General features: G+C 63.6%; 102 protein-coding genes, 1 rRNA gene and 3 pseudogenes (1 of these 106 only partly in view). 41 read left to right on the top strand and 65 right to left on the bottom strand.

Annotated elements, in window-relative coordinates; genetic code table 11:
* The 3 genes in view from ilvB to ilvA are tightly spaced (at most 12 nt apart) and all read left to right on the top strand, a layout consistent with a single transcriptional unit that may run on beyond the window.
* A protein-coding gene (ilvB, locus tag EYV96_RS16015; RefSeq protein WP_240732624.1) for a biosynthetic-type acetolactate synthase large subunit crosses the window boundary here: on the top strand, positions 1-344 show its final stretch. 1,504 nt of this gene lie to the left of the window's left edge; the window shows 344 of its 1,848 coding nt (coding positions 1,505-1,848); its start codon lies off the left edge, out of view; it ends in the stop codon at positions 342-344.
* Positions 345-356: 12 nt separating this feature from the next.
* On the top strand, positions 357-605 hold the full coding sequence (gene ilvN, locus EYV96_RS16010) for an acetolactate synthase small subunit (RefSeq protein WP_131152584.1): 249 nt from the start codon (positions 357-359) through the stop codon (positions 603-605).
* Complete coding sequence (gene ilvA, locus EYV96_RS16005) at positions 602-2,176, top strand: threonine ammonia-lyase, biosynthetic (protein ID WP_131152583.1); 1,575 nt, start codon at positions 602-604, stop codon at positions 2,174-2,176. The genes ilvN and ilvA overlap by 4 nt, the downstream gene beginning before the upstream one ends.
* Before the next feature lies 1 nt (position 2,177).
* Here the strand turns inward: ilvA and EYV96_RS16000 are convergent, their stop codons facing one another.
* Both EYV96_RS16000 and EYV96_RS15995 read right to left on the bottom strand, forming a co-directional pair.
* Positions 2,178-2,618 carry a BP74-related protein gene (locus tag EYV96_RS16000; RefSeq protein WP_131152582.1) on the bottom strand — a complete coding sequence of 147 codons (441 nt, stop codon included), beginning with the start codon at positions 2,616-2,618 and terminating at the stop codon, positions 2,178-2,180.
* A 139-nt stretch (positions 2,619-2,757) separates the two neighbouring features.
* Positions 2,758-3,120 (bottom strand): VOC family protein, encoded by a 363-nt coding sequence (locus EYV96_RS15995; RefSeq protein ID WP_131152581.1) that lies wholly within the window; start codon positions 3,118-3,120, stop codon positions 2,758-2,760.
* Between the two features lie 246 nt (positions 3,121-3,366).
* On the opposite strand from EYV96_RS15995, the gene ubiA reads away from it, so the two are divergent.
* Positions 3,367-4,254, top strand: coding sequence for a 4-hydroxybenzoate octaprenyltransferase (ubiA, locus tag EYV96_RS15990; protein WP_425478751.1), 888 nt, complete (start codon positions 3,367-3,369; stop codon positions 4,252-4,254).
* Between the two features lie 17 nt (positions 4,255-4,271).
* Here ubiA and EYV96_RS15985 read toward each other — a convergent pair whose 3' ends face one another.
* Both EYV96_RS15985 and EYV96_RS15980 read right to left on the bottom strand, forming a co-directional pair.
* Positions 4,272-4,772 (bottom strand): energy transducer TonB, encoded by a 501-nt coding sequence (locus tag EYV96_RS15985; protein WP_131152579.1) that lies wholly within the window; start codon positions 4,770-4,772, stop codon positions 4,272-4,274.
* A 28-nt stretch (positions 4,773-4,800) separates the two neighbouring features.
* The gene (locus EYV96_RS15980; protein WP_131152578.1) at positions 4,801-6,087 is read right to left on the bottom strand and encodes an acetyl-CoA C-acetyltransferase; all 1,287 of its coding nucleotides are present in this window, start codon (positions 6,085-6,087) and stop codon (positions 4,801-4,803) included.
* Positions 6,088-6,205: 118 nt separating this feature from the next.
* Here EYV96_RS15980 and EYV96_RS15975 point away from each other — a divergent pair, with 118 nt between their 5' ends.
* Complete coding sequence (locus tag EYV96_RS15975; protein ID WP_131152577.1) at positions 6,206-7,348, top strand: hypothetical protein; 1,143 nt, start codon at positions 6,206-6,208, stop codon at positions 7,346-7,348.
* A 118-nt stretch (positions 7,349-7,466) separates the two neighbouring features.
* Positions 7,467-9,914 (top strand): sensor domain-containing protein, encoded by a 2,448-nt coding sequence (locus EYV96_RS15970; protein ID WP_131152576.1) that lies wholly within the window; start codon positions 7,467-7,469, stop codon positions 9,912-9,914.
* 576 nt (positions 9,915-10,490) lie between these two features.
* Here the strand turns inward: EYV96_RS15970 and EYV96_RS15965 are convergent.
* From EYV96_RS15965 to EYV96_RS15955, 3 genes are read right to left on the bottom strand one after another with little or no spacing between them, the layout of a single operon-like run.
* Complete coding sequence (locus tag EYV96_RS15965) at positions 10,491-10,940, bottom strand: GNAT family N-acetyltransferase (RefSeq protein WP_131152575.1); 450 nt, start codon at positions 10,938-10,940, stop codon at positions 10,491-10,493.
* 13 nt (positions 10,941-10,953) lie between these two features.
* A complete protein-coding gene (ntrC, locus tag EYV96_RS15960; RefSeq protein ID WP_131152574.1) occupies positions 10,954-12,336 on the bottom strand; it encodes a nitrogen regulation protein NR(I) in 1,383 nt (460 codons plus the stop codon).
* Positions 12,329-13,339 carry a two-component system sensor histidine kinase NtrB gene (locus EYV96_RS15955; RefSeq protein WP_131152573.1) on the bottom strand — a complete coding sequence of 337 codons (1,011 nt, stop codon included), beginning with the start codon at positions 13,337-13,339 and terminating at the stop codon, positions 12,329-12,331. The genes ntrC and EYV96_RS15955 overlap by 8 nt, the downstream gene beginning before the upstream one ends.
* 1,465 nt (positions 13,340-14,804) lie before the next feature.
* Here EYV96_RS15955 and EYV96_RS15950 point away from each other — a divergent pair.
* Positions 14,805-19,901: pseudogene (locus EYV96_RS15950) on the top strand (autotransporter-associated beta strand repeat-containing protein); the annotation flags it as partial.
* Positions 19,902-19,985: 84 nt separating this feature from the next.
* On the opposite strand, the gene EYV96_RS15945 reads toward EYV96_RS15950, so the two are convergent.
* The 3 genes from EYV96_RS15945 to EYV96_RS15935 all read right to left on the bottom strand — a co-directional run bounded on the left by EYV96_RS15945 (position 19,986) and on the right by EYV96_RS15935 (position 21,799).
* Positions 19,986-20,402 carry a GFA family protein gene (locus EYV96_RS15945; protein WP_131152571.1) on the bottom strand — a complete coding sequence of 139 codons (417 nt, stop codon included), beginning with the start codon at positions 20,400-20,402 and terminating at the stop codon, positions 19,986-19,988.
* A gap of 61 nt (positions 20,403-20,463) precedes the next feature.
* Positions 20,464-21,351 carry an NAD(P)/FAD-dependent oxidoreductase gene (locus EYV96_RS15940; protein ID WP_131152570.1) on the bottom strand — a complete coding sequence of 296 codons (888 nt, stop codon included), beginning with the start codon at positions 21,349-21,351 and terminating at the stop codon, positions 20,464-20,466.
* Between the two features lie 4 nt (positions 21,352-21,355).
* The gene (locus tag EYV96_RS15935; protein WP_131152569.1) at positions 21,356-21,799 is read right to left on the bottom strand and encodes an Rrf2 family transcriptional regulator; all 444 of its coding nucleotides are present in this window, start codon (positions 21,797-21,799) and stop codon (positions 21,356-21,358) included.
* Between the two features lie 208 nt (positions 21,800-22,007).
* Here EYV96_RS15935 and EYV96_RS15930 point away from each other — a divergent pair, with 208 nt between their 5' ends.
* Positions 22,008-23,333 carry a DUF1214 domain-containing protein gene (locus EYV96_RS15930; RefSeq protein ID WP_131152568.1) on the top strand — a complete coding sequence of 442 codons (1,326 nt, stop codon included), beginning with the start codon at positions 22,008-22,010 and terminating at the stop codon, positions 23,331-23,333.
* A 54-nt stretch (positions 23,334-23,387) separates the two neighbouring features.
* Here EYV96_RS15930 and EYV96_RS15925 read toward each other — a convergent pair whose 3' ends face one another.
* Both EYV96_RS15925 and EYV96_RS15920 read right to left on the bottom strand, forming a co-directional pair.
* Complete coding sequence (locus tag EYV96_RS15925) at positions 23,388-23,906, bottom strand: hypothetical protein (RefSeq protein ID WP_131152567.1); 519 nt, start codon at positions 23,904-23,906, stop codon at positions 23,388-23,390.
* A 271-nt stretch (positions 23,907-24,177) separates the two neighbouring features.
* Positions 24,178-26,148 (bottom strand): CocE/NonD family hydrolase, encoded by a 1,971-nt coding sequence (locus EYV96_RS15920; RefSeq protein ID WP_131152566.1) that lies wholly within the window; start codon positions 26,146-26,148, stop codon positions 24,178-24,180.
* A gap of 221 nt (positions 26,149-26,369) precedes the next feature.
* Here EYV96_RS15920 and EYV96_RS15915 point away from each other — a divergent pair, with 221 nt between their 5' ends.
* Complete coding sequence (locus EYV96_RS15915) at positions 26,370-27,227, top strand: LysR substrate-binding domain-containing protein (protein ID WP_131152565.1); 858 nt, start codon at positions 26,370-26,372, stop codon at positions 27,225-27,227.
* A gap of 11 nt (positions 27,228-27,238) precedes the next feature.
* On the opposite strand, the gene EYV96_RS15910 is transcribed toward EYV96_RS15915, so the two are convergent.
* The 6 genes from EYV96_RS15910 to EYV96_RS15885 form a co-directional block, all read right to left on the bottom strand.
* Positions 27,239-27,469 carry a hypothetical protein gene (locus EYV96_RS15910; protein WP_131152564.1) on the bottom strand — a complete coding sequence of 77 codons (231 nt, stop codon included), beginning with the start codon at positions 27,467-27,469 and terminating at the stop codon, positions 27,239-27,241.
* A gap of 70 nt (positions 27,470-27,539) precedes the next feature.
* A complete protein-coding gene (locus EYV96_RS15905; protein ID WP_165488702.1) occupies positions 27,540-27,914 on the bottom strand; it encodes an RcnB family protein in 375 nt (124 codons plus the stop codon).
* A gap of 360 nt (positions 27,915-28,274) precedes the next feature.
* The gene (gene katG, locus EYV96_RS15900; RefSeq protein ID WP_131152562.1) at positions 28,275-30,539 is read right to left on the bottom strand and encodes a catalase/peroxidase HPI; all 2,265 of its coding nucleotides are present in this window, start codon (positions 30,537-30,539) and stop codon (positions 28,275-28,277) included.
* Positions 30,540-31,001: 462 nt separating this feature from the next.
* Positions 31,002-31,790 (bottom strand): DUF4349 domain-containing protein, encoded by a 789-nt coding sequence (locus EYV96_RS15895; protein WP_240732623.1) that lies wholly within the window; start codon positions 31,788-31,790, stop codon positions 31,002-31,004.
* A gap of 176 nt (positions 31,791-31,966) precedes the next feature.
* Positions 31,967-32,155 (bottom strand): hypothetical protein, encoded by a 189-nt coding sequence (locus EYV96_RS15890; protein ID WP_131152561.1) that lies wholly within the window; start codon positions 32,153-32,155, stop codon positions 31,967-31,969.
* 1 nt (position 32,156) lies between these two features.
* A complete protein-coding gene (locus EYV96_RS15885; RefSeq protein WP_131152560.1) occupies positions 32,157-33,149 on the bottom strand; it encodes an aldo/keto reductase in 993 nt (330 codons plus the stop codon).
* A 191-nt stretch (positions 33,150-33,340) separates the two neighbouring features.
* Here EYV96_RS15885 and EYV96_RS15880 point away from each other — a divergent pair, with 191 nt between their 5' ends.
* Positions 33,341-34,078 carry an MliC family protein gene (locus EYV96_RS15880; RefSeq protein ID WP_165488701.1) on the top strand — a complete coding sequence of 246 codons (738 nt, stop codon included), beginning with the start codon at positions 33,341-33,343 and terminating at the stop codon, positions 34,076-34,078.
* Between the two features lie 40 nt (positions 34,079-34,118).
* Here EYV96_RS15880 and EYV96_RS15875 read toward each other — a convergent pair whose 3' ends face one another.
* Positions 34,119-35,564 carry a DUF2252 domain-containing protein gene (locus tag EYV96_RS15875; protein WP_240732622.1) on the bottom strand — a complete coding sequence of 482 codons (1,446 nt, stop codon included), beginning with the start codon at positions 35,562-35,564 and terminating at the stop codon, positions 34,119-34,121.
* A gap of 440 nt (positions 35,565-36,004) precedes the next feature.
* On the opposite strand from EYV96_RS15875, the gene EYV96_RS18800 reads away from it, so the two are divergent.
* Positions 36,005-36,367, top strand: a complete 363-nt coding sequence (locus tag EYV96_RS18800) for a response regulator (RefSeq protein WP_165488700.1) — start codon at positions 36,005-36,007, stop codon at positions 36,365-36,367.
* Positions 36,368-36,402: 35 nt separating this feature from the next.
* Here the strand turns inward: EYV96_RS18800 and EYV96_RS15865 are convergent, their stop codons facing one another.
* Together EYV96_RS15865 and EYV96_RS15860 are read right to left on the bottom strand one after the other, a co-directional pair.
* Complete coding sequence (locus tag EYV96_RS15865; protein ID WP_131152557.1) at positions 36,403-36,786, bottom strand: VOC family protein; 384 nt, start codon at positions 36,784-36,786, stop codon at positions 36,403-36,405.
* Positions 36,787-37,169: 383 nt separating this feature from the next.
* Positions 37,170-38,054, bottom strand: coding sequence for a methylglyoxal synthase (locus EYV96_RS15860; RefSeq protein ID WP_131152842.1), 885 nt, complete (start codon positions 38,052-38,054; stop codon positions 37,170-37,172).
* A gap of 318 nt (positions 38,055-38,372) precedes the next feature.
* Here EYV96_RS15860 and EYV96_RS15855 point away from each other — a divergent pair, with 318 nt between their 5' ends.
* From EYV96_RS15855 to EYV96_RS15840, 4 genes are all read left to right on the top strand, one after another.
* A complete protein-coding gene (locus EYV96_RS15855; RefSeq protein WP_240732621.1) occupies positions 38,373-40,874 on the top strand; it encodes a TonB-dependent receptor in 2,502 nt (833 codons plus the stop codon).
* A gap of 50 nt (positions 40,875-40,924) precedes the next feature.
* Complete coding sequence (locus EYV96_RS15850; RefSeq protein WP_240732620.1) at positions 40,925-42,025, top strand: phosphatidylinositol-specific phospholipase C1-like protein; 1,101 nt, start codon at positions 40,925-40,927, stop codon at positions 42,023-42,025.
* Positions 42,022-43,539: a CehA/McbA family metallohydrolase gene (locus EYV96_RS15845; protein WP_131152555.1), complete on the top strand. Its 1,518-nt coding sequence runs from the start codon at positions 42,022-42,024 to the stop codon at positions 43,537-43,539. Before EYV96_RS15850 ends, EYV96_RS15845 begins: the two co-directional genes overlap by 4 nt.
* Positions 43,540-43,637: 98 nt before the next feature.
* On the top strand, positions 43,638-44,255 hold the full coding sequence (locus tag EYV96_RS15840; protein ID WP_131152554.1) for a LysE/ArgO family amino acid transporter: 618 nt from the start codon (positions 43,638-43,640) through the stop codon (positions 44,253-44,255).
* Positions 44,256-44,389: 134 nt separating this feature from the next.
* On the opposite strand, the gene EYV96_RS15835 is transcribed toward EYV96_RS15840, so the two are convergent.
* From EYV96_RS15835 to EYV96_RS15800, 8 genes are all read right to left on the bottom strand, one after another.
* Complete coding sequence (locus EYV96_RS15835; RefSeq protein WP_131152553.1) at positions 44,390-44,746, bottom strand: hypothetical protein; 357 nt, start codon at positions 44,744-44,746, stop codon at positions 44,390-44,392.
* Positions 44,743-45,162, bottom strand: a complete 420-nt coding sequence (locus EYV96_RS15830; RefSeq protein ID WP_131152552.1) for a hypothetical protein — start codon at positions 45,160-45,162, stop codon at positions 44,743-44,745. Before EYV96_RS15830 ends, EYV96_RS15835 begins: the two co-directional genes overlap by 4 nt.
* Positions 45,159-45,590, bottom strand: a complete 432-nt coding sequence (locus tag EYV96_RS15825; RefSeq protein ID WP_131152551.1) for a hypothetical protein — start codon at positions 45,588-45,590, stop codon at positions 45,159-45,161. The genes EYV96_RS15830 and EYV96_RS15825 overlap by 4 nt, the downstream gene beginning before the upstream one ends.
* The gene (locus EYV96_RS15820) at positions 45,587-46,543 is read right to left on the bottom strand and encodes a hypothetical protein (RefSeq protein ID WP_131152550.1); all 957 of its coding nucleotides are present in this window, start codon (positions 46,541-46,543) and stop codon (positions 45,587-45,589) included. The genes EYV96_RS15825 and EYV96_RS15820 overlap by 4 nt, the downstream gene beginning before the upstream one ends.
* A gap of 203 nt (positions 46,544-46,746) precedes the next feature.
* Complete coding sequence (locus tag EYV96_RS15815; protein WP_131152549.1) at positions 46,747-47,718, bottom strand: TolB family protein; 972 nt, start codon at positions 47,716-47,718, stop codon at positions 46,747-46,749.
* Positions 47,719-47,849: 131 nt separating this feature from the next.
* Complete coding sequence (locus tag EYV96_RS15810) at positions 47,850-48,605, bottom strand: LytR/AlgR family response regulator transcription factor (protein ID WP_131152548.1); 756 nt, start codon at positions 48,603-48,605, stop codon at positions 47,850-47,852.
* Entirely contained in the window at positions 48,602-49,684 is a 1,083-nt protein-coding gene (locus tag EYV96_RS15805; RefSeq protein ID WP_240732619.1) for a sensor histidine kinase, read from the bottom strand. Before EYV96_RS15805 ends, EYV96_RS15810 begins: the two co-directional genes overlap by 4 nt.
* Positions 49,685-49,784: 100 nt before the next feature.
* Entirely contained in the window at positions 49,785-50,690 is a 906-nt protein-coding gene (locus EYV96_RS15800) for a TolB-like translocation protein (RefSeq protein ID WP_131152546.1), read from the bottom strand.
* 428 nt (positions 50,691-51,118) lie between these two features.
* Between EYV96_RS15800 and EYV96_RS15795 the strand changes: the two genes are divergently transcribed.
* Positions 51,119-51,604: a nuclear transport factor 2 family protein gene (locus EYV96_RS15795; RefSeq protein WP_131152545.1), complete on the top strand. Its 486-nt coding sequence runs from the start codon at positions 51,119-51,121 to the stop codon at positions 51,602-51,604.
* 96 nt (positions 51,605-51,700) lie between these two features.
* Here EYV96_RS15795 and EYV96_RS15790 read toward each other — a convergent pair whose 3' ends face one another.
* The 4 genes from EYV96_RS15790 to EYV96_RS15775 all read right to left on the bottom strand — a co-directional run bounded on the left by EYV96_RS15790 (position 51,701) and on the right by EYV96_RS15775 (position 53,600).
* The gene (locus tag EYV96_RS15790) at positions 51,701-52,276 is read right to left on the bottom strand and encodes a hypothetical protein (protein WP_131152544.1); all 576 of its coding nucleotides are present in this window, start codon (positions 52,274-52,276) and stop codon (positions 51,701-51,703) included.
* A gap of 41 nt (positions 52,277-52,317) precedes the next feature.
* Positions 52,318-52,494, bottom strand: coding sequence for a hypothetical protein (locus EYV96_RS15785; protein WP_165488699.1), 177 nt, complete (start codon positions 52,492-52,494; stop codon positions 52,318-52,320).
* A gap of 198 nt (positions 52,495-52,692) precedes the next feature.
* Positions 52,693-53,277, bottom strand: a complete 585-nt coding sequence (locus EYV96_RS15780; RefSeq protein ID WP_131152542.1) for a hypothetical protein — start codon at positions 53,275-53,277, stop codon at positions 52,693-52,695.
* 68 nt (positions 53,278-53,345) lie between these two features.
* A complete protein-coding gene (locus EYV96_RS15775) occupies positions 53,346-53,600 on the bottom strand; it encodes a hypothetical protein (protein WP_131152541.1) in 255 nt (84 codons plus the stop codon).
* A gap of 778 nt (positions 53,601-54,378) precedes the next feature.
* On the opposite strand from EYV96_RS15775, the gene EYV96_RS15770 reads away from it, so the two are divergent.
* Positions 54,379-55,428: a phosphoribosyltransferase-like anti-phage protein gene (locus tag EYV96_RS15770; RefSeq protein WP_131152540.1), complete on the top strand. Its 1,050-nt coding sequence runs from the start codon at positions 54,379-54,381 to the stop codon at positions 55,426-55,428.
* Complete coding sequence (locus tag EYV96_RS15765) at positions 55,403-56,056, top strand: NADAR family anti-phage protein (RefSeq protein WP_240732618.1); 654 nt, start codon at positions 55,403-55,405, stop codon at positions 56,054-56,056. Before EYV96_RS15770 ends, EYV96_RS15765 begins: the two co-directional genes overlap by 26 nt.
* Before the next feature lie 713 nt (positions 56,057-56,769).
* Here the strand turns inward: EYV96_RS15765 and EYV96_RS15760 are convergent.
* The 3 genes from EYV96_RS15760 to EYV96_RS15750 form a co-directional block, all read right to left on the bottom strand.
* Positions 56,770-58,296: a ThiF family adenylyltransferase gene (locus EYV96_RS15760; RefSeq protein ID WP_165488698.1), complete on the bottom strand. Its 1,527-nt coding sequence runs from the start codon at positions 58,294-58,296 to the stop codon at positions 56,770-56,772.
* 504 nt (positions 58,297-58,800) lie between these two features.
* Positions 58,801-59,244: a hypothetical protein gene (locus EYV96_RS15755; protein WP_131152538.1), complete on the bottom strand. Its 444-nt coding sequence runs from the start codon at positions 59,242-59,244 to the stop codon at positions 58,801-58,803.
* Between the two features lie 4 nt (positions 59,245-59,248).
* Entirely contained in the window at positions 59,249-59,551 is a 303-nt protein-coding gene (locus EYV96_RS15750; RefSeq protein WP_131152537.1) for a hypothetical protein, read from the bottom strand.
* 373 nt (positions 59,552-59,924) lie between these two features.
* On the opposite strand from EYV96_RS15750, the gene EYV96_RS15745 reads away from it, so the two are divergent.
* The 5 genes and pseudogenes from EYV96_RS15745 to EYV96_RS15725 all read left to right on the top strand — a co-directional run bounded on the left by EYV96_RS15745 (position 59,925) and on the right by EYV96_RS15725 (position 63,849).
* Positions 59,925-60,992: an XRE family transcriptional regulator gene (locus EYV96_RS15745; protein ID WP_131152536.1), complete on the top strand. Its 1,068-nt coding sequence runs from the start codon at positions 59,925-59,927 to the stop codon at positions 60,990-60,992.
* A gap of 4 nt (positions 60,993-60,996) precedes the next feature.
* A complete protein-coding gene (locus tag EYV96_RS15740; RefSeq protein WP_131152535.1) occupies positions 60,997-61,524 on the top strand; it encodes a PIN domain-containing protein in 528 nt (175 codons plus the stop codon).
* Positions 61,525-61,639: 115 nt separating this feature from the next.
* Positions 61,640-61,933, top strand: coding sequence for a transposase (locus tag EYV96_RS15735; RefSeq protein WP_131152534.1), 294 nt, complete (start codon positions 61,640-61,642; stop codon positions 61,931-61,933).
* Positions 61,918-62,790, top strand: a pseudogene (locus EYV96_RS15730) (IS3 family transposase); the annotation flags it as partial. The gene EYV96_RS15735 and the pseudogene EYV96_RS15730, both read left to right, overlap by 16 nt.
* Positions 62,791-63,048: 258 nt before the next feature.
* On the top strand, positions 63,049-63,849 hold the full coding sequence (locus EYV96_RS15725) for a hypothetical protein (protein WP_131152532.1): 801 nt from the start codon (positions 63,049-63,051) through the stop codon (positions 63,847-63,849).
* A 174-nt stretch (positions 63,850-64,023) separates the two neighbouring features.
* On the opposite strand, the pseudogene EYV96_RS18970 reads toward EYV96_RS15725, so the two are convergent.
* From EYV96_RS18970 to EYV96_RS15710, 4 genes and pseudogenes are all read right to left on the bottom strand, one after another.
* Positions 64,024-64,311 (bottom strand): annotated as a pseudogene (locus EYV96_RS18970) (IS4 family transposase); the annotation flags it as partial.
* A 394-nt stretch (positions 64,312-64,705) separates the two neighbouring features.
* On the bottom strand, positions 64,706-66,964 hold the full coding sequence (locus EYV96_RS15720; protein ID WP_131152531.1) for an arylsulfatase: 2,259 nt from the start codon (positions 66,962-66,964) through the stop codon (positions 64,706-64,708).
* A gap of 212 nt (positions 66,965-67,176) precedes the next feature.
* Positions 67,177-67,539: an STY0301 family protein gene (locus tag EYV96_RS15715; protein ID WP_131152530.1), complete on the bottom strand. Its 363-nt coding sequence runs from the start codon at positions 67,537-67,539 to the stop codon at positions 67,177-67,179.
* 194 nt (positions 67,540-67,733) lie between these two features.
* The gene (locus tag EYV96_RS15710) at positions 67,734-68,108 is read right to left on the bottom strand and encodes a hypothetical protein (protein ID WP_131152529.1); all 375 of its coding nucleotides are present in this window, start codon (positions 68,106-68,108) and stop codon (positions 67,734-67,736) included.
* Between the two features lie 233 nt (positions 68,109-68,341).
* Here EYV96_RS15710 and EYV96_RS15705 point away from each other — a divergent pair, with 233 nt between their 5' ends.
* A complete protein-coding gene (locus EYV96_RS15705) occupies positions 68,342-68,827 on the top strand; it encodes a hypothetical protein (RefSeq protein WP_131152528.1) in 486 nt (161 codons plus the stop codon).
* A 153-nt stretch (positions 68,828-68,980) separates the two neighbouring features.
* Here EYV96_RS15705 and EYV96_RS15700 read toward each other — a convergent pair whose 3' ends face one another.
* Positions 68,981-69,880 carry a LysR family transcriptional regulator gene (locus EYV96_RS15700; RefSeq protein ID WP_131152527.1) on the bottom strand — a complete coding sequence of 300 codons (900 nt, stop codon included), beginning with the start codon at positions 69,878-69,880 and terminating at the stop codon, positions 68,981-68,983.
* Positions 69,881-69,998: 118 nt separating this feature from the next.
* Here EYV96_RS15700 and pcaD point away from each other — a divergent pair, with 118 nt between their 5' ends.
* Positions 69,999-70,793: a 3-oxoadipate enol-lactonase gene (gene pcaD / locus EYV96_RS15695; protein WP_131152526.1), complete on the top strand. Its 795-nt coding sequence runs from the start codon at positions 69,999-70,001 to the stop codon at positions 70,791-70,793.
* 150 nt (positions 70,794-70,943) lie between these two features.
* Here pcaD and EYV96_RS15690 read toward each other — a convergent pair whose 3' ends face one another.
* The 8 genes from EYV96_RS15690 to EYV96_RS15655 all read right to left on the bottom strand — a co-directional run bounded on the left by EYV96_RS15690 (position 70,944) and on the right by EYV96_RS15655 (position 75,286).
* Positions 70,944-71,342 carry a hypothetical protein gene (locus EYV96_RS15690; protein WP_131152525.1) on the bottom strand — a complete coding sequence of 133 codons (399 nt, stop codon included), beginning with the start codon at positions 71,340-71,342 and terminating at the stop codon, positions 70,944-70,946.
* A gap of 122 nt (positions 71,343-71,464) precedes the next feature.
* On the bottom strand, positions 71,465-71,770 hold the full coding sequence (locus EYV96_RS15685; RefSeq protein ID WP_131152524.1) for a hypothetical protein: 306 nt from the start codon (positions 71,768-71,770) through the stop codon (positions 71,465-71,467).
* Positions 71,771-72,098: 328 nt separating this feature from the next.
* Positions 72,099-72,641 (bottom strand): TetR/AcrR family transcriptional regulator, encoded by a 543-nt coding sequence (locus EYV96_RS15680; protein WP_131152523.1) that lies wholly within the window; start codon positions 72,639-72,641, stop codon positions 72,099-72,101.
* A complete protein-coding gene (locus EYV96_RS15675) occupies positions 72,638-73,189 on the bottom strand; it encodes a dihydrofolate reductase family protein (RefSeq protein ID WP_205746187.1) in 552 nt (183 codons plus the stop codon). Before EYV96_RS15675 ends, EYV96_RS15680 begins: the two co-directional genes overlap by 4 nt.
* A gap of 167 nt (positions 73,190-73,356) precedes the next feature.
* Positions 73,357-73,680: a hypothetical protein gene (locus EYV96_RS15670; protein ID WP_131152522.1), complete on the bottom strand. Its 324-nt coding sequence runs from the start codon at positions 73,678-73,680 to the stop codon at positions 73,357-73,359.
* 150 nt (positions 73,681-73,830) lie between these two features.
* Positions 73,831-74,154 carry a hypothetical protein gene (locus EYV96_RS15665; protein WP_131413535.1) on the bottom strand — a complete coding sequence of 108 codons (324 nt, stop codon included), beginning with the start codon at positions 74,152-74,154 and terminating at the stop codon, positions 73,831-73,833.
* Positions 74,155-74,314: 160 nt separating this feature from the next.
* Entirely contained in the window at positions 74,315-75,019 is a 705-nt protein-coding gene (locus EYV96_RS15660; protein ID WP_131152520.1) for a ComF family protein, read from the bottom strand.
* Positions 75,020-75,079: 60 nt separating this feature from the next.
* Positions 75,080-75,286 carry a hypothetical protein gene (locus tag EYV96_RS15655; protein WP_131152519.1) on the bottom strand — a complete coding sequence of 69 codons (207 nt, stop codon included), beginning with the start codon at positions 75,284-75,286 and terminating at the stop codon, positions 75,080-75,082.
* 145 nt (positions 75,287-75,431) lie between these two features.
* On the opposite strand from EYV96_RS15655, the gene bioB reads away from it, so the two are divergent.
* The 5 genes from bioB to bioC are packed head-to-tail and all read left to right on the top strand — an operon-like array spanning position 75,432 to position 80,052.
* Complete coding sequence (gene bioB / locus EYV96_RS15650; RefSeq protein ID WP_131152518.1) at positions 75,432-76,436, top strand: biotin synthase BioB; 1,005 nt, start codon at positions 75,432-75,434, stop codon at positions 76,434-76,436.
* Positions 76,437-76,442: 6 nt separating this feature from the next.
* Complete coding sequence (gene bioF, locus EYV96_RS15645; RefSeq protein WP_131152517.1) at positions 76,443-77,627, top strand: 8-amino-7-oxononanoate synthase; 1,185 nt, start codon at positions 76,443-76,445, stop codon at positions 77,625-77,627.
* Between the two features lie 27 nt (positions 77,628-77,654).
* Entirely contained in the window at positions 77,655-78,410 is a 756-nt protein-coding gene (locus tag EYV96_RS15640) for a sulfurtransferase (protein WP_131152516.1), read from the top strand.
* On the top strand, positions 78,407-79,177 hold the full coding sequence (gene bioH, locus EYV96_RS15635) for a pimeloyl-ACP methyl ester esterase BioH (protein WP_131152515.1): 771 nt from the start codon (positions 78,407-78,409) through the stop codon (positions 79,175-79,177). Before EYV96_RS15640 ends, bioH begins: the two co-directional genes overlap by 4 nt.
* Complete coding sequence (bioC, locus tag EYV96_RS15630) at positions 79,174-80,052, top strand: malonyl-ACP O-methyltransferase BioC (RefSeq protein ID WP_131152514.1); 879 nt, start codon at positions 79,174-79,176, stop codon at positions 80,050-80,052. The genes bioH and bioC overlap by 4 nt, the downstream gene beginning before the upstream one ends.
* On the opposite strand, the gene EYV96_RS15625 is transcribed toward bioC, so the two are convergent.
* Genes EYV96_RS15625 through EYV96_RS15615 form a run of 3 tightly spaced genes read right to left on the bottom strand, consistent with a single transcriptional unit; the run spans position 80,038 to position 81,789 of the window.
* Positions 80,038-80,490, bottom strand: coding sequence for a YeeE/YedE family protein (locus EYV96_RS15625; protein ID WP_131152513.1), 453 nt, complete (start codon positions 80,488-80,490; stop codon positions 80,038-80,040). The genes bioC and EYV96_RS15625 overlap by 15 nt on opposite strands.
* A gap of 1 nt (position 80,491) precedes the next feature.
* The gene (locus tag EYV96_RS15620) at positions 80,492-80,911 is read right to left on the bottom strand and encodes a YeeE/YedE family protein (RefSeq protein ID WP_131152512.1); all 420 of its coding nucleotides are present in this window, start codon (positions 80,909-80,911) and stop codon (positions 80,492-80,494) included.
* Positions 80,908-81,789, bottom strand: coding sequence for an MBL fold metallo-hydrolase (locus tag EYV96_RS15615; protein ID WP_131152511.1), 882 nt, complete (start codon positions 81,787-81,789; stop codon positions 80,908-80,910). The genes EYV96_RS15620 and EYV96_RS15615 overlap by 4 nt, the downstream gene beginning before the upstream one ends.
* Positions 81,790-81,856: 67 nt before the next feature.
* Here EYV96_RS15615 and EYV96_RS15610 point away from each other — a divergent pair, with 67 nt between their 5' ends.
* Together EYV96_RS15610 and EYV96_RS15605 are read left to right on the top strand one after the other, a co-directional pair.
* Positions 81,857-82,201, top strand: a complete 345-nt coding sequence (locus tag EYV96_RS15610) for a metalloregulator ArsR/SmtB family transcription factor (RefSeq protein WP_240732617.1) — start codon at positions 81,857-81,859, stop codon at positions 82,199-82,201.
* A 336-nt stretch (positions 82,202-82,537) separates the two neighbouring features.
* Entirely contained in the window at positions 82,538-83,593 is a 1,056-nt protein-coding gene (locus EYV96_RS15605) for a methyltransferase (protein ID WP_205746186.1), read from the top strand.
* A gap of 37 nt (positions 83,594-83,630) precedes the next feature.
* Here the strand turns inward: EYV96_RS15605 and EYV96_RS15600 are convergent, their stop codons facing one another.
* The 3 genes from EYV96_RS15600 to EYV96_RS15590 form a co-directional block, all read right to left on the bottom strand.
* Positions 83,631-84,206, bottom strand: coding sequence for a DNA-3-methyladenine glycosylase I (locus EYV96_RS15600; protein WP_131152510.1), 576 nt, complete (start codon positions 84,204-84,206; stop codon positions 83,631-83,633).
* A 56-nt stretch (positions 84,207-84,262) separates the two neighbouring features.
* A complete protein-coding gene (locus EYV96_RS15595; protein ID WP_131152509.1) occupies positions 84,263-85,006 on the bottom strand; it encodes an MHYT domain-containing protein in 744 nt (247 codons plus the stop codon).
* A gap of 94 nt (positions 85,007-85,100) precedes the next feature.
* Positions 85,101-85,871 carry a 4-vinyl reductase gene (locus tag EYV96_RS15590; protein WP_240732616.1) on the bottom strand — a complete coding sequence of 257 codons (771 nt, stop codon included), beginning with the start codon at positions 85,869-85,871 and terminating at the stop codon, positions 85,101-85,103.
* A 225-nt stretch (positions 85,872-86,096) separates the two neighbouring features.
* Here EYV96_RS15590 and EYV96_RS15585 point away from each other — a divergent pair, with 225 nt between their 5' ends.
* Positions 86,097-87,017, top strand: a complete 921-nt coding sequence (locus EYV96_RS15585) for a DMT family transporter (RefSeq protein WP_205746185.1) — start codon at positions 86,097-86,099, stop codon at positions 87,015-87,017.
* A gap of 579 nt (positions 87,018-87,596) precedes the next feature.
* On the opposite strand, the gene EYV96_RS15580 is transcribed toward EYV96_RS15585, so the two are convergent.
* A complete protein-coding gene (locus EYV96_RS15580) occupies positions 87,597-88,547 on the bottom strand; it encodes a pyridoxal-phosphate dependent enzyme (protein WP_131152508.1) in 951 nt (316 codons plus the stop codon).
* Entirely contained in the window at positions 88,544-89,548 is a 1,005-nt protein-coding gene (locus EYV96_RS15575) for an aldose 1-epimerase (protein ID WP_131152507.1), read from the bottom strand. Before EYV96_RS15575 ends, EYV96_RS15580 begins: the two co-directional genes overlap by 4 nt.
* Before the next feature lie 68 nt (positions 89,549-89,616).
* On the opposite strand from EYV96_RS15575, the gene pepN reads away from it, so the two are divergent.
* A complete protein-coding gene (gene pepN, locus EYV96_RS15570; RefSeq protein WP_131152506.1) occupies positions 89,617-92,265 on the top strand; it encodes an aminopeptidase N in 2,649 nt (882 codons plus the stop codon).
* Positions 92,266-92,354: 89 nt separating this feature from the next.
* Here pepN and EYV96_RS15565 read toward each other — a convergent pair whose 3' ends face one another.
* A complete protein-coding gene (locus EYV96_RS15565) occupies positions 92,355-92,540 on the bottom strand; it encodes a hypothetical protein (protein ID WP_131152505.1) in 186 nt (61 codons plus the stop codon).
* Between the two features lie 554 nt (positions 92,541-93,094).
* Between EYV96_RS15565 and mnmG the strand changes: the two genes are divergently transcribed.
* The 4 genes from mnmG to EYV96_RS15545 all read left to right on the top strand — a co-directional run bounded on the left by mnmG (position 93,095) and on the right by EYV96_RS15545 (position 100,521).
* Positions 93,095-94,972, top strand: a complete 1,878-nt coding sequence (mnmG, locus tag EYV96_RS15560; protein WP_131152504.1) for a tRNA uridine-5-carboxymethylaminomethyl(34) synthesis enzyme MnmG — start codon at positions 93,095-93,097, stop codon at positions 94,970-94,972.
* A gap of 109 nt (positions 94,973-95,081) precedes the next feature.
* A complete protein-coding gene (locus EYV96_RS15555) occupies positions 95,082-95,879 on the top strand; it encodes an RDD family protein (RefSeq protein ID WP_131152503.1) in 798 nt (265 codons plus the stop codon).
* A gap of 193 nt (positions 95,880-96,072) precedes the next feature.
* On the top strand, positions 96,073-98,370 hold the full coding sequence (locus EYV96_RS15550) for a Tex family protein (protein WP_131152502.1): 2,298 nt from the start codon (positions 96,073-96,075) through the stop codon (positions 98,368-98,370).
* A gap of 324 nt (positions 98,371-98,694) precedes the next feature.
* Complete coding sequence (locus EYV96_RS15545; RefSeq protein WP_131152501.1) at positions 98,695-100,521, top strand: autotransporter outer membrane beta-barrel domain-containing protein; 1,827 nt, start codon at positions 98,695-98,697, stop codon at positions 100,519-100,521.
* 186 nt (positions 100,522-100,707) lie between these two features.
* Here EYV96_RS15545 and EYV96_RS15540 read toward each other — a convergent pair whose 3' ends face one another.
* Positions 100,708-101,580 (bottom strand): YbaY family lipoprotein, encoded by an 873-nt coding sequence (locus tag EYV96_RS15540; RefSeq protein WP_131152500.1) that lies wholly within the window; start codon positions 101,578-101,580, stop codon positions 100,708-100,710.
* A gap of 444 nt (positions 101,581-102,024) precedes the next feature.
* The gene (locus EYV96_RS15535) at positions 102,025-105,042 is read right to left on the bottom strand and encodes a TonB-dependent receptor (RefSeq protein WP_131152499.1); all 3,018 of its coding nucleotides are present in this window, start codon (positions 105,040-105,042) and stop codon (positions 102,025-102,027) included.
* A 285-nt stretch (positions 105,043-105,327) separates the two neighbouring features.
* On the opposite strand from EYV96_RS15535, the gene EYV96_RS15530 reads away from it, so the two are divergent.
* Positions 105,328-105,888, top strand: a complete 561-nt coding sequence (locus tag EYV96_RS15530; protein WP_131152498.1) for a helix-turn-helix domain-containing protein — start codon at positions 105,328-105,330, stop codon at positions 105,886-105,888.
* 126 nt (positions 105,889-106,014) lie between these two features.
* Here the strand turns inward: EYV96_RS15530 and glyS are convergent, their stop codons facing one another.
* Both glyS and glyQ read right to left on the bottom strand, forming a co-directional pair.
* Positions 106,015-108,165, bottom strand: coding sequence for a glycine--tRNA ligase subunit beta (glyS, locus tag EYV96_RS15525; protein ID WP_131152497.1), 2,151 nt, complete (start codon positions 108,163-108,165; stop codon positions 106,015-106,017).
* A complete protein-coding gene (glyQ, locus tag EYV96_RS15520) occupies positions 108,162-109,070 on the bottom strand; it encodes a glycine--tRNA ligase subunit alpha (protein WP_131152496.1) in 909 nt (302 codons plus the stop codon). Before glyQ ends, glyS begins: the two co-directional genes overlap by 4 nt.
* A gap of 152 nt (positions 109,071-109,222) precedes the next feature.
* Between glyQ and tfpB the strand changes: the two genes are divergently transcribed.
* Positions 109,223-111,046, top strand: coding sequence for a type IV pilus assembly ATPase TfpB (gene tfpB / locus EYV96_RS15515; RefSeq protein ID WP_131152495.1), 1,824 nt, complete (start codon positions 109,223-109,225; stop codon positions 111,044-111,046).
* A 24-nt stretch (positions 111,047-111,070) separates the two neighbouring features.
* On the top strand, positions 111,071-111,796 hold the full coding sequence (locus EYV96_RS15510; protein ID WP_131152494.1) for a glutamine amidotransferase: 726 nt from the start codon (positions 111,071-111,073) through the stop codon (positions 111,794-111,796).
* Positions 111,797-111,875: 79 nt separating this feature from the next.
* Here the strand turns inward: EYV96_RS15510 and EYV96_RS15505 are convergent, their stop codons facing one another.
* From EYV96_RS15505 to rrf, 3 genes are all read right to left on the bottom strand, one after another.
* Positions 111,876-112,202: a DUF1820 family protein gene (locus EYV96_RS15505; protein ID WP_131152493.1), complete on the bottom strand. Its 327-nt coding sequence runs from the start codon at positions 112,200-112,202 to the stop codon at positions 111,876-111,878.
* A 10-nt stretch (positions 112,203-112,212) separates the two neighbouring features.
* On the bottom strand, positions 112,213-112,896 hold the full coding sequence (locus tag EYV96_RS15500) for a rhomboid family intramembrane serine protease (protein ID WP_131152834.1): 684 nt from the start codon (positions 112,894-112,896) through the stop codon (positions 112,213-112,215).
* Between the two features lie 543 nt (positions 112,897-113,439).
* Positions 113,440-113,532 (bottom strand): 5S ribosomal RNA (gene rrf, locus EYV96_RS15495); the annotation flags it as partial.

The raw sequence follows: 113,532 nt of genomic DNA, 5'->3' as shown, positions 1-113,532 counted from the left end.
ATATGGGCGACGGCATGGTGCGGCAGTGGCAGAAGCTGTTCTTCCGGGGCCGCTTTGCGTCGTCCGACAAAAGCCTGCACCGCAAGGATTTCATCAAGGCCGCGCAGGCGGATGGCTTCGAGTGGGCGCGGCGGCTCGAGCGCAAGGAAGAGCTCGCCGATACCGTCGCTGACTTCCTCGCCCATCCGGGCCCGGCCTTCCTTGAAGTGATGATCGATCCGGATGCCGGCGTGTACCCCATGGTGGGCCCGGGTGCGACCTATGCACAGATGATCACCGGGGATTTCATTGCTGCCCGCCATGAAGCCGATGCACCCGGCGACTCACCCACCCACATGTTCTGAGCGGAGACAGCCATGAAGCACACGCTTTCCATCCTTCTGCAGAACGAGGCGGGCGCACTGGTTCGCGTCGCCGGCCTGTTTTCCGCGCGCGGCTTCAACATCGACTCGCTGAATGTCGCCGTCACGCAGGATCCGGCGGTGTCGCGGCTCACGCTGGTCATGCACGGTGCCGACGAATCGGTGGATCAGCTGATCAAGCAGACGCGCAAGCTGGTCGACGTCATCGACGTGAGTCATCCGGCAGAAGAACTCGCCGCATGAACGCGGCGGCGCTCGCCACGGCAAGCCCGGCGCTCGCCGACGACCACGCCTGGCTGCGCCGCATCCTGGAGGCACGCGTGTATGACGTCGCGCGCGAAACCTCGCTTGACGTGGCCCCGGCACTCTCTGAGCGCCTTGGTGCGACCGTGCTGCTGAAGCGTGAGGATCAGCAGCCCGTGCATTCCTTCAAGCTGCGCGGTGCATACAACAAGATGGTCGGGCTATCGCCACAGGAGCGTGCGCGCGGGGTCATTGCAGCGTCGGCGGGCAATCATGCGCAGGGCGTGGCGCTCGGTGCGGCACGGCTCGGCATGCATGCCGTCATCGTCATGCCCGCCACGGCGCCACAGGTCAAAGTGGACGCGGTGAGGCAGTTGGGCGGCGAATGGGTGGAGGTCGTGCTGGCCGGCGATTCCTACAGCGATGCCCAGGCCGAGGCGAACCGACTTTGCCAGGCGCGCGACATGACGTTCGTGCATCCGTTCGACGACGAAGCCGTCATCGCCGGCCAGGCCACGGTGGCCATGGAGATCCTGCGCCAGCATCCGGGCCGGCTTGATGCGTTGTTCGTGCCCATCGGCGGGGGTGGCCTGATCGCCGGCATGGCAACGTATGTCAAGGCAATTCGTCCCGAGGTGAAGATCATCGGGGTGCAGGCCATCGATTCCGACGCCATGGCGCAATCGCTCGACACCAAGGCCCGCGTCGTTCTGCATGAAGTGGGCCTGTTCGCCGACGGCACCGCCGTCAAGCAAGTGGGCGCACTGACGTATGCGCTATGCCAGCGCCATGTGGATGCCGTGATACGCGTGGATACGGATGCGATCTGCGCGGCGATGCGCGATGTTTTCCAGGATGCACGCAGCGTGCCTGAGCCATCCGGTGCGCTCGCCGTGGCCGGCCTCAAGGCTTATGCAGCGAGCCGCCACGGAGCTGGCGAAACCTATGCCGCCGTGGTCTCTGGCGCCAATCTCAACTTCGACCGCCTGCGTTTCGTCGCCGAGCGCGCCGAAGTCGGCGAGCAGCGGGAAGCCGTGTTCGCCGTCACGATCCCCGAAGAACGCGGTAGCTTCCGACGCTTCTGCGCGGCACTCGGCGATCGCTCAATCACGGAATTCAACTACCGGATCAGCGACGCCTCGCAGGCGCATATCTTTGTCGGCATCCAAATCCGCAGCCGGGAAGAGCGCGAGGCGCTTGCCGCTGCGTTCCGCGCGCAGTCATTCGGCGTGCTGGACCTGACGGACGATGAGCTGGCGAAGCTGCACCTTCGCCACATGATCGGCGGTCGCTCGGCGCTGGCACACGACGAGTTGCTCTATCGCTTCGAATTTCCCGAGCGGCCCGGAGCCCTGACGCGCTTCCTTGCGCGGATGCACCCGGACTGGAACATCAGCCTGTTCCATTACCGCAACCAAGGCGCGGACTATGGGCGCATCCTGGTGGGCTTGCAGGTGCCCCGGCATGAGCGCTCGTTGTTCGCACGGTTTGTCGAGGGCCTGGGTTATCCCTGCCGCGATGAAAGCATGCATCCGGCCTATGCGCTGCTGCTCCGGAGTGAGCCGACCTGAACTAACGAAGGACTTCCCGTGACAGGTGCATCGACCAGGGGCACCACCATCCACCGGGGAGAATGCGCCCACCCACGTCCGTCAAGTTCGCCTCGATGTTCTCGGGTGTCGAGTCGCACTCATCGAGCGCCCCCGTGCTACCGACTTTCACTGACTTGGGGTCAAGGTGATAGGGCCATGCGGCGTTCTCGATCGTGCGCCCCGGCACCACCCTGCCCTCGAACGCGATGTTCGGATGCATGACGCGATGCCGGAGGATGTCTTCGAATTGAGCGGCGACGTCCGGGTTGGCCACTTCGACGATGAATTCGTTGGCGTCGATCTTGGGTGCGCCCGCGTAACTGATGAAGGCGAAGTAACGGGAGGGTGGGCGCTCCCCGGCCATGGCGCAGCTGCAAACCAGCGACAAGGCAATCGCGAACCATCCGTTGATGTGTTTCATGGCGCCTCCTGCAAAAGCGCTGACACTAGCAGTCGAGGCAGCGCTTACCGCATCCATGGGCGACCGTTGAGTCGGCGACGGATGCCTTGCATTGCAGGGAATTGTCCTAGCGGAGCGATGTATAAGCCCCGCGGAAACGTCAATCCACAGGCGGCAGCGTATCCAGCTCAATGACATGGTTGTCGTAGTCGCTGAAGTACAGCGCGCTGTCTTCCCTGGACATCATGTAGTCCACCGCCAGCTCGTCCAGGCGACGAGCGCAGGCCAGCTGTTCTTCTTTGCTGACGGCGAAAGCCACGTGATCGCCATTGCGCGATGCGGGCCCCTGACCTTCCACCAGCACCAGCCAGGTGTTGCCGATGCGCACCCGTGTCTCCACGTGGCCTTCCGCATCGGGCGCTTCGCGCACGATCCGCACGTTTTCAAACACGCCGGCGAGCAGGTCGGCGGTTCGACCCGGGTGGCTGACGATCCAGGCGATGTGACTGATGCTGACGGGCATGGCTGAGGATTCGGTAGGCCACAAACGGGGATGCAGCGGGCATTGTCCCACATGAGTCAGCGGAATCCCGGCCTGGATCACGCTATGCCTGACATCCAGCCACGCTAAACTGTAGGTCTTATGGCCTCTCCCTCCCGTAAGCGCCAGCGGCGCGTCTCGAACACCCACAGTGCCGCGCGCCCCAAGCCCGGCGCCAGCGCACCGACCCGCCCCGCGGACAGTTCCACCCGGGCGACGCGCGTGCTGATGTTCCTGATGCAGAAGTTGCCGCCGAACATCCGCGAAAAGGCGCTGGATTACCTGGTGCTCACGCGCATGGACCGCCCGATTGGCGCGCTCCTGCTGTTGTGGCCGACGTGGTGGGCGCTGTGGCTGGCCGCCGGTGATTTCCCGCCGGTCAAGCTGCTGGTGATCTTCACGATGGGCGTGTTCGCCATGCGCGCTGCCGGTTGCGCGATCAACGACTTTGCCGACCGCAAGCTCGATCCGCAGGTGGAACGCACCGCGGGCCGACCGATCGCGTCAGGACGCGTCACGCCGAAGGAGGCGCTGATCGTGTTCGGCGCGTTGCTGGCGTTCTCGTTCATCCTGGTGCTGTTCACCAACCCGCTGACGATCAAGCTGTCTTTCGCGGGTGCGGCGCTGGCGGCCATCTATCCATTCACCAAGCGCTACACGCATTTGCCGCAGGTGGTGCTGGGCGCGGCGTTCGGCTGGTCGATTCCGATGGCGTTTGCAGCGGTGAGCAACACGGTCCCGCCGCTGGGCTGGCTGCTGTTTATCGCCAACATCATCTGGTCGGTGATCTACGACACGCAGTACGCGCTGGTCGATCGCGAAGACGACATCAAGGCCGGTGCCAAATCCACGGCGATTCTTTTTGGCGACGCGGACATCCCGATCCTCTCCATCCTGATCGCCACCTTCGTGCTCGCCATGTTCTTCGTGGGACAGCGCGGGGCACTGGGCTGGCCTTATTGGCTAGCCCTCGTGGTGGCCATCGGCCTGTTCGCGCGCCAGATGTGGAGCATCCGCACCCACGACCGCACGGCTTGCCTGGCCGCTTTTCGCAACAACAACTGGCTCGGCATGGTGTTGTGGGTGGGTATCGTGCTGGCGCTGGCGATCAAGTAACCGCGACGCGCGGACCTTTACGGGCCGGCCCCCGCTGCACGCCATACGAGTTCGCCGCGCGCGCCATCCGGATGTCCGTCCGGCACGGCGAAACGCCACCCTTTGACGACACTCAGGGCTTCGGCATCCACGTTCGCGTTACCGCTCGATTCGGCCACGCGCGCGCTCACGACATGGCCGACGCCGTCCACGTTCAGGTCGAGCAACACGCGCCCGTCCGGTGTTTCCCGCCGCGAGAACAGCGACGTCTCCGGCCAGGGCATGTCGACAGGCGTGAGGGAAATCGACTCCGGCGCGACGGGCGCTGCGATCGCGCCGACTTCGCTGGGATGCACGACACGCGGGCGTTCGCGACGCGGCGTGGTCGCGGGACGGCGCGCCAGCTTTTCAGGCACCTGCACGTAGCGCGCCTTCGGGCCCTGCCATCCGGCGGTCTGTTCGCTGAGCCACGCGGTGCCCGCGATGCCACCCAGCAGCATCAGCAGGCTGAGGGTGGCGGTGGTGCGAAGACGTGGCATGACGCGCATGCGAACGGAACGGCCGTGGTTACGGCCGTTCGAGGATGGCGGTGACGCCCATGCCGCCCGCAGTGCAAATCGAGATCAGGCCGCGGCCCGAACCCTTCTGCTCGAGCATGCGCGCCAGCGTGGCGACGATGCGCGCGCCCGTGGCGGCGAACGGATGGCCGACGGCCAGGCTGGAGCCATGCACGTTGAGCCTGGCCGGATCGATGCTGCCCAGCGGCTGGTCCAGCCCCAGGCGGTTGCGGCAGTAGTCTTCGCTTTCCCACGCGCGCAGCGTGCACAGCACCTGGGCGGCGAAGGCTTCGTGGATCTCGTAGAAATCGAAATCCTGCAGCGTCAGGCCATGGCGCTTGAGCATGCGCGGCACGGCCACCGTCGGCGCCATCAGCAGGCCTTCGCCATGGACGAAATCCACCGCCGACACTTCGGCATCCTTGAAGTACGCCTGCACCGTCAGACCGCGCTGGGCAGCCCAGTCATCACTGGCGAGCAGCACGGCGGCAGCACCATCGGAGAGGCCGGTGGAGTTGCCGGCGGTCAGCGTGCCGTGGCCGGAAATCTTGTCGAAAGCGGGCTTGAGCGAGGCGAGCTTTTCCAGCGTCGTGTCCGGGCGCAGGAAGCCGTCGCGCTTGAGGCCGCGGAAGGGCACCACGAGATCGTCGAAGAAACCGGCGTCATAGGCGGCGGCGAGCTTCTTGTGGCTCGACTGCGCCAGTTCGTCCTGCGCCTGGCGGGTGATATGCCATTCCTTCGCCATGCGCTCGCAATGGTCGCCCATCGACATGCCGGTGCGCGGCTCGGCCACGCCCGGGAAGGCCGGCTTGAATTCCTTGAACGAGAAGCCGCGCGTGGCGGACGCGAGCTTGTCCTGCCAGCCCTTGGCGCGATTGATCGCGAGAAGCCGCTTGCGCAGGCGCTCGCTGAGCACGATCGGCACGTCGCTGGTGGTGTCCGAACCACCGGCGATGCCCGCCTCGATCTGCCCTGCGGCGATCTTGTTGGCAATGATGATGGCGTTATCCAGCGAGGTGCCGCAGGCGCGCGCCGTGGTGATGCCCGGCGTGGTCGGCGCCAGGCCCGACGAGAGCACGGCTTCGCGCGCCAGGTTCCATTCCGAGGAATGTTTGATCACCGCACCCATCGCCACTTCGCCGAGCTCCTCGCCGTGCAGGCGATAGCGCTCGACGAGTGAACCGAGCACTTTCACCGACATGCCGAAATTGCCGACATCGGCGTAGGCGGTGTTGTTGCGACAGAAGGGGATGCGTACGCCGCCGATGACACCGACGCGCTTGGAGCTGTTTTCCATGTCTCTGACTGTCCGGGCAGGCCTAAGCCAGTAAGGCTAACCCGCTATGCCAGCACGCGAAAGCCCAACAGGCCCCAATGTTAGAATTTGAGTTCTTTGCCGTTCGGATTGGACTCACGTGGAAGCACAATCGCTGGTCGCCCTGCCCGTCGTTCTGGCGCTGGAGCTGCCTGAGGGCGCCCGCCTGAATCGTCTCACGCTCGAGCGCGACCAGGCCGCGGAGCTGGCCAGCCTGATCGCCGCCGACCTGCACGCGCTGGTCCCCGCGGTGAACCAGGCTCGCCTGGCCGTGGCCGGCGCCCTGTTCGATGCCGTTGAGCTGCTGCGCCCGGGCTTCCCCGTATGGGCCACGCTCGACGAGCTCGCGCGCCGCGTGCCGCGCGGTCATCTGGACAACGTGGTGGCTTTCGGCACCCATGACGGCCACATGCCGGCCCAGCCGCTGGAGCCGGCCCCCATGTATGCCGACGGTCCGATGCGCCTGCTGCCGCTGACGCTTTTGGCACCGGAGGACCTGGCCGCCGAACTCCTCGAACAGCTCGAAGTGGAACTGGTCGGTCGCGGCGAAGCCGGCGAGCGCACCGCCGACTGGCTGATCCGCCAGCTCGGCCTGCCGCTGGAGCACGTGCGCTACCTCACTCGCAACGACCTGATCGCGCTGACCTGCGTGCAGTACGAACACGTCAACCTGGCCGCGCTCTGGCAGGTGCTGGAAGCCGGCCTGCTGACGCCGTACAAGGACGAACACACGCTGACCGCCCGCGGCCTGGCGTTGCAGTATCACGACGGCAAGGTCCTGGCGCAGTCGCCGTCGGCATGGCTGGCCGCGCAAACCGACGATATCGCGCAACGCCCGCATGACCTGGCCGGCATCCTGTTCGAACTGCGCCAGTACGCCGCCCTGCTCGATGCGCACCACCTCCCGCTGAGCTTGCAGCCCACGCCCGGCACCGCGGCTGCGGCCGGCGATGGTTATCTGGTGGAAGTGTTGGGTGCGGTCGATCCGGCGTATGACCCGCCGAGCCTGTTCGCGCACGAAGCCCCCGGGCTGGGCGTCGTCGCCATCACGCTCGCCCAGCGCGGCGACGGTGGACGCGCCCGCGTGCTCGCGCATGGTTATCCGCTGCACTCCAAAGCGCTTGGCCCCCTGGTGTCGCACCTGGCCGGGCACGTCGGTATTCCGGCCGAAGTGCACGCACTGGGTCGCATCCTGCTTGACGACGAGGGCCAGCTTGGGGCGCCTGCACAGGCCCTTCACTGAAATCGCAAGCCCGCATTAAGGCGCTTCCCAATCCTTGACCGCCCCACTGCCCAAGCGACCGCGACTTGGCGCATGATCTGCGTCACGCGCCCGGGAGGGCGAACGGGGCGGCCACAGGATGCAGATCGCAGACGACCATGAGCAGTCGCCCCGGGATTGGGCATCGCATGTCATTCATGGCGCGCCAGCCCTCATTGCCTACATCGATCGCGACCAGCGCTTCCGCTTCGTCAACCTCGCCCACCAGGCGTGGCTGGGCGTGTTGCCGGAGGATCTGGTCGGCCGTCGCGTCGCCGAAGTCATCGACGAACTGAGCCTGCAGCGCGCCGGCAGTTGCCTCGAGCAAGCACTGGCTGGCCAGCCGGCAGTCTACGAAGGCGAAATGTTCTCCGGCCCCGCGCAGTGCTATGTGCACGGCAGCTTCCAGCCCGACTTCGCCGACGACGGCTCGGTGCGCGGCGTCTTCACCGTGTTCATCGACATCACCGAACGCTACGCCATGGAGTCGCGACTTCGCGAAAGCGAAGCACGCCTGTTCGGCACCTTCCAGAACGCCGCGGTCGGCATGGCCCTGGTCACGCCCGACGGCCAGCTGCTGCGCGTCAACGCCGCCCTTTGCAGCATGCTCGGCTATCGCGAAGAGGAGATGCTCAAGCTCACCATCGGCGACATCACCTACGCGGACGACGTCACCAAGAGCCGCGTGATGGCGACTGAGCTTATGAGCGGCAAGCGCGAGTCGTACCAACTGGAAAAGCGTTACGTGCATCGCGATGGGCACATCGTGCATGTGCAGCTGAGCGTATCGCTGGTGCGTGCGGCCGACGGTACGCCGTTCCATGCCGTGGCGCTGATCGCCGACATCAGCCAGCGAAAAGCCTACGAAGAAGCGCTGTTCCGCGAACGCGAACTGGCCGAAGTCACCTTGCGCTCGATCGGCGATGCCGTCATCACCACGGATCTGCAGCATCGCGTCACCTCGCTCAACCCCATCGCCGAGGCCATGACGGGCTGGAGCCAGAGCGCGGCCATTGGCCGGCACGTCTCGGATGTGTTCCGGCTGATCGATGGCCAGACGCGCGAACCCATGCTTAACCCATTGCTCGACGCCATTCTGCGCGACGCCATCGTCGAACTGCGTGGCGACGCGATGCTGGTCCATCGCAACGGCTTCGAAACGCCGATCGAAGATTCGGCCGCATCGATCCACGACCATGCCGGCAACGTCATCGGTGGCGTGCTGGTGTTCCATGACGTCAGTGCCACGCGCGCACTCGTGCTGAAGATGGCGCACATGGCGCAGCACGACACGCTCACGGGCCTGCCCAACCGCAGCCTGCTGCAGTCACGGCTTGAACAGGTCATCGTCGCCGCCGGGCGGCGCCAGTCGCGCGCTGCCCTGATCTTCATCAACCTCGATCACTTCAAGCTCATCAACGACACCCTGGGCCACAAGGTCGGCGATCAGCTGCTGCGCACCTTCGCTACCCACTTGCGCGGCCTGCTGCGCAGCGAAGACACGGTAAGCCGCACGGCCGGTGACGAATTCATGGTGGTGCTGCCGCACGTCGACAGCGCCAGCGAAGCCAGCCTGGTCTGTGAGCTCCTGATGCGTCGTTGGGCCGAACAGCCACCCAACGAACTGAGCGAACTGCCGCTGAGTTTCAGCGCTGGCATCAGTATCTATCCCGACGACGCGCTCGACGTGGAAACGATGATCCGCCACGCCGATACGGCGATGTACGAGGCGAAGATGCAGGGCCGCAGCAGTTTCCGCCTGTTTACTCCCGCCATGACGCAACGACCCGCCGCACGCATGCGCATCGAGTCGGAACTGCGCAAGGCTATCCGGCGCGGCGATCTCAAACTTCATTACCAACCGAAGGTCGACGCCGATACCGGCGCCGTGGTCGGCGCCGAAGCGCTGATGCGCTGGCAGGTGGACGGTCGCGATGTGTATCGTCCCGACCAGTTCGTGCCGGTGGCCGAGGAAACCGGGCTCATCGGCGTCATCGGGAAATGGGCGCTCCAGCAGGCATGCCGGCAGGCCGCGACATGGCACCGGCGCGGACATGGCATCACCATCGCCGTGAACGTGGCCGCGCCACAGTTCCTGCAGCCGGGATTTCGCGCATCCCTGCAGGAACTTCTGGCGGAGAGCGAGCTGCCGCCGCAACTGATCGAACTGGAACTTACCGAGCGGATGGTGATGTCCGGTGGCGAACAGAGTCGTTTGCTGATGCGCGAGATCAAGGAACTGGGTGTATCACTGGCGCTCGACGATTTCGGCACGGGCTACAGCAGCCTTTCCTACCTCAAGCACTTCCCGATCGACGTGCTGAAGATCCCGCGAACCTTCGTGCGTGACGTGGCGACCGATTCCGATAGTGCGGCGATCACCGAAGCGATCATCACCATGGCGCAGAGCCTGGCGATGGGCGTGGTGGCGGAAGGCGTGGAGACGGCCGAACAGGCGGCGTTCCTGCGCGCGGCGGGGTGCACGGTGTTGCAGGGGTTTCTGTTTGGGCCGCCGATGCCGGCGGAGGAATTCGCGACGTTGCTGTGAGGGGATTCCCCTCAGTTCCTTTTTGTTTCGTCATTCCTGCGCAGGCAGGCACCCCGTGGTGATCTCACACGCTTGCCACCCCACACTCCCACGTCGTCATGCCGGCGAAAGCCGGCATCCAGGGGCGATCAGGCTCATCTGTGCGATACCGCGACCGGGCCGCTTACGCAGCGGGCGTTTCGACCGACTGCCGTCGGCCGAGTCACTTTTCTTTTGCTTGCCCAAAAGAAAAGTAACCCAAAGAAAATGGCATGAAAGCGGGGTGCGCGCTCACGTTAGATAGGTGTCTCACGGGACGCGCAGGCTTAAGTGATCGACGGTGAGGCCAACTAACGTCCGACTGCTTGCTATCCGCCCCACCGCTGAAAGCGGGGCGAGGCGCGACCGGCGGCTCTACATCGGGTGCGCGCGGTGATTGATCCACGCGCGACCACGTTCGGTATTCACCTTACGTCTCCACGCACACCGTCATGCCTGCGAAGGCAGGCACCCAGTGGCGACTGCACTCATTTGTCGCCGCATCCCTCACGCCGTCATTCCGGCGAAGGCCGGAATGACGAGCTTGTGGGTTGGCCATTAGATCATCGCCTCATACATGAAGTAATGGCACTTCTCCATGCCAAGCTTCTCGTACGTCCCCTGCGCGCGAAGATTCTCCGTCTCCACGTACAAGCGCACGCCCACGGCCGACGCCTCCGTCGCACGCCGCGTCACCTCGGCGTACATCGCACGAAACGCCCCGCTCCGGCGCGCACTTGCCACCACGTAAACACTCTGGATCCACCAGAAGTCCCCGCAACGCCAGTCGCTCCATTCGTACGTCACCAGGAGGCAACCCACGGCCTCGCCATCGAGCTCGGCAATCATGTAGAAGCCGCGGCGCGGTTCGTCAAACACGGCCTCAACGCCCCGGGCAATGGTCGCCGGATCCAGGCGCTTCTCTTCGGTTTCCCAGGCCATGGCGATATTCCACGCGGCGATGTGTTCGGCATCGCGGCGTTCGGCGGGACGAATGGTCAGGGACATGCGGTAACTCCGGTCAAGGCTTCGACGGGCGACGCGTGCGCGACGCACCGAGTTTGCGGGTGAGCGTGTTGCGGCCGACGCCCAGCGCGGCGGCAGCGTGCTGGCGATGGCCCTCATGCTGGGCGAGGGCTGCTTGCATCAGCGTGTGATCGAGTGCCTCGCGGGCGCGGGTGTGGATGTCACTTTCGCCGTCGGCGAGGGCTTGCGTCACCCACTCGCGCAACGCATCGGTCCAGTGTCCCAGCGCGGGCACCTGGCTCTCCTTGCCCAGGTCGGAGGGCAGAATTTCCATGCCAGGCGCGATCACGGCGAGGCGGCGACAGAGGTTTTCCAGCTCGCGCACGTTGCCGGGGAAGTCACGCTGCGAAAGTGCTTTGAGCGTCCCCTTGGCGAAGCGCTTGGGCGGCAGCTTCAATTCCTGCGCGGCGGCGGCAAGGAAATGCTGCGCCAGCAGGGGAATGTCGCTGCGACGTTCGCGCAGCGAGGGCAGGCTGATGCGCACGACGTCCAGGCGATGCTTCAGGTCGGCACGGAACTGCCCCCCGGCGACGCGCGCATCGAGGTCCTGATGCGTCGCCGCCACGATGCGCACGTTGCCGCGAATCAGTTCGCGTCCACCCACCCGATAGAACTCGCCACCGGCCAGCACGCGCAAGAGGCGCGTCTGCAAGGCCAGCGGCATGTCGCCGATTTCATCGAGAAACAGCGTGCCACCTTCGGCCTGTTCGAAACGTCCGGCGTGTCGACGCGTCGCGCCGGTGAAGGCGCCCGCTTCGTGGCCGAACAGCTCGCTTTCGAGCAGTTCACTGGGGATAGCGGCGGTGTTGAGCGCGACGAAGGGTTTGTCGCGACGCGCGCTTTCATCGTGCAATGCGCGCGCGACCAGTTCCTTGCCGGTGCCGGTTTCGCCGGTGATCAGCACATTCAGATCGCTGGCGGCGACGCGACCGATCAGGCGAAACACTTCGCGCATGGCAGGGCTTTCGCCGAGCAGCGCGTTCGCCTGCACGCGTGCCACCGCGGGCAGGTCCGCAGGAACGTCGGCGAGCGCGCGCTGCACGGCGGCGACGGCCTGGTCCAGGTCAAATGGCTTGGCCAGATAGTCCGCGGCTCCGGCCCGATACGCTGCCGCCGTGGTCGCGACGTCGGTAAACGCACTCATGACGATTACCGGGCCGATCTGTCGACGCTTGAGTTCATTGAGCAGCGAAAGGCCATCTTCGCCAGGCATGCGCACGTCAGTAAGCAACAGGGCCGGGCGCGTGTCGACGAGCGCGTCATATACGGCTGCCGCGTCACCGAACTCGCGCACGGAGAGGCCTGCGTCACGCAGCGCTTCGGCCAGCACGAAGCGCACGCCGCGATCGTCGTCGGCAATCCAGATGTCGTCACTCATGCGTGCGCTCCAACGGCAACCACAGGGAAAACACGGTATCGCCCGGCCGGCTGGTGAAACGAAGGTCGCCGCCATGCTCGCGCGCAATCTCGCGCGCCAGCGCCAGGCCCAGGCCGGTGCCGTCGCTGCGGCCCGATACCAGGGGATCAAACAAGGTGTCGCGCAATTCGGCGGGCACGCCCGGGCCGTCATCCATCACATCGACCCGCAACGCCGTACGCAGCATGCGATCGCCGACGCGCACGCCGTGCTCGATGCGCGTGCGCAGCGTGATCGCCTGCGCACCGGCTTCGATGGCGTTGCGCGCGAGATTGAGCAGCACCTGTTGCAGGCGACCGGCATCGCCAAGAACGTCCGGGACGCTGGGGTCGTAATCGTGGCGCAGGCCCGGTGCGCCGGGTTCGGCATGCAGCAGATCGGCGAGCCACTCCAGTCGCTCGTGGATATTCACCGGCGCCAGCTTCGCCGCGCCATCGTGATGCAGCAGGCGATTGGCCAGGGCAGTGAGGCGATCGGCTTCGGCGATCACCAGGCCAGCCAGCGATTTGAGATCGTCGTCGGCAACCCGGCGTTGCAGAAGCTGGGCGGCGCCTCGCAAACCGGCCAGCGGATTCTTCACCTCATGCGCGAAGCCTCGCAGCGTCGCGGAGAGTGGTGAAGGCGCCGACGCCACCGGCGCCAGCACATGCACTTCCAGCAAGCGCTGATCGGCGGCGAAGGATTGCAGGCTGACATCGGCGCGAAGTTCGCGGCCACGCTGCGGTCGCAATTCCACGTTGCGCCATTGCACGCCACCCTGCTCATCGACGATCCGCCCGGCCTGCCCAAGCCATTCGGGCTCCTGCAACAGCAGGCCAAGAGGCTGGCCGACGGCCGAGCGTGTGCCGATATCGAGCCACTCGGCCAGGGCCGGATTGATCCACAGCACCTGCAGCCGCGCATCGACCAGCGCCAGTCCGGTCGACATCTGTTCCGCGAGGGCCCGCCAGCGGTCTGTGTCCATTGCACCATCATGGACATTGCGCCTTGTCGGTGCAAGATGAGACGAGTCTTAGCGATAATTCACTGGATTTACAATCACTTGCAGCGCACCTTCTTGCGCTTTCTTACACATCCGGGTTGCTAGCCTCAACTCGCGATCTTCCCCGGCCCGGTCGCAACACCCTTCGCCAAGATCAGGGAACACCATGAACCTTACCCACCGGCTCGTCATGAGCCGCGCCCTTCCTTTGCCCTGCGCCACGACCTCATCGCGCCCGCTGGCGCGCCGGCTGCTGGCCCTTTCCTGCGTCGCGGCCTGCGCGGCCGCCTTGATGCCCACGACCGCCACCGCCGCCTGCACGCCGGTAAATCCGGGCAACGGCGCCACGGTCACCTGCACCGGCGTCGCCAATCCGCTCGCACCGTCGTTCGCCGCCACGGCTGACAACCTCACCGTGAACACGCAGGCAGGCAGCACGCTGGGCGTACTCCTGGGGCTGGGCGGGAGCGCACTGACCCTGACGGGCAACGGCACGACGCTCAACAACGCCGGCACGATCGATCCTTCCCTGCTCGGGCTTCTGAGCTTGCTGTCGTCCGGCACCGTCATCGGCAATCCGAACCTGCTGGTGCCAGCAACGGGCAGCACGGTGCGGGTCAACAACGGAGCCGCTGGCGTCATGCATGGCACCACAGGCTTGCTGGGACTGAACCTCGCCAACCTCACCGGCATGGCACTTTCCGTACGCAACGGCGCGGGTGGTACGACCACCGTGCGCAATGACGGCAGCATGGGTTCCTCGGCGCTGCTGGGCGTCACACTCATTCCGTCCGATGCGCCCGTCGCATCGATTTACGGCGGCAGCACGGTCAGCTTTACCAACACGGGCACGATCACCGGTCGCGTGGGCTTCGAGCGCTCGGCCACGGGCAACAGCTTCGCCAACAGCGGCAGCATCGTCGGTGGCGTCTCGATGGGGACGAACAGCACCAACACCTTCACGGCCGTGTCCGGGTCCAGCGTCACCAACGGTGGCAGCCTCGGCCTGAACCTGCTGGGTGTCGTCGGCATCGACCTGACCTTCGCGCCCACGGGCCAGATCGACGGCGGCGCAGGCGGCAACAACACCCTGGTGCTGCAGAACGTGCTCAACGGGCCGGGCTCGGGCACGGGTGGCGCGGTAACGAACGCTTCGTCGACGACGTACGTGAACTTCCGTCACCTGGTGGTCAACAGCGGTACGTGGAATCTTCAAGGCGCCCTGGTTTCCGGCGACGCGACGATCAACGACGGCCAGGTGAACTTCGACAACAACGCCGCCTTCGGCACCGGCACGCTGACCGTCAACGGCGGCGCGATCGGCGCGAGGGACACGGGCCTGGCGATCGGCAACGCGATCCTGCTCAATGGCACCGGTCTTGGCGTCAACACCAGCAGCAACTTCAGCCTGACCGGCGTGCTCTCCGGCAGCGGCGGACTCACCAAGGACGGCACGGGCGCCCTGCGACTGGGCGCCGCCAATACCTACACCGGCAACACCACCATCAACCACGGCGCGATCGTGCTGGGCGCGGGTGCGTCGCTGGGCGCGAACAGCGCCGTCAGCCTGCTCAATGCCGATGCCACGCTGGATGTATCCGGCGCGGGAGCCATCCAGAGCATCGGCGCGCTGTCCGGCGCCGCGGGCACCGTCAATCTCGGCGGCAACGCGCTGACCATCAATGCAGCGTCGAATACCACGTTCGGCGGCGTCATCGCGGGCACGGCGGGTGTGACCAAGCAAGGCACCGGGACGCTGACCCTGGCCGGCGCCAACAGCTACACCGGCGGTACCAGCATCACGGCCGGCACCCTGGCATTGATTGGCAACGGCGCGCTCGCCGACACCGGCAATCTGTCACTCGGCCATGCCGGCCGCTTCGACATGTCGGCCCGCTCCGGCAACCAGGCCATCGCCGCGCTGACGGGTACGGCAGGCAGCCAGATCCTCCTCGGCGCCAATGCACTGGTGGTCAACAGCAGCGCCTCGACGACGTATGGCGGCAGCATCGGTGGCACCGGCAGCCTGGTCAAAGCCGGCACCGGCACGCTGACGCTGACCGGCGCGCAGACCTACGGCGCCACGTCCATCAATGGCGGCACGCTCGCACTCGGCGCGGGCGGCTCGCTCAATGCAGCCAGCGTGGTCACGCTGACCACGGGTAGCACGTTCGACATGACGCAAGCCGGCGCACAAACCATCGGCGGCCTTGCCGGCCTCGGCGGCACCGTCAGTCTCGGCGCCAACGCGTTGACCCTCAACACCAGCGGCAACAACGTCTTCGGCGGCGTGATCGGCGGCAACGGGGGACTGACCCTCGCCGGCACCGGCTCGCAAACGCTGACCGGCATCAACACCTACACCGGCGGTACCCGCATCCAGTCGGGCACGCTGGCGATGGGCGCGGGTGGTCAGCTGGCACGCAGCGCCGGTGTGACGCTGGCGAGCGGCGGCGTCTTCGACCTGAGCGCCGCCGGCGACCAGACCATCGGCACGCTCGCCGGTGCCGGCGGCCTCGTGCATCTGGGCGGCAACCGCCTGAGTGTGGCCGGCAGCGGCGGCGCGAGTTTCGATGGCGTGATCGATGGCACCGGCGGGCTGCGCAATACCAGCGGCGTGCTGGCGCTCAACGGCATCAACACCTACACCGGTGACACCGTGGTCGATGCCGGCAGCCTGATCGTCGGTGGTGACGCGGCACACGCGGGCGCGCGGCTGGCGGGCAATGTCACCGTGTCGAGCGGTGCTGCGGTGGGTGGATTCGGCACCATCGGCGGCAATCTTTCGGTGCTGAACGGCGGGCATCTCACGCCGGGCGGCCTGGGTGGCACCTTGACGGTCAACGGCGATCTTTCGCTGGCGCTCGGCAGCATGTACGACATCACGCTCGGCGCCCCGGGCCCGGATTTCAGGACGCCCGGCGCGGCGCACAGCGTCAGCGTCGGCGGCAACCTCAACCTCGGCGGCGTCACGCTCAATCCGATCGACGCGGGTGGCTATGGGCCCGGCGTGTACAACCTCTTCAGTTACGGCGGCACGCTGACCCAAAGCAGCGGCGGCATATTGCTGTCGACGCCGGGCCTGAGCATCCAGAACCTCACCGCCAGCAAGCAGATCAACCTGGTCAACACGGTTGGCATGACGCTCAACTTCTGGAATGCCAACGGCCTTGCCAGCGATACGCGCATGGGTGGCGGTAGCGGCACCTGGTCGGTTCCCAACACCAACTGGACCGACGCCACCGGCTCGGTCACCGCGGCGCGACAGGCACCGGATGCGTTCGCCATCTTTGGTGGCGATGCCGGGACAGTAACCGTCGACAACGGCGCCGGTGGGTCGAATCCGGTGCGGGTGCAAGGCATGCAGTTCGCCAGCGACGGTTATCACCTGATCGGCAATGACCTTACCCTCGTGGCACCGACGCCGGGCGCCTCGAGCGAGATACGCGTGGGCGATGGCAGTGCCGGCAGCGCCGCATGGATCTCGACCATCGACAACAACCTGGTCGGCAACGGCCTGAACAAAACCGGCGCCGGCACGCTGGTCCTGAATGGCAACAACAGCTACACCCAGGGCACCACGCTCACGGCGGGCACTTTGTCGGTGAGCAGCGACGCCAATCTCGGCGCCAGCGGTGGTGGCCTCGATTTCGAAGGCGGCATCCTGCGCATCACCGGCACCAGCTTCCAGTCGACCGGTCGCGCGATCACCTTCGGCGCGGGCGGCGGGTTCGACATTGCCGATGCGGGCAACACCTTCACCGTGAACCCGTCGCTTGGCGGCAGCGGCGCACTGACCAAGCTGGGCGCGGGCACACTGGTTCTGTCCGGTGCCAACACCTACAGCGGCGGCACCCTGGTCGCGGCGGGCACGCTGCAGGGCGACACCACCAGTCTGCAGGGCAACATCGCCAACAACGGTTCGCTGATTTTTGCGCAGGCCAGCGATGGCACGTTCAGCGGCAACATCGCAGGTTCGGGCGCACTCACCAAGTCCGGTGCGGGCACGCTGGTCCTCAACGGAACCAACTACTACACGGGCGGCACCACCATCGCGGCGGGCACGCTCCAGGGCAACAGCGCCAGCCTGCAAGGCAACATGGCCAACAACGGTGCACTGGTGTTCGACCAGGCCAGCGACGGTGTGTTCAACGGCAGCGTGAGCGGCGCGGGTTCGCTGACCAAATCGGGCAATGGCACGCTCCTGCTCAACGGTGCGAACAACTACACCGGCGGCACCACGATCAGCGCCGGCACCTTGATCGGCGACACCACCAGCCTGCAGGGCGACATCATCGATAACGGTGCACTGGTTTTCTCCCAGGCGAGCGATGGTGTCTACGCCGGCAACCTTTCCGGCAGCGGTTCGCTGGGCAAGACCGGTGCGGGCACGCTGATCCTGGGCGGCACCCACACGTACACCGGCGGTACGACGATCGCCATGGGCACGCTGCAGGGCAATACATCGAGCCTGCAAGGCAACATCGTCGACAACGGGACGCTGTCGTTCGACCAGGCGTCCGATGGCACGTTTGCGGGCAACGTGGCGGGCAGCGGCTCGCTCACCAAGTCGGGTGCAGGCACCCTGACGCTCAGCGGTACCAACAGCTACGCCGGCGGCACCACGATCAGCGGCGGCACGTTGCAGGGCGATGCGAACAGCATCCAGGGATCGATCGTCGACGATGGCGCACTCGTCTTTGATCAAGCCAGCGATGGAAGCTTCGCCGGCGATGTATCGGGCTCGGGCTCACTCACCAAGACCGGCGCCGGCACGCTCACCCTGGGTGGCGCCAACAACTACAGCGGTGGCACCACCATCACGGCAGGCACCTTGCAAGGCAGCACCACCAGCCTGCAGGGCGACATCACCGACAACGGTGCGCTGATCTTCAACCAGTCCGCGAACGGCACATTCAACGGCGTGATCGCCGGTACCGGAACCTTGCAGAAGGCCGGCAGCGGCACCGTCACCTTGAACGGCAACAACCCGCTCACGGGCGCAACCTCCGTCACGGGCGGCACGCTCATCGTCGGCGATGCCAGTCATCCGGGGGCATCGCTCGCCGGCACCGTCACCGTCAGCCCCGGCGCGACGCTCGGCGGCATCGGCACCATCGGTTCGCTGCATCTTTCGGGCACGGTGGCGCCGGGCGTCGGCAATCCCACCGTCTCCGGCAATGCGACCTTCCACGATGGTTCGACGTACCAGGTGACCGCCACGCCCGGAGGCCAGAGCAGCCAGATCACGGTCGGCGGCACGGCCACGATTCTCGGTGGCAGCGTGCTCCAGCTGAGCCAGCCGGGTCATTACGCGCCGATGACCGACTACACCATCCTCACGGCGGCACAAGGCATCACCGGGATGTTCAACCAGGTGACCGCCGACCTGGCCTTCCTGACGCCGACGCTTGCCTATGGCCCGAATGCCGTCACGCTTTCACTGGAGCGCAACGACGTGGCCTTCGCAAGCCTGGCTGCCACCAGGAACCAGCGCGGCGTGGCGCAAGCGGCCAGCCTCCTGAGCACCGGCTCGTACCTGTACAACCGCATCCTGTTGTCGAGCGAAAGCCAGGCCCGCGACGCCTTCGCGCAACTGTCCGACGACGTGCATGCCAGCGCCAACACGGCGCTGTTCGATGACAGCCACTACGTGCGCGATGCGATCAACAACCATCTGCTTGGCAGGCATGTGGGCAACCAGGGCACGGAAACAACCTCGCCGGACGGCACGTCGGCGTGGACGTCCGTCTGGGGGCATTGGGGCGATCACAAGGAAGACGGCAATGCACGCCCGATTAAAGCCAACGGCAGCGGCATCCTGGTGGGCGCGGACGTGCCCGTCGACGCGTTGCGCATCGGCGCCGCCATCGGCCATGGCCAGAACAGCGTGCGCACCGACCAGGTGGACGCCTCCGCCCATGTCAAAGCCAACTACGCCGGGCTGTATGCCAGCTGGGATATGGGGCCGGTGCAATGGCGCGGCGGCGTCGCCTACGCGTGGCAGCGCGTGGACTCGACGCGTCGGTTTGATTTCAACGAGTTCACTGGCACCGCCAGCGCGCGTTACGACGCCAACACCGCACAGGCCTACCTCGAAGGCGGCTACCGCTTCGACGTCGCGCACGGCACGATCGAGCCCTATCTCAACCTGGCCCAGGTGATGGTGCGCAACGATGCGTTAACCGAGCAGGGCACCGAAGCCGGGCTCAGCGTCGACCGCAGCACATCGCACATCACGGCAGGCACGGCGGGTGTGCGCGGCGCGTGGACGCTCGCGCCGCAGGGCCTGCATGCGTATGCGGGCGTCGGTTGGCAGCATGCGTGGGGAGATCGCCTGCCGGAACAGCGCCAGCGTTTCGTGGGTGGCACGGAGACATTCGTTGCCTACGGCGTGCCGGTCGCTGACAACGCCGGCGTCGTCGACCTGGGACTGCGTTTTGCCCTTGGACGCGCGGTGTCCGCCGATGTCGGGTACCACGGGCAGTTCGCGGGCGAGGTTCGCGATCAGTCGGCGAGGCTGACGTTGAACTGGGCATTCTGACAAGACGGGCCACCACGGAAGCCAGGGATGGGCTTCCGTGGTGTATCCATTGGGCCAACGGCGGATCGCCAGTCTTTGCCGCTGTCAGGTGTTCGGTGACGCCTTGCTCGATGCAGGAAATACGGCAGCCATTCCATTGAGGCTCTCCCACGCCAACTTTTCCCCGACCCAGATTTCCTTGGTCGGGGCGAAGTCGTCTGCGTGATCGAGCGTCGCGGTGGTGATGTCGATGGTGCCGGGCTTGGTCTGCCGCTGGTAGGTCAGCGAGGTACCGCACTTCCCGCAGAACGTGCGCAGCACACCGGGCGAGGATTCAAATACCGTCGGCGTGCCGGCGACAAAGGCGAAGTCGTCTTCGTTGAAGACCAGCCACGCCAGCGAAGGCGCACCGCTGGCGCGCCGGCAGGAGGCGCAATGGCATAGCGTGCTGGCGACGGGCGTTCCTTTCGCCTCGTAGCGAATGGCGCCGCAGAGGCAACCGCCCTGGATGGGCTTGTTCATGGAGAGATCCGGGTCAGGAAGAGTCGCACCTTACTCTCTCCCCACCCCCACCACGAAACGCTCAGCTGTCCGGCCACACCAGCGAGCGATGCAGCTGGGCGCCTGCCCAGGCGCCATCACCCACGGCAAGCGACACCGAATGCGGTGCCCGTGCGACGTCACCACAGGCGTACACACCGGGCAAGCTGGTCTGCTTGGCGTCGTTGGTGCGGATCTGGATACCCATGGGGGTTTCCATCAGTTCGCAACCCATGGCTTCGGGCACCTTGCTCGCTGGCGCACAGGCCGGTGCGGTGAACATGCCGACGAAGGAGAGCACGCGGCCATCGGTGAGGACGATGTCGGCCTCGCCGTCGAGTCGATCAATGCGTGTCTCTTCGATCTGCACGCTCCGCTCTGCCAGGCTTTGGCGCGCGTCGTCGTCCAGCGTGATGCTGCCGTTGGTAAAGAACGTCACCTGGCCCCATTCGGGCAGGAGCTGGGCCTGGTGGATGGAGTTCGGCCCGGTCGCGATGACCGCAATGCGCCCTTGATGGAGTTCGTAACCATGGCAGTACGGGCAATGAAACACGGACCTTCCCCAGCGCTCGGCCATGCCGGGAACAGGCGGCAGCTGGTCAGCAACACCCGTGGCGAACAGCAAGCGACGGCCGCTGAGCACATCGCCGTTCCCCAGGGTTACCTCGAAATGGTCCTTGTCGCCTGAAGCGGCCACCACGCGGCCTTCCGTCCACCGCAACGTCGGATAAGCCTCGAGCTGACGGCGCGCCGTGGCCCAGATCTCCGCAGGATCGACACCATCCTGGCCAAGAAAGCCGTGCGAATGCGCGGCGAAGCGATTGCGGCGCTGACCGGCATCCACGATGTGGATGGAACGACGGGCGCGCACCAGCTGGAGTGCAGCGGCCATACCGGCGTAGCTGCCTCCGATCACGATAACGTCATGCATGGAGTTACTCCTGGCGGGTGCGTTTTCTCGCGTGCCGCCTGGCAAAGTCCGCCGCCAGACTGGCGAGCGTGATGTGGGCGAAACGATCGAGCAGCAGGGCTTCGGCGTCGGCGATGGCGCCGTCAATGGCGGCGTTCACCGCTTGCTCGACCAGGCACTGGGGGTGTTCGTTGCGATGGCCGATGGCGAACATCACCGGCTCACCGAGCGCCTCGTGAAGATCGCGCAAGGTCACCGTGGCAAGGTCGACGGCGATGCGCCAGCCACCGGCGTGACCGCGATCGGAGCTCACCAACCCGGCATCGCGCAACAGACCCATGGTCCGGCGCACCACCACGGGGTTGGTGCCTAGGCACTGCGCCAGCGCATCGGAGGTCATCGGGCCATCGTGCTCGGCCATGTGCAGCAGGGCGTGCAGGACGGAGGAAAGTCGGCTGTCGAGATTCATGTAACTGCTAGAGTTACATTACGCCTGGAGAGCGTCAAGTGCCGGGACCATGCGGCGACGTGCGGCGCTTGCACGAAGCTCTCGCGAAGGCTTCAGACGCGGCGTCTCACGGCTACGTAAATCTACGTAGGCGCCAGTCGTAGTCGTACGGTCGCAAGCTATTGCCGGAACGCGCACGCTTGTGTCCCGTTCCCCTTCGGTGACGACCATGGCAACCCGGACCTGGCTCTTCGGACTCCTCGCCGCCGCGGCGATCAGCAGCACTTCGGCTGCAGCCGCGCCGCAGATATCGGATGACGATATCAGCAACAGCTATATCTACCTGCTCGGGCGGCTGTTGATCCTCAACCAGGAACAGGCGGACTTTGCGCATGGCTTCAAGTGGAACACCTTGATCCACCGCAAGCCGGGCGACGTCGCATGGCCCAATCCAAACCTGGATGTCGCCTACTCCGAAGCCTGGGTTGCCATCGATGACGACAGCTGCGTGATCGTCACGGTGCCGAAGATCAAGGATCGCTACTACACCGTGCAATTCCTCAACGGCTGGGGCGAGACGGTGGCGAACATCAACGAACGCGTCTATCCGCAGCATCCCGATGGCGAGTTCGGCGTGTGCCTGAAAGACTCGAAAGTGAAGCTGCCGGACGGCGCGCAACGCGTGGACGTGCCCGCCAAGACCTTGCGCGTGCTGTCGCGCGTCGAGCTGGGCGCCAACGCCAAGGAAGCCGAAGCCCTGCAGAAGAAGTTCACCCTCCGGCCCACCGGCAACCCGCCGCCACCCAAGATCGCCAAGACGCCGATGTTCGATATCGGCAAGCTGCCGGGCGTGGAGGCCTTCGATGCGGCCAATCTCGCGCTCGACAGCGAGGCCGACATCAACCCCGGCATGGACAAGCTCCAGGCCGACACGCGCGCCGTCGCCAAGGACATCAAGGACCCGGAGTTCCGTCGTCGCGTCGCCAACATCATCCAGAACAAGGCGCTGACGAAGATCGCCTCGTCGCTCACCAATGTCGCCGGCGGCACGGTGAAGAACGGCTGGGCGCTGCCGGCCACGTCTGGCTCGTATGGCAACAATTACCTGCTGCGCACGATCATCAACCTCGGCGGCATCTGGGCCAACACGCCTGAAGAAGTGATCTATTACAAAGCCTTCGCCGACGAACACGGCAAGCCGCTCAACGGCGACGACACCTATGTGCTGCATTTCACCAAGGACCAGTTGCCGGCCGACAACGCCACGTACTTCTGGTCGGTAATCGCTGTCGACACCATCCACCGTCGCGTCCTGCCCAACCCGCTCAAGCGCTATCTGATCAACAACGTCAGCAAGCTCACCTATGGCGCCGACGGTTCGCTGACCCTGTACTTCGGCAAGGTAAAGCCGAAGGAAGCACCGGACGGCAACTGGCTTCCGACGCCCAAGGGCACCGGTTACAGCCTGACGTTCCGCTTCTATCGGCCCAAGGGCGAGGTGGCAGCGCGGACGTACTTCCCGCCGGGGATGTCGAAGTCCGACGCTACGCCGTAGATCGCCCGGGCCTCGCCGTGCGCGCCGTCCAGTCACTTGAGCGGCGCGCGCGTATCAATCTCCGAACCGGTACTCCGCCGCGCGATTCCCGTTGGGCATGATCAGGTAGGACGAGACCGTGATCATGTCGTCGACAGCGAACTTGAGCAGGCCATCGTCATTGACGATGCGTCCGCAGACCGTCACTTCCTGGCGATAGTAGCGAATGGTCGGTGGCTGCAGGCGCCGGCCATCGCGACCCAGCTGATCGATCTTGCTGTTGAGGTCCTTGTAGGTCCCAGGCACGAATCGATCCGGAACCTTCCACCGCTCGCGGTATGCATCCGACTCGTCGTCGGATGTCATGAGAATCTGACCGCCACCTTCACCGGCCTGCAATACAGTGAATTCCTTGCCGTCCGTACGCAAGGTGGCATCAAAGCGAACGCGCTGGCCGATATGCGACTCGCGATGAGATACCCAAATGTCGAATTCAACCGCAGGCGATGCCTCGCAAAATTCCCGAGCACTGAGGGTTGTTGAGATCAACATTCCCAAAGGAAACAGCAGCCCCACCGCGACCAGCACTTTCATCAGGCATCCCTGAGTTCGCCATCGAGTCGCCGGCAAGGTAGCCGCAACAGCCATCGATGGATAGGCTTCCGCACCCATGTCCTCTCACTCCAACCCTCTCCCCAAAATCGGAAGAGGGAGATGACGCGCGACGCACGCCATAAATCCTTCTCCCGTCCGGAAAGAAGGCGCCCAAAGGGCGGATGAGGGGCAGGTGCTCGCCCCAACGATGATACGAAGCGAAGGGGCGGATGCGAGGCAAATCATCTTGGCATGCATCCAATAACCTGCCTCACCGCCCCTCCACCACCGGCAACCACACCGCCGACGCCTGCTCTTTCGAGCGCAATACGGTCACGTTCGCCGCGCGGTAATCCCCGGGCTTCGCATTGAAAATGTTTGGCACGAACGTCTGCGGATTGCGGTCGTACAGCGGGAACAGCGACGACTGGATCTGCACCATGATCTTGTGCCCCGGCTGGAACACGTGATTCACGTTGGGCAGGTCGAACTTGTAGCGCTGCGGCTGGTTGGCGGGGATCGCCGTCGGATGTTCGAAGCTCTCGCGATAGCGGCCGCGGAAGATGTCCAGCGCGATGGGCAACTGATAACCGCCCATGGTGGGGTTGCCTGGCACGCTCGACGGATAGACATCGATCAGCTTGACCACGAAGTCACCGTCCGTGCCTGTCGTGGCGGCGCGGATGTCGGCCACCGGTATGCCCTGCACGCGCACGGGTTCCGTCAGCACCGGCGTTTCATAGACCAGCACGTCTGGACGGCCATCGACGAAGCGCTGGTCGTTGAGCAGCCACTTGCTCCACGGCAGGTAGCCCGCGTACGTGGAGCCATAGCCATAGAACGGATCGAGCACCGGACGCGGCAGAAACGGCACGGGCTTGGCCGGATCGCTGGTGTAGGTATCACCCGCTTGCACGGCACCCGGCGCGTCGAACGACAGCCCGAAGCGCTCGGTCAGGAACAGCGGCTTGAGCGCCTTACCGCAGCCGCTCTCGCACGACGTCGGCCAGGTCTCGAAGCCGTCCCAGTGGTTGTCGCCCGTGTTGTACACCGCCACGCGCGGGAGCTTTGCATCCGGCCCGTCGCGCAGGTACTGCTCCAGGAAGGGCAGCACCATGTCGCGCATGTACTGGGCCGAGGTATCGCCGTTCCATTGCAGCGGACCGACGGAGTAGCCCTTGCCATTGACCTGGCTGTGCGACCACGGGCCCAGCACCAGCCAGTTGTTGCCGATATGCCCGGCCGCCTTCAGCGCCAGCCAGGCGTGATTCGCACCCCACATGTCTTCCTGGTCGAACAGGCCCTGCTCCCACAAGGTGGGAACGTTCGACGGACGCGCGGCCAGCAGCTTGGCCAGATCCTGTCCTTGCCAGAACGCGTCGTAGGACGGATGCCCCATCATGCGCGCCACGAAAGGCAGCTTGTCGAGGCCACGGCTGCGCACGTAATCGCCCGTGGAGCCAGCCTGCAGGTATTCCTCGTACTTGTCGAAGGTGTCACTCGGCGTGACGGCGCCAGGCCCCTTCTGTACCGTCTGCATATGCACGTAGCCGAGCATCATGTTGCGGAAGGCGCCGTAGTGGAACCAGTCGTCACCCATATAGGCATCGATCACCGGGCTTTCCGGCACCGACGCCTTGAGCGCCGGATGCGGCTCAAGCAAGGCCATCGCCGCGGTGAACCCTTCGTACGAAGAGCCGATCATGGCGACGCGGCCATTGGATTCCTTCAGGTGCTTCACCAGCCAGTCAATGGTGTCCCAGGCATCGGTCACCTGGTCGACCTTGGTGGGATTCAGCGGGCCGCGCACGGGGCGCATCATCACGTAATCGCCTTCGGAACCGTACTTGCCGCGCACGTCCTGATAGATGCGGATATAGCCGGCCTTGGCAAAGACGGCGTCACCCAGGGGCACGGCATCGACGAGCTTCGGACTCATCAGGTTGCCCGCGCGCTCTTCGGCGTTGTACGGCGTGCGCGTCAGCAGGATGGGGGCGTTCTTCGCGCCCTTGGGAATCAGGATCACCGTGTAGAGCTTCACGCCATCGCGCATCGGCACCATCTCGACGCGCTTGATGAAATCCTGCCCGCCCGGGACCGGATCGTCGAACGTCCGGGGAATATCGTTCGTGCCCACCAGCGGTGCCTGGCTTTGAGGCGGCGGCGTGAGGGCCGAGGCAAGCATGGGCACGGTGGCGGCAAACAAACCCAGCAGCACCGCTTTGCGCAGCGTTGTCGTCATACCTGTTCCTGTTCGTGGGGAATGATCGATGTGGCCGCCCGATCTTAGCCACGCCGCAAGGGCCTGCGAAACTAAAAACACTAATAGACGTTATTAGCCTTTGTTATGCGCCTGGCATGTCCTGACACCCTGCGCCTCCCCCATCAGTCATCTGTTCGTGCCTTGCCCCGCGACATAAAACCTTCGAATACCTTCCCAGCGCGATATAACGGCGACTCACCATGGGTATTCGACTCGATATTGGTTTGCTGCGCAGTTTCGTGGCCATCGCCGATGCCAACACGCTGAGCCGCGCCGCCGAACGCGTGGGCCGCACGCAAGCCGCGCTCAGCCAGCAGGTGAAAAAGCTGGAGGAGAGCATCCAGCAGCCGTTGATGATCCGCACCGGGCGCGGTGTCACGCTGACGGTCCATGGCGAGCGATTGCTCGCGCACGCGCACAAGATTCTCCGCCAGCACGACGAAGCCGTTGCCGAACTGAGCGGCGATACGCTTTCCGGTCGCCTGCGCTTCGGTTGTCCCGACGACTATGCGCGCGTCTTTCTGCCGGGATTGCTGCAGAGTTTCGCCAGTCGCCATCCGCAGGTATTCATCGAAGTGGTGTGCGCACCGACACCGCGCCTGCTCGAGCGACTGAAAGGAAAATCTCTGGACATCGCGATCGTCTCGCAACCGGACAGCAAGGAGCGTCATCACTTCCTGCGCCGTGAGCCGTTCGTCTGGGTGGGTAGCAAGGGGAGCGACGCCCACCGGCGCGACCCGCTACAGCTGGCGCTGTCCGATCCCGATGCGCTCGACCATATGGCGGCAACTGCCAGCCTTGAGCGTGCGAAGCGCAAGTACCGGATCGCGTATGCCAGTGGAAGCGTGGCGGGACTCACCGCCGTCGTGCGCTCGGGCCAGGCGATCACGGTGATGACACGAACCGGCGTGCCGCCTGACCTGCAGATACTTCCGCCTGCCAGCGGGTTACCGCCTTTGCCGTCGATCGGCATCACGGTGCTGACGGCTGCTCAACGGCCGTCGACCTTACTCAGCCGGTTTGATGAGCATGTGCGGACGGAGTTGCCGGGATTGTGAGCTGTCGGGTCTTACGGCAAGCGAATCAACCACAACATCGTTCGCCCCGCCACCAGCACGGCGCAGGCAGCCAGCAACATCAGCCCCAGAAGCACGCCGAGCGTTGCCGATGCCTGCATCGGAGCCCACGCCGGGAGCAAGGAACAGTCGTATCCACAGACAAGCAGGGTGCGCAATGACCCTGCAAGGCAAACAACGCCCGTCAGCAACCACGTGGAACCGACGGCGATGAACTCCTTCATGGGGCGTCCTTGCGCGAAGGGTAGCGATATCGGAAACGGTAGCTGCTTCGGGCGTCGTTCGAAAGCCTCGTCAGAAACCCGTGGCAACGTCAATCACCACGCCACTGGAAATCAGCGTGAGATAGAACTGGTTGCCGTCCGCGCGAATCCAGCGGTAACCCGGGTCCGGTCGACGCAGGTGGTAATGCTCGTAGTCGGTCACGTAGTACTCGCGCTCGTAGTAGCGCTGCGGCAGGTGATCGCCGCGCTTGTACCAGCCGTTGTGCTTGCCGTTGTCATGACGGCCTTCGTCCTTGGGGTTATGACCGCGATCGTGGTCGTGATCCTGGTCGCCCTGATCCCAACGGTCGTGTCCATGCCCGTGATCGTCCTGGGGGGAAGCGACGGCCAGTCCGCTGCCGGCAATCAGCGCAGCGGTGATGGCGAACGTGAGTAGGCGTTTCATGGGTGGCTCCGGTCCTGAAGGGTGAAGGCAACGGCCCGGTGGGTCGGTGCGGCCAGAAACATGGCACAGACGGCGCACCGGAAAGTGTCGGGTGGCGCGCATTCGGTAAGAGCGCTGGGTTCGGAGTTCAGGTTGATGACGGGACGGGTAACCGGGTTGCCGTGGTCCGGCGCGAGTTAAGTCTGGGTTTTGGCTTCGCAAGAACCCAGAGGGTGCGGTTGTCGCCTGATTTCGCGTGTTCGCCACGGGGTTGCTGCCTGCGCAGGAACCCCGTGGCGATGCACCAATAAAATGGCCGACGCTCTCCAGCGCCGGCCATTTTCGTTTTACCTAGGGAATGCGACCTACGTCATCGCACGCTCACTTCTTCACATCAAACCGATCCAGATTCATCACCTTCGTCCACGCCTTGACGAAGTCACCGACGAACTTCTCCTTCGCATCCTCGCTGGCATATACCTCCGCCAGCGAACGCAGCTGCGCATTGGCGCCGAACACCAGGTCCACGCGCGTCGCCGTCCACTTCGCCTTGCCACTCTTGCGATCGCGCCCTTCGAAGGTTTCGCGCGCCTCCGACGTCGGCTTCCACTCCGTGCCCATGTCGAGCAGGTTGCGGAAGAAGTCGTTGGTGAGCGTGCCGGGCTTGTCAGTGAGAACGCCGTGGTTGTCCTTGCCGGTGTGCACGTTGAGCGCGCGCAGGCCACCGATCAGCACGGTCAGTTCCGGTGCGGAAAGCGTCAGCAGCTGCGCCTTGTCTATCATCAGCACCTCGGCCGCCACGGAGAAGCGGCTCTTGAGGAAGTTGCGGAACGGATCGGCCAGCGGTTCGAGCATGCCCACGGATTCGACGTCGGTCTGCGCCTGCGAAGCATCCATGCGACCGGCGGTGAATGGCACGGTGATGTTGAAGCCGGCGTCCCTGGCGGCCTTCTCCACGCCCGCGCTACCGCCCAGCACGATCAGGTCGGCGAGCGAGATCTTCTTGCCACCGCTCTGCGCCTTGTTGAAATCAGCCTGGACGCCTTCCAGCGTCTTCAACACCTTGCCGAGCTTCTCGGGTTCGTTGACGGCCCAGTCCTTCTGCGGCGCGAGGCGAATGCGTGCGCCATTGGCGCCGCCACGCTTGTCCGAACCACGGAAGGTCGAGGCCGACGCCCATGCCGTCGTCACCAGCTCCGTCACCGACAGGCCCGAGGCCAGCAGCTTCTGCTTGAGCGCCGCGACGTCCTGGTCATTGACCAGCGGGTGGTCCACCTTGGGGATCGGATCCTGCCAGATCAGCTCTTCACTGGGCACTTCCGGGCCGAGGTAGCGCGAGATCGGACCCATGTCGCGATGGGTGAGCTTGTACCAGGCGCGCGCGAAAGCATCGGCAAACTCCTCCGGGTGATCCATGAATCGACGCGAGATCTTCTCGAAGCCCGGATCCATGCGCAGCGTCAGGTCGGTGGTAAGCATCGTCGGGCGACGCTTCTTCGACGGATCGTGCGCGTCGGGAATGGTCTCTTCGCTGTCCTTGGCCACCCACTGGTTCGCGCCGGCCGGGCTCTTGGTGAGCTCCCATTCGTAGCCGAACAGGTTCGCCCAGAAACCACCGCCCCACTTCGTCGGCGTCGTCGTCCAGGTGACCTCGAGGCCACTGGTGATGGCGTCGCCACCGCGACCGGACTTGTAGCTGCTCGCCCAGCCCAGGCCCTGGTGTTCCAGATCCGCGGCTTCGGGCTCGGCGCCGACGTGGTCGGCAGGGCCCGCGCCATGCGTCTTGCCAAACGTATGGCCACCGGCGATCAGGGCGACCGTCTCTTCGTCATTCATCGCCATGCGGCCGAAGGTGTCGCGAATATCCTGCGCAGCGGCCAGCGGATCGGGATTGCCGTCCGGGCCTTCGGGGTTCACGTAGATCAGGCCCATCTGCACGGCGGCGAGCGGGTTCTCCAGCTTGCGACCGTCGTCATCGCGACTGACTTCCGCGCCATGGATGTCCGGGTCGGCCACGATCGAACCTTCGTCGTCGTACTTGCCGGCCGCGCCCTTGCCGTAACGCACGTCGCCGCCGAGCCAGGTTTTTTCCTTGCCCCAATAGACGTCCAGATCCGGTTCCCACACATCCGAACGACCGCCGCCGAAACCAAACGTCTTGAAGCCCATAGTCTCCAGCGCGACGTTGCCGGCGAGGATGATCAGGTCGGCCCAGGAGATCTTCTGGCCGTACTTCTGCTTGATCGGCCACAGCAAGCGACGCGCCTTGTCCAGGCTCACGTTATCCGGCCAGCTGTTGAGCGGTGCGAAGCGCTGCTGGCCGCGGCCGCCGCCGCCACGTCCGTCACCCACGCGATAGGTACCGGCGCTGTGCCACGACATGCGAATGAAGAGGCCGCCATAGTGGCCGAAGTCCGCCGGCCACCAATCCTGCGAATCCGTCATCAGGTCGGCGAGGTCTTTCTTCAGTGCCTTGTAGTCGATGCTGTTGAACGCCGCTGCGTAATCGAAATCCGCATCGAGCGGATTGGATTTTTCCGAGTGCTGCGCGAGCAGATCCAGTCGAAGTTGCTTGGGCCACCAATCGCGGTTGGTCGTGCCGCTTCCCGCGGCATGGGTAAACGGGCATTTGGCTTCGTTTGACATGTGCACTCTCTCCATCGATGGGTGATTCACTAACAACGGCTATGGCAGCAGGCTTCCATGACACACGGGTGATGCGGCGACCCTCCGGCGATCGCGGGCGCGGACGCCATCGATCGCAAGTGCACAGGGTTTCCTGTCCATGATCCGCACGACGCGTGCAAGCAACGAGAAGCGTCCGCGCCGCCGGATCCGTTCCATGGAATCTACGCGCGCAAGGCGATATAGAGAATTTGATTGATTCGATGAAACCGATAGCGTGCAACTATGGTGCGTGGCGACAAGGCGCATCCGCGCCTCGCGACGACGGTGTGCACGCGATGCGAAGGTGATGTGAAGCAAGATGCTTCATGTGTGGCGAGGCTCGCGCCGGATGGCTTCACAGCGCGAGCGACGTGACCGTCGACGCAGGAGGCGACGACCACGCGGTTCCCATGGACAGATGCGGCAGCGCCGCAACGACGATCACTGCGTCGGATGTTTCCGTTCGCGTGCACTGCGCGTCACGCGACGCCACACCCAGCGCCACAACAGTGCCAAAGGCAACGCAAGGATCAGCCAGGGCAGTCCATAGGCCAGCATCCGCAGTGCGTCCTGGATGCCTTCCTTCAACTCATCGAACCAGTCGCCCCAGGAGAACCCACGTCCACTCGCCGTCACCGGATCGTAGAAACGGATCGTCAGCAGATTGGTGTCCAGGCGACGCTGCTGCTGGGCAGCGGTGCGCTGCAAATCGTCGCGTTGCACGATCAGCGCAGCGCGTTCGTGGCCCAGGGCAATCAGATCGCTGGCGGCCAGATCCTTGCGCTGCGAAAACTGATCGAGCTGGGCCGAATAGGCCTCAAGCTGCCTGAGCTTCTGGTCGTTGTCGGCCATGGCCTCGGCAAGGTCTTCGCCACGCGTCGAACGCGAAGCGATCTTCCCTTCTTTCGCCGCCAATGCGGTGATCGGCTCGACCCCCGTCGGCACGATGCGGACGACCACGCCGCCTGAGGCGCCATCCTGCTCGATATTGAGCACATTGCAGTCGCCAAAGCGCGCCGATTCACAGGCCTCGCGCACGGCGAGCACACGGGGTGCAATCTGGTCCGAAGGCAGTTCGATGCGCAGATTGTGTTCGTAGGCGAGCTTGGCGCCGGCTTTGGCCTTTTCGCCCGGGATGGCGCCCTGGGGCGTCACTTGCTGCTTCTGGCTGCATGCCATGACCGCACAGGCCATCAAGGCTACGACCACAACATACCGAATGGTGCGCATGAATCCCCCTTCCTTGCTGTCGCTGGTCCTCTGACACGCCGGCCACGCCAGGATCGATCCCGGCGACGTGCATGCGTGTTCCCCTGTTTTCCCATCGGGCCGACTCGCCGATGAGATGCCGGCACCCTAGCTTTCCGGCCCGGGCCCCGTCAAACCGCCGGTTCGCTCAGCACGGGCTAGTTGTCCACACTGCGTGCGTGGATCGCCTTGTCGATCGCCAGGACGCGCTTCAGGGCGAGCTTGCGCACCTTCGGCCCTAACGACTGGGCGTGCTGGATCCAGTAGATGCGCCAGCGCCGCAGTTCCTCGACGTCCATGGCGTCGAAGCGACGCTTGAAGTCTTCCAACTCGCGAAACTGGCCCATGTCAGCGCCCGGTGGTTCGTTCGAGTTCTTCCGGATAACGCGCGCCCTGGACCTCGATACGCTCGGCGGCCGCCGTGATCTCGCGTACTTCGGCGCCAGCAAGATGCACGCGCGTGGCGTCGATGTTTTCCTCAAGCCTGCTGAGCTTTGTCGTGCCCGGGATGGGCACGATCCACGGCTTGTGCGCCAGCAACCAGGCCAGCGCCACTTGAGCGGGTGTCGCCTGCTTGCGGTGAGCAATGTCCCGAAGCAGTTCCACCATGGCCTCGTTGGCGGCCCGCGCCTGGGCAGCGAATCGGGGCAGCTTGTTGCGGAAGTCGTTGGCCTCGAAGGTGGTGCTCGCATTCATCGCACCGGTCAGGAAACCTCGCCCGAGCGGGCTGTACGGCACCAGCCCGATCCCGAGTTCCTCCAGCGCCGGCAGGAGTTCCTTCTCCGCCTCGCGGAACCAGAGCGAATATTCGTTCTGCACCGTGGTGACCGGTTGCACCGCATGCGCCTTGCGGATGGTGGCCACGCTCGCCTCCGACAGGCCGAAGTGACGGACCTTGCCCTCGGCGATGAGGTCTTTCACCGTGCCGGCGACCTCTTCGATCGGCACGTTTGGATCGACGCGATGCTGGTAAAGCAGATCGATGACATCCGTGCGCAAGCGTCCCAGTGAGGCGTCCACCACCGCGCGAATGTGCTCGGGCCGGCTGTTCAGTCCGCGCTGGGCACCGGTCTGCGGATCGATATCGAAACCGAACTTGGTGGCGATGATCACTTGCGCGCGCAAGGGTGCCAGGGCTTCGCCAAGCAGGGTCTCATTGGTAAACGGGCCATAGACCTCCGCCGTGTCGAACAACGTGACACCGAGTTCGACCGCATGGCGCAACAAGGCGATCATTTGTCCCTTGTCGGGCGGTGTGCCATAGGCGTGGGTCATGCCCATGCAGCCCAGGCCGAGGGCGGAGACTTCCAGGCCGGATGTTCCAAGCGTGCGCTTCTGCATGATGCGAAGTCCTGGGGATACGGATCGGCAGCCGAAGGCGGAAGGCCACCATAGCGCCGGGACGCGTGGACATGAAGTGTCGGACGGAAGTTCACGCGGGAGCCACGCCTTTGCATGCCATGCTTGCTGGATGCCGTCCGTATCCCGGCGCGATGCGGCGCGGCCACATACACGTTGTCCGGGAGAACCGTATGAAGCTGTTTGCCTTGCTGGCCACGACGTCCTGCGCCCTGCTGATGGCGGCTTGTCACTCACCGGAGACACCGAGTGACACGACCGCCGCCCGCACCCCGCCTGCCGCGACGTCAGCCGCCCCGGCACCGGCGATCCCCGCGTCACACACCTACGCCTATCAATGCGAGGATTTGTCGGTGACCGCGCGCTTCGTGGGCCAGGATCGTGTTGACCTGAGCTGGGCGGGCAAGCAACTCACGTTGCCCAGCGCCGTCTCCGCCGACGGCGCCCGCTATGCCGACGAGAAGGGCAACGAGTTCTGGGGCAAGGGCATGAAGGAAGCCATGTTCACGCTCGCCGGCGAAAAGATGCGCACCTGCACCGGCAACGGCGAAGAACAACCGCACGCCCCGCCCGAGGGCGCCACCGCCTACGCCACGGATCAGTCCGGCACGCTAAGCACCCAGTTCCACGCCATCGGCAATGAACCGGGCTGGCTGGCGAATGTCGACCTGGGCGACGCGCCGTCGGTGCATATCGAGATGAACTACGGCGAGCGCAAACTCGATATCCGTGGCGCGAAGGTGGCCGATGACAGCTGGGTCGGACAGAGCAAGGACGGCACGCCCATTACCCTCGCCTTCCAGCGCACGCCTTGCCAGGACAGCATGAGTGGCGCAAGCGCGCCGGCCACGGTCACGCTCAAGGTCGATGGTGAAACCCTGCACGGATGCGGTGGATTCAGGACGCCATGAACGGGCGAAGTCAGTCTCCCGACTGACCTCGCACCGGTCCTCAGTCAATCACTTTCGCTTCGACCTTGCCCGAGCGAACGGCATCGACCAGCGCGGCATGGTCGCGCAGATTCTGCTCCGCATAGGCTTCGGCAAAGCGCGCCAGCGCATCCGGGAACGCGTCGCTCTTGCCAAGGTAGGCACTGAGCAGGACGGCATCGCCACTGCGTGCATGGGCACGCGCCAGCGACCGGCCGCAGAGGCGCCCATAGTTGCGCAGGTTGTTGGGTTTCATGATCTCGATTTCGGGCGAGATCTTCGCATCGCGCAACTGGCGGACGTAGAAGCTGAGCTTCTCGCCTTTGGTCCATCCCAGGAAAATATCGCTGGCCGATTGCATCAGTCGCTGACCGGCCACCACGCGCTGTCCCTGATTGCTGTAGATCGTCGGCTTCACGAACGGCTCGATCACGGACTGGCGCGCTTCCTTGAACTGCAGGAACAACGGATCGCCACTTCCCGATATGAGCAGGATGATGCCGCAGGTGGTGCCGACGCTTCCCACGCCCACGACCTTCATCGCGTGATCGACGGGCTTGAAGCGATCCAGCAGCACGCGCCGCTCCGTGGGCAGCGAGCTTCGATACTCGGCGAAGACCTTCTCACCTTGCTTGCGCGAGATCGGCTTGGCTTCGTGATAGATCAGCGGCGGCTCGTCCTTGATGCGCGGCGGATCGCCACCGGCGACGGATAGCTTGACGAACTCCTTGGTGTGCGCCGTTTGCTCCGTGGCCTTGCGAATGCGTGCCTCGGTGAACTTGCGCATGGCCGCATCTTCCATCTGGGCGATGACGTCCTCGAGATTCATCTGGTCGTACCAGGCCTCAAGCACCGGCATGGCCTCATACGCCTTCATCCACTCCGCGTAGCCATCGGCTGCGTTCCATGCCGCGTCGCGTGCCTGGTCCTTGTTGAAGCCATTGGCTTGCGCGGCAATAAACATGCTCGCCGCCAGGCGTTTCACGTCCCACTCCCACGGACCGATCGTCGTTTCATCAAAGTCGTTGATGTCGAAGACGATCTTGCGTTCGGGCGTGGCGAAGCCGCCGAAGTTGAGCAGATGGCAGTCGCCGCAGATCTGCAGATGAATGCCCGTCGATGGCGTGTGCGACAAATCGTTGGCCATGATGGCCGCCGCGCCACGATAAAACGCGAACGGCGAACGCATCATGCGTCCGTAGCGGATCGGGATGAGCTCTTTCACGCGCCCCTTGGAGGAGTCGATCAGGATCTCCACCGGATCGCGGCGATGAGCGCCCGTTTGCCAGTCACCATGCGACTTGCGCGAGCAGTTCACGCGCAGCGCGCGACCGACGGCCTGTCGTTCGGCGACCGGAAGACGATGGCTTTGCTCCAGCGGGTCGCCATGCTCCTGCCCGGCCAACATCTGCTTGGATTGCTTGCGCGCGCGTTCCTGGTCCGAACGCAGTTTGGACGACCCGCTCATGGCACTTGCCTCCGCTGGACACCGTCGCCACCGCCTGGGGGCGACCGAGTGATAAGGATCGCGCCGCAAGCCGTTAACGCATAGCGAAAAAATACCTAGAAATGCGCGCGTCAAAGGGCAGCTGGCGCAGGCAGCGGCAAGCCTTTCGAAGGCGCGAAACCCTGCGTTCGGAAGGCAAATGTGACAGCACGCCATGCTTGAGGCCGCCAGCGCGGGCGCAAGCATTTTCCTCGTGCCTTTTGAACGCACTCGGCGTACGCTGGATTGACAGCGCCTTCACACCTTCGGCGTCCGCATCCGGGTGTGCCTTGCATAAGCCAATCCTAAGGTCGAATTGCCGACCCCGGGGGTGGTCAGGGCACCATGGGGAGAGCAGGGTGGCAAGGAGCGATTCCGCGGGAGGCAGCGGAACGCCGACGAGGCGCAAGGGGGACAGGCCTATGGGCACGGTAGCGGGACGGCGCTTATTGCTGGTGGAAGACGATCCGCAGGTAGCGATGGTCGTCGACGAGGTGCTGAGCGAGCTGGGACTGGAAGTGCTGGTCAACCAGAGCTTTCAGAACGCCCAGGAAGAACTGGATGCCGGCGACATCGACGTGGCCGTGCTGGACATGTTCCTGCGCGGCGAGAGTGCGTTGCCCATTGCGCGCAAGCTGCATGGCATGAAGGTGCCATTCCTGGTGCTCACCGGCGGCGACCCGACGCCGATCCTGCGCGAATTTCCCGATGTCACCGTCATGTCCAAGCCCTTCCAGGTGGCCGAACTTGAGCATCGCGTGATGCGCTTGCTCTGCCCGGGCTGACGCAAGGCTTGCCCACCCCCGGGTCGCAAAAGCGCTCAGGGGTTGGGGTGGTAGAACTGCAACCCGTTGCCATCCAGGTCATGCAGATGGAATTCGCGCGTACCCCACGGGGTATCGCCGGGCATGGACCACGGGCCATCGGCCTGCCCACTGAGCGCGCCACGTTCGCGAAGCTCCACGAACAGCTCGTCCACTTCCCGCACCAGGAACCGGTACACCGGTCGATCGCGCGTGCGGTCCCGTGCGGCCTCATGCCATTGCAGGTGCAACTCCACGCCATCGCGCCGAACGGCGGCGTAGTGCGGGGCATCCGGTGAATCGATGAACCACAGATCGAAACCGAGGCGTCGATAGAAGCGGATCGCCGTGGAGACGTTGCTGCACATCAGGACCGGATGCACGCATTCGAGTGTGGCCATATGCCTCCGCGAGAGCCCGCGTCGTACCGGATCGCATGCACCGTACCGGCGGGTGTCGTGTGCATCGTGCGACGGGCGCGGCAGGAAATCAAACGCCGCGAAGGCGTGCCCGCTACGACGAAGTTTTACCTACTTATTTCGCCGAAGTACTAATACTTAAGTACCGACATAAAGCCGCGCGCCCGGCGTATAACGACTGCGCGCGTTTGCCGGGCCGCTTTTCCTGCGCGCATCCCGACGGCATGGCCGATCGAACGATGCGATGCCTGCGATGGGCAAGCACTTTGCCCATGCCCGTGTTGAGCGCCTTGGCTGACGTGGCCCGCACTCCTGGCACAGAGTGATGCCCCAACCGCGTCGGCCAAGGCGCCAACTTTTCCCGGTTATGCCTGCACCACGGCCTTGCGCTGTTCGGCCGCCACGGCCCAGCGCCGGGCCACTTTCAGCGCCGTCATGCACGCGGCGTGATCCGTCACGGTGCAGACCGCGCGTTCCAGCAGCTGGATGTCGGCTTCGTGCTGACGCGCGACGTGCGGGTCTTCGAAGAAGATGGCGCGCTGGCAGCGGCGCTCGAGCACGCGGTCGGCGATCTGCGCATCGCCACCGAGCGGGCCGCTGGCGAAACGCTCGATCCACGGCGTGTCGCGCGGCCAGCCGCGACTCCAGGCCAGTTCGTTCAGACGCAGGCCGGTGGTGCCGGTGCCGATGCGGCTGCCGAAGGATGACAGCAGGTCAAAGTGATCGGCAACGAATTCGGCCATGTCGCCCTTCATGGCGTCATGGGCGATCAGCGCGACGGTCTGGCGGCCGAAGTCATGCAGGTCATCGGCACCCGGGTCCGGCGCGAAGCCGGCATGGATGCGCTCCATCTCCACCCAGTCGCGCGCGGCGGCCACCGTGGAAACGAAGGGCTTCTGGTGGATGACGCACTGGCGCTTGAGCGCGGCGCTTTCAGGGAACAGGGACGCGATGTCGGTCGGATCCAGCAGATGGATGGCGCCGTCGAGCTGGCGATCCTCCCCGGGGATGCCGACGATTTCGGCCACGATCTTCATCAGACCGCCGTGGCTGCTGCGCGGATACCGGCGCAGGTCAGCCTCGTAACCGGTCAACAGGCCTGAGTCCTGGATGGCGTCGTAAGTGCGCTCGCCGATATGGAAATGCACGCCCAGTTGTCGCAGGCCCGGGGCGCTTGCACGCAGCCAGCGGAACAGGGCGGCGTCCGGGGTGCGCCAGTGGATGGGGTTGGCAATGAGGCCAAATCGCAGGGATGAGGTGGGCATGTCCGGCATCCTCGCATGATTGTGCGCGCCCGCCCACACGTCCAAAGCCCGCCAAATGACGGCCATGTGACGCATTTAGACGTCCAAACGCCTTTCGACCGCAAGATGTCACGACAGCAGCGCGCAACTGTCATACGACGTGAATAGCCTTTCACACGTCGAGCCTGCGCTATGCATGGAGCATTTCCCCCCGCAAGGAGGCCCCGACGCGCTCTCCCATCCGCATAACCGGTGACCTCCCCGTCGCCGCGGATCAGTGCGCGTCACGCACGGCTGTCGCCTTCCCCTTCGGAGTGAATCAACGTGCGTAAGTCATCGATCAGCCACGCCATCGGCCTGGCCCTGCTGGGCAGCCTTGTTTTCGCGATGTCGCCCGTGCACGCGCAGGACGCCTCGTCCACCACGGATGCCAAGCCCAAGCCCGACGAGAAGGCCAAGAACCTCGACGGCATCGTCGTCACCGCGCGCTCGGGCGTCGAGCAGCGCACCAAGGCTGAAACCAGCTACTCCATCACCACCATCGACGAAGACCGCCTGCGCATGCAGGCGCCGACCTCGGTGACCGAGGCGATGAAGTCGGTGCCCGGCTTCTGGGTGGAAGCCTCCGGCGGCGAAGCCAGCGGCAATATCCGCGCACGTGGCATCCCGGTGGACGGCTTCGGCTCGGTGAACCTGCTCGAAGACGGCATCCCCGTGCAGCACGACCCGGCCCTGGGCTACCTCAACGCCGACCAGGCCTTCCGCCTGGACGAAACCATCGAGCGCGTCGAAGTGGTGCGCGGCGGCCCGTCGACCATCTTCTATTCCAACGCCCCGGCCGGCGCGATCAACTTCATCCCGCGCCAGGTGGGTGAAACCGCCTCGGGCGTGGCCAAGTTCACGGTGGGCGACTACGGCCTGACGCGCGGCGACTTCTGGTACGGCACGCCGCTCAAGGGCGGCTGGAAGATCAGCGCCGGTGGCTTCTACCGCACCGATACCGGCATCCGCGAGCCGGGCTTCAATGCCAACGACGGCGGGCAGATCCGCCTGAACATCGGCAAGGATTTCCAGGGCGGCAGTTTCGACTTCGACGTCAAGCACATGGACGACAAGGTCGCGCTGTACCTGGGCATCCCGATGCGCACTTATCCCAACGGCGACATCAAGGCCGTGCCGGGCTTCGATGGCAACTACGGCACCATTGCCGGCCCCGAGACCGAGCATGTGCAGATGAAGATGGCCAACGGCGGCCTCTACAACTTCGACAACGCCGACGGCACGCACGTCAAGCGCGACCAGCTCACGCTGAAGTTCAACCTGGATCTGGGCGACGGCTGGAAGCTGGCCGAGTCCATGCGCTACGACGACACCCACACCCAGCGCAACGGCGTTTTCCCGAACACGCTGCAGAGCGCCACGGCATTCCTGGCGGCGAACCAGAAGTATCTGCCGGCCGGCGCCGCGGGCCTGCAGCTGCGCTATGTGGACTCGGGCAAGGTCTACAACACCGCCAACCAGAATGGTAACGGCCTGGTCGTCGTGGCTGGCCTGCGCGGCGTGACCATGCCGCTCAAGGAATTCATCAACGATACCCGCGTCATGCGCCAGTTCGACTTCGGCGGAACGCACGATGTCACCATGGGCTATTACTACGCCCGCTTCGACCAGAAGTTCAGCCGCTACTCCTCCAGCGCGCTGACCGATGTGCGCGACAACGCGCTGCTGCTGGACCTCGTAGCCGTCGACGCGGCCGGCAACCCCCTCTCCAAACTCACCGACAACGGCATCTACCGCTACGGTTATGAATGGGAGAACGCCAGCGGCCGTTCGACGACCAACGCGTTTTACCTCTCCGACGAATGGCAGGTCACGCCGGAGCTGCGCATCGACGGCGGCGCGCGATGGGAACAGGTCAACACCCGTGGCCACACCGAGCAGAAGCAACAGGTGAACCAGGGCACGCTGGCGACCTCACAGATGTGGACCGGCACCGGCGTGTTCGTGCCCTGGGACCACACCTTCAACAAGCTGGGCTGGACGCTGGGCGCCAACTGGCAGTTCTCCGATCGCCAGGGCCTGTTCGGTCGCTGGACCTCGGCCTTCCGCCTGCCCAACCTCTCCAGCTACATCACCAGCCCGGCGGCCACGCCGATCATCCAGACCATGAAGCTGGGTGAGATTGGCTACAAGTACACCGACCGCCAGTTCGACATCTACGCCACGGCCTTCTACACCAAGTACAACAACGTCGGCTTCAGCAATGCCGTGTTCAATGCGCAGGGCAACAGCTCGACGGTGCAGCAGGGCTATGCGGACACCAAGACCACCGGCCTTGAGTTTGAAGGCAGCTGGTTCCCGGTGAACTGGTTCGACGTGCAGGTGACCGCCACGATCCAGGACCCGAAGTACAAGGGCCTGCGCTACACCGAGGCGGTGGCCGGTGCACCGGTGCTGCGCAACTACGAAGACAACCAGCTGATCCGCGTGCCCAAGCAAAGCTACCGCGTGGTGCCGGGCGTGAACCTGCTGGACGGTCGCTTGCGCCTGCAGGTGTCGTATGAGTACGAAGGCCAGCGTTACGTCGATACCGCCAACTCGGTGAAGCTGCCGTCCTACGACGTGTGGAACGCCAGCGCGCGCTACGACATCTCGCAGATGTGCTCGCTGTTCTTCTACGTCGACAACATCACCAACTCGCTGGGCCTGACCGAAGGCAACCCGCGCGCCGGTGAACTGCAGAGTGCCGACGCGGGGGCGAACACCTTCATCGCCCGTCCGATCCTTGGCCGCGCCTACCGCGCCGCCATCATGTATCGGTTCTGAGGAAACGGGGCGGGGTTCGCAGCCCCGCCCTTTCCCGCATGCGTGTACTGATGGCCATGTTTTTCTTCACCGCGATGCCGGCGATGGCCTGCGATCTCGAAGCACCCGCGTGCCCGTCCGGCACCTTGCGCATGAACGACATCCAGGTGATTGGCACGCACAACAGTTACAAGCAGGCCATGCCACCGGAAGAGCTGGCCGCGCATCGCCGCCGCGATCCACGTGGTGCCGACGGGATCGATTACGGCCACCCGTCCCTCACGCGCCAGCTCAATGCCGGTGCGCGCACCATCGAACTGGATGTGTACTACGACCCGGCAGGCGGACGTTACGCCCATCCGCCGGGCGCGTTGCGGCAGGGTTACGCCACGTCGCCCTGGAACCCTGAGTCCACCGCACAGATGCAGCGTCCCGGCTTCAAGGTGATGCATCTGTCCGACATCGACTTTCGCAGCAGCTGCCAGACCTTCGTGGCGTGCCTGAGCGAAATTCGCGCGTGGTCGCAGACGCATCCGCGCCATGTGCCGATCATGATCCTGATGAATGCCAAGGACGGGAAAGCCGGGCCTGGCGCGGTGTCGCCGCTGCCTTTCGATGCCGCGGCCTTCGATGCGCTGGACGCCGAAGCTCGCACCCTATTCCCGGCGCCTTCGCTGATCACGCCCGACAACGTGCAAGGCACGCATCCCACCTTGCGCGATGCGGTGCTGGCAAACGCGTGGCCCACACTGGATGACGCGCGCGGCAAGGTGTTCTTCGTGCTCGATGAAGATGCCCGCAAAGTGGCGCTCTATCGCGGCGAGCGGCGCTCGCTCGAAGGTCGCGTGATGTTCGTCAACACCGACGAAACTTCGCCCGCCGCTGCCTATCTGACGCTCAACGATCCCCTCGCGCAGGGCGACCGCATCGCACGCGATGTGCGCGCCGGTTTCGTCGTCCGCACTCGCGCCGACGCCGATACCGTCGAAGCGCGCCACAACGACACGCGACGCCGCGAAGCGGCTTTCGCCAGCGGCGCCCAGTACGTCTCCACCGATTACATGCAAGCGGACCCGCGCTTTGGCCCCTATCGCGTGGAACTTCCACGCGCCGCCGTCGCCCGCTGCAACCCGCATCGCCCCACCTGCGCCATCGACCGACCGACGCCATGACACTTCGCACGAACCGCATCATCCAGGTCCTCGCCCTGCTCGTACTCGCGCTTGGCGCCTTCGGCACGCTGCGCGCGCAGACCGACGCGCCCGCTCTCGTGCTCAAGGGCCAGCTCACCGGCAAGGACAACCAGACCTACCGCACCGAGGCTTTCACGGTGCCCGACGGCACCACACGCATCACCGTGCAGTTCGAGTACACCGGCCGCGACGAAAAGACGACCATCGACCTGGGATTGCTGGGGCCCGATGGCTTCCGCGGACAGGACGGGTTCCGCGGCTGGAGCGGTGGCAGCAAAGCACTTTTCACCATCTCCAGCACCGACGCCACGCCCGGCTATCTGCCCGGGATGATTCGCGCCGGTGAGTGGAAGCTGCTGCTGGGCATCCCCAACATCCGTCCCGACAGCAAGGCCGAGTACACCGCACGCGTCTGGTTCGGCCACCGCGACGATCCGGCATGGACGCCCGCCGTGCTGAATCCACCGATCAAAAACGAAGCCGGCTGGTACCGCGGCGACCTGCACATGCACACCGCCCACAGCGACGGCAGCTGCCCGACGCAGGCGGGCCTTCGTGCGCCCTGCCCGCTGTTCCTCACCGCGCAGGCGGCGGCCGATCGCGGCCTGGATTTCATCGCCATCACCGACCACAACACTGTCGCCCATGCCAACGCCATGCGCGAACTGCAACCGTATTTCGACAAGCTGCTGCTGATCCCGGGACGCGAAGTCACGACGTTTAGCGGCCACGCCAACCTGTTTGGCACCACCGCGCCTGTGGACTTCCGCGTAGGCAGTACCGAGGTACCCGACTGGAACACCCTGCTGCGCAACATCGCGCCGCTTCAAGGCGTCATCTCGATCAACCATCCCGTGCGACCCAGCGGTGAGATCTGCATGGGTTGCGGCTGGACACCCAAGCCCGATGTCGACATGTCGCTCGTACAGGCCATCGAAGTGGTCAACGGCGACGATCCGGGCACACCCTTGTCCGGCATCCCGTTCTGGGAAAAGCAGCTCAACCGCGGCTACCGCATCACCGCCATCGGCGGCAGCGACAACCACGATGCCTTCCAGAAGGTGCGCAAGCCCGGCTCCAACCCCACGGGCATTCCGGCCACGGTGGTGCATGCCGAAACCTTGTCGATGCATGACATCGTCGAGGGCATTCGCGCCGGTCACGTCTTCATCGATACCGACGGCACCAAAGACCGCGTACTCGAGTTCACAGCTCGTACGGATTCTGCGCAGGCCTTGATGGGTGATGCTCTTGCCGTACCGCGCGGCGTCACCGCCGAGCTGTCGCTGCGCGCCACCCATGCGGAGGGCGGCTGTTGGTTGCTGATCGTCGACGGCAAGCCACTCGCCGCACCCGCGCCTCTGACTCAGGACGACGAGACCCACAACGTACGCTGGACCAGCGACGGCAAACGCCACTGGATACGCGCCGAAGTGCGGTCGGCCGACGGGCGCCCGCTGCTCATCGGCAATCCGGTCTACGTGAATCCGTGAAGCCTCACCACGGGCCAGCGCGCTCGCCATGGATGATTTCGGCTAGCGTTGCACGCCCGGGCAAGGCACGCTAACGGGATTCCCTGCCGGACCCTCCCATGTACCTCTCCGCCGCCATCGCCGGATTCCTGTCCGGTGCAGGGCTCATCATCGCCATCGGCGCCCAGAACGCCTTCGTCCTTCGCCAGGGTTTGCAGAAGGAACACGTCGGCCTGGTGGTGGCCACCTGCATCTTCGGCGACGTCGCGCTGATCCTGTGCGGCGTGGCCGGGATGGGTGCGCTGGTGAAGGAGTGGCCCGCGCTGCTGCAGGCACTTCGCTTCGGCGGCGCGGCCTTTCTCGCCGTCTACGGCTTCATGGCGGCGAAGCGTGCCTGGCACGGATCCAGCGGGCTAAGCGCCCAGGGCAACGGCGTGCGCCAATGGCAACGCGTCCTCCTCGCCTGCCTCGCCTTCACCTTCCTCAACCCGCACGTCTACCTCGACACCATGATCCTGCTCGGCAGCCTGTCGACCCGCTATCCAGGCATGGTGCGCTGGGCGTTTGCAGCGGGTGCGTGCGCGGCGAGCGTCACGTGGTTCGTGACGCTGGGATTTGGGGCGCGGTGGTTGTTGCCGGTGTTCGGCAAGCCGTGGGCGTGGCGGGCGCTGGATGCGCTGATTGCCGTGTTCATGCTGGTGTTGGCTGCGCTTCTATTGTGGCGGCCGCTGACCTGATGTTTCATGGGCCAGGGCGTCACAGCACAAAGTGGCGCCCGAGTTCGTCGTGGCGAAGGGCAGTGGTTGGCGGGCGCTTGCCGCTACCTGCCCGCGCATGGCCGATCATTCACCGAAGTGGCCCGCCACTTCGGCTAACCGAAGACGGTCTTTTCCATTTTCCTGCCGATCCAGTAGTAACCGATGGCGCAAAGGGTGATCTCAAGTGTCGGAATAACGATGTTGTACGCATTCATGGCGACGACACTGTCCGCCATCAGCGCATCCAGCGGCGAAGACAGCGACATTAGAATCCACGAGACAGGAAGCGAGATCACCTGCAGGCCGAACGCGACACCCATGCCGCCGTGCAAAGCGTTCAGAAGGCATATACCGGCCAGATACAGGTAAACGCCAGCGAATACCGTACCTGTCGGCGAGAGGCGTTTCACCGCACGCGAAATGCGATGCCCGAATGACGTCTGCGGCGACCCGGAGGGGACGTTGCTCATGCGCGTTTGTCCGCCGCAGTCCGGTGCCCGCCTCTCAATGCCATCAGCGTCGCAACGCTGATCAAGAACCCCGTGCCAAGCAACTCCCAGCCAAACCCGCGGTCAAACAGCCAATCGACAGCGGAACCGAACGCGGCAAAACAAAGCACAAGAACAAGTACGGCTTGTCGGGTGACCGCCGCGCTCACCCATGTCGTGGTGACCATCGAGGCATACGACATAACGATGGTCGCCGCCAGCAGCGCAAGCTTCAGTGCAGGCGACACAAAGTCGCTACCCTCGACGACAACAACACCTTGCCAGAAGGCCAGGACCCCCGCGATGACCAGGCAAAGCACACCCAGGATGGCCTTGGGTACCGCCAGGATCGCATCCCTCCTGCGCGGCGTCGCGCGCTCCGGTCCGATGGCGGTCACGGCATACGACCATGGCGGGTTTGGTGGTTAACAGCCGTGCTACTGGCGTTGCGATGGGCGATGAGCTTCCCCAGCCAGGAGAAGAGCCTCCCCAGCTGCTTGCCGATGAAGTAATACCAGCGCGTGCAAAGGACGATTTCAATCGCTACGACCACTACGTTGATGACCCAGAGGTTGAGCCCGCCGACCAGGGCGACCTCAGCCAGCGGGTCGAGGACAAGCAACACGAGCGCCGAGATGGGGAGCGAGATGATCTGCAGCGCAAATAAAACTCCCTGGCCGCCCTGGATGGCATGGATAACGCACGCAACGGCGAGGCAGAGATATACGCAGGCCAGGACGGTGCCGCTGATCGAAAGCCGTTTCAGACGCTGCCGGAGGCGCCGTCGGAATGGAGAAGGCTTGGGTACAGGCGTGGGCTTGCTCACGCGTGACTCTCTGGTGCGAAACGGGTTGGCGCCACGATCTGCGTATCGTCCGGCTCCATTTCCCGTCCATCGACGGCGATATGGGATGCCCAGGCCGCGAGCGACTTGCCGAGCTCCCTTTGCTGCGATCGCGCAGTGACCAGAACGTCAGTGGCCACCTTCATGACCAGTCCCTTGTCGAGCAGGACAGGGGGAGTTCCGGGTCCCAGCGCGAGGGAAGCGTGATAGCGGATCGCGTTCTCACTGGTGAAGTTGTCCGGGCTATAACCCATGGCCGTCAAAAGCCGCATCGATGCATCGACCAATGCCTCGTGATCGGCATCGATCCGCTCGACGGCACCTTCCACTTTGCGCCGACCCTTGGTCACTACCCGCCAGAGGCCGTCGCACCGCGTGTTCAACGCGGCCAGCTTCTCCCGTGATTGCCCAAGGTCGGCCCTGCTCTGCGAAAGCGCCTCGTGGCTTTCTTCAAGGTCAGCGCTCACTTTCTGCTGGTTGCCGCGGGCCGCATCGAGCTCGGCGAGCAACTTGTCGTACCGCGCCTGATTGTCTGCTGCAAGATCGGTAAGGTCGCTCACGCGCCTGGCATGGCTTGCCTTGAGTTTGATATAGGTCGTCGGCTCGACCCACCGCACCTGATCAAACTTCTGCTCCACCACGCGCTTGAGCCAGCCATAGCATTCGAACAGCGCGAGGAAGAGCGTTGCCAACAGGTAATACGCGATGACACCAAGCAAGGCGAGACCAAGCGGCTTCCAAAGGGCGTCCACTTGCCCGAAGTAATGCGCCGAAAGGTAGTCCAGCCGGTCCTCGATACCGCGCGTCGAAAGCGCCAGCACCAGAAGGGCTTTCCAGTTCACGAGAACCCATGCAATGACGAACGCACCCGCGAAGGGGCTGGTTATGCGCTCATTGACGTGCGATTTGAACGAATCGATCAGCGTCTGCAGCATGCCTGCCGCGTTGTCGTCCTGACTTGCCATCCCTGCCCCCTGTCGGCATTGACTGGCCGCGCCGTGGCGCCCCGCGGGCATCCTTGGAACTGGCGGACCGAATGTGTTTGCTCAGCGGGGGTTTTGCCGCGAAGAGGCAAGGCTGTCAATGGGGGCGTGGCGGGGGAAGGAAGCGGACCGGCCGCTTCCTTCGGAGGTGTGGCTTAGCGGTCGATGCCGTGCGCCCGCAGGGTGTCGGCGATATCCACCTTCCAGATGTTGCGCGAGCCGTTCAACGGCTCCTGCATCCGCTTGGCCAGCGTCGCCGCGGTATCCGGCGTCTTGGGGAAGTTCACCTCCTCCAGGCGACTGCTCGACACGTACAGCTCGCCAAAGCTCCGCCCCAGCGACGGCGCGATATCCAGCGAGGTGCTGTTGGCGTCACCCTTCAGACGCTCCGGCTTGCCCCAGGCGCCATTGGCCTGGCGGAAGGCGATGTAGATGTCGGGGCCGCCGATGGAGTCGCCTTCGTTGCCGGCGTAGAGGATGAAGCGGCCGTCCGGGTCGATGCACGGGTCCATGCGGTTATGGTCGGTATCGCCGAGCGTGACCTGCTCCGGCGCGCTGTAGCCGGTGGCGGTCTTGTGGATCACGTAGATCTGGTACGCCTTGCCCGAGTCCGGGCGATGCGCGGAGAAGTACACATCGCCGTTGGCGGCGACGGACGGGCTGTACAGCATGACGCCGTCATTGTGCGCGCCGTCGACATGCATGGGCTGGCCCCAGCTGCCATTGGCCTGGCGCTCGACGTACCAAAGGTTCTTGCCGGCGAACTTCTGGCCCATCATCTCGGCGACTAGCGGCTTGTCGCCCGGCTTCACGGGACGGTTGGAGACGAAGAACAGGCGCTTGCCGTCGGGCGACAGCGCGGGCTCGGAGTCATGCCACTGGCCGGAGAACGATGCTACTTCCGCTGGCGACCAGCGTCCCTGCTGGCGATGCGAAAGCATGATGGTGTCGTCGCGTTCGGCGAAGTCCGAGCGCATGAAGTAAACGGTGTTGCCATCGGGCGTGAAGGTCGCCGAGGTTTCCTGCATGCCGGTGGAAATCACGCCGGCACCGAACAGCTCGCCCGCCATGGCCGACGACGAACCCAGCGCCGTAGCAACCATCCAGAGGAAGGGGATCAAACGCATGTGGAGCTCCCGTCCGAAGCACCCTGCTCCGGTTGCAAAGCAGGTTCACAGGCGTACGCGGCGTGCGCAGTGACTTTGGGATTGGCGGGCGGTGGCGCGTGACAAGCGGTGTGCCGCTTGTGATGAACGGTTCAGCTCATGCCCAGCGCGTGGCGTGCCTGCGTGCGGAACCGGCGACTGAGGTTCAACCGCGTCCCATCCTGCAACACCACCTCCGCACTCCCCTGAAACAGCGGATGCACCTCGCGAATCCGTTCCACATTCACCAGCGTCCCGCGATGAATGCGCAGGAACCGCGTCGGATCCAGCGTGTTGGCGAGATTGCGCAACGTCTCGCGATGCAGGTAACTTGCGCTGCCCGCATGGATATGCACGTAATTGCCATCCGCCCGAATCCAGTCAATATCGTTGGCCGCAATCACTCGCACATGCTCACCCACCTGCACGCTGATGCGTTGCAGCCAGCGCGACTCCGGCCGCGCCGCAGCCACCTCGCGCGCCGTCGCATGCAACCCCTGCCAATGCTGCCGCACCCGCTGCATCGCCTGATCGAAGCGCCCCTGCTCGATGGGCTTGAGCAGGTAATCGATGGCGTTGGCATCAAAGGCGCGCAACGCATGCTGACCAAAGGCCGTGGCGAACACGATCATCGGCCGCAACCCGGGGTTCAACGAATGCAGCAGCTTGAACCCATCCATACCCGGCATGCGAATGTCCAGGAACAAGAGATCCGGATCCAGCACCTCCACCGCCTTCTGCGCCTCGGCCGCATTGCCGCACTCGCCGACGATCTGGATATCCGCATGCGCCGCCAGCGCTTGCCGTACCGCCAGGCGCGCCAGCACTTCGTCATCCACCAGCAGGGCACGAATCGGCGGCAGGCTCATGAGGCGAAGGCCTGAAAGGGAAAGCGCACCTCGACGCGCGTGCCGCCGTCATCGCGCGGCTGCAGCTCAAGGCTGGCGTTGACGCCGAACAGCGCCGCGAGACGAGCGCGCGTATTGCTGAGCCCCAACCCATCGCGCGCACCCTGCGCCGGCAAACCCAGCCCATCGTCATCCACGCGCAGATACAACGCATCACCCTCACGCCGCGTCACGATATGCAGCGCACCGCGCGTGGGTTTCGCCAGCAGGCCGTGCTGCAAGGCGTTTTCGACCAGCGGCTGCAGGATCATGTTGGGCACGGAGGCTTGCAAGGTATCCACCGCCGCATCGAGATGCGTGGTGAGTCGGTCCTGAAAGCGCACCTGCTGGATATCGAGATAGCAGCGCAACAGTTCCAGCTCGCGCGCCAGTGGCACCTGCTGCGCGTGGCGCTCTTCCAGCGTCAGGCGCAGGAAGTCGCTGAGTTTGGCGATCATCAGGCGCGCCTGCATCGGATCGGCCAGCGCCAGCGCGGAGATCGCGTTCAAGGTGTTGAACAGAAAATGCGGCTGCAGCTGCACGCGCAACGTCTGCAATTGTGACTGCACCAATTGCGTTTCCAGTTGCGCATTGCGCAGGCGCTCGTCACGCAGGCGACGATGCGAATCGATCGCCCGACACACCACCAGCACCACCCAGTACGTGATCCAGCTCAGGTGCACGTTGTAGGCGAACTGCATGCGCACGTACGTCAGGAACGCCATGTCCGGCCGCGTCGACGGCGGCCCGCAGATCACCCAGTACAACACCAGTAACACGCACACCTGGGTAACGGCCACCAGCACGCTCGCCGGCCCATGCAGCAGCACAAAGCGACCCCAACCGGGCGTGACGCGACGCGCCAGCCGGGCCACCAGCGGCGTCAGCAGCATCCACAGATAGAAATGCAACAGGTTCCACGCCAGCGGACGCCACCAGATCACCGGCATGTCTTCGCTCAGCGCGGAGAGCACGTTGCTGGCCGTGAAACTGGCGGCCAGCGCCGTCCAGAACGCCAGGATCAGCAGGGCGGTTTTCCAGGAAGGAAAGCGGTTAGCCACGCGCACATCGCCCACCAGGCCCCGGCGGCCTTCGAAGCGGCGAGTGTGCGTGGCGCGACGGGGCAGTGGAAGTGTCAGGAGGCATGTCTCCGGGTGGGGGTCAGCTGGCGGCGCAGGTGGAAGGCGGATGCACGCCATGGGCCGCCAGCAGCGACGCCAGGGACACCTGCCACGTGGCATCGGAGCCTGGCGCGCCCGAGCCGCCGGCGCGGTCGCTGCTGAAGTAGATCGTGCGGTGATCGCAGCCCCACTGCGGCGCCATCGCGTGCGTGCCGGCGTTGACGCTGTCGCCCAGATCCTGGGGCTCGCTCCAGCCATCCTTGCCATGGAAACTGATCGCCAGCCGCATCACCTTCGACGGGTCTTTGCGCATGCTGAACACCATCGCCGAGCCATCCGGCAAGATCGCCGGGTCGCGGATCACCGTCGCCGCATCGCCGATCGCCACGCGCTCCGCCGCCTCGTACTGACCGCCCCGGTAGGCGCTGCGCATCAGCTGCAGCTTGTCGTCGGCATCGCAGCCAATGAAATACACGCTGCCATCCCCCGCCACGCCCGGCGCAAATGTGCGCGTGCAGCGATTCACGGCATCGGGCAGCCGCACCGGTTCACCCCAGCCGTCCCCGCGCCGCTCCACCCGCCAAAGGTTCATGCCCTTTCCCACGCGCAACGCCCCACCCATCACCGCGTCCAGCGGCTTGCCGCCCGTCGTTGCCGGCCGGCTGGATGCAAACACCATGTACGAGCCATCCGGCGCCATCGCTGCGTCGAAGTCGCGTTCATGACCCGGCAGAGCCGGCCGTGGCGCCGACCATCCCGCGCCCTCGCGATGCGACGCCATCAGCGCGACGCCGTCCCCCTCGAACCGTATGAAAACCACCGAACGCCCATCCGGCGCAAAGGCCGGCGACGAGTCGGAGGCGCCCATCAGCTCGGGCGCGAAACGTGTCGGTGGGGGCAGGCTAGTCGCCGCCGTGAGTGCCAACAGCAACATCGCCAGTCGCATGGGTGCTATTCCGGTGGAAGGAGGCTTGCCACGCTATGCGCCGCGCCAACGCCCGTCGACCGATGCATGACAGCCGGGCCGCAACGTGTGACGAGCGGTCCATCGCGCCGGATAAGCGGATCGCTTCCGTGCCTCTCAAAGGGGGCCAGGTTCACTTCTCCAGGCGCGGTAACTCAACCTGACCCCGTTCCACAGTCCATCGCGCCGGATAAGCGGATCGCTTCCGTGCCTCTCAAAGGGGGCCAGGTTCACTTTTCCAGGCTCGGGAAACATAACCTGGCCCCGTTCCACACAACCCCGGCCAACCCAACCGCTCGTCACATCGGCCAACCCGCCCATCCCTCACCGTTTACCGCTCATCCCAAACCCACTGCACCCAGCCGCCCCACCGCCAACACTGCACGCCTCCCCCATCGCGAGGCACCTCCATGCGCCACTCCGCCCGCTCGACGTTCGCCCTGGCCCTGATCTGCGTCTCCCTCAATTTACTGGCCGCCAACGGCCCCACCCCCAACGGCCCCCACGAAACCGAGAAGACCGCCGAAGGCGCCAAGGCCGTCGACGACCACTGGCTGCGCGCCGAGGTCAACGGCGACACGGATTTCCTCAGCCACTTCCTCCTCCCCGGCTACCGCTCCGTCAACGCCAACGGCAGCGCCATCTCGCGCGAACACATCATCGCGGGCGCGGCCAAGAACAAGGATTCGGACAAGGCTAAGCAGGAAGTTGCCGCGTGGATGAAAGCCAACCCCACGGAAACGGCCGTCGCCCTGCACGGCGACATCGCCGTGGTCTCCTTCTACGACCCCGCGCTGGGGCCGGACAAAGGCGTGCGCTCATCGGATGTGCTGATTTATGAGGATGGCGCGTGGCATGCGATGTACTCGCAGCATAGTGTCGTCAGAAAGGATTGATCGAATCGCCGAAACCGGACCGGGTTCACTTTACCACCCAAGAAAAGTGAACCCGACCCGCGGGCGCGCTTAGCGCGCCACCTTCTCGTCGCGACGCTAAGCGTCAGGCCAGGAAGTGCCCCTGACCTGTGCCACCTGTGCGTTCCGAAAATTGTCCGTGGCATCGACCATCACGCGTTGGGCCTGAACACTCGCCAGGAGCGAAGCGATGGCCTCGAACCGCGCCGCGGCATCACTTGGATCAACACCTGCGTCGCCGTGGCCCGCGAGTTGCCGAAGGGCTTCTTTGTTGACGGCGCCGAGCACATCCTCGATCTCATTGAGACGACCGCGGATATCGGCGAGATCGCTGAAATAGATCGCTTTCGACGTCCACGAGGCGAATTCAATAAGATCCTCGTCCGCACCCGCAAGCTGCTGCTGCCACGAACACCCGTCCGGATGCTTAGCGCGGAGCTGTTGGCGCTCGCGCTGGACCCTGCATACCTCAGGTATCTCGCTCATTGTATCCGTTTGCATGCGAACTCCATCATTCCATCGGGTCGCACGCAAATTGGAGACCAAGCTGATACATGCCGTGCTTATGGCGCTCGGCGACTTCAGGTCTTTCGACGCGGTGACGGACGACGTGACGCTCGTGTTGACCGGTTGGTAGTTCGAAATGGGGGGCATGGCATGTTCCTCGTCATGTGACGGGGCCATCGTACGAAGCATTAATGGGGGCAACTTTCACAAAAGCTGCATTCTGGCGTGGTAACTGCGCTGCAAGGTTGCGGGTTGGAAAGAATCAGCGGCGCGACACCCAAGCGGCGCAGCAGATCTAAGCGCAGCCACTGCGCCAACAGCTGCGAAAGCAACAGCGGCAGATGGAAATGCAGCAGCAACAACATCAACCAATGAAGCAGATGCAGACGAACTGTCGATCGAACGGCAATACCGTGGCCTGCCATTCACGGGCTTGGTAATCCGTGAGCGGAGCCGAGGAAGAAGGGCACGTCTTCCATGACATGCGGAACGGAGCCAGGCCCGCTTCACCATAGAGGGGAAGCGAACCTGACGCAGACAAAGAGACAAGACACGAGGGCGCCTCAGTCGTCCGGACTTGAATACGCCAGCGCCCGCTTCACGCGCTCAAGCGTCCACATGGGCAGGTACTCGCCATCACGCAGAACCAGCCCGATCGTCGACAGCTGACGCATGGACGTGCAGATCACATCGGGCATATACACGTTGCCCTTCGGCCGCACGATAAACATCGATGGCTTGCCGACGAAACGGCGCATATGAAACACCGTCGACGGGAAACACCGTCGGCGCCCCTGCACCAGCTTGTGCAGGTATTGCCCGTAGAGGCACAGCAGTCGCATGTCCTCGCATTCGATCAAATAGGTGGGGCACCGCGTCTCCTCAATCTCGAGGTAGATGGCGCGTTTGGACGTGATCGTTCCATCGGGAAGCAGGCGACGGAGTGGCGGGTGCGGCGTGGGGTTTTGCTCTCTCATGGATACCCAATGGTCATAAAAGGCCAGAAACGCAGTCGCCAGCATCAGGAAGATGACCACGACGACGTAGGGCGGAATCACCACGTCCCACGGCAGGGCCCACGGGCCGGCGAAGCGCGGGGAGCCCAGGACGAAGGCGTCCGGGCGAATGACAGCAAGAAGATCAGTCATGGCGATCCCGAGTGCGAAAGGCGATGCCGCGCCGGCCCCGCCCGCGCGGCACGGAAGTCGAGCTGTCCCTACTCAAGCCGCTCCACCGCCGTCTTCGCGTACTCCATGCCCATGTGTACGTACATCCGCGCCGTGCCAAGTTCGCAGCGGGCCTCGACCGCTTCCGGACGATCCGATGGAAACAGCCGCTCACTGGCGCTATTCATCAGCTCCATCGCGTAGCTCCACCAAATCATGGCTTCGTGCATCCGCTGCCGGGACTGATCGACCGAGAAAGTCAGATGTTTCGTACTGCCCAACGACGGGCGATATTCCCTGTCCACGTACTTATCTCCTCAAGAACGCGGCACGCCGTGCAGGCACGAACGCGCCGCGCATGGTGCAAAAAAGCACCGCTCAAGTCATGAAGGCTCACCGGCCTGCCCGTGACCGGGCGCCGGAAGGCTTGGTTGCAAAGTGGTGCGGCCAGCCACCCTCCGTCCTCCGCTAATAGGACGGAGGTGCTCGAAAGCGCTGTAACGATCCGGGCGCGGCGGATGGCCGCCGTTCGTCAACCGCGTCTGCGGAGGGTGCGGACGTCCCGGGGATCGGTGAGGGGGCCGCTCTTTGGGCGCGGCGGGGGGAGTATTGCCGTAATATTTGGCGTAGCCATCTTCAATAGCCTTCTATTGGGGGTGGTTAGCGGGCCATGTGGTGTTCCTAGCACCCATGGCCTGCGACTCATTCGCTTCATGGTTGAGCGATGTGCTGCCTGTGTTTCGACTGAGACGTAGAGCGACAGGCAGCGAAGGGGACACTACCAAAAAAGCGCTTTGCGTGCCGGTAATGAGTTACCGCCAGCCACATCAAGTAGGCGAGAAAACCCTCAAGCCTAGCGACCGTAGGTTTACTATGGCCTAGGATCGAATTTGCCTCCCTTCTTCACCCGGGACCTACTCTGCACTTCAGGCCGCGATCGAGCCGACACGACCGCCGCAAGAACGTTCCTAGAGCACTGATCTGGCCGTGCATGATTTCCCCGCGCACAGACCTCAATATGTGAATCGCGCGCGTTATGCCTAGAATGAGCCGGAATAATCCGAGGAACTTAGGGGGCTAGGAATGAGCGAAAGGGACAATCTGCTGGAAGGCATAGCGAAGACTATCCAAGCCTATCGCCAAGGTGAACTGGAAGAGCCGAGTCCATTGCATGTGGATCGCTGGGCGAGACAGTTCACACCCAAGAATCAGATCCCCTTTCTCAGGGAGTTTCAGCATGTCATCGCGCAGACTTTTCTGACAAAAGACGTAGTCATCAAATTCCTGAGCGATTTGGTCACGAACGAAGCCTTGGCGGGTAAAGACCCCAGATCATTTTGGAGCCAGGCAAACGTGCTTCGAATCCAAAAAGACGGGCAAAGCCAGAAAGAAATGGTGAAGCTTTTCGCCACTTCCCTTGAGGCGGCGTATGGGCTGAAGCTAGCCAGCTGTGGCACTAGGGGTGGAGCGTACATATATCTGGACGACGTTTTATTCGGTGGTGGACGCGTAGGAACTGATCTGGAGGATTGGATCAAAAATACAGCTCCGCCAAGTTCGACCGTTCACGTAATCTTGATTGCGTATCACCGTCTCGGCCAGTATTTCGTTGAGAAAAAGCTGAACAGGGCTGCCAAAGACGTAGGCAAGAGACTCAACCTCAAATTCTGGCGCTTAGGAGAACTTGAGAACAGACTGAATCGAAGAAATGAATCCGATGTCCTTTGGCCGTCGGCCGCGCCAGATCATCCCGCGACACAGGCATACCTACACGCCCAAAGCCAGGGCAAATTCCCACTGCAATTACGCCAACCTGGTGGGAAATTTGATCTTTTCTCTTCTGAGGAAGGTCGACAAGTACTGGAGAGCGAGTTCCTTATTGCGGGTGTAAAGATTCGATCACTGTCCAATCTAAGTGATTGGTTCCGGCCACTTGGATGTGGACCCTTTGGCGCGGGCTTCGGGGCGTTGATAGCAACCTACCGAAATTGTCCAAACAATTGCCCACTGGCTCTTTGGTGGGGCGATCCCCAACAGGCATCTGGAGCATTAGATTGGTATCCGCTTCTGCAGAGAAAAACCTACGCAGCCCCGGAGAATGCGTTTGATGTCCTCTATAACTCCACGAACTGAGACGCCACAAAACTTCCGCATGTACGTGCGTGCGGAAGTCGTTGTTGTTCACAAAACCAGGGAGACTTTTGGCGGCTTATCAAACATGGCACCTGGCTTCCCGATTCGGATAAATGGGGTTCGGATAGCCACGTCTGAAGCGCTCTACCAAGCTTGTCGCTTCCCTCACCTTCCGAATGTACAACGCGAGATCATCGAGCAGCACAGTCCAATGACTGCGAAGATGAAGAGCAAATCTCATCGAGAGGACTCAAGGGAAGATTGGGACCAAGTACGCACAAAGATCATGCGCTGGTGCCTGCGAGTGAAGCTTTCACAAAACTTTGAAGAGTTCTCACGGCTTCTGCTTTCTACGAAAGATCGCTCAATTGTTGAGCAGTCGAGCAAGGACGACTACTGGGGCGCTAAGCTGATGGGCGTTGCCCATGAAACACTGATCGGAAGAAACATCCTTGGTCGACTCCTCATGGAATTGAGAGAGGAGATAAAGAATGATGCTGTTGGGGCACGACAAGCCGTGTCACCTCCCAATATTCCTAACTTCCTCTTCCTTGGCGAAAAAGTTGTGTTACAGAAAGAAGATCGTGATTCTGAGGACCTTGCGGTTAGACAGACGGACCTACTTTAGCCGTACAAAATGTTCTCCTGGCAGATCGCCGGCGCGGTTCGCGGCCCCAGCATTTTGCTGGTGCCCCGCCAAATGAAAGTTAGTACGACTCCAAAATGTGATTGCGGCTCGATTAGGGGTTCAGTGGCCTGACTGACTTTTAAGAGCGGCGATTTTCGTCCCAGAGAATCCCTGGGTCAGAGTGCACTTGATCGGCAAGCTCGGACCGTTCCTCTCGCTATCCTAAGCCTTTGCGAAGCGCCACGCACATGACGGCACGAGGTAGTGCACTCTGACACCGGACTTCCTTTCATGGGTCGCGAAATACGTTGGCACCTCGGTAGAAGGATTACGATTTCTATTTCCAACGATTGCTCGCTACATTGTTGCCACGCAACTAAGAGAGGCAATGCTTTAGAAATTCGCTTCCGGCGAAGCATTGTCGAAGCGGGTGAACGAGCTGATTACACTCAATGCCGAGAATGGAGAAGCGCCGCTCATCCGCTCTGCGATGGAATCATTGCTGGTGAAAGAAGATCTGTGGTCAAGGAACGCCATCATTGCGACAGTGAAGGAGGCGCTCCAGGTCATGCAATCCGGCGATTTAGCCTGCCCATCGAAGTGTCGGGCGACAAGGACATCCGCATGCAAGATGTCGTCGAACGCGAAGCTTGTACCTGCCGCATGCTTCGCCCAGGAACAACTAGGGTCCTGGGCGCAGCAAAAGCGCGAGCCTAGACTTCAAGATGCTGCCTCAGTCGAACTTTTGAGGAAAGGATGGTCTCACGATGGATGACGCAGAGGCAGCTTGGATCTGCCGCGCGATTGATTCTTGCTGAGCTCGTCGCACCCAAGAATAGGCTGCCAAAGACGGTTGTTTGGTGGTAGGCGGCGCTTGGATTGAGTAGGTATTTGGCAAACTCGGCCATCACAAGGCTTGCCGCAGCAGTGGCTACGAAAGGTACCGACGGCCTGAACTCAGCGTCCAAGTTGACGCCGAGCCGCGCCATGGCTGCCTCGCTGACGATCGAGCATATGGTCTTGCCTTCCGACATCTGCTTGCGGAGCCGCTCTCGTTTATCCGGCGCGGCGCTTTCGAGATCCTCTGCGGTCAATTGCCGGCCTGGCTCAATGAGCGCTCTGATATCCAGGCCGGTCAGATCGGCCTGCATTGCGTGGGTATCAACCTCAGGGAGCTTGAACGTGCACCTTAGACAAGCTTTGCCAAGATTGTCGAGTCGATGCTGAACGACTGCGGCACCCAGGTTGTTTATACCTCCGTCCAGAATGATGTCAGGCCAGAGCATCTGCGCATCATGGCGGGCTACAACGTCGTCAAGGCCATTGATGACAACGCTAGGGGCGAGCGCCTGGCACGTCTCGCGGCTGGCGGCATCGGCGATGAAGTCTCTCTCACCAGATGCGGTCGCTGATCCATTGTCCGAGATCCACTCGGCCAATCGTGCGGCCTTGCCTCGCTTGGACCAGCCGTTGCGTTCCATAAGAACACAGGTCCCCATGTTTTCGTCCGCGTACTGTTGCTTGTCAACGACGTGCAATTTGCCTCGAAGAGCAAGCTGAGCCGCTAAGAGCGCGACGCCTGAGCCTATGGCACCGCCACCTACAAGGAGAGTGTTGGGGATCTCCAGCGTGCTCGGCAGCGTAGGGCCAATGTCCCCGGGATCATCCGAATGGTCGAATAGGGAGAACGTCATGTTCTCGATCGGTGGCGATATGTCATCACTCATTTCAATAAGACGTTTAAAGACCTCCGACACACCGATCGATGCGGCGAAAAGGCTGGATATCGGATTGGCTTGAGAAAAGTCGCCATCAAGAGACGCGGGGCCGGACGTCGCGCGACAGAGCCATCCGTTTGCGCTCACAGAAACGCACGGGGCTCCCGATCGCGGTTGGCAACCGATGTTGAGAATAGCCTTGGCATCTGATAGATCGCTGTCGAGTTGGCCGATACGAATAGTCGGCTGCTGTCGGACGTAGCAGGTCTCACATATCTGGCGCACTTCCTGCGTTAGATCGTCCAAGCCTTCTGGAATATCGATCAACAGTTTCCCCGCGACGCGTAGGAGAAGGCGAACGGCGTCCACGAAGATCCAACGCCCGTTGGGAGTCCTTAGGGCGCGCAGCTCTCCCGTAAGCACAACAAGCTGTTCATGGAACGCCATATCGTCGATTGAGCGGCCAGTCAGTGCTGCTGCTACAGCCATGGGTCTGCTCGCTGCCTTGTCTTGGTCAATCATGTCTGACCTCCACGTGCATATCGTTGGCGGTTGGGCCCGACTGCACAATTCGTCGTGAAAATTCGACCGGTGCAAGTCGGCGGTACCGCCCCTGTGTGAACTCATGCCACCCGCAGTCTTCCAGACCGGTGCTTGGGTCCTGCGCGTAGTGAGGACAGACAACGGACAGGTAGTCTTGGATTCTTATGCCCCGGGCCCGGTCGACTGCGGAAAGGTCGATGAATGTTCCGGGATGCGAGTGAATTTGCCCAACAAGATAGCGGTCGATTGACTCGCCTAGATCGCTGAGCGTGTTCATAGCGCGGAGCGACAGACTCAAATGCAGCGGCGACCTTGTGATTCCTGATCCGCGTGGCTCCACGGCATGAGTAACCTCCACCGTGCCTTCGCCGATCCTTCGGCCAAACCAAAGAACCAGCCCTTCATTGCCATGTAAACCATGAGGCAGCATGAAGCGAACGGACTTGGCGAGGAGGTCTGAGGGGAGGATCCATTGGGCCATACTCATGCTCGCCCCCTACCCACATAAGTAGTGTCCAATTCGTGCTGGAGTTGGAGCAGGGCAAATCGAACAGGACGCTCGGGCTGACGAAATGCCGCCCGCCCGGATTGCGCCCATTCCGGATGCAACCGGTGCCCCTCCTGCGTCCAGGACACGCATGCGTCCAAATTGGCCGGCCTGAAGCCGTAGCATTGAGGCCACGCAGTAGGGTCGTTATCCGCCCTGGTTTCAAGATTCAAGAACTTCAGAGATGCAGGGTTGAACAGGCCGCCCCAGTGAAGCTGGGCCATGTAACGGTCAGAGGGATGCTTCGCAGGATGCATCAGGGCTCGAAGCCCGAGCGGGACGGTATCGTCCCGCTCGAGGGTCCATCGAGCTGCTTCCGGCAACGCCTTGACCTCGATCAGTTCCTGCTCGAAAAGACTGAGCTCGAAGGACGAGGCCATGGCATCAGCCCTGCTCGAACTGTTCGACGAGGTCGAGCTTCAACTTCTCATGCCCCTTGGCGATTTCTCCCAGGGTGGTAGAGGGGTTCCTCAGCACTTCACCGTCGTGGGCAAACATGTAGACCTTTTGATGGCCTGCAGGATCACCGAGGTGGAAGTACTCGAGGACGCGCGGCATGAGCGCGGCCAGCGTCTCCGTGCGTGCCGCTCCATCGTCCACGAACTGGTGATGTGCGCCCAGGTAACGCACATGAAGGATCAGGTACTGATCCAGCGGCTTCTCAGCAGAATGAACAGCGTCGGTCATGTCGATTCTCCAGTAACAAGGGGCCTGCCGACTTGTGTCAGCAGAGCTCGGCGCTTGACTGGGCGGCGGAGCGTGCGGAGAATCGTGGTCGCCAAACCGGACGAGTAGCCGCATCGCTCGTTCACCCACGGCCGAGTGCGTTTTCGTGCTCGGCCGTTTCTATTTGTACGTCTTCAAATTCCCTCCTCCCTATAGATAGAACCCACGGTTGAAGTTGTCTGCGCCCAAGCCTTGCCTGGGCCGCTGGATCGCGCGCATTCATCCAACCAATTGATTTTGCGGCTTTTTTTGTTTTGACGGCCTGTTGACGATGCTGAGTTTACAAACTATGATTAATATCGTCAATCTGTAAACTGACGATTGAGGAGGAGTGATGATCGGTAAGCGACTGAAGAGGGCAAGAGAAGCCGCAGGGCTATCTCTTAGGGACCTCGAAGCAGTCATCAAAAACGAGGTTTCGGCTCAAGCGATTGGCAAGTACGAGCGTGACGAGATGATGCCTGGCTCATCGGCGCTTCTAGCCTTGGCCAAGGCTTTACGAGTGAGCACTGACTATCTGCTAAGTACTAGGGAAATTGAACTTTGCGGCGTCGACTTCCGGAAGGCGCCTCAGGCCGGGGCAAAAGACGAAAAGGCTGTGGGAGCGGCGGTTCTTGACCATATAGAAAGGTATCTAGAGCTCGAGGAATTGATGCCAGATATCCACGATGAGTGGACGGCATTGAAATGTGCAGAATTCACGATCGATTGCATCGAGGCTGCGGAAAGCGCAGCTGAGAAATTGCGCGAGGTCTGGAAGCTCGGCATTGATCCCATTCAGAACATGGCTGAGCTCTTAGAAGACAAGGGGGTCAAGGTTGTCTCCTTGGATCTTCCGGTAGACGTTTCGGGTTCCAAGGCTTTCATTAAAGCGACTGACATTCCCGACTTGCCGATCATCGTTGTGAATAAGGCGCATAACGGAGAGCGGCAACGGTTCACGATGGCTCATGAACTCGCCCATCTGGTTCTAAGTCCAATTGGCTTGAGCGATCAAGATCAAGAGAGGGCAGCGGATCGATTTGCAGGCGCGTTTTTAATGGCGAAAGAGATCCTCCTGAAGCTACTCGGGGGACATCGAACGGCCATTTCTTTGGGAGAGCTCACCGAGCTCAAGAAGATCTTCAAGGTGAGCATCGCCTCTCTGATTGTGCGGTGTTCTCAGATCGGGGCGATTTCGAAGGCTTTGTACGGCCGCCTTTTTGGTCAGATCAAAGCACTGGGGTGGAACTCCCTGGGCTCTACTGAACCAGGGACCCTAGCGCCGGAGGCGCCACAGCGAATGGAGCGGCTTTGTATGCGGGCCATTTCGGAAGGCGCTATCTCTATGGCCAAAGCTGCCGAGCTTCTGCGCACCAATATTCGAGAGCTTGAAGAACGTCTGACGGCGCAAGAGGCTTAAAGGAATGGCGATTCTGGTGTCTGACACTTCAGTGCTGATTGACCTTGAGAGAGGACAGCTCTTAGAGCAGGTCTTCTCCAGTGGCCTCACATTCGTAGTGCCGGATTTTCTCTACCAGAAGGAGCTCGAAGACACGAATGGCCCCTACTTGAGGAAGCTTGGCCTCGGTGTGCTGACCCTTAGCGGATGTGAAATGTTGCTCGTGCAAGCCATTCGAGCTTCCCGGAGCAGTTTGTCAGTGCCAGATTGCTCTGCGTTAGTTTGCGCGCTGCGCAAAGAACATGTCTTGTTAGCCGGGGACGGGGCACTGCGTGACGAAGCCAAGGCAAAAGGGGTGGATGTTCGGGGGCTTTTCTGGGTATTGGATCACCTTGAAGCGAGCAGCCATGTATCGCCTGCTGATCTCCATGCGGCGCTTCTCCAGATTTCGAGCCACCGACGTTGTCGCCTACCAAGGAATGAAGTCTCGGAGCGCCTGCAGCGATGGGATCCCGGCGGAAAAAATGACGACGGAACTGTCGTCTCTGGTTGAGTCAATGACGGGGCCACGACCGGGATCAGAGTGCCAATAACGGGGCCAGATTGGACTACCCCCCGATTTCACGGACACCTGAAAAGCGAGCAAAATCCTCGCACGGAGGTGTTCTATGGAGAAGCGCCAGACGTTCAGCCCCGAGTTCAAGCGTGAAGCCCTTCGGCTGATGAGAACCAGTGGAAAGCCGGCGGCGGTGGTAGCGAGGGAGTTGGGTATTCCTCGCAACCGGCTGTACAAGTGGTCTCTCGATGAGCGAACCAAAGGTCAGCAGGCCTTTCGAGGAAGCGGCCGACCTAAGGCCGGCCAGGACGAGCTGAGTACGCTCAAGCGCGAAATCGCGCGCTTGAAGGAAGAGAACGAGATCCTAAAAAAAGCGGCGGCGTACTTCGCGCGAGAGCTGCCGTGAAGTACGCCTGGATGGAAGGCGAGCGTGCTTTTGGCGTGCGGACATTGTACCGAGCGCTGGACGTGTCGCCGAGTGGCTTCTATGCCTGGCACGAGCACCGACCGAGCGACCGTGAAGTCGACAACCAACGGCTTCTTGGATGTATCCAAGCGCTGCATCAGGACACGCACGAGGCATACGGCACCGAGCGGATGTGGCGCGCGCTGAGGCTTCGAGGTGAAACGTGTGGGCGGAATCGGGTACAGCGCCTTCGGCATGCCAACGTCATTGTGAGTCGTCGACGTCGACGGTACATACGCCAACGCGGGCCATATCAACGCGTGCCGGCCGCACCCAACCGCTTGGCTTGGCCGTTTGCCAGCGATCCGATCGACCGCGTTTGGGTCGCCGACATCACCAACATCCCCACGCGTCAGGGCTGGCTGTATCTGGCCGCAGTGCTGGATCTTCACAGTCGCCGCATCGTGGGCTGGGCCATGAGCGCCAGTCCGGGTCAGGCCTTGGCCATCAACGCCCTGCAGATGGCACTAGCCCGTCGCCTGCCCGCATGCGGAACGATCCACCATAGCGATCAGGGATCCCAGTACACCAGCAAGGCGTACCAGCAGCTCGTGGGTGAGGCCGGGCTCACGCCGAGCATGAGCCGCAAAGGCATGCCCTATGACAACGCAGTCATGGAAAGCTTCTTCAGCTCACTCAAGCAGGAGCTCACACATCATGAATCGTTTGAAGATATCGACACGGCAAAGGCAAAGGTCTTCCACTACATCGAGGTCTTCTACAACCGGCAGCGACTGCACAGCAGTCTGAGCTACCAATCGCCGGTCGACTACGAACACAATCTGCCGGTGGCTTAATTAACCCGTCCGAGATATCGGGGGTGGCTCAACCTGGCCCCGTTACTGGTTATCGCCCAATTACGGGCCAATGAGCTTGCCACGCAACTTATGCGGGCAGGCTAGATATCAAACGAAAGGTCTCCATCCAGGGTAACGTAACCTCTGATGTAGGCTCGCCAGACCATAACTAATGGCCAAATGGCGGGCCAGGCCTAGATGGATAGAATCTGCGCCAAGGGGAGCTGGGCTACTTAAGCTCATACGAGGGGAACGGCCATGGCACGCGATTCTGGATCGAGGCAGCGATCGACTACTGTGACCTCCACAATTCGTAGAGTTGCAGCGTTTGTCGCCGCCTTGGCAGTTCTTGTCGGTGCTGTCACCGCACTGATCGATAAGATCGACCCCTGGGGTATCTATAAGCGAATCGCGCATGTAGATCGAGAAACGCAATCCGCTTCGAAGGAAATGCCAGACAATGGGCAAACAAGATTGGATGCCGAATCCGAGCGGAGGCAAAAGCTGGCGACTGAGCTCGCGCTAAGTGAAGAACGCCGCAGGGAGCGAAAGGCAAAATTGGAATCGATGTTCTCGGCAATCCATGGAGCATGGATATGGATGGGAAACGATTCATCGCTTGTGTTTGACAACAATCATTCGGGGGTCTGCAAATCGCTTACGGAATCTCGAATGACCGTGACTTTTGAGAGTCTCGATTCCATCAAAGGTGAAACTTCTGGCAAATACTCCTTTAGCCAGAAGTTGGTTGCTGATTACAGCCCTCCAAATTTTCATGGCTTTAGCGTCGCCAACCCTCAGAGTTCCGTCTGCAATTCGCTATCGACAAACAGAAAGGATGCAAGCTCGGTCGAACATGAAGAGCATGGCAGATTGAAGGGAACGTTTGATGAGAGCAACGACCCAATTCTCCGCCTGACCGCAACTGTGGTTGATTGTGCCGAGAACTCCGAATCATGCTCAGACGATGACCTCAAGGATGCTGAACTAGGTAGCGTTCAGATCATTGGTGATGATCGAATTAAAGTTGGAGTGAGAGCGTACAAGCGCGATCAATAGCTAGACCCGAGTCAACCTGGACTTACTCATTCTGAGCCTTGAACCGAGCCAAATAGGTCTCCAAAACCCGGGTGGTCGAAAACCCGGGCCAGAGTCTGAGGTTTCCCCACGAATTCACGCTGGCAAACACATCTGATCAAGTACCTCGGCCGCTAGCCTAACCAACCGTTCCAGTCACTTTGCAGTGGGCTCAGCTGGCCAGCCTCTGACGAGCGCCTCCCTGCCGACGCGAAGAACCGAATAGGGCCTTCTTGTTGATGAGGTTGGTGACAACCGGTGTGCATGGCCTGAGGCGTTGCATGCCAGTCCCGCCAACCAGCTGGCGAAGGCGGCCAGGCTGTTGACCAGAAGCAAGATTTCAATGCGCTTGCCAACACGGATCAGGCTGTCTTCGAAACCCTGCCCGTAGCGATGCGACTTCAGGTCACGAAACGACGACTCGATCTGCGTGCGTCGGGAGTACGAAACCCGGGTCAGAGTGCACTTAATTTGTGCTGAGAACTCCAGAAGCTACCAACGAAGGGGTCACCATTTCACAGTTGCCGTTGCCGTTGCTGTTGTCGTGGCCGTGGCCGTGGCCGCCTGCGCAGCCGTAAGATCAGACATATCTATCGCCCAGATGAGTCAGGTAACCCGCGTAAAATCAGGAAACTAACGTGCTCCACGCACGCTAACATTGATGATGTTAGTTGAGCAAAGCGCGTTCTGCGGGCAAGTGACTCTTAGCAAGCGATTGAACGTGTGGCCGGCGATCTCGCGTTGGCAGCCAACACGGCGTCCTGACGTTATTTGCTGGTCTTCAAGAGAGTGGAGACCAACGCCATCCTTCACCGCCCGTAACAAAGTCGGATTCACTTCATCGGTCGCGATCAAGCGTCAGTGCCAACGACCGTAGCCGCCCACTAAAGCCAAACGGCAGCGCATACGCACTACTCACCGCCGACGTATACCCCCGCCCCACCCCAAAGCTCCCTAACACCGACGCCCCCAGCTTCTCCACACGCCGCTGCCCCACCAACCGCTCCCCTTCGAACAAGCTGACCACCCCGGCCTTCCCATCCGCGTCGAGCTTGAACGTCAACTTCAGCACCTGCGTCCCCGGCTGAAGGGTTGAGTCCGCCGACCACTCCTGCACGTTTCCGCCCACGTTGTTGGCAAAGGTCAGGCGCCCCTGTCGCACATACCAGGCGAACCCGCCCAGGCGGCTGCCGTACTGGACAAGCACTCCGTCAGCGCCAGTCTCGGGCACCTCCACGTTGGCCGTCAGCGTGAAGCTGTGCCGGGGCAGCTTGGGGAGTGCCTTGGTTGGGATGCGTGGCATGGGCGGCACGAAGTCGAACTGCGTGCGGGAACCATAGGCGGTGGGTGCGCCGTAGTCCTTGCCTTCGACGTAGTTGGCCAGCGGGTAGACATGGTTGCGTCGTGCCTCGCGATCGAACTGCGCCTTCATCGCCGCCAGCTTGTCGGGATAGCGTTTTGCCAGGTCGTGGGCCTGGCTGAAGTCCTTGCTTAGATCGAACAGCTCCCAGGTGTCGGCGTCGAAGCTGTCTTTGAAGGGTTTCAGCCAGAGCGTCATGTGGCGCGCGCTGGCCATCCAGCCATCGCTGTACAGCGCGCGGTTGCCCAGCATTTCGAAGTACTGCACGCGGTGCGCGGGCGGGATCGGCTTGCCCTTGAGCGCATCGGCAAAGCTGACGCCGTCCATCGGCAACTGCTTGATGCCATCCACGGTGGCGGGTGCCGCGATGCCGATGAGCTGCAGCACGGTGGGCACGACGTCGTTGGTGTGGGTGAAGCCACCGAAGGTGCCGCCGTGCGTGGCCATGCCGGTGGGCCAGGAGATGGCCATGGCCACGCGCAGGCCACCGAAGTGCGAGGCCACTTCCTTCATCCACCGAAACGGCGTGCTGCCGACCCAGGCCCAGGCGGCGGAGTAGTCGTTGAAGTGCTTGGCGCTGCCCAGTTCGTCCAGATGCGCGAGTTGTGCGCGGACGTCTTTGGTGTTGTCCATCAGGCCCTGGATGCCTTCCATGCCGCTGGCACCGTTGTCGCCGACGACGTAGATGACCAGCGTGTTGTCGCCACCGGGGCCTTTGCGGATGTCGTCGACGAGGCGGCCCACTTCGTAGTCGGTATGCGCGAGGTACGCGGCGAAGACTTCCATCTGGCGGGCGTAGAGTGTCTTTTCATCCGCGCTGAGCGCATCCCACGCGGGGACTTCCGCAGGGCGCGGCGTGAGATCCGTGTCGGGCGGCACGATGCCCAGGCGCTTCTGTCGCGCGAAGATCTCCTCGCGCAGCACATCCCATCCCTGATCGAACTTGCCGCGATACTTCGCCACCCAATCGGCCGGCACCTGATGCGGCGCGTGCGTGCCACCGGTGGCGAAGTAGAGGAAGTAGGGTTTGTCGGGCGCGAGCGCTTGATGGGTATGCACCCAGTGCATGGCGTGGTCTACGAGATCGGTGGTGAGGTGGTACTCGATGCCCGGGGTGTGCACGGGCTCCACCGGCGTGGTGCCGCGGTAGAGGCTGGAAGGCTCCCACGGGTTGTCGCCACCGGGGTTCATGAAGCCATAGAAGTACTCAAAGCCCAACCCCGTAGGCCAGCGATCAAACGGCCCCACCGGCGACACCTCCCACTCCGGCGTGTTGTGCCACTTGCCGATGGCCGCGGTGCTGTAGCCGCGATCCTTGAGGATGCGGGCGATGCTCGCCGTCTGCGGGTTCCATGCGGAGTTGTAACCGGGCGTGTCGGTGGCCCAATCGGCCACCCGACCAAAGCCGACGGCGTGATGGTTGTGCCCGGAGAGCAGCGATGCGCGCGTGGGTGAGCACATGCCGGTAGTGTTGAAGTTGGTAAAGCGAATGCCCTCGTTGGCGATGCGATCGAGGGTGGCGGTTTGTGCCACGCCGCCGAAGCTGCTGGGGTCGGCGTAACCGACGTCGTCCAAGAGGATGAGGACGATGATGGGGGCGTTGGCGGGCGCTTTGGGTGTGGGGCCCCATGGGTCTTGCGATGGGGTTTTATCAGCGGCCCAGGCGATGCAGGCGGTGCCCAGCGCGAGGATGGCCAGGATGCGGATGGGCCAATGTTTGGTGTGCGTGCGTGGCATGGGCTGCGGCCTTTGGGTGCACGTTTCACCTTAGGTGAGGGGTGCGGGGGCAGCAATGTGGGGGAGGTATCTTCTGGGGGTAGCGGGGGTTGGGTGTCAGGTCAAAGGGTTCAGAACACGCTTCACCCCGACAAACCGGGAAGTGTGTTCTGCCCCTTTGGTACTCCTGATGATTCTGTTTCCAACCGATGATCGTGAAACACGACCGGGATCTATTTGCAGTAAAACAGCGCGGAAGGCGGTGACTTCTTTCGACGCATAAGCTGGCAGGTCGCGCTATGTTCAACCACCGTCCAAACAGTGACGTCAGTACCAAAGTACTGGCACTGAACTTTGTTGCCTTTGCTTAGCTTGTAGGTAGCACTGTAATGGTCCAGGCTCATGCTTTGATCCGTAACAACCAGCTCGCCCGTGCCTGCCGTTACGATGACGTTTACAAGTTTGGAATACCCGCCGCCGTTATTACCGCTCCAGCCGGCAGGTGTATTCACCAGGACATGACGCGTCGTTATGGAACCCGGGCACTGCATTTGTGGCGTGGCGGCTTGCAAGGCAATAAGAAGCAGATGAATCATCACGTAGCTCCATGTCGATTGAACGCGAGGTAACGCCGAGTGCCTTTTTGGCCGAGGCGTTACGGATTCGATATCGTCGTGTTTGCGTACCGCTCCAAGAGGCCGTTCACGCAGCGCGTCGGAACGGTTCGGCCAATGTGGTCACGTCAGCCAGGTCTTCCTTGTCGGTGAGTGCCCGGAAATTCATGCGCCCATCAGGCCACCGGCGTTGCCGCCTGCGCCTCGTTAGCCCCCATGCTGCGTAGCTTGCGGTAGTGATAAAACATCACCGCGAGTATCAGAAAGATGCCGGGCCCATTGAGCCCGCCATTGGCATCATGCGGCGTGAAGTACAGCGCGCAGCCCAAGGCCAGATTGCCCAGGCAGAGAAAGAAGAACGTCTTGCGACTGCCCGGCAATCGCATCATCCCACCGGCGGCGAGCGCGGTGACCATGGAGACGCCGACATAGGGAACCATCATGCCAACCGCTGGAATGGCGACGAGGCCACCCAACGCTGTGAAGGCGAGTAGCCGCATGCTCTGCAAGCGGCCGTCCTGCCCCCTGATGGGCTCGCCGGAAAAGCTCATAAGTCACCCCTGACTTGCGACCCGTCGCACGATCAGCCACGCAGCCCGTGGCCTACGCTCCCCCTGGAGCGACGGCGGGTCGGGGCGATAGTGCGGGCTACCCCGTAGCTGTGCAAGCCGGGTTAAAACCCGGCTCGATCACCATGGGATGGCAGAGCACTGCTCCGGGTGCAAATTTGGCAAAGTAGTCTCGGCCATTCGGGCCGACCAGGCTCGGTATAGGGACTTAGACCATGCAGGGTACGCAACTCTCCATAGAACGAGATCTGCTGGTGCACGAAGCGGCAACTGCACTCGGCCTCCTGATTTTCGAGTTCACGCGACTCGACATGGAGCTCGGTTTGTTCCTGACGTGGTCCGACAACGGCCAATCGATGGGCGAACTCGTCAAAAAGGTGAGCGCGCAGACATTTTCCCAGCGAATGGATCTTCTTCGACAACTGGCGGTGAAGCGTTATGCAGAATCGCCCGAGACCCAAAAGTCATTCTTCACCTGGCTTGCTGACGCGAACAAGTTGCGGGTCATCAGAAACGAATTGTTTCATGGTCGATGGGGCTTTGAACCGCGGGATGGTCGCGTTGCCAATGTCACAGGCCTCCCCAACTCTGATGAACAACAATCCACCTTCTATTCCATTAGCGAACTACACGACATCGTCGAAACGACACGTTCACTGCGAACGAGACTGGACGATCTCAGGTCAAGCCATCCGCTATAGAGGGTGTAGCGCCAGGGCCCAAGCTCACCTATTTCCTCATAGCAATAAGCGAACCGTGAGAACGCGGGGCATGGTGCGGCCGTGCATATGTGTTGATGACGCCCAAGCCAAGCGATTCCCCCGCGTACCGACGGCCGAGGCTGAACCACCCATCTACCTACGCCACTCCCCCGCCCGCTCCCGAATCACCTCCCACAACTGATTCGCCACCGGCCCATGCGGACGATCATGCCGACGTGCCGCCACCAGGTCTTCCACGCTCCCCGTCAGGTACTGCCCCGCGAGCGACACCAAACTCCCATCGCGCAACTCCTGTTCGATCAGAAAGCGAGGCAGGTGTCCCCAGGCCATGCCTTGCAGGATCACTTCTTTCTTCATGAGTTGGTCCGCGACCGTGCATTGCGGCGCGCCATCGACCACGAAGTAGTCGCGGGGCTGCGAGCGTTGCGCGGTGTCGCGCATGATGCATTGCGTGAGATCGCGCAGCTGTTCGCGTCGTATCGAGCGCGTGACGCGAAAGGGCAGGAAGCCCGGAGCCGCGACGGGGATGAATGACACGGGGCACAGGCTTAGCCATTCGAGGCGGGCGTCGTGCTTGTCGACGTGATGGAAGATCAGGTCGGCGTCGTCATTGAACAGACGTTCCCACGGGCCTGTGATCGCCTCGAAGTGGAGATGCAGGCGCGTGCTGGGATGCTGTGCGAAGAAGCTGCTCAGCAAACGAAGCGTTTGCGGCACCGGGCACATGTCTCCGATTACGACGCGCAGCTCGCTCTCCGCACCCATGGCCAGTTGTGCCGTGTGCGCATGCAGGCTTTCCAGTTCGCGTAGCAACGCTTGCGCGCGTCGATGAAATGATTGGCCCGCCGGCGTGAGTTGCACCCGGTAGCCACCGCGCTCCAGCAGCGTGACCCCCACTTGCCGCTCCAGCTTGGCCACGGCCGCGAACACGGCCGGGTGCGAGCGGTTCATCACCTGGGCGGCGGCCTGGAAGCCACCCGCCCGGGCCACGGCGTCGAAGCACTGGAGGTCATGCAGGGTGAAGGCGCTCATGTCCGGAATACCTACAGAGTCGTTAGGAACTTTGTAATTTCTACAGGAAGCGGCGACGCATAGCATCACTCCTCGAACCGGGACTCAGCCCGGACCCCACCCCAAGGAGCGCGGCGCCATGAACGACACGACTTTCATCACCACCGGCGACGGCGTTCGCCTGGCCTATCGCCTTGAGGGCGAAGCCAACAAGCCCGTCCTGGTCCTGTCCAACTCCATCGCCACCACACTGCACATGTGGGATGGCCAGATCGCCGCGCTGACGGAGCACTTCCGCGTGCTGCGTTACGACGGCCGTGGGCACGGCCAGTCCGACGCGCCAGCAGGCGCCTATTCGGTGGATCGGCTGGGTCGCGACGTCATCGAGCTACTCGATGCGCTTGGCTTTGAGCGGGTGCACTTTCTCGGTCTGTCGCTTGGCGGCTATGTGGGGCAGTGGCTCGGTATCCACGCGCCGGAGCGCATCGATCGATTGATTCTGAGCAACACCTCTCCTCATCTGGGTCCCGCCAGCGAGTTCGATGCGCGCATTGCCGCTTTGCAGACATCGCCTGATATGGACGCTGCGGCGGAGACATTCCTCGCCAATTGGTTTCCCGCGGCCATGATCAAAGCCAAGGATCCTGCTACTGAACCCTTCCGCGCGATGGTGCGCTCAACCACACCCCAGGGGCTGGCAGGCAACTACGCCGCCGTGCGAGATAGCGACTTGCGGCGAACGATCGCGCTCATCAGTCGCCCCACGCTGGTGATTGCGGGTAAGGACGACACAGTGACGTTGGCAAGCCACGGGGAGTACATCGCTGCGGCTGTGCCGGGAGCGCAGCTGGTGATGATGGAGGCAGTGCATTTGCCGAATGTGGAGCATCCGGATGGGTATGCGGATGCCGTGCTGAATTTTCTGCTTGGATGAGTGACTTGGTGAGAATGCTATGGAAGCTGAGGCCGCCGGCATTGGGAAGAGCGCAAGGGAGTGAGCTTCAGCAAAGCGGCGCGCCGCTTTGCGCGTACGCTCCATCGTTCAAGTGGGTAGGGCATACCGAACGTGCGAGCCCCCTGTTCCTCACGACTCGCTTGAGCTCCTCTTGCCGAGACGCAGATTTCTACCCAGGCAGCTCCTCCCATAGAGATAAGAAATCAAGCCAAACATGGCTGCCGTCACCGATCCCCTGGTAGTTGGCCCGCCGCCCAAGACCCCATAGGCGAGAGCGATGGCCAGTGCTGCCATCACCATGCCAAGCGTCAGCCACCTCAGGCCCACATATGCCCTGGACGCATGGGTCCGAATCGCCTTCGTTGTCCAGGGCATCCACATCACGATGAGCCCCACCAACACCGTAACCGCCGACATGATCCTGGCCACGCTTGCGAGTTGGGAGCCGGGAAAGAAGAGGATGCTGCACGCTGCGATGTAGAGCATCGCACTCATCACCCAGAAGAATGTGACCAGCAACGATCGCATTGGAATCCCCTACCCCGTGAGCTCGCCGACGGAGACTTACCTCCAAGCGAAAAATTGGGTGTTTGTTGCTTAGTGTGCCCCTGAGCCATCTGAGCTCGGAAGACGCGACAATATTCGCCCGCTCAATGCCCCAGGCGCTTGCCGACGACAGCAAGGCATTTTTCGATGGCTTCGGAATCCTTAGCCTTCATCATGCATTTGTACTCGCTGCGGTTGTACGTCTTGCCAGACATACATCTGTCCAGGCTGCCGTCCACGGCCTTGAGCAAATGCTCGCGCATATCGTCTGCATCGGCTGGCGGCACCTTGGAAACGGCATAGTCGATTTCCTTTTCACTCACCAGACGGCACTCAGCCTCGGTAAGCGGACGCGAACTACAAGCAGTCAGCGATACGCACGCTGCCATCAGCAAAAGCCACGATTTCATCCATCACTCCCTAATAGATGTGTTCCTGGGTGCGAACGCATGCGGAACATCGGCTGATGCGTTCTCGATCAAGAGCTGGTTCCCCCCTGGGGTCGAGTGGGCCATGGATTGGCCATCGACAAGTCGCCGCGCCGGCCCCCATCCCTTTTGAGGGGAGCAGGCGGGTAGCACGTTATAGCAGCGACCCCCATGACAGGGACAGTGACATGGGCCCGATCACGCCATGTCCTTGGCGGTAAAAGCACTGAGTGGGACACAATAACGGCGGCGCGTACGTCGCCCTGGCAACCGGGGCATGTGCTCTAACCGCACTGAATTCAATTCATCACTACGCCAGCCGCTCCAACAAGCGATCCAACGCTTGCCCATACTGTTCACGCATGCCTTCTTCCCGCTCCTGATTGCCTTGCACGGATGCCAGCGCCAGCCCACTGCCATGGGCATGGTCAATGAGGATGTCGCGCCAAAGCACAGGCTCGTCGGTTACATCCGCCAACCGGCCTGCCACGTACTCGGAGATTTGAACGCTGATTCCGGCGAGCGCTTCTGGTGTGGCAAAGATCGCCAGTGTCAGCTGTGGATGTCGGCCCACAGCCTCGTAGTAGCGAATCAGCACGGTCCTTACATCCAGCGGGAGGTCCGCTTCGTTCAGTACTTCGGCATATACCCGGTCCGACACGATGCGCAGCAGCCCCGCCCGATTCGTCACGTGACGATAGAGACTCATCGGCGTAACCCCCAGGCGAGTGGCCAAGGCGCGCATCGTCAGTGCTTGGCCGCCGCCCTCTTCGAGCATGGACAGCGCAGCGGACAGAATGCCGTCGAGGGTGACGCCTTCACCCCGCGCGGGACGGCCACGGGCTCGACTCACGGCTGCACCCGGTAGGTGGATTGCACCAGGCCCGATGGAAAGCTGCGGGATGACTCAAGTGCCAGATCGATGTCCTGCGGCAGGGCACCAAACAACGATCGTCCGCCGCCGATCAAGACAGGGACCGTCGTGATGGTGATATCGGTGATGAGTCCATCGCGCAGGAAAGATTGGATGAGTTGTCCGCCGTCGACGTAGATGCGCCGAACGCCTTGGTCGGCAAGATCCGTCATCAGCTCCCGGGGTGTGCGGTTGGCGAAGCGGACCTTGCCGGCCAGTGAATCGGGGATGGGAGTCCCGGCCAGTTGGCGGGAAACGACGAGTACTGGCCGGTCGTAGAACCAGTCGCCCATCGTCACGACCTTCTCGTAGCAACCCCGGCCCATGACGATCATGTCCTTGTCGGCAATGAAGTCGGTGTAGCCGTGGTCTTCGGTCGGGTCGTCGCGCTGCAAAAGCCAGCCTATGTCGCCATCCGCGCGGGCGATGAAGCCATCGAGGCTGGTGGCGATGAAGGCGTGGGCGGTTGGCATGGTGGTCGGCTGCATTAAATATACGATGTATGTTTAATGCAGGTGGCGCCGGGACGCAAGCTATCCATGGGGAAATCGCGAAGCGACCAAAGCGGCAGAACACTGTTCTCCCACGCAACGGGAGAACTGTTCTGGACTACGCCCGATGCAGTACGAGAGGACTCTCCGCCCCTCACCCATGCCTACCCACCCTTTTCCTCAACCAGCCGTTCGCTGCCGATATAAACCGACACTCCATCGAATCCGTCGATATCGCCAGGCTTGATCGGATGCGTCGAGCGATAGAGCCCGTGTCCGGCAGGCGTGCCGTTATCCCAGTAGAGCGCGCACCGCACCACGTTGGCGGCGTGCTGGCTGCAGTCGTACCACGCGCCGCCATCGGAACCACCGGCCCAGCGAGCCGACGCAGAAACGTTGGAGGGACGATCGGGTGGCGCGGGGCCTCCGCAGGAGGCCGTGCTGGCGATCGCCAACAAAAGTACGCAGTAGCTACTTCCTTTTCTCATCCCGCTTCCCTTCCTTTTCAGGATTGTCGGTGACGTGCCGAGGCGGCAGTGGGAGTTCCCCTGAGTGCCGGCAGCAACTCACCTGTTTTTCCACCGGACAATCTGCGGCCTCTCACTACCTGACATGCCCCATCAGACCATGGCCGAGTGTTATCCGTACTTGACCACGCGCTCAAGCAACCAGCCCAGCCAGTAGTACTGAAGGGCGCCCGCACCGACCATCGCGACAAGGCTGGCCGCGTTTGATGACGCGCCGACGAGTGACAGCAGCGCGCCGACCCCGCGCACGACAGGATAGGACGTGGGCAGCGTGATGATGTAGGTGAATAGGGAGGTGGCGAAGAAGTCTCTCGACCACACCGCGACAAACAGAAAGGCTGCGAGGAAGATCCCTGCAAAGACCCATCCGGTACGAGACCTTAGACTCGGCACGTTGCCCCCTTTCGTCGTGACGACTCCGGTTCGGAGGCACACGATTTGCCACTCCGTGCGCTCAGCTGCATCGCCCCCGGCTGTCGCGTCATCATCTACTAAAAACGAGAGGGCGCGATAGCTCCATGCGAACCGGCATATTCAAGCCTGTGCGCCCCTACCCCACCAGGGACCGTTCGATCACTGAAGTTGCCGGCAGAAGCTAGCGTCCCGCAGCTCTCGCAACCGCCCATACGTCAACACGCTTGACGCCTGCCCTGCGCAAACACCGCGCACATTCAGCCAGCGTCGCACCGGTGGTCATCACGTCATCGACCAACGCAACGTGTGCCGGCAGCACCGTGCCGTGGCGCACTTGGAAGGCACCCCGCACGTTTTTTCTCCGCGCCAGTCGAGCCAGATCCGTCTGCGCTGACGTGGGACGTGTTCGGCGCAGCACGTCACGCATCAGCGGCACGCCCATGGCCTTTGCCAGCGGCCTGGCCAGTTCCAGCGCCTGGTTGTATCCGCGATGCCGCAACCGTTGCGTACTCAATGGCACCGGCACGATCGCCTTGGGCAATTCAGTGGGCCACGCCTGCTGCAACCACAACGTCGACAAACACCGCCCCGCCGCCAAATCACGCCCGAACTTGAACCGCGACTCCAGCCGATCCATCGGCCAGTCGTAGCGAAAGGGCACCCAGGCGGCATGCCATGGCGGTGTCTTGCGCAGGCATTCGCCGCAGGCGTCAGTGGGCAGGGGTAGCGGCAGGGCGCAACGTGCGCAGCAGCTTTGGTTGAGCGGCATGTCACGCTGGCATGGCGTGCAAAGGTCCATGCCGTCGCCGGGAGCCTTGCACAGGAGGCATTGCCAGGGGATGAGCCAGGTGGTGGCCCATTGGGCCAGTCGAACGAGCGCGTCCATGCGCGGAATCCTTTCATCAGGTGGGGGTGCATCGCAGGGCGACTCCACCTGTCTAAAACGTCACATCCTGGGCTTGAACAAAGCCGCGTCGAGGATCGACCACAGGTGGATGATCCAGCCCAGCCACACGATCCACAGGATGGCGGCGAGGACGAACATCACCGCGGCGATCAGCAGGCGGCCCTGCACGAGCTGGCCGAGGCCGGGGATGAAGAAGCTGCAAATGGCGGCAAGCACATTGCCGGTACTGCCTTGTCCTGCACTCATGGGTGCCTCCTTAGGGTCTGCGCCCGATGGTAGCTCAGCCATACCCCGGCGCATCGTCAACTTTCCGTGACCTTGGAAAGTTGACAGGGCCGGAACCGCTGCCACACTGTCGCGCCTGTCCCCATCCCCCCCGGAGAGCCGCCCCATGGCCCACGCCATCCGCCACGACTGGACCCGCGACGAGGTTGCCGCGCTGTTCGGCCTGCCGTTCAACGAGTTGCTGCATCGCGCGCACTCGGTGCACCGCGAGCACCACGACCCGAACGCCGTGCAGGTATCGACGCTGCTGTCGATCAAGACCGGCGGCTGTCCGGAGGATTGCGCGTACTGCCCGCAGGCGGCCCGTTACGACACCGGCGTGCAGGCGCAGAAGTTGATGACGGTGGATCAGGTGCTGGAACGCGCGCAGGCGGCGAAGGATGCCGGCGCCAGCCGTTTCTGCATGGGCGCGGCGTGGCGCAGCCCGAAGGATCGCGACGTGGCCAAGGTGGCGGAGATCGTCAGCGCGGTGAAGTCGCTGGGTCTGGAAACCTGCGCGACGCTGGGCATGCTCAATGGCGACCAGGCGGCGACGCTCAAGCAGGCCGGTCTCGATTACTACAACCACAACCTGGATACCGCGCCGGAGTTCTACGGCGAGATCATCCACACGCGCCAGTACCAGGATCGCCTGGACACGCTCGACCACGTGCGCGAAGCGGGCCTGAAAACCTGCTGCGGCGGCATCGTGGGCATGGGCGAGACGCGCGGTCAGCGCGCGGGCCTGCTGCAGACGCTGGCGAACCTGCCGGAGCATCCGGAGTCGGTGCCGATCAACCAGCTGGTGCAGGTGGAAGGCACGCCGCTCAATGGCACGCAGGCGCTGGATCCGTTTGAGTTCGTGCGCACGATCGCGGTGGCGCGCGTCCTGATGCCGGCGTCGATGGTGCGTCTGTCGGCCGGTCGCCAGCAGATGGATGACGCGGTGCAGGCGCTGTGTTTCTTTGCCGGCGCCAATTCAATTTTCTACGGCGAGAAGCTGCTGACCACGGGCAACCCGGACGTGGAGCACGATCGCCAGCTGTTCGCGCGCCTGGATCTGAAGCCGCTGGAAGTGGTGGAAACCTCCAACACCGTGCACGCGGACATCATGCAGCACTGCGCGGCGTAAACCGCGATGTCGCCGCGCCCCGATGCCCTCGCGCGCCTCGCCGCTCATACGGCGGAGCGCGCGAAAGCCGGCCTGCGTCGGCGGCTGCGCGCGTTCGATCACATGGACGGGCCGTGGCTGGAGCGCGACGGGCGCACGCTGCTGTCGTTCTGCGGCAATGACTACCTGGGCCTGGCGCAGCATCCGCAGTTGATCGCGGCGCTCAAGCGCACGGCCGATGACGAAGGCGTGGGCAGCGGGTCGGCGCACCTGATTGCCGGGCATCGCGCCGAACATGCCGCGCTGGAAGAAGCGCTGGCCGAGTGGACCGGGCGCGAGCGTGCGCTGCTGTTTTCCACGGGCTACATGGCCAACCTGGGCGTGATGCAGGCGCTGCTCGCCGAAGGCGATGTGTGCGTGCAGGACAAGCTCAACCATGCCTGCCTGCTCGATGGCGCGAAGCTGAGCGGCGCGGAGTTGAAGCGTTATCCGCATGCGGATGTGGAAGGCGCGGCGCGCCAGCTGCAGTCGCGCCCGGGCGCGTGCGCCCTGCTCGCCACCGATGGCGTGTTCAGCATGGATGGCGATGTCGCGCCGCTGCGCGAGTTGTCGGCACTGTGTGCACGTGAAGGCGCGACCTTCATGGTGGACGATGCGCACGGCCTGGGCGTGCTGGGGCCCGAGGGCGCCGGCAGCGTGGCGGCGGCGGAGCTGTCGCAGCACGATGTACCGGTGCTGATGGCGACGCTGGGCAAGGCGCTGGGGTGCTTCGGGGCCTTCGTGGCCGGGCGGGCCAGCCTGATCGAGGGCCTGGTGCAGTCGGCGCGGACCTTTGTCTACACCACGGCCATGCCGCCGGCCATGGCGGCCGCGACGCTGGCGGCGGTGCGGGTGGCGCGTGAAGACGCCTGGCGGCGGGACAAGCTTCAGTCGCTGATCCGCCGTTTCCGGGACGGGGCGGGCCAGCTGGGCTTGCCGCTCATGCCCTCCGATACGGCCATCCAGCCGCTGCTGATCGGCGATGCGAACCATGCCGTGATGGCCGCCGAGGCCCTGGAAAGCGTGGGTTTCCTGGTGGGGGCGATCCGGCCACCGACCGTGCCGCAGGGCAAGGCCCGGCTGCGGATCACCCTCTCGGCCATGCACGAGGACGACCAGGTGGACGCCCTGCTGGAGGCCCTGTCCGGGCTGCCCTGGGCGACGGAAGTATAATGCGCGGCTAACTGCCGTATCCCCGCCATGTCCATCCTCAATCTCTCTGCCTACAAGTTCATCAGCCTGGACGACCTCCCGGGCCTGCGCGAGCGCATGCTCGAGCGCTGCCTTGAGCTCGACCTCAAGGGCACGATCCTGCTGGCCCCCGAGGGCATCAACCTGTTCCTCGCCGGCCCACGCGAGCCGATCGACGCCTTTGTGGCGTGGCTGCATACCGATTCGCGCTTTGCCGACATCGTGCCGAAGGAGTCCGTTTCCGACGGCGTGCCGTTCGGGCGCATGCGCGTGCGGCTGAAGAAGGAAATCATCACCATGCGCATGCCGGCGATCCGGCCCGAAGGCGCGCGTGCGCCGTCGGTGTCGCCGGTGGTGCTGCGGCGCTGGCTGGAGCAAGGTCATGACGACGATGGCAAGGCCGTGGTGCTGCTCGATACGCGCAACGATTACGAAACCGATGTCGGGCTGTTCAAGGACGCGGTGGATTACCGCATCGCCAGCTTCACCGAGTTTCCGGCGGCGCTTGCGGCGGATCGCGCGCGCTTCGAGGACAAGACCGTGGTGTCGTACTGCACCGGTGGCATTCGCTGCGAGAAGGCCGCGCTGCACATGCAGGACATCGGCATCGAGCGCGTGTTTCAGCTCGAAGGCGGCATCCTTAAGTATTTCGAGGAAACCGACGGCGCACACTGGGACGGCGATTGCTTCGTGTTCGACGAGCGCGGCGCGGTGGACAAGGGCCTCGCACCGGCACCGCTGACCGACAGCAAGGACGCCGCATGAGTCTTTACATCGAGCAGCGCCGCACTGGCCCCGTGCCGATGGTGGTGCTGCACGGCTGGGCGATGCACGGCGGCATCATGTCGCCGCTGGTCGAGGCGCTGGAATCGCGCTGCACGTTGTATGTGGTGGATCTGCCCGGGCACGGGTATTCGCGTGATTGCGGGATTTCGCTTGAGCCTTCCGCGTGTGCGGCAGCGATTCGCGCGCAGACGCCGCCCGCGCTGTGGCTGGGCTGGTCGCTGGGTGGGTTGATTGCGCTGACGGGTGCGCTGGACGATCCGCAGCATGTGCGCAGCCTGGCCGTCGTTTGCGGTACGCCGAAGTTCGCGCGCGATGCCGGCTGGCCATATGGCAGCGATGGCAAGCTGGTGCGCCAGCTCGCCGACGATCTGGAAACCGACTACAAAGGCACCATCGATCGCTTTCTCGCGTTGGAGGCGATGGGTAGCCCCGATCCGCGCGCCGAGTTGCGTCACCTGCGCGAGATTGCCTTTGCGCACGGCGAACCGGACATGCGCGTGCTGCAGGAAGGCATCCATATTCTTGACGACACTGATCGTCGCGCGGCGCTGCCTGACGTCAGGGTGCGTAGCGCGTGGGTCGCCGGCAGTCGCGATCGCCTGGTGCATCCAGACGCGATGCGCTGGTCGGCCACGCAGTGCGGCGGCACCTTCACCCAGATCGAACACGCGGGCCACGCCCCCTTTCTCGGACACACCGACGCCGTCGTGCAAGCGCTCGCGCCGTTGCTGGATTCTTATCGATGAGCGATTTTCACGTCGACCGGCGCCAGGTTCGCCGCAACTTCGGCCGCGCCGCGCGCACCTACGAGCAGCACGATGCGCTGCAGCGGCAGGTGCAGGACGTGTTGCTGGAACGCCTGGATTTTTATCTCGATACGCCCGAGCGCGTGCTTGATGTCGGCGCCGGCACGGGTCGCGGCAGTGCGCTGCTCAAGAAGAAGTACGGCAAGGCGCAGGTGATCGCGGTCGACATGGCCGTGCCGATGTTGCGCGAGGCGAAGCAGCACGCCGGCTGGTTCAAGCCGTTCCAGCGCGTGTGCGCGGAGGCGACGTCCCTGCCCTTCCCCGACCACAGCGTCGACGTGCTGCATTCGAACCTGTGTTTCCAGTGGGTGGATGATCTGGCGGCGCTGTTCGGCGAGTGCGCGCGCGTGCTCAAGCCCGGCGGCTTGCTGGCGTTCACCACGTTTGGCCCGGATACGCTGCGCGAGTTGCGCGCGGCCTGGGCAAGCAGCGATGAGCAGGCGCATGTCAGCCGCTTCCTGGACATGCATGATTTGGGCGACGCGATGATTTCGGCGGGCCTGCGCGATCCGGTGCTGGACGTGGACCGCTACACGATGACGTACAGCGAACCGCGCATGCTGCTGAAGGAATTGCAGGGCCTGGGCGCGACCAATGCCGATACCACGCGTGGTCGCGGCCTGATGGGCAAATCGCATTACCGCCGCATGCTGGAGACCTACGAGGGCATGCGCGTCGACGGGCGCATTCCGGCGACGTGGGAAGTGGTGACGGCGCACGCCTGGGGCCCGCCGCCGGGGCAATCACGCCGCGCGGGTGGCGGCGAGATCGCTACGTTCTCGGTCGACAGCCTGCGTGGTTCACGCCGTCGCTGAGTCGGCGTTTTCGACACGCACCGCCTGGCGGCGCGACCACCAGCGATAACCGATGCCGCCGGCCAGCATGGCCGGCACGAAAACCCATGCCTCGGGCATGCCGCCGCCAAGGCTGACCAGTGCGGGGCCCGGGCAATAGCCGGCCAGGCCCCAGCCAACGCCGAACAGCGCGGCGCCACCGATCAGCTTGCGATCGATCACCTGGCTGAGCGGCACGTGGAAACGGGTGTCGAACAGCGGGCGCGGCTGGCGCAGCACCCAGCGGAAACCGATCGTGCTGACGATCAGCGCGCCGCCGAGCACGAACATCAGCGTGGGATTGAAGGCGCCAGCGATATCGAGGAAGCCCTGCACCACGCGCGGGTCGCTCATCTGCGAGACGACCAGCCCCAGTCCGAACAAGGCGCCGGCAAGCAAAGCGGCAAGGATGCGCGCCATGTCAGATCACTCCCAGCAGATGGCGCGCGACAAAGACCGTCACGAACGCCGTGATCATGAAGGTGAGCACGGCCGCGAGCGATCGCCTGGAAAAGCGCGCGAGGCCGCAGACGCCGTGGCCGCTGGTGCAGCCGCTGCCCATGGCGGTGCCGACACCCACGAGTAGCCCGGCAAGCACAAGCACGCCGCGCGAATAGCCTTCGCGAGGTGCTTCGTGCGGAAGCAGATGCAGTGCGAGCCCACCGGCGATCAGCAGACCGGCGACGAAGGCGATGCGCCAGACGCGTTCGCTTGCTGCCGTGTCACTGATACCGAAGGCGATGCCGCTGATGCCGGCGATGCGCCCGTTCAACCACAACAACAGCACAGCGGAGAGGCCGATGAGTGCCCCGCCCGCCAAACCTGCGAGCCACATGCTCATGACGCTTTACCCAGGCGATTGAGCGGGAGGCGGAAGTAGCGGTTGCCATCCTCATCCGGTGGCGGCAAGCGACCGGCGCGAATATTCACCTGCAGCGACGGCAGGATCAGGCGCGGCACCGGCAGCGTGGCGTCGCGCGTGGTGCGCAGGGTGACGAAGCTGTCCTGCGACGCGCCGTTGCCGACGTGGATGTTTTTTTCGCGCTGGGCGGCGATGCTGGTCTGCGCTTCGGCGCTGCGCGATGCGGGCGGGTAGTCGTGGCAAAGGAACAGGCGGGTGTCTTCCGGCAACGCGAGGATGCTGTGGATCGAGCGATACAGGCGCGTGGCATCACCGCCGGGGAAGTCGCAGCGCGCGGTGCCCGTTTCCGGGGCAAACATCGTGTCACCGATGAATGCCGCGTCGCCGATCACGTAAGTGAGGCCATCGTCGGTGTGGCCGGGCGTGGCCATCACGCGAATGTCGAGCACGCCCGCGTGCAGCACATCGCCATCGTCCAGCAGCTGGTCGAACTGGCGGCCGTCGGGCACGAATTCGTCGCCCATGCCGAACAGCGCCTTGAAGCGGGCCTGGACCTGGGTAATGCCGCGGCCGATGGCGAGACGCGCGCCGAGTGCATCACGCAGGTGATCACCGGCGCTCAGGTGATCGGCGTGGGCGTGGGTTTCGAGGATCCATTCGACCGTGAGGCGGTGCTCTTTGACGTAGGCGAGCACGGCATCAGCCTGCACCGTCGAGACGCGTGCGGCAGCGGCGTCGTAGTCGAGCACGGGGTCGATGACGACAGCGCTGCGGCCTTCATGCACCACGTAGGTGAAGGTGTTGGTGTCAGCGTGGAAGAACGCCTTCACTTCGGGACGGGAGCGTGTGTCTGGCATGGTTCAGCCCTTGCCCTTTACTTTAGAGATTGCTAAATTAGATTCGTCTGTATTGGAAGTCAAGCCCATGGCATCACGCAGCTCTCCTGCCGCTCCGCTGCGCGGCGACATGCAGGCGATGGCCCGCCACGCCGAGGCCGCCGCCCAGTTGCTCAAGTCGCTCGCCCACCCCGAGCGCCTGCTGGTGCTTTGCCGCCTGGTGGAGGGTGAGGCCAGCGTGTCCGAGCTGCAGGAGCAGTCGAGCCTCTCGATGTCGGCGCTTTCCCAGCATCTGGCGGTGCTGCGCGATGCGGGCCTGGTCGATACACGGCGGGAAGCCCAGAGCATTTTCTACTCCCTTGTGGACAGTCCCGCCATCGGCGTGTTGCAGGCGCTGCATGACAGCTACTGCGGCAAGGGCAAGCGCCGTTAAGGCATCGAAACCGCTGAAAACATGACTTCTTCCGCACGGCCTGTGGTGTTAGGCCAGTGAGTCATGCGTTGCGTTTCGTAAGTGTGGCGTAGGGAAACGAACGACGCGTCGTGCGAGAAAATGCCTTGTTTTCGGCCGTTTTGAAGCTGTCTTGACGCTGCTTGCGACACAGCGAAACGCGGCCTATGCCATCCGTCCGAACGCCGAAAGTCATCTGTTACGCGCCTCGCAGCGATGGCTAGATGCACCCTCCACAACACGTAGTCAGCATGGCGCCTCCGTTCAGGGGTAGTTGGCGCAGTACGACGCGTCAATTCACCTGGAGGAAGCATGTACATGTCGCACGACCATTCCGCTGCCGCCGTTGCGCAGGCCGCTCAACCCGTTTCGTCCATCACGCCCGATTACCTGCTGCAGCTTGGCATGGGTTTCTGGGCGTCACGCACGGTACTTTCCGCCGTCGAACTGGGCGTTTTTACCGAGCTGGCCAAGGGTGGCCGCACCGCCACCGCGCTGATGGGGCTGCTTGGGCTGCACCCGCGCTCGGCGGTCGATTTTCTCGATGCTTTGGTGGCCCTGAAGCTGCTCCAGCGCGACAGCGGGATCTATCGCAACACGGCGGATGCCGACCTTTTCCTTGATCGCGCCAAGCCGTCGTATGTCGGCGGCCTGCTCGACATGTGCGCAACACGCCTGTACCAGTCGTGGGGCAATCTCACCGATGCGCTGCGCACCGGCCAGCCGCAGAACGGCTCGGCCAAGGACGACACGGCGTTCGATCAGCTGTATCGCGATGAAGCGAGCTTGCGGGAATTCCTGTCGGCCATGACGGGCGTGAGCCTCGGCGCGGCGCAGGCGATGGCGCAGAAGTTCCCATGGCATCAGTACAAAACTTTTATCGACCTGGGCGTGGCGCAGGGCGCGCTTCCCGTGCAGGTGGCGCTGGCGCATCCGCACCTGACCGGCGGCGGTTTCGACCTGCCGGTGGTGGGCAAGGTGTTCGACGAATACGTTGCCAAGCATGGTTTGCAGGAGCGCCTCCGTTTCTATCCCGGCGACTTCTTTGCCGACGCGCTGCCGCAGGCCGACGTGCTGGTGATGGGCCACATCCTTCACGACTGGAACCTTGCCGAGAAGAAGCAGCTGCTGGCCAAATGCTACGCCGCGCTGCCGGAAGGCGGCAGCCTGATCGTGTACGACTCGATCATCGATGACGCGCGCAAGGAAAATGCGCTGGGCCTGCTGATGAGCCTCAACATGCTGATCGAAACGCCCGGAGGCTTCGATTACACCGGTGCCGATTGCATCAAGTGGATGAAGGAAGCCGGTTTCCGCGAGGTGCGTGTCGAGCACCTGGCGGGGCCGGAGTCGATGGTGATCGGCATCAAGTGATGCTGCGTGGCCTTCTCCCACGGACGGGAGAAGGCCTTTAGCGCTTGCCGTAGCGGAAGCACGTCACGGCGTGGTCGTTGACCATGCCCGTAGCTTGCATGAAGGCGTAGCAGATGGTGGAGCCGACGAAGCGGAAGCCGCGCTTGCGCAGCGTTTTGCTCATCAGATCGGACACGGCGGTGGTCGCCGGCACCTGGTTGGAAGTCTTCCAGTGGTTGACGATGGGCTTGCCGCCGACGAAGGACCACAGGTACCTATCCAGGCTGCCGTGTTCCTCGATGACTTCGAGCGCGATGGTGGCGTTATCGCGCGCCGAGCTGACTTTGAGCCGGTTGCGGATAATGCCCGGGTCCTGCAGCAGCTTCTCCAGCTCTTTGTCCTTCATCGCCGCGACGCGCGCGATGTCGAACTGATGGAACACTTCGCGATAGCGCTCGCGCTTGGCCAGCACCGTGCTCCACGACAAGCCGGCCTGCGCCCCTTCGAGCACCATGAATTCGAACAGCCCCTGGTCATCGTGCAGCGGCACACCCCACTCGGTGTCGTGGTAGTGCTGCATGGCGTCGGAGCTGTCGGTAGCCCAGGGACAACGGGTAAGCGGCTTGGCTGGCATGTCGGGCTCGGCGTGAGGGGCAAGGCGCGCACACCTTACACCCTCCGCCGATGCGCTCAGATGCTCAGCGCGGCGCGGCGGCGCTGCCGCACGCTCAGTACGCCGAGGATGACGATCAGCATGCCCAGCACGAGGACGAAGATCGTCTCGCCCAGGTGGTCGCCGCGGATGCCATCGGCGAAGTGCGTGGGCAACTGGCTGCCGTTGTCGTCCATGCTGACCGCGGCCATGCCGGTGTAATGCATGCCGCAGACGGCGACACCCATGACGAGAGCACTACCCACCATCTGTACCGGGCCACGCATGTTGAAGGCCAGCCATAAGGCGGCGATCGACGCGACGACGGCGATGAGCATGGAGATCATCACGATGTTCATGTCGTAGCTGAGGAAGGCGCCCATCATCATCGCGGCCATGCCCAGGTAATGCATGCCGGTGACGCCCAGGCCCATGAACAGGCCACCGACGAACAACTTGCCCCAGCCGAAGGTGCCACTGCTGGCAATGCCAAAACCGAGCGAACAGGACACGAAGGCGATCACGGCGGACATGATCGTCATGCTCAGTTCGTAGGTCACCGGCATGCCCATGTCGCAGGCGAGCATCCCGATGAAATGCATTGCCCAGATCGCGCCCACGCCCATGACGGCGCCAGCGGCCACGATGGCGCCGAAGCGTTGGCGCGTCGACTGCGCCTCGGGGATGGCTACCGCCAGTTGCAGCGCGGTGAAGGATCCGAGCACGGAAACCACGTACGACAGCACGACCAAAGTCAGGTTGAACGTCTGGTGATCAGGCATGGCACGACCTCCCTGTGGGACGACGGAAAAATGCACGTTGGGGTACGACGGCGCGGCGCGCGGCGCGCTGCGCGCTGCGTTCGGGCGGCAAGGCTTAATCGGATACGTCGATGACGCAGGCCGGCGCGCCATCGCTGCGGCAATGCAGGCGATGCACCTCGACATCGTGCCTGCCCATGGCGCCGTTCAACACGCCTTCCAGGTAGCCGGCGAAGAAGTGGCAGCCGGTGTGGCCACCGGGCGGGCACAAGGGACTGTTCTGGATGTGGAACTGGCCGTCGCGGCACTCGGCCGCCACCAGTTCACGCAGGGCCGGCAAGGCAATGCGCTTGATGGCGTCGACCAGGGGCAGCTTGGCCCCCATGGCGTAGTCGCGCTTGTAGATCCACGTGCCGGTGCGCTGGCCCGCCAGCAACAGCGAGGGCTTGCGCGCCGGGTCGGCGACGGCGTGCTCGAGCGTGAGCAGCCACGGGTAGACCTTGGGATAGTCACGCGCCAGTTGCGGCAGCACGGCTTCGACCTGGCGGACGTCGGCAGGCAAATCCGGCGATCCGGCGGCCGGCGCGGGCACCGGCGCGGGTGTCGCCACGGGCGCCGGAGTAACGAGCGGCGGGGTTGGGGCATGGCCCACCCCGGCCAGCGCGGTTTCGAAGCTGCGCACGCGGGCATGCGTGGCGAGCCCCTCTTCCAGCGACGACTGATGTTCGGCCGGACCACGCACGCGCATGGTCAGCCACGTTCCCCTTTGGTCCTGGGACAGGCGCTGCCGCAGCAGGGTATACCCGCTGGCAACGACCAGGCGTCCAAGGTCAACGAGCAATCCCTCGCGACGATCCGACAGGATCTGAAACTCCAGCTCGATCATCAGGCCCCCCATAAGGTCGATGCTGGTGCGCGCTTTTGTTATCACGACGCAAAATGCAAAGCAAAAGATTTCGTTGCTGCGCTGCGCTTGGGGCGATTGGTCCTAAGCAGAAACGAAGACTGGACTTCCAAACGAAATAGCTTGCGACGAAACTGTCGCCCCGCTTGCTCGCCCCTCCCGGGCGTACGTGAGTACGCTTACCTGCTTCGAAGGTTGTCCGGCCCGATGTCCTCTTCCTCCTCACAACGCAGCGCCGTGATCGCCATGATCGCGACCATCCTGATCTGGGCCTACAGCTGGATCGTGATGAAGCAGGTGCTGCAGCACGCCGGGCCGTTTCAGTTTTCGGCGATCCGCTACGTCCTGGGCTCGGTGGTGCTGTTCATCGCCCTGATGGCAATGCGCCAGCCGCTGAAGCCGCCGCCGCTGGGCCTGACCTTCCTGATCGGCATGAGCCAGACCGCTTTTTTCCAGGGCCTGGGGCAGCTTGCGCTCGTGTCCGGTGGCGCCGGGCGCATCGCCCTGCTTGCCTACACCATGCCGTTCTGGGCGGTGCTGCTGGCGTGGGCCATCCTCGGCGAGCGGCCGACGCGGCGCCACTGGATCGGACTTGCCTTCGCGGCCGTGGGCCTGATCTGCATCATCGAACCGTGGCGCGGGCTGGGTTCGAGCACCAGCACCTTGCTGGCCATGGTCGCCGGGTTCTGCTGGGCCATGGGCACGGTGCTGAGCAAGAAGATGTTCATCGAGCACCGCCCCTCCCCTCTCAATCTCACCGCGTGGCAGATGGCCTTCGGTTCGCTGGCCTTGTGCGTGCTGGCGGTGTGCATCCCGCAGCGCCCGATCGAATGGACCTGGGGCCTGATTGGCGGGCTCGCTTACAGCGTGCTGCTGGCGTCGAGCCTGGCCTGGGGCATGTGGCTGTTCGTGCTGCAGCGCCTGTCGACGGCCATCGCCAGTTTGTCGAGCCTGGGCGTGCCGATCGTCAGCGTGGTGCTGGCGTGGATGATCCTGGGCGAGCAGCCGGGGCCGACGGAGTACGTCGGCATGGCGTTCATCGTGCTGGGGCTGGTGGCGGTGAGCGGCGTGCGCGTGTGGCGGAAGGCCTGGCGCGGCGCGCAGCCGTCGAATTCGAACACGCCGTAGGGCACGCTGATCCGCGGGTTGGCGGCGTACCACATGATCTCCGCCAGATCGGGCAGGAAGATGTGCTGCGGCGCCGGCGTACTCGTTTTGGGCATGCTCTCGTCGAAGCGATAGTTGCCGGACCACGCGTAGTAATGCATCTCCCCCAGCGGCCGGCTGCGGCGGTCGCCGCGGTCCGGTTCGATGTGCCAACCCGGTGCGGCGGGGTCGGTGGTCGAGATCATGTTGACGTAGCGCGCTGATCCTCCATCGAAGAAGTACCAGTAGCTGGGGCCTGCCGGCGGCGTGAGCTTGAGCGCGACGTCCGTCATCACGGCGTCGCTCTTCGGCAACCGCGTGAAGGACAGCGTGAAGTGCGGGTTGGCGGACAGGTGGTAGTGGGCGCGAAGCAGTGGACAGGTCGTTGCCGCACTCGCCGGGCCGATGCAGGCCAGCAAGCCCGCGACAATCAGCGCCAGCGCCCTTCTTCCTTGAAATGACACGAAGGTTCCTTGCCGCCATGGGAGACGGCGCAACCTAGCGCACGACTCTGGCGAATCGCTGGCAGCGAAACGCCGGAGTCGTGGCGGCGCCGTTCGATCAGAACGGCAGGGCTTCCAGATCCACGTTGCCGCCGGTCAGCACCAGGCCGACGCGCTTGCCGGCGAACTGTTCCGGGCGCTTCAGCACGGCGGCGAACACCGTTGCACTGGACGGCTCGATCACCAGCTTGAGTTCGCGCCAGAGGGTTTTCATGGCGGCAACGACTTCGTCGTCGGACACCGTCACCACCTGGGTGCCGTGCTGCTGCAGGGCTTCGAAGTTGGATTCGCCGATCAGCGTGCGCAGGCCGTCGCAGATGGTGTTGGCGGTGATGCCCGCGATGCGCGAGCCCTGTGCCAGCGACTGGGCGGCATCGTCGGCACCTTCGGGTTCGGCGGCGATCATCTGGATGGAAGAATCCAGCGCGTGCGCGGCAATGGCGCAGCCAGCGGCCAGGCCGCCACCGCCGACCGGCGTCACGATGATGTCCAGATCGCCCGCCTGGTTGAGCAGTTCGAGAACGAGCGTGCCCTGCCCGGCCATGACGCGCGTGTCGGCGTACGGATGCACGAGGTCGGCGCCGGTCTGGCGCTGGACTTCGGCGGCAGCGGCTTCGCGGGCAGGGGTGTTGGGAGCACAACGATGGAGCACCGCCCCGGCCTGCTCGATGGCTTCGAGCTTGGCCTTCACCGCGCCCTCGGGCACGACGACGTGCGCGGGAATGCCGCGCGTGGAGGCGGCAATGGCCAGTGCATTGCCGTGGTTGCCGGACGAGTGCGTGACCACGCCGCGCGCGGCTTCGTCGTCGCTCAGCGACCACACCGCATTGCAGGCGCCGCGAAACTTGAAGGCACCGCCGCGCTGCAGGTTTTCGCACTTGAAAAACAGCTGCGCGCCGGCCAGCGCGTCCAGGCGCGCGTTACGCATCACGGGCGTGACCACCGCGTGCGGTGCGATGCGCGCGGCGGCATCACGGATGGCATCGATTCGGGGCAAGGCGACACTCATGGCAGGACGATCTCCACTCCACAACGGTAGGTACGGGCTTCGCCGGCTTCCAGGCGAATGGCTTGCGCGCAGTCGGCGCGATTGAAGGCGTTGGACCAGCTCTCCATGGGCTCCAGCGCGACCGAGCCGCGCACGTCGCGCGTGACGGTGTCGGCGGTGAAGCCAAGCATGACGCCGGATGCCTGCCAGAGCGCGATGGCGAGGCCGTTGGCCGGATCGCGCAGCCAGGTGCGCGCGCGGCCATCGGCATCGGGGACGAGGTCGGCCCAGGCGTGGTTGAGTTCCTGCGCGCCGATGATCTTGTAGCTACGGAAATCCAGCCCGGCCTCGCGCTCCAGCGGCGCGCGCGCGGCATCGCCTTCGAGCGGGATGTACTGGGCATCCGTGCGCACGACTTGGCGCGCGGGAATCTTCAGCTCCAGCTGTTCGATCGGCGTCTCGCCAAGACGGAAATACGGATGCCAACCGAAGAAGCACGGCGCGGCCTGTTCGCCGACGTTGTGCATGCGCGCCCGCACCTCAAGGCCTTGCGCGTTGAGCACGTAGGTGACCGTGAGGTCGATGGCAAAGGGATAGCCCGGATGCACGCCCGGGCGGATGGCCTGGGTGGTGAAGGTGACGCGCGCGCCGGCTTCGTCGGCATGCCGTTCGGTCAGGTCGAAATCGACGCCACGGACGAAACCATGGCGTGCTGCGCGCTGGTCGCCTTCGACGCCCGGTTGCAGGTCGTATTCGGTGCCATCAAACGTGTAGCGCGCATCGGCGATGCGGTTGGCAAAGGGGACCATGACGGCGAAGCGGGAGCTGGGGCGGCTGTCGAGCTCGGCAGCGTCGCGGTAGCCGTCGGCGAGGTCGAATGAGGTGCCTTGCCAGGCTTGCTCGATCGACATGACGGTGGCGCCGCGGCGGGCAATGCGGACCTTTCGGCCGTTCGCATCGTCGTGCAGGACGGCGATTTCATGGGGCCCGACGGTGGTTCGCTCAGCCCGGAAGGCGACCATGGTCTTGTCCTGCCATTAAAGCCCCGCATGTTAGCCTGATCTATCCCCTCATTCCCCCTGCGATCGTCATGAACACGGTTTCCGAGCAGTCCACCGCCCCCATCCGCCTCAGTGACTACCGCGCCCCCGCCTGGCGCGTCGAGCGCGTCGAACTGGTGTTCGACCTCGATATCGACAGCAGCGAGGTGACGTCACGCCTGCATCTGCGCCGTGACCCGGCGCAGGACGAGACGCTGCGACTGGACGGCGAAGGGCTGGACCTGCTGTCGATCAGCCTGGACGGGGTGGCGCTGGAGCCCGGCCAGTTCCGGCTGGTGGACAGCGCGCTGGAAGTCGAGGGCGTGAAAGACGGCAGCGTGCTGGAAACGCGCGTGCGCACGCATCCGGCCGCCAATACCGCGCTGGAAGGACTGTATCTGTCCGGATCGCGCGAGGCCGGCTTCCTGCTGACGCAGTGCGAAGCGGAGGGATTCCGCCACATCACCTTTTTCCCGGATCGCCCGGATGTGCTCGCCAGCTACACGGTGACGCTGCGCGCCGACAAGACGCGCTTCCCGGTATTGCTGGCCGGCGGCAATCCGGATGGCGCCGGCGAACTGGAAGGTGGTCGTCACTGGGCGCGCTTTGTCGATCCGCATCCGAAGCCGAGCTATCTGTTCGCGCTGGTCGCCGGCCGCCTGGAGAAGATCGAGCGGGATTACGTCACTGCCGACCAGCGCCCGGTGAAGCTGGTGATCTGGTCCGAAGCCAACGTGATCGATCGCTGCCACTACGCGATGGACGCGCTGGAACGTTCGATGCGCTGGGACGAGGAAGCCTACGGCCGGAATTACGATCTGGACGTGTTCCATGTCGTCGCCACCCATGACTTCAACATGGGCGCGATGGAGAACAAGGGCCTCAACATCTTCAACGCGAAGTATTTGCTGGCCGATCCGGACTCCACCACGGACGACGAGTACCGCGCCGTGGAAGCCGTCGTGGCGCACGAGTATTTCCACAACTGGAGCGGCAATCGCGTGACCTGCCGCGACTGGTTCCAGTTGTCACTGAAGGAAGGCCTGACTGTTTTCCGCGAGCAGCAGTTTTCGCAAGACATGAATTCCGCGCCGCTCAAGCGCATTGAGGACGTCTCGCTGCTTCGTCGCGCGCAGTTCCCGGAAGATGCGGGCCCGTTGGCACATCCGGTGCGCCCGGCGCAGTACAGCGAGATCAACAACTTCTATACCGCGACCGTGTACGAGAAGGGTGCGGAACTGGTGCGCATGGTGTCCGGGCGCCTTGGCACGGAAGGTTTTCGCCGTGGCATGGATCGTTACTTCGCGCGCAACGATGGCCGCGCCGCCACGCTGGAGGATTTCCTCGGCGCGCTGGGCGAGGCCAACGGCGTCGATTTGTCGCCCTACCTTTCCTGGTATGCGCAGTCGGGCACGCCGCGCCTGAAGGCGCGCGGGAGTTTTGATGCCGGCAAGCGCGAGTACACGCTGACCTTGTCGCAGCACACGATCGCCACGCCGAATCAGCCCGAAACGCAAGCTTTGCCGATTCCGGTGAAGCTGGCGCTGTTCCATCGCGATGGCCATCTGCTGCCGTTGCATTTGGACGGCTATACGGCGGGCGAGACCGAGCTGGTGGTCATCGTCGACAAGGGTGAACAGCAGTTCGTGTTCCGCGACGTGGCCTCGGAGCCGGTGCCATCGCTGCTGCGCGGATTTTCGGCGCCGGTGATCCTGGAAAGCCAGTCCTCGCCCGGCGATCTCGCGCTGCTGCTGCGCCATGACGTCGATGGCTTCAATCGCTGGGAAGCGGGCCAGCAGCTGGCCGTGGCGGCGTACGAAGCACTGCGCCAGGGCACGTCGGGTGATGCCGTCAGCGCCTGGTGCGATGCGCTCGCAGCGCTGTTCGATGACACGGCGGTGGACGATGCCCTGCTGGCTGAACTGATGACGCCGCCGGGTGAAATCGAGCTGGCCGAGCGCGAGCGCGAAGTCGATCCCGACCTGATCCATGCGGCGCGCAGGGCCTTGCAGCAGGCGCTGGCCGAACGCATAGGCCGTGACGCGCTTGAAGCGCGCTACACCGCGCTGGCCGGCGAAACCACGGCGGATCTCGACGCCGCGAGCCAGGCCCGTCGTCGCCTCAAGCGGCGTGTGCTCGAACTGCTGTCGTTGCTCGATGCATCGCGTGGCCACGTGCTGGCCACGCTGCAGTACGACAACGCGCCGAGCATGACCGACCGCCTGGCCGCCTTGTCCGTGCTGGTGCGCACCGACGCGCCGCAGGCAGCCGCTGCATTGACGCATTTCCGCGAGCGCTACGCCGACAACCCGCTGGCGCTCGACAAATGGTTCAACGTGCAGACGCAGCGCCAGGGTGCGGCGTCGCTGGTGCGCGTGCAGGAGCTGGAACGCGATCCCTCGTTCACGCTGAAGAATCCCAATCGCGTCAATGCGCTGTTCGGCGCGTGGGCACGCAGCAATCCGGTGGGTTTCCACCAGGCCGATGGCGCGGGCTACCGCCTGCTCGCCGAACGCCTGGTGCAGCTGGACGTGCTTAATCCGCAGGTGGCCGCGCGACTGGCGACGGCGTTCAACGGTTGGCGGCGACTGGAACCGGTGCGTCGCGAGCGGGCGCGCGCGGCCGTCGAGCAGATGGCAGCGCAGCCGGGGCTGTCGCGCAACCTGACGGAAATCGTGCAGAGCATGCTGCGCGATTGATCGCTTAGCAGAGGGAAGGTTCGCTGATCGCCCCGGGTGTTGCCCGCTCTTGCGAACGGGTCACCCGGGCGGCTTGCGATCCGTGCCGGTCAGGCCGGCAGGTGTTCCAGCGCATCGCGCAGGCGATGCATGCGCAGTTCCAGGCGCGGGCGCAGCGCACGGCGTTCGTCTTCGGCGCGCTCGTCCAGATGTTCCATGGCCATTTCAACGCGGCCAATTTCGATCAGCAGATCGTGGTGCGGGTACAGCGGTTCAAAATCCAGACGCATGTTCATGTCTCTTTCCCCCGAGCCCTTTCGGCTCAACAACCCAGCAGGGAAGGGAAAGCAACAGCTGTGCCACGAATGTGATGCAGATCACGCACGAAATGGGCGTAGATCACCGAATGACGCTGAGCGTCAGGAGGCGCCAAAAACCGGCACAAATTTCCGTTTTAGTCACCCCGTGTTCACGGTAAAAGGGTAAATATCAGCCCCACGACGGCGCAGCGACGCTGCCCGCAGCCAGTCAAGTTTCTGGCGCCCGGCAACACGGTCATCCTGGATTCCCCCTGTTCCTGAGACCGCCGGGCGCCAGATCTCATTTGGAAGCCCCAAAAAAACGACGGCGCCCACTGGGCGCCGTCTTGCTTCCTCTCCCGGCACGCAATCAGACCCCTGTCAGTCCGATCTCGGCGCGCGTCTTGTTTCGCGCAGCGTCTGCCCGTGAAAGTGCGTTCACATCCAAGCAGGAAGCGTGCCAGAGATTTCCTAGTCAGCGCTAAGATACTGACCGGGTTACCATAGCGCCCCATTTGGTCACTTTTTGCGCCGCCAAGGCAGTCTTCGCCATGTTCCACCCCACCCATTACGACGTCATCGTCATCGGCGGCGGCCACGCCGGCACCGAAGCGGCCCTTGCGGCTGCCCGCACCGGCGCGCGCACCCTGCTGCTGAGCCACAACATCGAGACGATTGGCCAGATGAGCTGCAATCCAGCCATCGGCGGCATCGGCAAGGGTCACCTGGTGAAGGAGATCGACGCCCTCGGCGGTGCCATGGCGCAGGCAGCTGACCGCGCCGGCATCCAGTGGCGCACGCTGAACGCCTCCAAGGGGCCGGCCGTGCGCGCGACGCGCTGCCAGGCCGACCGCAGCCTCTACAAGGCCGCCATCCGCCGTATCGTCGAGACCCAGCCGAACCTGGAGCTGTTCCAGCAGGCCGTGGACGACCTCATCCTTGAGCATGGTCGCGTGACAGGCGTCGTCACCCAGATGGGCGTGAGCTTCCGCGCGCGCGCCGTCGTGCTGACGGCAGGCACATTCCTGGCCGGCAAGATTCATATCGGCCCGGCGCAGTACGCGGGCGGTCGCGCGGGCGATCCGCCAGCCAGTGCCCTGGCGCAGAAGCTGCGCGAGCTGCCGGTGGCCGCCGACCGCCTGAAGACGGGCACGCCACCGCGCATCGACCTGCGCAGCATCAACTTCGAAGGCCTGGAAGAGCAGCCCGGCGACAACCCCGCTCCGGTGTTCTCCTACCTCGGTTCACGCGCTGACCATCCGCGCCAGGTCAGCTGCTGGATCACGCACACCACCGAGCGCACGCACGAGGTCATTCGCGGCGCACTCGACCGTTCGCCGCTGTACACCGGCCAGATCGAAGGCGTGGGTCCGCGCTACTGCCCGTCCATCGAGGACAAAGTGGTGCGTTTCGCGGAGAAATCCTCGCATCAGATTTTCATCGAACCCGAGGGCCTGGATACATTCGAGATTTATCCGAACGGCATTTCCACCTCGCTGCCGTACGACGTGCAGCTGGACCTGGTGCATTCGATCAAGGGCTTCGAGATCGCGCACATCACGCGGCCGGGCTACGCCATCGAGTACGACTACTTCGATCCCCGCGGCCTGCATCCGTGGCTGGAAACCAAGGCGCTGCCGGGTTTGTTCTTTGCCGGGCAGATCAACGGCACCACCGGCTATGAAGAAGCCGGTGCGCAAGGCGTGGTGGCGGGGCTCAATGCTGCGCTCAACGTGCAGGGCAAGGCGCCGTGGTATCCACGACGCGACGAAGCCTACATCGGCGTGCTGATCGACGATCTCACCAGCAATGGCACGATCGAGCCGTACCGCATGTTCACTTCGCGCGCGGAATATCGCCTGCACTTGCGTGAAGACAATGCCGACCTGCGCCTGACCGAAACCGGACACCAACTCGGCGTCGTGCCGCAGGCGCGCTTCGATGCGCTGCGGCGCAAGCGCGATGCCGTGACGCAGGAAGTGCAGCGACTGGGCACGCTGTGGGCGGCGCCGAACAATCTTCTTGGCGCGGCCGTGGAGCGCCAGCTGGGCATCGCGGTCAGTCGTGAGACGAATGCGCTGGATCTGCTGCGCCGTCCGGAACTGGACTACGGCAAGCTGATGTCCGTGCCGGAGCTCGGGCCCGCCGTCGATGATGTGGACGTCGCCGCGCAGGTGGAAGTGCAGACCAAGTACGCCGGTTATCTGGAGCGCCAGCGCGAGGAGATCGAGCGCCAGCGTCGTCACGAGACCACGCGCATTCCGCAGGATTTCGACTACGACCGCGTGCGCGGGCTTTCCGCGGAAGTGACGCTCAAGCTCAAGCGTTCGCTGCCTGAGACCATTGGCCAGGCGTCACGCATCAGCGGCGTCACGCCGGCGGCCATTTCATTGCTGCTGGTGCACCTGAAGCGGCGCGACGCCGCGTGACGTGTCGCGCCCGGCGCGGCGTGAAAGCGCGCGCAAGCCACCCTTCGTGCCTTACGTCGGGTCGCACATCAATGTAATCATGCGCCCTTACCCTCCTGGAGCAGCAACGATGGAAGTGTGGATCGGTCGGGATGGCGAGCGTCATGGTCCTTACCAGGAAAGCGACGTGCGCCAGTGGCTGCGCAGCGGCGAAGTAAGTCCCGCCGACCTGGGCTGGTACGACGGCATGAGCGACTGGAAGCCGCTGTCGAGCCTGTATCCGCAAGATCTTCCCGATGCAGCACCGGCATTCACGCCGCCGCCGGTTCCGCCTGCCGACCACGCATCCTCGTGGGCAACCGCCGCACAACCGCGTGCCGCGCTCATGACGTACGCGGGATTCTGGAAGCGCGTCGGCGCCTATATCCTCGACGTGCTGGTGCTGTGGATTCCCAACATGATCATTGGCGGCCTGATGGGCGCCAATGAAGCGTATGCCGTCTATATGCAGGCGAGCCAGGCGGCGGCCAGCGATCCGCAACTGGCGCTCCATGCCTTGCAGACCTATTTCGACAGCATCATGCCGGCGCTGATGGTCGAAACCGTGCTCGCGTGGCTGTACTTCGCCGTGCTTGAAAGTTCGTCCTGGCAGGGAACGGTGGGCAAGCGTGCACTGGGTATTCGTGTCACGGACATGGATGGCAAGCGCCTGAGTTTCCTGCGCGCCACCGCGCGCTATTTCGGCAAGGTCATCAGCGCGTTCACGTTCTGCATCGGTTTTCTCATGGTGGCGTGGACTGAGCGCAAGCAGGGCCTGCACGATCTGCTGGCGCAGACGCTGGTGGTGAATGGTCGTCCGGAAGGGCAAGCGACGGTGCAGCAGGACAAGCCGCAGGATTCGCAAGGTGGCGGCACGTTCAGTGCCTGAAGGGCACCTCTGCGTCCCATGCATCGGGCCTTGAAACCCAGTGTCTCGCTTCAGTTTGTCGCCACCGGTTGACCGCCTGCGCGGGCATGACGGCCGGTGGGATTCCACGCCCGTCCCAACCCGCTATCATCCCCCTTCCCCCAGGCCGCCTTGAGGCCCGTGGGAGTATTCCCAGCAGACCAGCAAGAGAATCATGCTCAGCATCGAACATCGTATTGCCCAGGACATCGCTGCCAAGCCGGAACAAGTGCAGGCGGCCGTAGATTTGCTCGATGGCGGCGCGACCGTCCCGTTCATTGCCCGCTACCGTAAGGAAGCGACCGGTGGACTCGACGATACGCAGCTGCGTTTGCTGGAAGAGCGCTTGCGTTACCTGCGCGAGCTGGAGGAGCGCCGCAGCGCGATCCTCGCCAGCATCGACGAGCAGGGCAAGATGACCGATGCGCTGAAGAACGACATCCTCGGCGCGGATACCAAGGCACGCCTGGAAGACTTGTACCTGCCGTACAAGCCCAAGCGTCGCACCAAGGCGCAGATCGCGCGCGAAGCCGGCCTTGAGCCGCTGGCCACGGGCCTGCGCGAAGATCCCACGCAGTCGCCGGAAGCCTTTGCCGAACAGTTCATCGATGCGGAGAAGGGCGTGGCCGACGTACGCGCCGCGCTCGATGGCGCGCGCGCCATCCTGATGGAATCCATCGCCGAAGATGCGCACCTCGTGGGCGAGCTGCGCGACTGGCTGTGGGACAAGGGCCAGATTCGCGCCAAGGTGGTCGAAGGCAAGGAAAATGAAGGCGCGAAGTTCCGCGACTATTTCGATCACATGGAATCGATCGGCAAGATTCCTTCGCATCGCCTGCTCGCACTGATGCGTGCGCGCAACGAAGGCATCATCGAACTCGAGCTGGCACCGACCGTCGAGGCCGAGCAGGGTCACATCGAAGGCGAAGGTCGCGTTGCGGCCCACGCGGGCATCCTCGATCGCGGTCGTGCCGCCGATACGTGGCTGCGCGAAACCGTGCGCCTGACCTGGCGCGTGAAGCTGCATCTGCATCTGACGCTGGATCTGTTCGGCCGCGTGCGCGAAGGTGCCGAAGACGAAGCGATCCGCGTGTTCGGCGAAAACCTCAAGGACCTCATGCTGGCTGCGCCTGCAGGCGCGAAGTCAGTGATGGGCCTGGATCCGGGTATTCGCACCGGCGTGAAGGTGGCCGTGGTCGATGCCACCGGCAAGGTGCTGGCCACCGAAGCCATCTATCCGCATGAACCGCGCAACCAGTGGGATCAGTCGATCGCACGCCTGGCGGTGCTGTGCAAGCAACACCATGTGGACCTGATCGCCATCGGCAACGGCACGGCATCGCGCGAAACCGACAAGCTCGCCGGCGAACTGATGAAGAAGCACGGCGATCTGAAGCTGTCGAAGATCGTGGTGAGCGAAGCGGGCGCGTCGGTGTATTCGGCGTCCGAAGTCGCGGCGAAGGAATTCCCGGATATGGACGTGAGCCTGCGTGGCGCGGTGTCGATCGCGCGTCGCCTGCAGGATCCGCTGGCCGAACTGGTGAAGATCGAACCGAAGGCCATCGGCGTGGGCCAGTACCAGCACGACGTGAACCAGGTGAAGCTGGCGCGCGCGCTGGACGCCAAGGTCGAGGACTGCGTGAACGCCGTCGGCGTTGACGTCAATACGGCTTCGGCCGCCCTGCTCTCGCGCGTTGCCGGCTTGTCGCCGAGCGTGGCCGAGAACGTGGTGAAGCATCGCGATGCGAATGGCCCGTTTGCCAACCGCAAGGCGCTGCTGAAAGTGCCGCGCCTGGGTGACAAGGCGTTCGAGCAGTGCGCCGGCTTCCTGCGCGTGCCCAATGGCGACAACCCGCTCGACGCAAGCGCGGTGCATCCGGAAGCCTATCCGGTAATCGAGCGCATCATTGCGCAGTGCGGTCGCGAGGTGAAAAACATCATCGGCGACATGAGCTTCCTGCGCGGCCTCAAGGCCGAGCAGTACACCGACGAGAAGTTCGGCGTGCCGACGGTGCGCGACATCCTCAAGGAGCTGGAGAAGCCGGGCCGCGATCCGCGTCCGGAATTCGTGGCGCCGAGCTTTGCCGAGGGCGTGGAAGATCTGAAGGACCTGCGTCCGGGCATGATCCTGGAAGGTCGCGTCACCAACGTGGCCGCGTTCGGCGCTTTCGTCGACATCGGCGTCCATCAGGATGGTCTGGTGCACGTGTCGGCGCTGTCGCACACCTTCGTCAAGGATCCTCGTGACGCGGTGAAGGCCGGTGACATCGTCAAGGTGAAGGTCATGGAAGTGGACCTGCCGCGCCAGCGCATCGGCCTGTCGATGCGCCTGGACGACGAGCCGGGCCAGCAGCGCAGCGGCCCCAATCCGGGTCGCGGTCCGCGTCCGGGCGGCGACGGTGCGCCCAAGGCGGCCCCGGCACCGGCGAACAGCGCATTTGCCGATGCGCTGTCGCGGGCGATGAAGCGCTGATACCCCGATCAACCGGCCGGCGGCCATGTGTCGCCGGCCGGGACGGTCATCGCTTTATTCGCTGCGAAACATCTTGCGATGCACTAAGTCATCGCCGTTCCCGGCGATGTCAGACCGCCAGAACCGACCCGCGCCTCGATATTTCTCAGGGAAATATTCGCCTTCCGGCCGGGCCTCTCGATTTCATCCCCATCGGCGTGCCCTGCCACGTGTCCAGCCCCTCGCATCGCGATGCAGCGCAGCATGCGCTGACGTATGGCATGCGGTAGCGTAACGCGCCGATAACAACTAAGAGCCGCCCTGGCTCCATGGAGCGTTAAAGACATGCCCCGTACTCGCCATATCGCCGGCGCCATTGCCGCCGCCCTGCTGTTCAGCACCGCCGCTTCCGCTACCGATTTCAGCAAGGTCGTCGTCATTGGCGACAGCCTGAGCGACGCCGGCAACATTGCCGCCGCGAATGGCTCGCCGATCCCGCTGCGCTTCACCACGAACCCGGGCTACACGACGGCCGAAAACGTCGCCGCCGCCCTTGGCCTGCCGGTCACGGCATCGCTGACCGGTGGCACGGACTACGCCTTCGGTGGCGCCGGCTTGGTGCACAACTCGGCCGCTGGCCCGATCCCGCTCATGCCGCAGCAGTGGGGCATGTACCTGGCCGCCAACGGTGGCAAGGCCGATCCCAACGCGCTGTACCAGGTGTGGGGTGGCGCAAATGACATCTTCTACCTGACCGCCGTCTCGCAGGACCCGACCTTCCTCGCCGCCGGCGTGCAGCAGGCCGCCCAGACCGAGCTTGGCCTGCTGGCCCAGATGCAGGCGAACGGCGCCAAGTACGTGATCGTTTACAACCTGCCGGACATCGGCAAGACCCCGGCCAGCGCCGCGGGCGGTGCCGCCGCGCAGCAGGGCGGCTCGCAGTTGTCGACGCTGTTCAACAGCGTGCTCGAGGTGGGCCTGAACCAGCTGAGCAACAAGGGCCTGAACGTGATCCCCGTGAACACCTACGCGGTGCTCAATGAAGTGATCGCCAACCCGTCGGCCTACGGCTTCACCAACGTGACCACGCCGGCCTGTACGGTGTCCAGCTCGATCAACTGCACCCCGAACACCCTGGTCGATCCGAACGCCGCCAAGACCTATCTGTTCGCCGATGGCGTGCATCCGACCACCGCCGCGCACGCGATGCTCAGCCAGTACGTGGTGTCCGTGATCCGCGCCCCGTCGCAGGTCTCCCTGCTGGGTGAAGCGCCGCTCGCCGCCGCTGCCGCACAGGGTCGTGCGATCCGCAACGAAATGCTCGCCGACGGCATGGGCAGCGACACGCGCGCCTTCGCCAGCATCGACTACGGCCAGCAGACGTTCAAAGGCCAGGGCCTGTCGCCGAAGACGGACAGCGACAACGTCAACCTGACCCTCGGTGCCGACGTGAAGGCGTCCGACAACTGGTCGCTCGGCGTGGCCATGGGCATCGGCCAGCACAATGCCGACTTCCAGGGCGGCGGCGGTTACAAGCTGCAGGACATCAGCGGCCTGGGCTACGTCACCTGGCATCAGGCGGGCGGTTACGTGGGCGGCTATGTCAGCTTCGGCCAGTCCAACTTCTCGGACATCGAACGCCGCATCCAGCTCGGTGCCGCGACGCGCACCGAAAGCGGCAAGGCTGACGGCTCCCACCTCGGTGGCGGCCTGACCGGCGGCTACTGGTTCGACTTCTCGGGCCTGCGTACCGGTCCGTTCGCCAACGTTGAATGGCAGACGGTCAAGGTCAATGGCTACGCCGAAAGCGGCAGCAGCAGCACCTCGATGTGGTTCAACCGCCAGCAGCGTGACGCGCTGATCTCGACCGTCGGCTGGCGCCTGCAGGGCCATTGGCAGACCAGCAGCATGCTGCTGCAGCCGTACGCCGAAGTGGCATGGAACCATGACAGCAAGGCCGATCCGCGCGCCATCACGGCGGGCCTGAACTCGATGGCCGGCTTCTTCAGCCTGACCGGCTTCTCGCCGGATGGCACCTGGGGCACGGCGGACCTGGGCATCTCGGCGCAGTTCACCCAGAACATCACCGGCTGGCTGGGCTACACCGGTCGCTTCAGCGACAACAGCCAGAAGTTCAACAGCATCAATGCTGGCGTGAAGTTCGGCTTCTAAGCCAACCGGAGAGGCCTCACGGGCCTCTTCGCGTGGATCCGGGAAAAGGCCTCCGCAAGGGGGCCTTTTTCATGCGCGACAAACGCGGTGCCCGCCCTGCCGCGCATGGCTGGTCCCGGAACTATCCTTGCGGCCAAAAAAAACGCCCGCGGGTGCGGGCGTTTTCTCGAACCAGCCGATGGCTGATTACTTGTTCTTGCCGTTGGTCGCCAGGCTCAGGATCGCCGTGGCCTGCTTCTGCAGGTCAGCCGCCGCGTCGTCGCTCAGCGATTCGCTCTTGCTGCCGCTCAGCTGCTTCTTCAGCACCAGCGTACCGTCGGTGGCCCAGCCGGCCTGTTCGGTCGACGTCGGCTTGGCGTCCTTGCTGGCCTTCTTCTGCTGCACCACGACCCACGGCTTGCCATCCTTGTAGGCGTAATCGGTGCTGGTGAAGCCCTTGTCGTTCAGATCGACCTGCTCGCGGATGAACTTCACTTCGCCCGCTTCGCGGAACACCTGCCAGCTGCGCGACGCCTTGTCTTCGAGCTTGGTGCCGCTGGTGATCTTCATGCCGCCGATCTGCTTCTGCACCGAGGTGAAGGCAGCCAGCTCCTTCTCGCCCGGGGTCTGCTGCGGCGCCAGCTGGATCGACACCTGGTTGGCGGCGCCCTTGGTCATCACCGGCGACTGCAGCGGCGCGGTGTAGGAGCGCTCGCCGTCGGTGAGCACGGCCTGGACGATATAGATGTCGTTCGGGTTCACATCCGTCGGCTTGAACTCGATTTCGAACGACTGCGGCATGCTGCCGACCGGATCGATGGTCTTGGTACCGAGCGGCGGCGTTTCGGCATCGGACACGTCGATCAGCTTGATCTCGAGCTTGGCGGCCGGCGACAGCTCGGCCGGATCGCGCAGGGCGACGGTGCCGCTCACGGCGTTGGCCTTGGTCGCGGGACCCGCGGCGCTGGCGGCTGAAGCGGATTCACCGCCCGACGACGCCTGCTGCGACGAATCAGAAGAATTGCAGCCGGCCAGAGCCAGCGCTGCTACCGACATCAGCGACCAAACGATCCTGCGCATGTGAAACCTCAATCAATCGATGCAATCGTGGGCGCGAAAGACCGGGCGCAGCGCGCCGCAAGTTTGTTTCGCGGGGGAGCCTCCAAGCATACCCCAAAAAGAAGGAACGAGAAAAGTCAAGAGGACCACCGGCAGACCATACGTTCGCGAAGGGCGAAATATGTGACGGAATGCGGAATTTCGTTCATTAAATCAAAGGCTTGAAGAAATGGGTCCGGCGCGTCACCCGGACACGGTGCCCGGCCGGGTCCGTCGCAAGAATTTGCCGTGCGTCAACGACAATGTCGCCGCGCCGATCTGGCGGCGCGATAGTCATTTGGACGTCCGAACGTATGGACGCCCAAATAAAAAAGGCCGCATTGTGGGCTGCGGCCAGGGGAACCCCCGCCCTTGCGGGCGGGGGTGTTTTCGTTCGCCTTCTACGAAGCGATGAAGCTGTTGCAATTACAGCGAGAAGTCGTACTGCACCTGGAAACGAGCGTAGCGCGGAGTATTGAAGTACTTCGGCAGCTTGTAGTTGGTGTAGACGGTGCGTGCGCCGCCGTTGCTGATGCCTTCAGACTGTTCGAACACGAACGTTTCGGTGTCGTTGTTGAACAGGTTGATGACCGACAACTGCATGCTCAGGCCCTTGGCCCATGCCGGCGAGTACATCACGTTCGGGCTGAAGGTCCACACCCACGGCGTGCGACCCGAACCGCCTTCCGGCGAGACCTTGCCGTTGCAGACGTGCCACTGGCCGCTGTAGCCGAAGTGGGTGTCGAGCGTGCCACCGCCGCCGCCGTAGCAGCTGATCGGCGTGCCGGACTGCACCAGCATGTTGGCGCCCACGGACCACTCAGGCGTGAACTTCCAGGCGCCGTACAGCTTGAAGGTATGGCGACGGTCGTTCGGCAGGTAGCCGTTGGCACCCTTCATGATCTCCGGGAAGTCGAAGTCGGCGGTGGTGCCGGTATCGTCCTGACCGTTGTTCGACTTCACCAGACCTTCGGTGTTGCCGTAGCTGCGAGCCCAGGTGTACGACGCGTTGACGTAGTACTTGTCCGTGGTCTTCTCAGCCGTCAGCTCGATGCCCTGGTAGGAACGCTTCGCGGCCGGCCCAAGCTGGTTGCCCGGGATGGTGACGTCGAAGGTCTTGGAGGTGCCGTCAAGCGTGGTGGTCAGCTTCAGAGCGCTGCCCGGGTTGAAGATCCAGCAACCGCCCATGCCATCCGGAACGGTCCACTCATCCGGCCACGCGTCGCCCACGCCGTTCTGCTGGGCGAGGTTGTAGAACGGACGCGAATCGCAGGTGTCGTCGATCGTGTTGCGGAGCTTGCGGTAGGTCGCCTTCGCGCCCACGGTCCAGTTGTCGAAGAAGCTGATGTCGCTGGTGAGCAGCTTCTGCACGCCCAGGATGTATTCATCCTGCACGTACGGCTTGAGCTTCTTGGACGCAACGGCCTTCGGGTTCGGCGTGCTGCCGTCTTCACCGTTGTAGACGTAGTGACCTTCGCCACCAAACTCGCCCACGATGATCGGCGTGCCGTCCGGGTTGATGCCCGAGTACAGGCTGTCGTCTTCGGTGTACAGCGAAGCCGTAGCGGCGCGGAGAGCGACGTTGGCGGCCATCGGCAGCGAGTAACGACCGGCGGTACCGTAGAGCTTCAGCGACGAGTCGCCGTTGATGTCCCACGAGAAGCCGAGGCGCGGCTGCCAGATGTTGTCCTGCTTGACGAAGGTTTCGCCAGCACCGTTCTTGTTGTTGAAGTTGTCATTGCGGATACCGCCGTACAGCATGAAGCGGTCGGTGATCAGCCAATGATCTTCGACATACCAGGACTTCTGACGCACGTCGACAGCGCCGCCGGTACGGAAGTTGTAGGTGATGACGAGGCCAGGATCGGTCGGGGTCGGCTGGGTGTAGTAGTAGTGGTAGGCGCCACCGGCGTACGACGTGCCGGCATCCGACGACCAACGCTCATCCGAGTAACCGCCGCCGAGCGTGTGGGAGCCAAGCTTCCACTCGAGGTCGAAACGGCCGGCCTTGCGGGTATCCATGCCGCCGTAGACGTCCACGCTGCTCGTAATGGCGCAGGTGGTCGCGCCCCACGGCGCACCGTTGTAGGCAACCCAGGGGCAGCCCGAAGCCGGTGCATTGATGTCGCCGTTGTAGCGCGACGTGATGCCCGAGGCGCTCACGGTGTAGCTGGAGTTGTTGCTCTCCATGCGGCCGTACTGAGCGGTCAGGGTCAGGTCGTCGGTCAGGTAGCCGGTGTACTTCAGGACGTGGGTCTGGCCACCGTACTTGGTGTGCAGGTCACCCTGGTAGCGTGCCTTGCTCGGCAGGCCATCGGTGTAGTTGACCGAGTAGTAGTTGTACTTGGTGTTATCGGTGTTGTTGAAGCCGGTGTATTCGAGGTGGTTGCTGTCGGTGATGTTCCAATCCACCTTCACAACCCAGTACGGGCTCTTCAACGAGTAGTCGTAGCCAGAAGCGCCGGTCAGCGAGTTGCGCGTGCTGGTCTGCGAAGCGCCACCGTAGGTGGTGCCGGTGCCCTTGGTGAAGTCACCCAAGGCGAAGATGAACAACTTGTCCTTGACCAGCGGACCACCCATCCAGGCGGTGTAGGTGTTGGTCGTGGCGGAGTTGTCGTCGTAGTAGCGGTAGGTGCTGCCGTTCGAACGGTAGACCGTCGGCGGCTGCGAACGCAACGCGTTCGGAGCGGTGGTCCAGCTGACGCCGCCCTTCCACTCGTTGGTACCGCGCTTGATGTTGACCGAGGTCACGCCGCCGGTCGAGAAACCGAACTGCGCACCGTAGCCACCCGTCTGCACGTCCATCTGGTCGATGGCCTGGAACGGCACCTGGCCGAACGACAGGTTGTTGTACAGGTTGGTGACGTTGAAGCCGTTGACGTAGTAGCTGTTTTCAGCAACCGACGAACCACCGAACGACGGCAGGTTGCCGAAGATGGCGTTGCCCTTCACGGCGCCCGGAGCAAGCAGGGCGACGCTGACGGCGTCACGCGGCACAGGCAGCTGGTTGAGCTGCTGGGCGCTGAACGTGGTGCGGGTTTCCACCGTGCTCACGTCGATCGCCGGCAGAGCATTGGCGGTGACGGTCACGCTGGTCAGGCTGGTGGCAGCTGCTTCGGAAGCGCCGAGCGCGACCTGGGCAGTCTGGCCAGCGACCACGGTGGTCGTGCTGGAAGCGACGGTCTTGCCGTCCTGGACGAGCGAGATTTCGTAGCGACCGCTGGGCAGTGCCGGCACGCGGAACTTGCCATCAGCATTGACGCTGACCGAACGGGTCAGACCCGAGTCGACGCTCTTGATCACGACCATCTCGCCGGCGGCGTAGGTGGCGGTACCCGAGATATCGCCCGCCGTCTGCTGCGAGAAGGCAACGCCACTGAGGCCCAAGCCCATGGCGACGGCAAGCGTCAGCTGACGCAACCGGTAGGTGTTGCGGAAGTTCATCAGATTGTTCTCCCCTAACGAGAAAAGCCCGGATAAAACCAGGTCTCAAAAAGTCATTGGTCTTCCAATGACCGCCCCCACTGCGCTCGCACGTGTAATCCGAAAGGAATCTCGTGCGTTTCCCCGCTCAGTGACGGCTATTCTTTCGGCCTCGGCCGGAAGAAGGTACGAACCTAGATGAAGTTCACATGAAGGTCAACACTTTCGTAACAATCTTTACTCGGAAAGTAAGCAGCTCGAAAGCTTTTTGAGTGAAAGTTGTGCCCAGGCTGCCTAGGAGTCCCCATGGCTACGCAAATTATTACGACGGTCTCGAACGCCTCAACGTTCGCTGATCGAATCAAGGTCCTGATCCAGCGGGTGGGCAGCGTCACGGAGATCGCGCGAATGTGCGGTTTTTCCGAAGGCGTCGTGCGCAGCTGGCGCGACGGCAACACCGATCCTTCCCGCGCGCGATGCGTGACGCTGGCCAAGACCATGGGCATCTCGCTCGTGTGGCTGGTGGCCGGCGAAGGCACGATGATCCAGACCGAAGCGCTGGCCAGTGGCGAGACCACCACCGAAAGTGCCACCAATCATCGACGCGGCAAGCTGGGTGCAGCTGCCGAAACGTTGACGACGAGCGGGCTCGCGATGGATCCGCAGCGACTCAACACCGCGCTGCGCATTCTGCAGTCGGAGCTGGATCTTGCCGAGAGCCAGTTGTCCCTTGCGGACAATGCCGATCTGCTCGCCGATCTTTACGACATTCTTGGACCGGGCGGCAGCGATGTGGCTGCCACCGAGATGGTCGCATTCAATCATCGCCTGGCCGATCGCGTTCGCGCGGGGCGTCACATCGCCTGATGGCATCGCAACCTGGGCAATGAAAAACGGCAGCCGGAAGGCTGCCGTTTTTTTGTGGTTTTCTGCGGGAAAACCGCGCTTTTTGCGACATGCCACCACTCGACATGACGTGGCCTGCGCCCTCGTTTACAGGCGCGCGATATCCGCGATAGCCGTGAACTGCGACTTCAGCTGACCCAGCAAGGCGAGTCGATTCGCACGCACTTTCGGATCGTCGGCATTGACGAGCACGCTGTCGAAAAATGCGTCGACCGGTGCCTGCAGCTGCGCGAGTCGTGCGAGCACGGCGGTGTAATCGCCGGCCGCCAACGCGGCTGCGCTGTCGTGACGCGCAGCGCTGAGCGCCAGTGCGAGGGATCGCTCGGCATCGGCTTCGAAATGCGCCGAATCCACGGTGTCGCCGATCGGCTGCGCGCCGGGTTCCTCCGCCTGCTTGCGCAGGATGTTCGCCACGCGCTTGTTGGCGGCGGCGAGGCTGAGTGCTTCCGGGCGACGACCGAATTCGGCGACGGCACGAAGGCGACGATCGAAGTCCACCAGCGACACGGGCGCGACGGCGAGCACGGCTTCGAACTGCTCACCGGTGAAGCCCTGCTCGGCGTAGTAGCCACGCAGGCGTTCGATGATGAAGTCGTAGAGCTCGCCCAGGAGTTCGGCGCGGCGCTTGCCAGCGTCGAGTACCGGTGCCTTGCCGGCCTTGGCGCCCTTTTCCAGGCCGGCGGCCAGCGCGGCCTCGGGCAGGAGTTCGAGCGCCTCGACCAGGGTGGCCTTGAGATCGAGTTCCAGCTTGCCCTCGACCAGCGTGCGGCCCAGGCCCAGGGCCGCGCGGCGCAGCGCGAAGGGATCCTTGTTGCCGCTGGGCTTGAGGCCCACGGCGAAGATGCCCGCCAGCGTGTCCAGGCGATCGGCCACGGCCAGCACCTGCCCCACCTTGCCGGCGGCAATGGCGTCGCCGGCGAATCGCGGCTGGTAGTAGCTGTCGAGGGCGTCGGCGACATCGGCGGTTTCGCCGTGATGCGCAGCGTAGTAACGGCCCATGACGCCCTGCAGTTCGGGGAATTCGCCGACCATCCGGGTGAGCAGGTCGCACTTGCTCAGCGCGGCCGCGCGCGTGGCCTGACCGGCGTCGACGTCAACGCGGTTGGCGATGATGCGGGCCAGTTCCGCGACGCGCACGCTCTTGTCCCACAGGCTGCCCAGCGACTGCTGGTAGGTAACCGTCTTGAGCTGGTCCTGATAGCCGGCGAGCGGCGTTTTCAGGTCTTCGTCCCAGAAGAACTTCGCGTCAGCGAAGCGTGGGCGAATGACGCGCTCGTAGCCCTTGCGGATTTCGGACGGGTCCTTGCTCTCGATGTTGGCCACGCCGATGAAGTGCTCGGTGAGCTTGCCGTTGTCGTCGAAGACCGGCACGAACTTCTGGTTGGCTTCCATCGTGGTGACCAGCGCTTCGGGCGGCACCGCGAGGAATTCGCGCTCGAACTGGCAGGCGATCGCGACGGGCCATTCGGTGAGATTGGCGATCTCGTCGAGCAGGCCTTCGTGCAGCTGCGGATGACCACCGGTGATCGTGGCGGCCTTGGCCACTTCGTCACGGATGCGCTGGCGACGCTCAGCCGGATCGGCCAGCACCTTGGCGCCGAGCATGGCTTCGAGCCAGCTGTCGGCGTTGGCGACGTGCACCGGCTGGGGATGCATGAAGCGATGGCCGCGCGACTTGCGGCCGCTTTCGAGGCCCAGCACCGAACCGTCGATGATGTCCGCGCCGTGCAGGATGACCAGCCAGTGGGCGGGGCGCACGAAGCTGTAATCGTGATCGGACCAGCGCATGGGCTTCGGGACAGGCAGGCCCTTCAAGGCCTCGTCGACGATCTCCGGCAGCAGCGATGCCACCGCCTGGCCCGGCTTGGTGGCGCGGAAGACGAACCACGCGCCCTTGTCGGTATCGAGTTTTTCCAATTGGTCGACGGTGACGCCGCAGGACTGAGCAAAGCCTTGCAGCGCTTTGCTGGGCTGGCCTTCGGCGTCGAGTGCGGCATTGACGGCGGGGCCGCGACGTTCGATGGTTTGTTCCGGCTGCGTGGTGGCGACGCTCGGAATATAGACGGCCAAACGGCGCGGCGAGCAGTACGCCATGGCCTGGTCGAGCGCCGCTTCCACGCCACGCTTGGCGAGACCATCACACACGCCGCGACGGAACGCGAGCGCGAGTTCGTCCAGCGCCTTGGGCGGCAGCTCTTCGGTGCCCAGTTCGATCAACAGCGACTTGGCGGCGCTCATGCGACCTGCTCCTTGGTGTTCTTGAGGCCCGGAAAACCGAGCTTTTCGCGCTGCGCGACGTAGGCTTCGGCGACGCTGCGAGCGAGCGTGCGCACGCGCAGGATGTAGCGCTGGCGTTCGGTCACGCTGATGGCGCGGCGCGCATCGAGCAGGTTGAAGGTGTGGCTGGCTTTCATCACCTGCTCGTAGGCAGGCAATGGAAGACCGGCGGCAATGAGCTTGTTGGCTTCGCCTTCGCACACGTCGAACCAGCGCAGCAGCTCCGGCACGTTGGCGTGTTCGAAGTTGTAGGTGCTCTGCTCGACTTCGTTCTGGTGGTAGACGTCGCCGTAGGTGATCTTGCCGCGCGGGCCGTCGGTCCAGACGAGGTCGTAGACGTTGTCGACGTTCTGCAGGTACATGGCCAGACGTTCCAGGCCATAGGTGATTTCGCCCGTGACCGGGCGGCATTCGAGGCCACCGGCCTGCTGGAAGTACGTGAACTGGGTGACTTCCATGCCGTTGAGCCAGACCTCCCAGCCCAGGCCCCAGGCGCCGAGCGTCGGCGATTCCCAGTTGTCTTCGACGAAGCGCAGGTCGTGGACCAGCGGATCGAGGCCCAGCTCCTTGAGCGAGCCGATGTAGAGCTCAAGGATGTTTTCCGGGTTCGGCTTCATCACCACCTGGTACTGGTAGTAATGCTGCAGGCGGTTGGGGTTTTCGCCATAGCGGCCGTCGGTGGGACGGCGGGAGGGCTGCACATAGGCGGCTGCCCAGGGTTCCGGGCCCAGCGACCGCAGGAACGTGGCCGGGTGGAAGGTACCGGCGCCGACTTCGATGTCGAGCGGCTGCAGCAGTACGCACCCCTGGGCCGCCCAATAGCGGTTGAGGGTCTGGATCACATCCTGAAAAGTGCGGGCGGACATGGCTTTCCGTGACCTGGAATAAAGCGGGTTAGTATAGCCGGGCACTATGCTCATGGCCGGAAAACCGCCCCAAAAGGCGCATTCTGGCCGCTGCCGGCGCCAGGGAGCGCGGGGCCGGTCCTTGAGGTCACACCTGACGGAGACACCGACGCATGGCCGCTTCACCGCAAATCGCTTCCTTGCTGGGCCGACGTGGGCGCCTCACGCTGGAAGACGTGCTGGCGGCGCTGGTCGTCGACGGGTTCCTGAAGGCCGATGACGCCAAGGAAGTCCGCATGGGTTCGAGGGGTGGCCGCAGTACGGTGGAGCTGCATCCGCTGGTGCTGATCGCCAATGCCAAGCTGCCCAACCAGCGCGAGCCGGGGCGGCCACTGAGCCTCGAGGCGCTGACGGAATGGCTTGCCACGCAATCCGGGCTGCCGTATCTCAAAATCGATCCGATGAAGATCAACGTCGCCGCGGTCACGCAGGTGGTGAGCCATGCGTACGCGCAGCGGCATCGCATCCTGCCCGTAGCGGCGGCGCATGGCGAGGTGACTTTCGCCACGACCGAGCCGTTCGATGCCGGCTGGGCGACGGACCTGGCGCACATGCTGCGGCGCGATGTGAAGCGCGTGGTGGCCAGCCCGCTGGACATCAACCGCTATCTCGTCGAGTTTTACGGCGTGCAGCGTTCGATCCAGCTCGCGCAGGACGCCAAGGCGAACGGTGGTTACGACTCATCGGCGATCCTCAACTTCGAACAGCTGGTCGAGCTGGGCAAGAGCGGCGAGGTGGGTGCCGACGATCGCCACGTCGTGCATATCGTCGACTGGTTGCTGCAATACGCGTTCGAGCAGCGCGCGTCGGATATCCATCTGGAGCCGCGTCGCGAAGCGGGCCACATGCGTTTTCGCATCGATGGCGTGATGCACAAGGTGTTTGAGTTGCCCTCGCCGGTGATGACGGCGGTGACGGCGCGCATCAAGATTCTTTCGCGCATGGACGTGGCGGAAAAGCGGCGTCCGCAGGATGGCCGCATCAAGACGCGCTCGTCCTCGGGACGCGAAGTGGAGCTGCGCATTTCCACCATGCCGACGGCGTTTGGTGAAAAGGTGGTGATGCGAATCTTTGACCCGGACATCGTGGCGAAGGATTTTTCGCAGCTGGGATTTTCGCCGGAAGAGGATGCGCTGTGGCGCGCACTGGTGGAGCGACCGCACGGCATCGTGTTGGTGACGGGCCCCACTGGCTCGGGCAAAACGACGACGCTTTATTCGACGCTCAAGCATCTGGCGACGCCGGAACTGAACGTGTGCACGGTAGAAGATCCCATCGAAATGGTCTCGCCGGAGTTCAACCAGATGCAGGTGCAGCAGGCGCTGGACCTGGATTTCGCTGCGGGTGTGCGCACGCTGTTGCGCCAGGACCCTGACATCATCATGGTGGGTGAGATTCGCGACCTGTCGACCGCGCAGATGGCCGTGCAGGCCTCGCTGACGGGCCACCTGGTGCTGTCGACCCTGCATACGAACGATGCGCCGAGTGCCGTGACGCGCCTGCTCGATCTGGGCGTGCCGCATTATCTGATTCAGTCGACGTTGACGGGCGTGGTGGCACAACGTCTAGTGCGCACGCTGTGTCCGCATTGCAAGCAAACGGCGACGCAGGATCCGCACGAATGGGTTGCGCTGACGCACGGCTGGAACTTGCCGGTGCCGGAGATCGTCTATAAGCCGGTGGGCTGCCTGGAATGTCGCAACACGGGCTTCGTCGGTCGAACCGGTGTTTACGAGATGATGCAGATGACGCCCAAGCTGCGCAGCCTGATTGCTTCGCAGCTGGATCTCGGCCGCTTCGGCGATGCCGCGTTGGCGCAGGGCCTGCGGCCGTTGCGCATTTCGGCGGCCATGCAGGTGGCGAAGGGACTGACTACGGTGCAGGAAGTGCTGACGGTCCTGCCGCCGATGGATGTGCCTGACGAAACCTCACACTGATTTTTGAAAGCGAACGTTCATTGCATGAAACCGATCCTCATCATTCGTACCGGACGCGCCCCGGATCCGATCCGCGCACGACACGGTGACTTCCCTCATTGGTTCCGGCTCGGCGCCGATCTGGCGCCGGCGCAGCTGCGCATTGTGGACGTGGAGAGAGGCGAGAAGCTGCCGTCGGTCAAGGACGTGGCGGGTGCATTGATTACCGGCTCGGCGTCGATGGTGACGGAGCGTTTGCCCTGGAGCGAGGAGACGGCTGGCTGGATTCGTGATGCCATGGACGTTGACCTGCCGCTGTTTGGCGTGTGCTACGGGCATCAGTTGATGGCTCACGCCCTGGGCGGCCGGGTGGATTACTTGCCCGGCGGGCGCGAGATCGGGACGCTGCCGATCAACGTCCTGTCATCGGCAAGACAGGACGCGCTGGCGGCAGCGCTGCCTTCGACTTTTCGCGCACATACCACGCACGAACAGAGTGTGATGGAAGTACCCAAGGGCGCGACGGTGCTAGCGGGATCGGAGCGCGATCCGCACCATTTGCTGCGCTATGGCAGCAATGCGCTGAGCGTGCAGTTCCATCCGGAATTCAACGCGGATGTCATGCGTGCCTATATCCATCGCAAGCGCGATGCGATGCGAAGCGAGGGGTTTGATCCGCATCACACCTATCGCCAGGTGGCGGCCACGCCCATTGCGCGACGGTTACTGCGGCACTTCGCGCGGCATCATGGGCTGAGTGGCGCGAAGTAACGGCCGACGGCGCATTGGGCTGGATCTTTTCTTCCGGCCGGTGGCAGTCCAATGGATGTGAGCTTTGGGCAGGCGCGTCTCAGCGGACTGGCTTGGGCGGCATGGGGAATGGCGTCACCTTCTGGCCATCAGCCGCGTCACGTATCGAGAGCGCACCTTTGCGCTCGACTTCCTCGATGCGAATGACGGCCTGCATCGGCAGGTGCAGCACGCGCGTGTCCTTGAATTCATCTCGAAGCTTTTCTTCCGTCGGGTCGACCAACAGGCCTTCGCCGACCGGCTCGAACACCAGATCACCGACCTCCGTGAATCCCCAAAGCGAGCTGGATGCAACGTGGCGGGCATAGAGCACGTAGCTCTTGCCGAGGTGGAGGAAGGTAACTTTGTAGAGTTTGTTGCTGCGCATGGTGCGCATTCTATCCGCGCATGCGTCGGGCGATCGAACTGCGCGAGAGCAGGGCGAACACGATGCCGAACAGGAAACCGGCAATGTGCGTCCACCATACGACGGCGCCGTAACTGGGGCCTGCGTAGCTGAAGAGCAGCTGCAGCAAGACCCAGAGGCCGATCAAGAGAAAGGCGGGCACTCGCACGAACTCAAGGTAGAGCCCAAGTGGAAGCACCAGGCCCAGTCGCGCGCGGGGGAACAGGGCGATGTAGGCACCGAGCACCGCCGACACAGCGCCGCTGCAGCCGATGATCGGCGAATGAGACCCGGCCAGGGACAGTGCGCCGATCAGGTTGGCGAAGATGCCTCCGAGCAGGAAGAGGAGCAAGAAGCGCAGTGAACCCAGCGCGCGTTCGGCCGGCAGGCCAAAGATGATGAGGAACAGCATATTGCCCAGGACGTGCAGCCACTCGACGTGGATGAACAGGGCGGTGAGCAGGCGCAGCAGCGATGGATCGCTGATCTGCCGAATCAGTGGCTCATGCGTGTCGAAGATATTCGCGGGCACCGTGCCCCATTCGAGGAACAGCGACAGGCGCTGACGGGCAGGCATTAATGCCATGCCGATGAAGGTCAGCACGCACACAATGACCAGCAACATGGTGGCCCATTGCAGTCGGGCACGTCGTCGGGTTTCTACTTGGACAAACACAGAGGCCTCCCCTGCCTTGCGTTCGAAGTCGGTGCGATGACCATCATAGGCGACCGATGGCCGCCATTTCGATACCAGATTCGGGATTTTAGATCGAAGTTCAGAATCGGTTGTTGCGAGCACTTCCGCGGAGTTCGAGTGCGCAGTCCTGATGAACGGGGTCTGCAGCGGTCGTGCGATCGGATCGATATCCGCTGGCGAACGAGGATCCAACCGTCGGCCGCCGCGATGAGGCAGCAACATCTTGAGGGATGGTTCGCGCATGTTTCGCGCGCCTTGGGCTTGTGCGTTGTGTGCCTGGCGGGTGCTGGTCATGCGCGCGGAAGCGGCTTGATGCACTTTGCGGGTTTGCCATGCGTGCGTCACGCGCGGCCAGGGTTTTGCGCACGCCATGTATGTGCTGGATGCGTACATTTCTGCGCGCAGAGCGCGCGCATTTCCACCGTTTTCGCGGTGTTTCAGTGATGTGGCTTGGCAGTTTTCTGTTGAATTCCGCGCAAAGAAAAACGCCTTCCCTGGAGGGAAGGCGTTTTAGGATAAAGCCCCTGGCGATGACCTACTCTTGCATAGCAAGCTACACTACCATCGGCGCGGCTGCGTTTCACTTCCGAGTTCGGGATGGGATCGGGTGGTACC

It is taken from the genome of Dyella terrae, assembly GCF_004322705.1.
GTDB classification, from domain to species: Bacteria; Pseudomonadota; Gammaproteobacteria; order Xanthomonadales; family Rhodanobacteraceae; genus Dyella_D; species Dyella_D terrae.
The sequence above is the reverse complement of the archived record's forward strand: the minus strand, read 5'-3'. Positions and strand labels throughout refer to the sequence as shown.

What these genes read in the sequence shown, in the direction of transcription:
- EYV96_RS15705 (WP_131152528.1), top strand. Translation starts at nt 68,342, where the DNA reads ATGCAGGGTACGCAACTCTCCATAGAACGAGATCTGCTGGTGCACGAA.
- EYV96_RS15995 (WP_131152581.1), bottom strand. Translation starts at nt 3,120, where the DNA reads ATGCCCGTCAGCATCAGTCACATCGCCTGGATCGTCAGCCACCCGGGT.
- EYV96_RS15530 (WP_131152498.1), top strand. Translation starts at nt 105,328, where the DNA reads ATGGCTACGCAAATTATTACGACGGTCTCGAACGCCTCAACGTTCGCT.
- EYV96_RS16000 (WP_131152582.1), bottom strand. Translation starts at nt 2,618, where the DNA reads ATGAAACACATCAACGGATGGTTCGCGATTGCCTTGTCGCTGGTTTGC.
- EYV96_RS15920 (WP_131152566.1), bottom strand. Translation starts at nt 26,148, where the DNA reads ATGACGACAACGCTGCGCAAAGCGGTGCTGCTGGGTTTGTTTGCCGCC.
- ntrC (WP_131152574.1), bottom strand. Translation starts at nt 12,336, where the DNA reads ATGAGTGACGACATCTGGATTGCCGACGACGATCGCGGCGTGCGCTTC.
- EYV96_RS15580 (WP_131152508.1), bottom strand. Translation starts at nt 88,547, where the DNA reads ATGAGTGTCGCCTTGCCCCGAATCGATGCCATCCGTGATGCCGCCGCG.
- EYV96_RS15810 (WP_131152548.1), bottom strand. Translation starts at nt 48,605, where the DNA reads ATGAGCCTGCCGCCGATTCGTGCCCTGCTGGTGGATGACGAAGTGCTG.
- bioC (WP_131152514.1), top strand. Translation starts at nt 79,174, where the DNA reads ATGAGCGATTTTCACGTCGACCGGCGCCAGGTTCGCCGCAACTTCGGC.
- EYV96_RS15815 (WP_131152549.1), bottom strand. Translation starts at nt 47,718, where the DNA reads ATGCGTTTGATCCCCTTCCTCTGGATGGTTGCTACGGCGCTGGGTTCG.
- EYV96_RS15690 (WP_131152525.1), bottom strand. Translation starts at nt 71,342, where the DNA reads ATGCGATCGTTGCTGGTCACATTCTTCTGGGTGATGAGTGCGATGCTC.
- EYV96_RS15735 (WP_131152534.1), top strand. Translation starts at nt 61,640, where the DNA reads ATGGAGAAGCGCCAGACGTTCAGCCCCGAGTTCAAGCGTGAAGCCCTT.
- ubiA (WP_425478751.1), top strand. Translation starts at nt 3,367, where the DNA reads ATGTTCCTGATGCAGAAGTTGCCGCCGAACATCCGCGAAAAGGCGCTG.
- EYV96_RS15685 (WP_131152524.1), bottom strand. Translation starts at nt 71,770, where the DNA reads ATGAAATCGTGGCTTTTGCTGATGGCAGCGTGCGTATCGCTGACTGCT.
- EYV96_RS15585 (WP_205746185.1), top strand. Translation starts at nt 86,097, where the DNA reads ATGTCCTCTTCCTCCTCACAACGCAGCGCCGTGATCGCCATGATCGCG.
- EYV96_RS15610 (WP_240732617.1), top strand. Translation starts at nt 81,857, where the DNA reads ATGGCATCACGCAGCTCTCCTGCCGCTCCGCTGCGCGGCGACATGCAG.
- bioB (WP_131152518.1), top strand. Translation starts at nt 75,432, where the DNA reads ATGGCCCACGCCATCCGCCACGACTGGACCCGCGACGAGGTTGCCGCG.
- EYV96_RS15915 (WP_131152565.1), top strand. Translation starts at nt 26,370, where the DNA reads ATGGGTATTCGACTCGATATTGGTTTGCTGCGCAGTTTCGTGGCCATC.
- EYV96_RS15970 (WP_131152576.1), top strand. Translation starts at nt 7,467, where the DNA reads ATGCAGATCGCAGACGACCATGAGCAGTCGCCCCGGGATTGGGCATCG.
- EYV96_RS15540 (WP_131152500.1), bottom strand. Translation starts at nt 101,580, where the DNA reads ATGCGCAGGATCGTTTGGTCGCTGATGTCGGTAGCAGCGCTGGCTCTG.
- EYV96_RS15565 (WP_131152505.1), bottom strand. Translation starts at nt 92,540, where the DNA reads ATGAACATGCGTCTGGATTTTGAACCGCTGTACCCGCACCACGATCTG.
- EYV96_RS15780 (WP_131152542.1), bottom strand. Translation starts at nt 53,277, where the DNA reads ATGACTGATCTTCTTGCTGTCATTCGCCCGGACGCCTTCGTCCTGGGC.
- EYV96_RS15910 (WP_131152564.1), bottom strand. Translation starts at nt 27,469, where the DNA reads ATGAAGGAGTTCATCGCCGTCGGTTCCACGTGGTTGCTGACGGGCGTT.
- pcaD (WP_131152526.1), top strand. Translation starts at nt 69,999, where the DNA reads ATGAACGACACGACTTTCATCACCACCGGCGACGGCGTTCGCCTGGCC.
- EYV96_RS15835 (WP_131152553.1), bottom strand. Translation starts at nt 44,746, where the DNA reads ATGAGCAACGTCCCCTCCGGGTCGCCGCAGACGTCATTCGGGCATCGC.
- EYV96_RS15845 (WP_131152555.1), top strand. Translation starts at nt 42,022, where the DNA reads ATGACACTTCGCACGAACCGCATCATCCAGGTCCTCGCCCTGCTCGTA.
- bioH (WP_131152515.1), top strand. Translation starts at nt 78,407, where the DNA reads ATGAGTCTTTACATCGAGCAGCGCCGCACTGGCCCCGTGCCGATGGTG.
- EYV96_RS15670 (WP_131152522.1), bottom strand. Translation starts at nt 73,680, where the DNA reads ATGAGAAAAGGAAGTAGCTACTGCGTACTTTTGTTGGCGATCGCCAGC.
- EYV96_RS15940 (WP_131152570.1), bottom strand. Translation starts at nt 21,351, where the DNA reads ATGCATGACGTTATCGTGATCGGAGGCAGCTACGCCGGTATGGCCGCT.
- EYV96_RS15755 (WP_131152538.1), bottom strand. Translation starts at nt 59,244, where the DNA reads ATGGCCTCGTCCTTCGAGCTCAGTCTTTTCGAGCAGGAACTGATCGAG.
- EYV96_RS15785 (WP_165488699.1), bottom strand. Translation starts at nt 52,494, where the DNA reads ATGTTGTTGCTGCTGCATTTCCATCTGCCGCTGTTGCTTTCGCAGCTG.
- EYV96_RS15885 (WP_131152560.1), bottom strand. Translation starts at nt 33,149, where the DNA reads ATGCAGAAGCGCACGCTTGGAACATCCGGCCTGGAAGTCTCCGCCCTC.
- EYV96_RS15505 (WP_131152493.1), bottom strand. Translation starts at nt 112,202, where the DNA reads ATGCGCAGCAACAAACTCTACAAAGTTACCTTCCTCCACCTCGGCAAG.
- EYV96_RS15595 (WP_131152509.1), bottom strand. Translation starts at nt 85,006, where the DNA reads ATGCCTGATCACCAGACGTTCAACCTGACTTTGGTCGTGCTGTCGTAC.
- EYV96_RS18800 (WP_165488700.1), top strand. Translation starts at nt 36,005, where the DNA reads ATGGGCACGGTAGCGGGACGGCGCTTATTGCTGGTGGAAGACGATCCG.
- EYV96_RS15675 (WP_205746187.1), bottom strand. Translation starts at nt 73,189, where the DNA reads ATGCAGCCGACCACCATGCCAACCGCCCACGCCTTCATCGCCACCAGC.
- EYV96_RS15545 (WP_131152501.1), top strand. Translation starts at nt 98,695, where the DNA reads ATGCCCCGTACTCGCCATATCGCCGGCGCCATTGCCGCCGCCCTGCTG.
- EYV96_RS15765 (WP_240732618.1), top strand. Translation starts at nt 55,403, where the DNA reads ATGTCCTCTATAACTCCACGAACTGAGACGCCACAAAACTTCCGCATG.
- EYV96_RS15710 (WP_131152529.1), bottom strand. Translation starts at nt 68,108, where the DNA reads ATGAGCTTTTCCGGCGAGCCCATCAGGGGGCAGGACGGCCGCTTGCAG.
- EYV96_RS15925 (WP_131152567.1), bottom strand. Translation starts at nt 23,906, where the DNA reads ATGAAAGTGCTGGTCGCGGTGGGGCTGCTGTTTCCTTTGGGAATGTTG.
- EYV96_RS15720 (WP_131152531.1), bottom strand. Translation starts at nt 66,964, where the DNA reads ATGCCACGCACGCACACCAAACATTGGCCCATCCGCATCCTGGCCATC.
- EYV96_RS15795 (WP_131152545.1), top strand. Translation starts at nt 51,119, where the DNA reads ATGCGCCACTCCGCCCGCTCGACGTTCGCCCTGGCCCTGATCTGCGTC.
- EYV96_RS15965 (WP_131152575.1), bottom strand. Translation starts at nt 10,940, where the DNA reads ATGTCCCTGACCATTCGTCCCGCCGAACGCCGCGATGCCGAACACATC.
- EYV96_RS15745 (WP_131152536.1), top strand. Translation starts at nt 59,925, where the DNA reads ATGATCGGTAAGCGACTGAAGAGGGCAAGAGAAGCCGCAGGGCTATCT.
- EYV96_RS15905 (WP_165488702.1), bottom strand. Translation starts at nt 27,914, where the DNA reads ATGAAACGCCTACTCACGTTCGCCATCACCGCTGCGCTGATTGCCGGC.
- EYV96_RS15760 (WP_165488698.1), bottom strand. Translation starts at nt 58,296, where the DNA reads ATGATTGACCAAGACAAGGCAGCGAGCAGACCCATGGCTGTAGCAGCA.
- EYV96_RS15555 (WP_131152503.1), top strand. Translation starts at nt 95,082, where the DNA reads ATGGAAGTGTGGATCGGTCGGGATGGCGAGCGTCATGGTCCTTACCAG.
- EYV96_RS15875 (WP_240732622.1), bottom strand. Translation starts at nt 35,564, where the DNA reads ATGAGCGGGTCGTCCAAACTGCGTTCGGACCAGGAACGCGCGCGCAAG.
- EYV96_RS15605 (WP_205746186.1), top strand. Translation starts at nt 82,538, where the DNA reads ATGTCGCACGACCATTCCGCTGCCGCCGTTGCGCAGGCCGCTCAACCC.
- EYV96_RS15655 (WP_131152519.1), bottom strand. Translation starts at nt 75,286, where the DNA reads ATGAGTGCAGGACAAGGCAGTACCGGCAATGTGCTTGCCGCCATTTGC.
- EYV96_RS15615 (WP_131152511.1), bottom strand. Translation starts at nt 81,789, where the DNA reads ATGCCAGACACACGCTCCCGTCCCGAAGTGAAGGCGTTCTTCCACGCT.
- EYV96_RS15955 (WP_131152573.1), bottom strand. Translation starts at nt 13,339, where the DNA reads ATGGACACAGACCGCTGGCGGGCCCTCGCGGAACAGATGTCGACCGGA.
- EYV96_RS15725 (WP_131152532.1), top strand. Translation starts at nt 63,049, where the DNA reads ATGGCACGCGATTCTGGATCGAGGCAGCGATCGACTACTGTGACCTCC.
- EYV96_RS15840 (WP_131152554.1), top strand. Translation starts at nt 43,638, where the DNA reads ATGTACCTCTCCGCCGCCATCGCCGGATTCCTGTCCGGTGCAGGGCTC.
- EYV96_RS15770 (WP_131152540.1), top strand. Translation starts at nt 54,379, where the DNA reads ATGAGCGAAAGGGACAATCTGCTGGAAGGCATAGCGAAGACTATCCAA.
- EYV96_RS15935 (WP_131152569.1), bottom strand. Translation starts at nt 21,799, where the DNA reads ATGAATCTCGACAGCCGACTTTCCTCCGTCCTGCACGCCCTGCTGCAC.
- EYV96_RS15790 (WP_131152544.1), bottom strand. Translation starts at nt 52,276, where the DNA reads ATGCCCCCCATTTCGAACTACCAACCGGTCAACACGAGCGTCACGTCG.
- EYV96_RS15700 (WP_131152527.1), bottom strand. Translation starts at nt 69,880, where the DNA reads ATGAGCGCCTTCACCCTGCATGACCTCCAGTGCTTCGACGCCGTGGCC.
- ilvA (WP_131152583.1), top strand. Translation starts at nt 602, where the DNA reads ATGAACGCGGCGGCGCTCGCCACGGCAAGCCCGGCGCTCGCCGACGAC.
- EYV96_RS15865 (WP_131152557.1), bottom strand. Translation starts at nt 36,786, where the DNA reads ATGGCCACACTCGAATGCGTGCATCCGGTCCTGATGTGCAGCAACGTC.
- mnmG (WP_131152504.1), top strand. Translation starts at nt 93,095, where the DNA reads ATGTTCCACCCCACCCATTACGACGTCATCGTCATCGGCGGCGGCCAC.
- EYV96_RS15575 (WP_131152507.1), bottom strand. Translation starts at nt 89,548, where the DNA reads ATGGTCGCCTTCCGGGCTGAGCGAACCACCGTCGGGCCCCATGAAATC.
- EYV96_RS15535 (WP_131152499.1), bottom strand. Translation starts at nt 105,042, where the DNA reads ATGAACTTCCGCAACACCTACCGGTTGCGTCAGCTGACGCTTGCCGTC.
- bioF (WP_131152517.1), top strand. Translation starts at nt 76,443, where the DNA reads ATGTCGCCGCGCCCCGATGCCCTCGCGCGCCTCGCCGCTCATACGGCG.
- tfpB (WP_131152495.1), top strand. Translation starts at nt 109,223, where the DNA reads ATGGCCGCTTCACCGCAAATCGCTTCCTTGCTGGGCCGACGTGGGCGC.
- EYV96_RS15820 (WP_131152550.1), bottom strand. Translation starts at nt 46,543, where the DNA reads ATGCTGCAGACGCTGATCGATTCGTTCAAATCGCACGTCAATGAGCGC.
- EYV96_RS15985 (WP_131152579.1), bottom strand. Translation starts at nt 4,772, where the DNA reads ATGCCACGTCTTCGCACCACCGCCACCCTCAGCCTGCTGATGCTGCTG.
- EYV96_RS15590 (WP_240732616.1), bottom strand. Translation starts at nt 85,871, where the DNA reads ATGATCGAGCTGGAGTTTCAGATCCTGTCGGATCGTCGCGAGGGATTG.
- ilvN (WP_131152584.1), top strand. Translation starts at nt 357, where the DNA reads ATGAAGCACACGCTTTCCATCCTTCTGCAGAACGAGGCGGGCGCACTG.
- EYV96_RS15620 (WP_131152512.1), bottom strand. Translation starts at nt 80,911, where the DNA reads ATGAGCATGTGGCTCGCAGGTTTGGCGGGCGGGGCACTCATCGGCCTC.
- EYV96_RS15750 (WP_131152537.1), bottom strand. Translation starts at nt 59,551, where the DNA reads ATGACCGACGCTGTTCATTCTGCTGAGAAGCCGCTGGATCAGTACCTG.
- EYV96_RS15640 (WP_131152516.1), top strand. Translation starts at nt 77,655, where the DNA reads ATGTCCATCCTCAATCTCTCTGCCTACAAGTTCATCAGCCTGGACGAC.
- katG (WP_131152562.1), bottom strand. Translation starts at nt 30,539, where the DNA reads ATGTCAAACGAAGCCAAATGCCCGTTTACCCATGCCGCGGGAAGCGGC.
- glyQ (WP_131152496.1), bottom strand. Translation starts at nt 109,070, where the DNA reads ATGTCCGCCCGCACTTTTCAGGATGTGATCCAGACCCTCAACCGCTAT.
- EYV96_RS15980 (WP_131152578.1), bottom strand. Translation starts at nt 6,087, where the DNA reads ATGGAAAACAGCTCCAAGCGCGTCGGTGTCATCGGCGGCGTACGCATC.
- EYV96_RS15550 (WP_131152502.1), top strand. Translation starts at nt 96,073, where the DNA reads ATGCTCAGCATCGAACATCGTATTGCCCAGGACATCGCTGCCAAGCCG.
- EYV96_RS15625 (WP_131152513.1), bottom strand. Translation starts at nt 80,490, where the DNA reads ATGGCGCGCATCCTTGCCGCTTTGCTTGCCGGCGCCTTGTTCGGACTG.
- EYV96_RS15510 (WP_131152494.1), top strand. Translation starts at nt 111,071, where the DNA reads ATGAAACCGATCCTCATCATTCGTACCGGACGCGCCCCGGATCCGATC.
- EYV96_RS15740 (WP_131152535.1), top strand. Translation starts at nt 60,997, where the DNA reads ATGGCGATTCTGGTGTCTGACACTTCAGTGCTGATTGACCTTGAGAGA.
- glyS (WP_131152497.1), bottom strand. Translation starts at nt 108,165, where the DNA reads ATGAGCGCCGCCAAGTCGCTGTTGATCGAACTGGGCACCGAAGAGCTG.
- EYV96_RS15715 (WP_131152530.1), bottom strand. Translation starts at nt 67,539, where the DNA reads ATGATTCATCTGCTTCTTATTGCCTTGCAAGCCGCCACGCCACAAATG.
- EYV96_RS15600 (WP_131152510.1), bottom strand. Translation starts at nt 84,206, where the DNA reads ATGCCAGCCAAGCCGCTTACCCGTTGTCCCTGGGCTACCGACAGCTCC.
- EYV96_RS15850 (WP_240732620.1), top strand. Translation starts at nt 40,925, where the DNA reads ATGGCCATGTTTTTCTTCACCGCGATGCCGGCGATGGCCTGCGATCTC.
- EYV96_RS15880 (WP_165488701.1), top strand. Translation starts at nt 33,341, where the DNA reads ATGAAGCTGTTTGCCTTGCTGGCCACGACGTCCTGCGCCCTGCTGATG.
- EYV96_RS15890 (WP_131152561.1), bottom strand. Translation starts at nt 32,155, where the DNA reads ATGGGCCAGTTTCGCGAGTTGGAAGACTTCAAGCGTCGCTTCGACGCC.
- EYV96_RS15895 (WP_240732623.1), bottom strand. Translation starts at nt 31,790, where the DNA reads ATGCGCACCATTCGGTATGTTGTGGTCGTAGCCTTGATGGCCTGTGCG.
- EYV96_RS15930 (WP_131152568.1), top strand. Translation starts at nt 22,008, where the DNA reads ATGGCAACCCGGACCTGGCTCTTCGGACTCCTCGCCGCCGCGGCGATC.
- pepN (WP_131152506.1), top strand. Translation starts at nt 89,617, where the DNA reads ATGAACACGGTTTCCGAGCAGTCCACCGCCCCCATCCGCCTCAGTGAC.
- EYV96_RS15800 (WP_131152546.1), bottom strand. Translation starts at nt 50,690, where the DNA reads ATGCGACTGGCGATGTTGCTGTTGGCACTCACGGCGGCGACTAGCCTG.
- EYV96_RS15945 (WP_131152571.1), bottom strand. Translation starts at nt 20,402, where the DNA reads ATGAACAAGCCCATCCAGGGCGGTTGCCTCTGCGGCGCCATTCGCTAC.
- EYV96_RS15660 (WP_131152520.1), bottom strand. Translation starts at nt 75,019, where the DNA reads ATGGACGCGCTCGTTCGACTGGCCCAATGGGCCACCACCTGGCTCATC.